83 protein-coding genes and 1 riboswitch are annotated in these 87860 nt (G+C 68.6%); of the genes, 30 read left to right on the top strand and 53 right to left on the bottom strand.

Annotation, left to right across the window (positions count from 1 at the left end):
* From ABZW96_RS30960 to ABZW96_RS30950, 3 genes are all read right to left on the bottom strand, one after another.
* On the bottom strand, positions 1–1580 hold a 1580-nt coding region (locus ABZW96_RS30960; protein WP_355079436.1), incomplete at its 3' end, for an amino acid adenylation domain-containing protein.
* Between the two features lie 598 nt (positions 1581–2178).
* On the bottom strand, positions 2179–2913 hold the full coding sequence (locus ABZW96_RS30955) for a cache domain-containing protein (protein ID WP_355079434.1): 735 nt from the start codon (positions 2911–2913) through the stop codon (positions 2179–2181).
* 3 nt (positions 2914–2916) lie between these two features.
* Entirely contained in the window at positions 2917–3837 is a 921-nt protein-coding gene (locus ABZW96_RS30950) for a GntR family transcriptional regulator (RefSeq protein ID WP_355079433.1), read from the bottom strand.
* Positions 3838–4135: 298 nt separating this feature from the next.
* Between ABZW96_RS30950 and ABZW96_RS30945 the strand changes: the two genes are divergently transcribed.
* The 8 genes from ABZW96_RS30945 to ABZW96_RS30910 all read left to right on the top strand — a co-directional run bounded on the left by ABZW96_RS30945 (position 4136) and on the right by ABZW96_RS30910 (position 10713).
* Entirely contained in the window at positions 4136–4402 is a 267-nt protein-coding gene (locus ABZW96_RS30945) for a hypothetical protein (RefSeq protein WP_355079431.1), read from the top strand.
* A gap of 352 nt (positions 4403–4754) precedes the next feature.
* Complete coding sequence (locus ABZW96_RS30940) at positions 4755–5318, top strand: hypothetical protein (protein WP_355079429.1); 564 nt, start codon at positions 4755–4757, stop codon at positions 5316–5318.
* Positions 5315–5965 (top strand): hypothetical protein, encoded by a 651-nt coding sequence (locus tag ABZW96_RS30935; protein WP_355079427.1) that lies wholly within the window; start codon positions 5315–5317, stop codon positions 5963–5965. Before ABZW96_RS30940 ends, ABZW96_RS30935 begins: the two co-directional genes overlap by 4 nt.
* A 16-nt stretch (positions 5966–5981) precedes the next feature.
* A complete protein-coding gene (locus ABZW96_RS30930; RefSeq protein ID WP_355079425.1) occupies positions 5982–6857 on the top strand; it encodes a lysophospholipid acyltransferase family protein in 876 nt (291 codons plus the stop codon).
* Between the two features lie 88 nt (positions 6858–6945).
* Positions 6946–8808, top strand: coding sequence for a hypothetical protein (locus ABZW96_RS30925; protein WP_355079440.1), 1863 nt, complete (start codon positions 6946–6948; stop codon positions 8806–8808).
* Positions 8805–8993, top strand: a complete 189-nt coding sequence (locus tag ABZW96_RS30920) for a hypothetical protein (protein WP_355079423.1) — start codon at positions 8805–8807, stop codon at positions 8991–8993. Before ABZW96_RS30925 ends, ABZW96_RS30920 begins: the two co-directional genes overlap by 4 nt.
* Positions 8993–9379: a hypothetical protein gene (locus ABZW96_RS30915; RefSeq protein WP_355079421.1), complete on the top strand. Its 387-nt coding sequence runs from the start codon at positions 8993–8995 to the stop codon at positions 9377–9379. Before ABZW96_RS30920 ends, ABZW96_RS30915 begins: the two co-directional genes overlap by 1 nt.
* Positions 9376–10713 (top strand): hypothetical protein, encoded by a 1338-nt coding sequence (locus ABZW96_RS30910; protein WP_355079419.1) that lies wholly within the window; start codon positions 9376–9378, stop codon positions 10711–10713. Before ABZW96_RS30915 ends, ABZW96_RS30910 begins: the two co-directional genes overlap by 4 nt.
* A 206-nt stretch (positions 10714–10919) precedes the next feature.
* On the opposite strand, the gene ABZW96_RS30905 is transcribed toward ABZW96_RS30910, so the two are convergent.
* The 8 genes from ABZW96_RS30905 to ABZW96_RS30870 all read right to left on the bottom strand — a co-directional run bounded on the left by ABZW96_RS30905 (position 10920) and on the right by ABZW96_RS30870 (position 18924).
* Positions 10920–11969 carry a methyltransferase gene (locus ABZW96_RS30905; RefSeq protein ID WP_355079417.1) on the bottom strand — a complete coding sequence of 350 codons (1050 nt, stop codon included), beginning with the start codon at positions 11967–11969 and terminating at the stop codon, positions 10920–10922.
* A gap of 50 nt (positions 11970–12019) precedes the next feature.
* Positions 12020–13783, bottom strand: a complete 1764-nt coding sequence (locus ABZW96_RS30900) for a GAF domain-containing sensor histidine kinase (RefSeq protein WP_355079415.1) — start codon at positions 13781–13783, stop codon at positions 12020–12022.
* Between the two features lie 69 nt (positions 13784–13852).
* Positions 13853–14509 (bottom strand): response regulator transcription factor, encoded by a 657-nt coding sequence (locus tag ABZW96_RS30895; protein WP_355079413.1) that lies wholly within the window; start codon positions 14507–14509, stop codon positions 13853–13855.
* Positions 14510–14692: 183 nt separating this feature from the next.
* Positions 14693–15349: a DUF2267 domain-containing protein gene (locus ABZW96_RS30890; protein ID WP_355079411.1), complete on the bottom strand. Its 657-nt coding sequence runs from the start codon at positions 15347–15349 to the stop codon at positions 14693–14695.
* A gap of 150 nt (positions 15350–15499) precedes the next feature.
* Positions 15500–16384: a GyrI-like domain-containing protein gene (locus tag ABZW96_RS30885; protein ID WP_355079409.1), complete on the bottom strand. Its 885-nt coding sequence runs from the start codon at positions 16382–16384 to the stop codon at positions 15500–15502.
* Between the two features lie 62 nt (positions 16385–16446).
* Positions 16447–17454 carry a hypothetical protein gene (locus ABZW96_RS30880; RefSeq protein WP_355079408.1) on the bottom strand — a complete coding sequence of 336 codons (1008 nt, stop codon included), beginning with the start codon at positions 17452–17454 and terminating at the stop codon, positions 16447–16449.
* Positions 17455–17574: 120 nt separating this feature from the next.
* Complete coding sequence (locus ABZW96_RS30875) at positions 17575–17841, bottom strand: hypothetical protein (protein WP_355079406.1); 267 nt, start codon at positions 17839–17841, stop codon at positions 17575–17577.
* 87 nt (positions 17842–17928) lie between these two features.
* On the bottom strand, positions 17929–18924 hold the full coding sequence (locus ABZW96_RS30870) for an NAD(P)H nitroreductase (protein ID WP_355079404.1): 996 nt from the start codon (positions 18922–18924) through the stop codon (positions 17929–17931).
* 141 nt (positions 18925–19065) lie between these two features.
* On the opposite strand from ABZW96_RS30870, the gene otsB reads away from it, so the two are divergent.
* On the top strand, positions 19066–23046 hold the full coding sequence (gene otsB / locus ABZW96_RS30865) for a trehalose-phosphatase (protein ID WP_355079402.1): 3981 nt from the start codon (positions 19066–19068) through the stop codon (positions 23044–23046).
* A 3-nt stretch (positions 23047–23049) separates the two neighbouring features.
* Here the strand turns inward: otsB and ABZW96_RS30860 are convergent, their stop codons facing one another.
* Both ABZW96_RS30860 and ABZW96_RS30855 read right to left on the bottom strand, forming a co-directional pair.
* Positions 23050–23676: a flavodoxin family protein gene (locus ABZW96_RS30860; RefSeq protein WP_355079400.1), complete on the bottom strand. Its 627-nt coding sequence runs from the start codon at positions 23674–23676 to the stop codon at positions 23050–23052.
* 346 nt (positions 23677–24022) lie between these two features.
* Positions 24023–24985 carry an MBL fold metallo-hydrolase gene (locus ABZW96_RS30855; RefSeq protein ID WP_355079398.1) on the bottom strand — a complete coding sequence of 321 codons (963 nt, stop codon included), beginning with the start codon at positions 24983–24985 and terminating at the stop codon, positions 24023–24025.
* A 148-nt stretch (positions 24986–25133) separates the two neighbouring features.
* On the opposite strand from ABZW96_RS30855, the gene phoU reads away from it, so the two are divergent.
* The gene (gene phoU, locus ABZW96_RS30850) at positions 25134–25799 is read left to right on the top strand and encodes a phosphate signaling complex protein PhoU (protein ID WP_355079396.1); all 666 of its coding nucleotides are present in this window, start codon (positions 25134–25136) and stop codon (positions 25797–25799) included.
* A gap of 118 nt (positions 25800–25917) precedes the next feature.
* On the opposite strand, the gene katG is transcribed toward phoU, so the two are convergent.
* From katG to ABZW96_RS30820, 6 genes are all read right to left on the bottom strand, one after another.
* Positions 25918–28149: a catalase/peroxidase HPI gene (katG, locus tag ABZW96_RS30845; protein WP_355079394.1), complete on the bottom strand. Its 2232-nt coding sequence runs from the start codon at positions 28147–28149 to the stop codon at positions 25918–25920.
* Between the two features lie 35 nt (positions 28150–28184).
* Positions 28185–28628, bottom strand: a complete 444-nt coding sequence (locus tag ABZW96_RS30840; protein WP_355079392.1) for a Fur family transcriptional regulator — start codon at positions 28626–28628, stop codon at positions 28185–28187.
* Between the two features lie 234 nt (positions 28629–28862).
* Complete coding sequence (locus ABZW96_RS30835; RefSeq protein WP_355079390.1) at positions 28863–30032, bottom strand: zinc-dependent alcohol dehydrogenase; 1170 nt, start codon at positions 30030–30032, stop codon at positions 28863–28865.
* Positions 30033–30044: 12 nt separating this feature from the next.
* Complete coding sequence (locus ABZW96_RS30830) at positions 30045–30560, bottom strand: SRPBCC family protein (RefSeq protein WP_355079388.1); 516 nt, start codon at positions 30558–30560, stop codon at positions 30045–30047.
* Positions 30561–30753: 193 nt separating this feature from the next.
* Positions 30754–31515 (bottom strand): enoyl-CoA hydratase, encoded by a 762-nt coding sequence (locus ABZW96_RS30825; protein ID WP_355079386.1) that lies wholly within the window; start codon positions 31513–31515, stop codon positions 30754–30756.
* Positions 31516–31650: 135 nt separating this feature from the next.
* Complete coding sequence (locus ABZW96_RS30820) at positions 31651–32841, bottom strand: glycoside hydrolase family 19 protein (RefSeq protein ID WP_355079384.1); 1191 nt, start codon at positions 32839–32841, stop codon at positions 31651–31653.
* Positions 32842–33034: 193 nt separating this feature from the next.
* Between ABZW96_RS30820 and ABZW96_RS30815 the strand changes: the two genes are divergently transcribed.
* Positions 33035–34567 (top strand): FAD-dependent monooxygenase, encoded by a 1533-nt coding sequence (locus ABZW96_RS30815; protein WP_355079382.1) that lies wholly within the window; start codon positions 33035–33037, stop codon positions 34565–34567.
* 74 nt (positions 34568–34641) lie between these two features.
* On the opposite strand, the gene ABZW96_RS30810 is transcribed toward ABZW96_RS30815, so the two are convergent.
* The 4 genes from ABZW96_RS30810 to ABZW96_RS30795 form a co-directional block, all read right to left on the bottom strand.
* A complete protein-coding gene (locus tag ABZW96_RS30810; RefSeq protein ID WP_355079380.1) occupies positions 34642–35316 on the bottom strand; it encodes a hypothetical protein in 675 nt (224 codons plus the stop codon).
* A gap of 312 nt (positions 35317–35628) precedes the next feature.
* Positions 35629–35883, bottom strand: a complete 255-nt coding sequence (locus ABZW96_RS30805) for a hypothetical protein (RefSeq protein WP_355079378.1) — start codon at positions 35881–35883, stop codon at positions 35629–35631.
* Between the two features lie 54 nt (positions 35884–35937).
* Positions 35938–37161, bottom strand: a complete 1224-nt coding sequence (locus ABZW96_RS30800; RefSeq protein ID WP_355079376.1) for an oxygenase MpaB family protein — start codon at positions 37159–37161, stop codon at positions 35938–35940.
* Positions 37112–37774 carry a TetR/AcrR family transcriptional regulator gene (locus tag ABZW96_RS30795; protein ID WP_355079374.1) on the bottom strand — a complete coding sequence of 221 codons (663 nt, stop codon included), beginning with the start codon at positions 37772–37774 and terminating at the stop codon, positions 37112–37114. The genes ABZW96_RS30800 and ABZW96_RS30795 overlap by 50 nt, the downstream gene beginning before the upstream one ends.
* A gap of 172 nt (positions 37775–37946) precedes the next feature.
* Between ABZW96_RS30795 and ABZW96_RS30790 the strand changes: the two genes are divergently transcribed.
* Positions 37947–38534, top strand: coding sequence for an LppA family lipoprotein (locus ABZW96_RS30790; protein ID WP_355079372.1), 588 nt, complete (start codon positions 37947–37949; stop codon positions 38532–38534).
* Between the two features lie 9 nt (positions 38535–38543).
* On the opposite strand, the gene ABZW96_RS30785 is transcribed toward ABZW96_RS30790, so the two are convergent.
* Positions 38544–39491 carry a helix-turn-helix domain-containing protein gene (locus tag ABZW96_RS30785; protein ID WP_355079370.1) on the bottom strand — a complete coding sequence of 316 codons (948 nt, stop codon included), beginning with the start codon at positions 39489–39491 and terminating at the stop codon, positions 38544–38546.
* A gap of 71 nt (positions 39492–39562) precedes the next feature.
* Between ABZW96_RS30785 and ABZW96_RS30780 the strand changes: the two genes are divergently transcribed.
* Positions 39563–39898, top strand: coding sequence for a cupin domain-containing protein (locus ABZW96_RS30780; protein ID WP_355079368.1), 336 nt, complete (start codon positions 39563–39565; stop codon positions 39896–39898).
* Here ABZW96_RS30780 and helR read toward each other — a convergent pair.
* The 8 genes from helR to ABZW96_RS30740 form a co-directional block, all read right to left on the bottom strand.
* The gene (helR, locus tag ABZW96_RS30775) at positions 39883–42093 is read right to left on the bottom strand and encodes an RNA polymerase recycling motor ATPase HelR (RefSeq protein WP_355079366.1); all 2211 of its coding nucleotides are present in this window, start codon (positions 42091–42093) and stop codon (positions 39883–39885) included. The two genes, ABZW96_RS30780 and helR, sit on opposite strands and share 16 nt — an antisense overlap.
* A gap of 152 nt (positions 42094–42245) precedes the next feature.
* Positions 42246–42692, bottom strand: coding sequence for a nitroreductase/quinone reductase family protein (locus ABZW96_RS30770; protein WP_355079365.1), 447 nt, complete (start codon positions 42690–42692; stop codon positions 42246–42248).
* Between the two features lie 69 nt (positions 42693–42761).
* Entirely contained in the window at positions 42762–43748 is a 987-nt protein-coding gene (locus ABZW96_RS30765) for a glycine betaine ABC transporter substrate-binding protein (RefSeq protein ID WP_355079363.1), read from the bottom strand.
* A complete protein-coding gene (locus ABZW96_RS30760) occupies positions 43745–44482 on the bottom strand; it encodes an ABC transporter permease (protein WP_355079361.1) in 738 nt (245 codons plus the stop codon). The genes ABZW96_RS30765 and ABZW96_RS30760 overlap by 4 nt, the downstream gene beginning before the upstream one ends.
* Complete coding sequence (locus ABZW96_RS30755) at positions 44479–45762, bottom strand: ATP-binding cassette domain-containing protein (RefSeq protein WP_355079359.1); 1284 nt, start codon at positions 45760–45762, stop codon at positions 44479–44481. Before ABZW96_RS30755 ends, ABZW96_RS30760 begins: the two co-directional genes overlap by 4 nt.
* On the bottom strand, positions 45759–46403 hold the full coding sequence (locus ABZW96_RS30750) for an ABC transporter permease (RefSeq protein WP_355079357.1): 645 nt from the start codon (positions 46401–46403) through the stop codon (positions 45759–45761). The genes ABZW96_RS30755 and ABZW96_RS30750 overlap by 4 nt, the downstream gene beginning before the upstream one ends.
* 698 nt (positions 46404–47101) lie before the next feature.
* Complete coding sequence (locus ABZW96_RS30745; RefSeq protein WP_355079355.1) at positions 47102–47947, bottom strand: helix-turn-helix domain-containing protein; 846 nt, start codon at positions 47945–47947, stop codon at positions 47102–47104.
* A gap of 89 nt (positions 47948–48036) precedes the next feature.
* The gene (locus ABZW96_RS30740; protein ID WP_355079353.1) at positions 48037–49698 is read right to left on the bottom strand and encodes an FAD-dependent monooxygenase; all 1662 of its coding nucleotides are present in this window, start codon (positions 49696–49698) and stop codon (positions 48037–48039) included.
* A 109-nt stretch (positions 49699–49807) separates the two neighbouring features.
* On the opposite strand from ABZW96_RS30740, the gene ABZW96_RS30735 reads away from it, so the two are divergent.
* Positions 49808–50293, top strand: coding sequence for a MarR family transcriptional regulator (locus ABZW96_RS30735; RefSeq protein ID WP_355079351.1), 486 nt, complete (start codon positions 49808–49810; stop codon positions 50291–50293).
* Between the two features lie 180 nt (positions 50294–50473).
* Here ABZW96_RS30735 and ABZW96_RS30730 read toward each other — a convergent pair whose 3' ends face one another.
* Positions 50474–50893 (bottom strand): YrdB family protein, encoded by a 420-nt coding sequence (locus ABZW96_RS30730; RefSeq protein ID WP_355079349.1) that lies wholly within the window; start codon positions 50891–50893, stop codon positions 50474–50476.
* A gap of 58 nt (positions 50894–50951) precedes the next feature.
* Here ABZW96_RS30730 and ABZW96_RS30725 point away from each other — a divergent pair, with 58 nt between their 5' ends.
* Positions 50952–51797, top strand: coding sequence for an SAM-dependent methyltransferase (locus ABZW96_RS30725; RefSeq protein ID WP_355079347.1), 846 nt, complete (start codon positions 50952–50954; stop codon positions 51795–51797).
* 300 nt (positions 51798–52097) lie between these two features.
* Positions 52098–52250, top strand: coding sequence for a hypothetical protein (locus tag ABZW96_RS30720; RefSeq protein ID WP_355079345.1), 153 nt, complete (start codon positions 52098–52100; stop codon positions 52248–52250).
* Positions 52251–52397: 147 nt separating this feature from the next.
* Here the strand turns inward: ABZW96_RS30720 and ABZW96_RS30715 are convergent, their stop codons facing one another.
* On the bottom strand, positions 52398–53504 hold the full coding sequence (locus ABZW96_RS30715; protein ID WP_355079343.1) for a class II histone deacetylase: 1107 nt from the start codon (positions 53502–53504) through the stop codon (positions 52398–52400).
* A 364-nt stretch (positions 53505–53868) separates the two neighbouring features.
* Between ABZW96_RS30715 and ABZW96_RS30710 the strand changes: the two genes are divergently transcribed.
* Positions 53869–54627, top strand: coding sequence for a dienelactone hydrolase family protein (locus ABZW96_RS30710; RefSeq protein WP_355079341.1), 759 nt, complete (start codon positions 53869–53871; stop codon positions 54625–54627).
* A 59-nt stretch (positions 54628–54686) separates the two neighbouring features.
* Here the strand turns inward: ABZW96_RS30710 and ABZW96_RS30705 are convergent, their stop codons facing one another.
* On the bottom strand, positions 54687–55100 hold the full coding sequence (locus ABZW96_RS30705; RefSeq protein ID WP_355079339.1) for a nuclear transport factor 2 family protein: 414 nt from the start codon (positions 55098–55100) through the stop codon (positions 54687–54689).
* Between the two features lie 277 nt (positions 55101–55377).
* On the opposite strand from ABZW96_RS30705, the gene ABZW96_RS30700 reads away from it, so the two are divergent.
* Positions 55378–56277 carry a MurR/RpiR family transcriptional regulator gene (locus ABZW96_RS30700; protein WP_355079337.1) on the top strand — a complete coding sequence of 300 codons (900 nt, stop codon included), beginning with the start codon at positions 55378–55380 and terminating at the stop codon, positions 56275–56277.
* A 17-nt stretch (positions 56278–56294) separates the two neighbouring features.
* On the opposite strand, the gene ABZW96_RS30695 is transcribed toward ABZW96_RS30700, so the two are convergent.
* Entirely contained in the window at positions 56295–57689 is a 1395-nt protein-coding gene (locus ABZW96_RS30695) for an amino acid permease (RefSeq protein WP_355079335.1), read from the bottom strand.
* 157 nt (positions 57690–57846) lie between these two features.
* Between ABZW96_RS30695 and ABZW96_RS30690 the strand changes: the two genes are divergently transcribed.
* The 3 genes from ABZW96_RS30690 to ABZW96_RS30680 are packed head-to-tail and all read left to right on the top strand — an operon-like array spanning position 57847 to position 61565.
* Entirely contained in the window at positions 57847–58620 is a 774-nt protein-coding gene (locus ABZW96_RS30690) for an enoyl-CoA hydratase/isomerase family protein (protein ID WP_355079333.1), read from the top strand.
* Position 58621: 1 nt separating this feature from the next.
* Positions 58622–60772 (top strand): acetate--CoA ligase family protein, encoded by a 2151-nt coding sequence (locus ABZW96_RS30685; protein ID WP_355079331.1) that lies wholly within the window; start codon positions 58622–58624, stop codon positions 60770–60772.
* Positions 60765–61565 carry a crotonase/enoyl-CoA hydratase family protein gene (locus tag ABZW96_RS30680; RefSeq protein WP_355079330.1) on the top strand — a complete coding sequence of 267 codons (801 nt, stop codon included), beginning with the start codon at positions 60765–60767 and terminating at the stop codon, positions 61563–61565. The genes ABZW96_RS30685 and ABZW96_RS30680 overlap by 8 nt, the downstream gene beginning before the upstream one ends.
* A gap of 107 nt (positions 61566–61672) precedes the next feature.
* On the opposite strand, the gene ABZW96_RS30675 is transcribed toward ABZW96_RS30680, so the two are convergent.
* From ABZW96_RS30675 to ABZW96_RS30655, 5 genes are all read right to left on the bottom strand, one after another.
* Positions 61673–62710: an NAD(P)-dependent alcohol dehydrogenase gene (locus tag ABZW96_RS30675; protein WP_355079328.1), complete on the bottom strand. Its 1038-nt coding sequence runs from the start codon at positions 62708–62710 to the stop codon at positions 61673–61675.
* Between the two features lie 155 nt (positions 62711–62865).
* The gene (locus ABZW96_RS30670; protein ID WP_355079326.1) at positions 62866–63546 is read right to left on the bottom strand and encodes a response regulator transcription factor; all 681 of its coding nucleotides are present in this window, start codon (positions 63544–63546) and stop codon (positions 62866–62868) included.
* Positions 63543–64691, bottom strand: coding sequence for a sensor histidine kinase (locus tag ABZW96_RS30665; RefSeq protein WP_355079324.1), 1149 nt, complete (start codon positions 64689–64691; stop codon positions 63543–63545). Before ABZW96_RS30665 ends, ABZW96_RS30670 begins: the two co-directional genes overlap by 4 nt.
* Positions 64692–64765: 74 nt before the next feature.
* Complete coding sequence (locus ABZW96_RS30660) at positions 64766–65278, bottom strand: DNA starvation/stationary phase protection protein (protein ID WP_355079322.1); 513 nt, start codon at positions 65276–65278, stop codon at positions 64766–64768.
* Between the two features lie 243 nt (positions 65279–65521).
* On the bottom strand, positions 65522–66424 hold the full coding sequence (locus tag ABZW96_RS30655; protein ID WP_355079320.1) for an aromatic prenyltransferase: 903 nt from the start codon (positions 66422–66424) through the stop codon (positions 65522–65524).
* 525 nt (positions 66425–66949) lie between these two features.
* On the opposite strand from ABZW96_RS30655, the gene ABZW96_RS30650 reads away from it, so the two are divergent.
* On the top strand, positions 66950–67255 hold the full coding sequence (locus tag ABZW96_RS30650) for a hypothetical protein (RefSeq protein WP_355079438.1): 306 nt from the start codon (positions 66950–66952) through the stop codon (positions 67253–67255).
* 33 nt (positions 67256–67288) lie between these two features.
* On the opposite strand, the gene ABZW96_RS30645 is transcribed toward ABZW96_RS30650, so the two are convergent.
* The 5 genes from ABZW96_RS30645 to ABZW96_RS30625 all read right to left on the bottom strand — a co-directional run bounded on the left by ABZW96_RS30645 (position 67289) and on the right by ABZW96_RS30625 (position 71870).
* Complete coding sequence (locus ABZW96_RS30645) at positions 67289–68527, bottom strand: Dyp-type peroxidase (RefSeq protein WP_355079318.1); 1239 nt, start codon at positions 68525–68527, stop codon at positions 67289–67291.
* A complete protein-coding gene (locus ABZW96_RS30640; RefSeq protein WP_355079316.1) occupies positions 68493–69065 on the bottom strand; it encodes a copper chaperone PCu(A)C in 573 nt (190 codons plus the stop codon). Before ABZW96_RS30640 ends, ABZW96_RS30645 begins: the two co-directional genes overlap by 35 nt.
* Positions 69066–69449: 384 nt before the next feature.
* Entirely contained in the window at positions 69450–69977 is a 528-nt protein-coding gene (locus tag ABZW96_RS30635; protein ID WP_355079314.1) for a hypothetical protein, read from the bottom strand.
* Positions 69978–70461: 484 nt separating this feature from the next.
* Positions 70462–71166 carry an endonuclease/exonuclease/phosphatase family protein gene (locus ABZW96_RS30630; protein ID WP_355079312.1) on the bottom strand — a complete coding sequence of 235 codons (705 nt, stop codon included), beginning with the start codon at positions 71164–71166 and terminating at the stop codon, positions 70462–70464.
* A gap of 74 nt (positions 71167–71240) precedes the next feature.
* Positions 71241–71870: a TetR family transcriptional regulator gene (locus tag ABZW96_RS30625; protein ID WP_355079310.1), complete on the bottom strand. Its 630-nt coding sequence runs from the start codon at positions 71868–71870 to the stop codon at positions 71241–71243.
* 118 nt (positions 71871–71988) lie between these two features.
* Here ABZW96_RS30625 and ABZW96_RS30620 point away from each other — a divergent pair, with 118 nt between their 5' ends.
* Positions 71989–73125, top strand: coding sequence for a lipase family protein (locus ABZW96_RS30620; RefSeq protein ID WP_355079308.1), 1137 nt, complete (start codon positions 71989–71991; stop codon positions 73123–73125).
* Between the two features lie 20 nt (positions 73126–73145).
* On the opposite strand, the gene ABZW96_RS30615 is transcribed toward ABZW96_RS30620, so the two are convergent.
* A complete protein-coding gene (locus ABZW96_RS30615) occupies positions 73146–74582 on the bottom strand; it encodes an MFS transporter (protein WP_355079306.1) in 1437 nt (478 codons plus the stop codon).
* A gap of 155 nt (positions 74583–74737) precedes the next feature.
* Here ABZW96_RS30615 and ABZW96_RS30610 point away from each other — a divergent pair, with 155 nt between their 5' ends.
* The 6 genes from ABZW96_RS30610 (at position 74738) to ABZW96_RS30585 (ending at position 79449) form a co-directional block, all read left to right on the top strand.
* Positions 74738–75187 carry a MarR family winged helix-turn-helix transcriptional regulator gene (locus tag ABZW96_RS30610; protein ID WP_355079305.1) on the top strand — a complete coding sequence of 150 codons (450 nt, stop codon included), beginning with the start codon at positions 74738–74740 and terminating at the stop codon, positions 75185–75187.
* A gap of 84 nt (positions 75188–75271) precedes the next feature.
* Positions 75272–75967 carry a response regulator transcription factor gene (locus ABZW96_RS30605; protein WP_355079304.1) on the top strand — a complete coding sequence of 232 codons (696 nt, stop codon included), beginning with the start codon at positions 75272–75274 and terminating at the stop codon, positions 75965–75967.
* Positions 75964–77064 carry an ATP-binding protein gene (locus tag ABZW96_RS30600; RefSeq protein WP_355079303.1) on the top strand — a complete coding sequence of 367 codons (1101 nt, stop codon included), beginning with the start codon at positions 75964–75966 and terminating at the stop codon, positions 77062–77064. The genes ABZW96_RS30605 and ABZW96_RS30600 overlap by 4 nt, the downstream gene beginning before the upstream one ends.
* A gap of 172 nt (positions 77065–77236) precedes the next feature.
* Positions 77237–78820, top strand: coding sequence for a DUF4153 domain-containing protein (locus tag ABZW96_RS30595; RefSeq protein WP_355079300.1), 1584 nt, complete (start codon positions 77237–77239; stop codon positions 78818–78820).
* Positions 78821–78854: 34 nt separating this feature from the next.
* Entirely contained in the window at positions 78855–79133 is a 279-nt protein-coding gene (locus ABZW96_RS30590; RefSeq protein ID WP_355079297.1) for a hypothetical protein, read from the top strand.
* Complete coding sequence (locus ABZW96_RS30585; protein WP_355079295.1) at positions 79126–79449, top strand: hypothetical protein; 324 nt, start codon at positions 79126–79128, stop codon at positions 79447–79449. Before ABZW96_RS30590 ends, ABZW96_RS30585 begins: the two co-directional genes overlap by 8 nt.
* On the opposite strand, the gene ABZW96_RS30580 is transcribed toward ABZW96_RS30585, so the two are convergent.
* The 5 genes from ABZW96_RS30580 to ABZW96_RS30560 form a co-directional block, all read right to left on the bottom strand.
* On the bottom strand, positions 79446–80891 hold the full coding sequence (locus ABZW96_RS30580; protein WP_355079293.1) for an alpha/beta fold hydrolase: 1446 nt from the start codon (positions 80889–80891) through the stop codon (positions 79446–79448). The two genes, ABZW96_RS30585 and ABZW96_RS30580, sit on opposite strands and share 4 nt — an antisense overlap.
* Before the next feature lie 334 nt (positions 80892–81225).
* Positions 81226–81732 (bottom strand): LOG family protein, encoded by a 507-nt coding sequence (locus ABZW96_RS30575; protein WP_355079291.1) that lies wholly within the window; start codon positions 81730–81732, stop codon positions 81226–81228.
* Positions 81729–82562, bottom strand: a complete 834-nt coding sequence (locus ABZW96_RS30570) for a DUF72 domain-containing protein (RefSeq protein WP_355079289.1) — start codon at positions 82560–82562, stop codon at positions 81729–81731. The genes ABZW96_RS30575 and ABZW96_RS30570 overlap by 4 nt, the downstream gene beginning before the upstream one ends.
* Positions 82563–82583: 21 nt before the next feature.
* Complete coding sequence (locus ABZW96_RS30565) at positions 82584–83948, bottom strand: cytosine permease (RefSeq protein WP_355079287.1); 1365 nt, start codon at positions 83946–83948, stop codon at positions 82584–82586.
* Positions 83945–84059: riboswitch (TPP riboswitch) on the bottom strand. It overlaps the preceding gene by 4 nt.
* A gap of 232 nt (positions 84060–84291) precedes the next feature.
* On the bottom strand, positions 84292–84687 hold the full coding sequence (locus ABZW96_RS30560; protein WP_355079285.1) for a hypothetical protein: 396 nt from the start codon (positions 84685–84687) through the stop codon (positions 84292–84294).
* 470 nt (positions 84688–85157) lie between these two features.
* Here ABZW96_RS30560 and ABZW96_RS30555 point away from each other — a divergent pair, with 470 nt between their 5' ends.
* Entirely contained in the window at positions 85158–86414 is a 1257-nt protein-coding gene (locus ABZW96_RS30555) for a cytochrome P450 (RefSeq protein WP_355079283.1), read from the top strand.
* A gap of 13 nt (positions 86415–86427) precedes the next feature.
* Here ABZW96_RS30555 and ABZW96_RS30550 read toward each other — a convergent pair whose 3' ends face one another.
* The gene (locus ABZW96_RS30550) at positions 86428–87633 is read right to left on the bottom strand and encodes a styrene monooxygenase/indole monooxygenase family protein (RefSeq protein WP_355079281.1); all 1206 of its coding nucleotides are present in this window, start codon (positions 87631–87633) and stop codon (positions 86428–86430) included.
* Positions 87634–87860: the final 227 nt, after the last annotated feature.

Below are 87860 nucleotides of genomic sequence, written 5' to 3'. Positions count from 1 at the left end.
GGCAACGCCGCCCGATCCAACTTCCCCACCGGCGTCAACGGAATCTCGTCCAACACCACAATCGACGCCGGAATCATGTACCCCGGCAACGACTCGGAGATGAAGTCCAGCAGCGCCGTGGTGTCGAACTCGGCCCCGACGCCCACCGCGTCCGCCTCGGGAAGCACGTAGGACACCAACATGGTCGTGCCGTTCTGCTGCCGCTTGCCCAACGTCACCGCGAACTCGACATCCGGATGGCGGCTCAGCGCGTCATCGATCTCGCCGAGTTCGACGCGGAAACCACGGACCTTCACTTGGAAATCGGAACGTCCCAGTACCTCGATGCCGCCCCCGCCGAGTCGGCGGGCCAAGTCGCCGGTGCGGTACATGCGCGATCCCGGATTGCCCGCCTCGCCGCCGAACGGGTTGGCCACGAAGCGCGCCGCGGTGAGACCGCGCCGGTTGAGGTAGCCCTCCGCCAGCGCGGGGCCGGACAGATACAGCTCGCCGATCACTCCGGCCGGGGCCGGGCGCAAGCGGGAATCGAGCACGAACAGACCGAAGCCCGGTATCGCGCCGCCGATGGTGATGGTCTCGCCGGGAACCAGCGGCGCACTGCTGGTCGCGATGACCGTGGCTTCGGTGGGGCCGTAGCCGTTGATCATCGCGCGGCCGTTCCCGCTCCACCGGCTGACCAGGTGCGGACCGAACCGATCGCCGATGACCATCACGACGCGCAGGTCCGCGAGCCCCTCAGGATCGACCGATTCCAGAGCGCCCGGCGTGATCAGCATGTGCGTGACGCGTTCGCGCCTCAGCACATCGGCGAGTTCGAATCCGCCGAATACGGTCGGCGGCGCGATCACCAGGGTGGACCCGGTGGCGAAGGCGAGCAGCAATTCCAGTACCGACACGTCGAAGTTCGGCGAGCAGATGTGCATCACCCGCGAGCCCTCGGTGACGTCGTAGCGCTCCCGTTCGGACGCCACCATCGCGCCCAATCCGGAGTGGGTGACCACGACTCCCTTGGGCCGACCGGTCGAACCCGAGGTGAAGATGACGTAGGCGGGATGCTGTTCGGTCAGCGGTCGCACCCGATCGGCGTACGAGACCGGGTGCGCGGGCCGCCGTTCGATCCGTTCCCGGTCTTGCGGGTCGTCGAGTTCGATCCACGGGACCGACGTGCCCAGCGCTTCGCGGTACGCGGAAGTGGTCAGACCCAGCGCCGCTCCGGAATCGGACACCATGTAGGCGATCCGCTCCGGCGGGTAGGTGGGATCGATCGGCACATACGCGGCGCCCGTCTTGGCGATGGCCCACACCGACAGCACCGACTCGATCGAGCGCCGAATGCCGATCGCCACCACGTCGCCGGGGCCCAATCCCCGGTCGATCAACTCCCGCGCCAGCCGCGACGAGGATTCGTCGAGCTCTCGGTAGGTCAGTTGGGTGGTATCGGCGGGATCGCCTGTCGGACTGAACCGGATCGCCACCGTGTCGGCGGCGGACTCGACCGCGGCTGTGAGCAGTTGCCCGAAGAGCAGACCGCCGGAACGGCGACGGCGGTTTCCACGCGCAGAACGGCGGTCCATCTTCATTTCCGTGCTTTCTCCTTCAGGTGGTGCCGGCACTCGCGGCCGCACACCAACGATCCAACCCACAACCTCGCTACTTGCTCGCACTGGTGTCGCAGACAGCCCGGGAGCTCTCTCGCGAGAAGTCCCGGACTGTTCGGCCCCGTCGGGACAGTACACAGCCGGTAACCCGCTTACGGCACGGCATACGGCGGCGCCGGCGAATTATGCTGTGTTTCACACCTTTCACTGATCAAGTGTGCCAATGCGGCACCGACCCAGACGATGATTCCGGTCGACTTCTTCCGTGGCTAATGCGGCTCCGCCGCGAAGGTTCCGCCCGAAATTCCCAGATGGCAAGCCCGACAGGCGATCACGGCGATAGTTCAGGTTGCGTCTACAACGGTTGCCGTTCCGCGATGGTCGCCTCCTGCTCGAATGGCGTGGCGTGCGCGGTCGACAGTGGTGCGAGGAGTGTGGCCGGCGCAAGGAGGCCCGCGGTGATCGCCTTCATGGGGACGAGTATTCGGCGAACCCCTCCGTGCCGCACGACCCCATTCATCGGGGCGCACCGCGTGCCATCCGGCTCGTGGCGGGCGCCCCGCAGCGCTGTCGCGTCGCATCAGTGTGAGTCCAGCGGCTGCAACGACCACGACGTGGCCTCGATCGGCATCGCCGCGGCGGATCGGGCCATGCGGCTGATCTTGGATCCGGTGGTGAATTCGGGATCGGTGCCCATGATGACGCGCCCCTCGCTGTTGACCAGCACCACCCGCTGACCGAATGCCCGGAGTCGCGGAAGCAGGACTGCCTCGATCGAAGCGACCGGAACATCGGCACCGGCGATTCCGACGAAGGCTCCCGAATCGTTCGTCACCGGAATTGCGAAGGTGCAGATGTACTGATCGGTACACGCGTAATCGACGGTCGGCCCGTACGCCCAGCGCCGACCCTGGTCGCGCGGAATCGTGAACCATTCCATGGCCGTGTAGTCGTAGAAGTACTCATTGTGCGGATTCAATTCCAGCACAAGACGTTGCGGTCCGCGGTCGGTGTCGAGGAACCACCACTCCAGGAATCGGGGGCGATCCGCGAGAACGCCGTCGGCCATCACTACGCCCGCGCTTTCGAGCAGTTTTCCACGCCGCTCGAGCTCGCCGACAATGGTGTCGCGCAGCGGTGCGAGGTCGGTCGATCGGAGCGGGCGCTGCAGCTTCTCGGTCGATCTCGCCCACAGTGCCGCCAATTCGGCCCCGATGACGCCCAGTGATCCGTAGACCTCCTCGGCCAGTTCTGTGACGGCGTGGACGAGCGATTCGACGGTCACCGGGGTGGAAGAACTATCGGTATCCCTCATCGATCAACTGAGCTCCAAACGTAGGGCGACGAGGCGGCGGATGCGTGATTCGATTTGTGATTCTGCCAGTTCTCTCGCCCGGGCGTCGTCTTCTCTTTCGATCGCGTCCACCAAATCGCGATGCACGGCGGCTTCGGCGGCGGGCTCGAGTTTCAGTCGGGGTAACCAGAGCAGGGCGGAGAGTTCGGCTTGTAGCGCGACCTGGGCGCGAGTCAAACGGGTGGATTGCGCGCACACCGCCATTTCGATATGGAAGCGGCTGTCGGCCCGGCGGGCCGATATGGGCTCGCTGCTGTCCTTCAGCCGGTCGGCCAGGGATCGCAGCCGCGCGATATCGGCTCGCAACCCGCGGCGTGCGGCGAACACGGCGGCGGCTCCGGTGACGGCGAAGTGTTCGTCCCCCAGATCGCGCAATTCTTGGATGCTCATCTCCTGCAAGCGCACCAGTGAGCTGCTCTCGAGGATCTCCGCCGCACCGCGGATGAAGCTGCCGCCGCCGCGTCCGCGCTTGGTCTGCACGATTCCCTGCTGGCGGAGCACGGCCAGTGCCTCGCGCAGGGTCATCGTCGACACCCCGAGCTGACCGGCGAGATCGGTCTCGCTCGGCAACTGCTGGCCGTCCACCATCAGGCCGAGGCTGATGGCGGCACAGAGTCGCTGCACCACGGCCTCGGTCTTCGGGCCGCCGCCCTCGAGGGGGGCCAGCACGGCGCCGAGAGCGGTCAATCCGGCGCTCTCCTGCTTGGACAACGCGACTCCTCGGTGGGGGATGTAACTCGATCCTAGCCAACGAACACTTGAACTATGAACTCTAGAGTTAGAGGTACGCGGTGCAACCGAGTGATCCTGCCCCGGTCCGCCGCCGATCGCGGTCGCGCCTGACGCTGTGGACTCCGGCTTCGTCCCCGAAGGTCTCGGTCGCATACCGGCCTGGCAGTGAACTTAACGCAATCATTACCTGCCACGCGTTGAACTATGAAATCTAATGTCTTATGTTCAGACGTGTGGAACTGCCTTCTGGGCACCGGGACGCGGCGGCGTCACGATCGAAACAGGATTTCCCCATGTTCGAAACGAACCAGAACAGCCATAGCGTGCACTACGGTCGCTTCCCCGCGACCGTGCCGAGTCGACGGCCCGGCAGGCGGCGCGGAGGGGAATACGGCCGGGGGTGCGGATCGGCGCAAGTGCGAGCCGAGCGGACGACGCCGGGGTTCCGACGATGAGTGACATACGCCATACCGAAGTCGACGGTGTATGCGTGACGTGGCGTTTCGTTCACCACCACCTGATCGCGATCGTCGCCGTGGACAAGGCATCGGATGCTTCTCCGTTGGTCGCGTTCGGCCCCGGCAACTACCCTGACCTCGCGCAGGCACGAGAACTTCTTCCGGAGCTGACGCGGCTCTGGGACGCGGTGCGCCGCGAATTCTGGGACAAACTCATCCCGCCACTGCCCGTGGTGACCAGGCAACGGGCTTGGGCGTGAGCCGGTTACCTCGGTGAATGCACCGCCTGGACCTGCTCACCATCGCCGTCGCTGAAAGCCGCTCGTTTCGCCCTCAGCGGCGGCCGCGCGGCTTCGTATACGCGCGGACCGGGTCTCGGTCCCGCGTGATGGCCCCGTCCACGCGCCGCCGGGCCCGAACACTTCTTCCTGAAGCTGCGCACCTTGCTGTGGCGCCCCGGTCTCGGCGTCGAGCTCGGCGAGGAACAGGTCGCCGCCGCGAACGAGTTCTGGTTCGCTGACTTCACCACGTCGAAGCCTCGTGGCGAACATATGTTTGGGACCACGGTCAGGAGGCATTACCCCAGCGGACAAGCTCGACAAGGAGGTTCAGATGTCGGCTGGAGTATGGGTAATCATCGTCGTCATCGCCATTGTCGTCGTCGCGGCCGTTGTCGCGCTCCTGGTGTGGCCGATGCTGCGCAGACAGCGACTACGCCGCAGATTCGGCCCGGAATACGACCGGACGGTACAGGAGCACGAGGATCGCAAGACCGCGGAGCGGGAACTCGCAGAGCGCGAGCGAAGGCACGCGCAACTGCGGCTACGCGACCTGTCGGACGACGAGAAGCGGGTCTATTCCACCCGCTGGGTAGAGGTGCAGGAGCGATTCATCGACGACCCCGCCGGGGCGTTGACCGAAGCCGACCGCCTCGTCACCACGATCATGTCCGAGCGCGGCTACCCCACGGAGAACTACGAGCAGCAGGTGGCTGATCTTTCCGTGGAGCATGCCGAGCCGCTGGGCCACTATCGCGCCGCGCACGACATCGCGACCCGCCCTGCGGGCACGGCGGTATCCACTGAGGACCGGCGCACAGCCATCGTGCACTACCGGGAAGTGTTCGAAGATCTGATCGGCGTTGGCGGCGAAGGCAAGAAGGACGTGAAAGCATGAGCACCGAATCCGAGCGTCGCCCCTACCGCGATGGGGCGGAGGAGAATTCGCCGACAGCAGGTGAGCGGCGGGTCGAGTCGCAGTACGAAGGAAGCGGGCAGGCGGACCGTGGTCGGCAGGCCGGACCGGCAGGCGAAACGGCAGCGGTGCGGCGCGATCCCGGGCAGACCGAGGCGTCCCGCGGGATCGGCGAGGCCGAGTCCGCGCAGACCACCGGTACGGCGCCCGAATCGAACACGCCCGCGGCCCACGGATCGGAGCCGGCCCGCGCGGATGCCTCGCGACGGGATGTGATCGACAGCGAGTGGAGCGACACCGGCACGACTGGGCAAACCGCCGCCCACGATGCGCCGACGGCCGAAACCGCGGCGGGCGGGCCTGCGCCGCTGTTGCCCCATGCCGATCTCGATCGCCTGCGCACCCAGTGGCGGGAAGTGCAGGTTACCTTCGTCGACAACCCCAAAGACGCGGTCGCTCGCGCGGACGAGCTGCTCGGCGATACCATCCACCAGCTGACCACCACCTATGACCAGCGCAAACGCGAACTGGACGAGCGGCTCGGCGACACGTCCGACACCGAGGGGCTGCGGCAGGCGTTGCGTGGGTACCGGGCGTTCTTCGACCAGTTGCTCTCGATCGGCGGCTAGCCGGAAGCCGTTGGTCATGAAGGTCTTCCGATTGGCCGGCGGGACGGTCGACCGGGCGACGGACTGGGTCGCCCGGCAGGTGAAGGCGCGAGTGCCCACCGCCGACCCCGCCGATCGCGACCCGGAGTTCATCGCCGACACCGTCGATCTGGGCTGGCTTCTCGTGCGCCTCTACTTCCGGGCGGAGGTACGCGGCTTGGAGCGGGTTCCGGAAGAGGGGCCGGTCTTACTGGTCGGCAACCATTCCGGCGGGAACGTATCGCCGGAAGTCTTGGTGACCACGCTCGCCTTCGTCCGGCGTTTCGGACCGCAGCGGCCCTTCTTCCAGCTCGCCCACGACATGGTGATGGCCTACCCGGTGATCGGCTCGTTGCTGCGCCGCTTCGGAACGGTCAACGCCGACCCGGGTAATGCCGAGCGAGTGCTGCGCGACGGCGCGGCGGTGCTGGTCTACCCCGGCGGTGACTGGGAGGTGCACCGTCCGACGTGGGAGGAGGACCGGATCGACTTCGCCGGTCGCACCGGATTTCTCCGCCTCGCCTGGAACGAGCGGGTTCCGATCGTGCCGGTGGTGAACATCGGTGCGCAGCAGACTCAGTTGGTGCTCACCCGCGGTGATCGGATCGCGCGCCTGCTGCGGCTGGATCGGATGCTGCGGCTGAAGGTGTTCCCGATCTCGATCGCGCTGCCGTGGGGACTCGACCTCGGTGATCTCGCTGGGCATCTGCCGTTGCCCAGCAAGATCACCGTCGAGTTCCTCGACCCGATCGATCTTCGCGACGTGCTGGGGCCCGAACTGAATCTGGACGAGGCCTACCGGCACGTCACCGGAATCATGCAAGGGGCGCTGACCAGGCTGGACGAAGAGCGCGACCTGCCGATCGTCGGCTGACCCGAAACGGCGGCGCGATTACGGCCGCTGTCCGCCGCTTTCATGATACCGTTAGTAACATATACTCGCTCGTGTGATGGAGGTCACCATGCGCGACGCCGCGCATGCACGGATCGAATGGTTCGCCGCTCCCGGCACCGAGGGCGGGGGAGCGGCGCTGGACCAGGTGGCGATCATGACCGGCGCCGCCGGACTGGTCGCGGTCGTTCTGCTGTGGATCGGGTATCTCCACCGAACCCGCCGGATCACCTGGTTACAACGCGTCGCCGACCGTCTCGGGCGGCTGCTCAACCGCCCCGGATGGGTCGCCCTTCCGCTGGCGATGTTCCTCGCGACGATCCTCACCGCGTTGCTGGGCTTCATCTGGGATGTCAGCCTGCACGTCGGCAACGGCCGGGACAACGGGCCACTGGCGAATCCGGCGCACTATTTCATCCTGGCGGGATTGTTCTTCCTGTTCACCGCCGGGATGTCGGCGATCGTGCTGCCCCTGGACGAGAAGCCCGGTGCCGCAGCGTTGCGGATCACCCGCACCTGGTACGCGCCCGTCGGCGGCATCCTCATCGCGGGCGCCGGTCTCTACGCCTTGATCGGCTTTCCCCTCGACGACATCTGGCATCGGATCTTCGGGCAAGATGTCACGCTCTGGGGGCCGACGCATCTGATGCTCATCGGCGGCGCCGGGTTGTCACTGATCGGTGTGTTGCTGCTCGAGTTCGAAGGCAGGCACAGCAAACCGGAGCCCGACCGCGCCGACGGCAGGCTGATGTGGCTGCTGCGGTCCTTCGCCTTCGGTGGCTTGCTCATCGGATTGTCGGTATTCCAGGTGGAATTCGACTTCGGGGTGCAGCAATTCCGGCTCGTTCTGCAGCCGATGCTCATCGCCGCCGCGGCCGCGGTGTCCCTCGTCGCCGCCCGTGCGAGCCTGGGGCCGTTCAGCACACTGGTGGTAGTCGGCTTCGCCGCCCTGGTCCGCACCGTGGTGGCCGTGCTGGTGGGCGGACCGATCATGGATGCCCCGCGCAATGTCTTCCCGCTGTATCTCGGCTGCGCGGTCGTGGTGGAACTGCTCGCGCTGCTACCGCTCATCCTGCGGCCGATCTGGTGGGGCGCGCTGTGCGGACTCGGGATCGCGACAGTCGGCCTGTGGCTCGAATCCCTCTGGGTTCGGGCGGTGTACGGCAATCCGTGGCCTGCCGCCATGTGGCCGGAACTGCTGGCGATGGCCGTGCCCACCGGTATCGCGGGTGGTGTCGTCGGCGCACTGCTGGCGATGACGCTGCGCGGCGAACCGCTGCCACGCCCGCCGGTGCGGCGCGGATTGATGGTCGCCGCGATCGTGATCGTGGCGGCTGCCACCGCCAATGGGCTGCTCATCGACGTGCCGGAGCAGGCCACCGCCACGGTCGCGCTGCGTGACGTCGAATCAGGTTCAGGCGGCAGGATGGTGCTGGCGGACGTCCGCGTCACGCCCGCCGATCTGGTCGGCTCCGACCCCGAATGGATGCAGATCCTGTCCTGGCAAGGTGGCATCGGCAGTGACAGTCCCGGCCGCGGCCTGGTCGTCGACCACCTGCGACGAGTGGGTCCAGGGCACTACGTCTCCACCGAACCCGTCCCGGCTCATGGGTCGTGGAAAACAGTTCTGCGGCTGCAGGACGGGCGCGTCCTGACCGCCGCGCCGATCTTCATGGCCGCCGACCCCGGCATCGGCGTCGACGAGGTTCCCGCGCTCGCGTCGTTCAACCGCCCGTTCATCGCCGAGATCACGGTGCTGCAGCGGGAGCGCTCGTTCGATTACCCGTCCTGGTTGTTCGGCGCGGCATCGCTGGTCGTCCTGGTGTGCAGCCTCGTCCTCGTCGGCGCGCTGTCCTGGGGCGCGGCGCGGATCAACGACCGGTATCCGCACACGAGCCGGACGGCCGTGGCGGAACCGGCGGTCTCGCGATGACCGGGGGCACCGACAGCGTGGACGTGTTGGCCCATCACTCGCTGCTGCTCGCGATACCGGCCTTCCTGCCCGCCCTGGCCGTGGTCGCCGTCGTCGTGTTCGTCGCCGTGCGAGACCGCCGCGCCGAGGCGCGTGATCGCACATCTGGTTCGCCGTCCGAGCACGGCGCGGAGAAGGAGCGGTGATGGCATCTGTGTGGCGGTGGGGCGCGCTCGTGCTGCTGAGCGGTCTGGTAGTGAGCGGCTGTGCCTCCTCCGATCCCGACACCGCCTCGTCGGCGAGCGGGACGGCTGGAGACTCGGAGAGTCTCGTCGTCGCGGTCCGGATCGCGGCGGGGTCGGTGAGCCCGGCCGATGTCCGCCTCGAGACCCGGGTGGGACGACCGATCGAGGTGGTGGTCGACAGCGACGCCGACGACGAACTGCACGTACACGGCACGCCGCAGCACACGTTCGCGATCACCCCGGGGGCTGGACAGCGGTTCCGCTTCACCGTGGAAGTGCCGGGCCGGGTGGAGATCGAACTGCATCACGCGCGGCGAACGGTGGCGACATTGCTCGTTCGCGGATGACGGTTCTCGCGCACGGCATCGGCGGCGCCACGGATCTGCCGATCCCACTGTCGTACGCGCTTGTCGGAGCGGCCTGGGCCTTGACGTTCTCGTTCGCGGTGCTGGTGCTCGCCTGGCGCGAACCGCGGCTGGACCCGCGATCACCGGGAATCGCGCTTCCCTCGGTGGTCGGTGCGATCCTGGACTCCAGGGCGGTCCGGGTCGTGATTTCGGGAGCGAGCGTGGCCGTCACTCTCGTGGTCGTCGCGATCGGTGTCTTCGGAAGTTCGGATCCGGCGCGCAATCCCGTGCCCGGTGTCGTCTACATCTACCTCTGGGTCGGTGTCATGGTCGCCTCACTGGTCGCAGGACCCGTGTGGAAGATCTTGTCGCCGGTGCGCGCCGTGCACCGCGCCCTGTGCCTGATGCGGCGCCGTCCACCCGCCCAGGGATTGATGCGTTATCCCGGTTCTTGGGGGCAGTGGCCCGCGGTGCTGGGCCTGTTCTCCTTCGTGTGGATGGAACTGGCCTACCCGGAACCGGGTTCGGTGGCCGCCGTGACCACCTGGCTCGTGGCGTATCTCGTCGTGAACACGGCCGGACTGATCATGTGCGGCACCGTCTGGGCCGAGCGTGCCGATCCGCTGGAGGTGTACAGCAGTCTGCTGGGCAGGCTGAGCCCGTTGGGGCGTCGCGATACCGGTGAACTCGTGCTGCGATCGCCGTTGAACAATCTGGCGGGAACTCCGGTCCGGGTGGCCGCGGTGGCCGTGGCCGCCACCCTGCTCGGCTCGACGGCGTTCGACAGCTTCAGCACCTTCCCTTCCTGGCGTGGTCTGCTGGCCGACGCCGGTGGCGGCGGATACGAGTTCCTGCCGACCGTGCTGAAGACGGTGGGGCTGCTGGGTTTCATCGTGGTCGTCGGCGGCCTGTTCTGTACCGCCGCGAGGGCGACCGGAGGCCTGCCCGAAGCCGAGCGGACACTGCTGCCGGCTCGCCTCGCGTACAGTCTGTCCCCGATCGTCGCGGGTTATCTCGTCGCCCACTACCTCACCTTCTTGGTCGAGAAGGGCCAGGCGACGGTGCTCTTGTTCGCGGATCCGTTCGGACGAGGATGGAACCTGGCCGGACTGGCCGACCGCGACGTCGCCTACCTCTTGTCCACACATCCCGCGGTGCTGGGGACGATCAAGGTGCTGGCCGTGGTGATCGGACATATTCTCGGCGTCGCCGCCGCGCACGACCGCTGCCTGCGACTGCTGCCGCGGGCCCATCGGGTGACGGGTCAACTGGCTTTGATGCTGACCATGGTCGGTTTCACCTTCACCGGTCTCTACTTGCTGTTCGAGTCCTGAGGCGCATCCGAATCTCCCACCGCGACAAGCATTTCGCGCAACGTCTTTGTGGAAGGCTCGCCGCCGCGGTGTCCGCGACGATCGCCGCGGAACTGGGCGCGCGGGCCACCGTCGACGAGTTGGCTCGTATCCTTGCGCGCACACTCATCGGCGCGACGGACGCGCTCACCCGGAAGATGCCCGAATTCGCGAATCCTGGGGGCCGCTTACCCCGGCGCCACCGCCGGGCAGCTGGGTGAACGCGGATCGGCGAGGTGTAACTCGATGATCGAGCGGGAACCGGCCGGAATGACCGAGCCGACCCGTAGACCGGCCGACTCGGCGATCTCACGCAGCCTGCCGAGGGGGCGTTCCCGGCCGCGGACGTAGCACAGCATCCGCAGGTCGCCTTCGGTATCGGGTGCGCCACCGTCGGCATCGCCGATGTGGTCGAGCACGAGCACCTTCCCGTGCTCCGGAACCGCGTCGGCGCAGCGTCGCAAGATGCGAACGGCGGCCTCGTCGTCCCAGTCGTGCAGGACACCTGAGAGCAGATAGCCGCCCGCTCCGGCGGGAAGGGGATCGAAAAAGCTGCCGACCTGCGCGTCGGCCCGGTGGTCGAGGCCTGCCGAGCGAATGGCCTGCTGTGCACGAGCGACCGGGCCTGCCAAGTCGAGCACCGTCCCGCGCAGGTCGCCATGGGCGCGAAGAAGGGCGACGAGCAAGCTGGCGTCGCCTCCACCCACATCGACGAGGTGACCGAGCGCGCCCCATGAGTAGGCGTCGGCCACCGCCGGGGCATCCGCCGCCAACCGGGAGCCCATCAGAGCGTCGAACGACGCTCCCAGCGCGGGATCGGCGGACAGATCTTCCCAGAACGTCCGGCCGAACTGACGTGGAAAGGCGGGCTCACCGGTGCGAACGGTGTGCAACAGCTGGACGAAGCACAGATCGGCGCGCCCGACGGCGCCCTCCAGATCGATCCAGCGCCGCACCCCTTCCGGATGATCGTCCCGCAGGCGCTCACCCAACGACGTCAGCCCATAGCCGCCGGTACTTCCACGAGACAGCACACCGGCGGTCACCAGGTGGTCCAGCAGACGCCCCAGCGCGTCCCGGTCCGCGTCCACCGCGGCGGCCAGCGCCTCGCTCGTCCGCCTGCCCGCGGCGACGTGGTCGGCCAGCCGCAGCGTCGCGGCCACGCGGATGGCCATCGGCGTCACCAGGTCGGCGGCGGCCCACAGCGCCCCGCCCCATTCGATCGGCTCCTCGGCCATAACCCTCCTCGCTCGTCGGCTCCGGGTCGCCGATCACATGGCTCCGGCGGTCAGCGCAGCGGCACCTGCCAGCACAACCGCGTGCCCGCGGTACGCCCGTCCGGTTCGGTACCGGCCGTGACCGTGAAGGTCCCGGCCGCTTCCTCGGCGCGCCGGGCCAGATTCGTCAGACCGCTCGGGGCGACGTCGGTGGGCACCCCGCAGCCGTCGTCCTCGACGACGATGATCAGGTCGTCGGCCACGGTGATCTCGACCGAGACGGTGTCGGCTCCGGAGTGCCGTACGGCGTTGCTGACCGCTTCGCGCACAACGGCTTCGGCGTGATCGGCCAGTTCGGGATCGATGACCGAGAGTGGCCCGCTGATGCGCACGGAGGTGCGGATGCCGCTGGGCGCGGTCTGCTGGCGGATGGCTTCCTCGATGCGTTGGCGCACCCGCGCGCTGTCGCCGCCGTGCAGGTCGAAGATCGAGGTGCGGATTTCTTGGACGACGTCTTGCAGGTCGTTGATCGCCTCGGTGATCCGCTCGCGCACTTCGGGCACGCGGGTTCGGGGGACGGTGCCCTGCAGGCTCAACCCGACGGCGAACAGCCGCTGGATGACGTGGTCGTGCAGGTCGCGGGCGATGCGGTCGCGGTCGGAGAGGATGTCCAGTTCCCGCATGCGCCGTTGCGCGTCGGCCAGTTGCATCGCCAGCGCGGCCTGGTCGGTGAAGGCGGAGGTCAGTTCGAGGATCTCGTTGTTGTAGGGCGCCGATTCCACCGCCCGCAGCGCGACCAGCACGCCCACCGTGGAATCGGAGGTCTGCATGGGCAGCACGAGTGCGGGCCCGGCGTCGGGGAAGATCTTGCCGAGATCCGCGCGGCGAGCGTCGTCCACCCGCTGGGGAGAACGCTGTCGGAAGGCCTGACCGATGGTGGTGTCTCCCAACGGCAGCTTGATCAGCCGCTGGTCGTGCGTGGCGCCGGCGGTATGTGTGATCAGAAGTTCGGTGATCTCTTCGGGTGGCCCCTCGGAGTCCGGGACGACCGCGAGATAGGTCCGTTCGGAGCCGGTGAGCCGGTGCGTGGCTTCGACGAGGTGGGTGAGGACCTGGCCGGGGGCGGTGCCTGCGAGGAATTCGGTGGTGATGTCGCGGGTGGCTTCGATCCAGGCTTGGCGGGTGCGGGCGGATTCGTAGAGGTGGGCGTTGTCGATGGCGATTCCGGCCGCGGCGGCCAGGGCTCGCACGATGACTTCGTCGTCTTCGGTGAAGGGTTGGCCGCCTGCTTTCTCCGTGAGATAGAGGTTGCCGAATACTTCGTCGCGGATGCGGACGGGCACGCCGAGGAAGGTGCGCATCGGCGGGTGATGGGCGGGGAATCCCACCGAGGAGGGGTGGTCGGCCAGGTTGTCGAGCCGGATCGGTTTGGGCTGGCTGAACAGTAGTCCGAGCACGCCGTGGCCTTGGGGGAGGTCGCCGATCAACTCGCGGGTCGGTTCGTCGATGCCCTCGTAGATGAATTGGGTGAGTTGCTGGTCGTGGCCGCGGACGCCGAGCGCGCCGTAGCGGGCATCGACCAGCGAGATAGCGGTGTGCACGATGGTGCGCAAGGTGCGATTGAGGTCGAGGCCGGAGGTGACGGTGAGCATGGCCTCGACCAAGCCGTCCATGCGGTCACGGGCATCGATGATCTGCTCGATGCGATCCTTGACCTCGCCGAGCAGTTCGCGCAGCCGCAGTTGGGAAAGCGTATCCCGCACGGAGTAGGGGTCGGCCGACGCGTAATCAGTCGCATGCGCCCCTGAAACGCCGTCAGCGCGGCTTCTCGCCATGGCTCAAGAATATTTCACCCGGTTCCGGAAATGAACGCCACCGCCGAGTGGATATGGACACGCCACCGGTCAGGAGTCGATGGTGGAGCCGGACGGCCGGGACCGGAGTTTGGAGGCGTAGACCGCGGCCTGGGTGCGCCGTTCCAGGCCGAGTTTGGCGAGCAGGCGGGATACGTAGTTCTTCACCGTCTTCTCGGCGAGGAACATGCGCTGAGCGATCTGGCGGTTGGTCAGTCCTTCACCGAGGAGGTCGAGCAGTTTGCGTTCCTGATCGGTGAGTCCGGCCAGGGGGCCGTCGTGGTGGGTGTTGGCGCGTAGTCGTTGCATCAAGGCGGCGGCGGCGCGGTTGTCGAGCAGGGAGCGGCCCGCGCCGACTTCCTTGATGGCTTTGGCCAGCTCCATGCCCTTGATGTCCTTGACGACGTAGCCGCTGGCTCCGGCCAGGATCGCGTCCAGCATCGCCTGTTCGTCGGTGAACGAGGTCAGGATCAAGCAGCGCAGATCGTCGAGCTTGGACAGCAGGTCACGGCAGAGTTCGATCCCGTTGCCATCGGGCAGGCGCACGTCGAGAACGGCGACGTCCGGCCGGAGTGCGGGAATGCGGGCGAGGGCCTGGGCGACGTCGCCTGCTTCGCCGATCACGGTGAGTTCCGGGTCGTCGGAAAGCAGGTCGGCGAGGCCGCGGCGGACGATCTCATGGTCGTCGACCAGAAACACCGTGATCATCGAGTGTCCAATCCGGGAGCGGGGGTGGGGTCGACACTACGCATCGGGCAGGCCGCTCGGTACGGGCCAAAAGTCCCTTCCTGCGCGGCGACGGGACTCGCCGCGCAGGCATGTCATTCGCGGTGCGACGCACCGCGCTGGGAAGTATTCGGTAGGGCCGGTCGTGGAGCTGCCCGGCAGCGATCAGGTCGGCGCCTCCGAGCGGGTGAGGCCTTCGGCGATCAGGATCCGGTGGGCTTGCTGCGCGGCGGAGACCTGCGCGCTGTCGGGCGGTTCGCCGCCGGAAAGACCTTCCAGGCTGCGGGCGAGCACCGCCACCGCGTCGGTGAGTGCACGTAGCCGGCCATCCAACTCGTCGAGACGAGACGATTCCGGTCGCGTGACCGGGGTGGCGTCCTGCTGCAAAGTGCCCGCGAGGTCGGCTCCGCGCAGGACGGCCCGCAGATCTTCGGGCAACAGCGCGAACACGTGATCGAGCTGGCCGGGCGAGAACAGATCGGCCAGCGCGTCGGTTACCGCACCCGCGAGAGCGTAGGCCTCGTCTCGGGAGACGCCTGCTTCCAATGCGAACTGATCGAGGAAGGAGGGCACGTCGTGCGGGAAGGGAACGTGCGCGGGCACCCAGCCCTCGTAGAAGATCCCGCGCAGCAGTTCGGGCAGCTGGGCGCTCAGGTGCGCGGCCGCGTTGACACCGATGCGGTCACGCACCGTGTGCAGCCAGGCGCGCAGTGCGCGGTGCGCGAATGCCCGGTCTTCGGTGGCGAGTTCGTCGGTCAGAGTGCGCAGCCACTCGTGCGCGGTGTGCACCGCGGGTGCGAGGGGGTCGCGGTGGTAGCTCATGACGTGTGCCTTTCACGGATGAAATCGTGGTCGTCGAGGTGCGATATCCACGAGACTGCTCGTCCGAGCCGGGGCCGGTGAGAGGACTCCTACCCGCACTGACGGGACCATGGTCACCCCGAATGCCGGATCGCCGTGGACGCGACGTGATCACGTCCGCGCGGGCGACGAGTCGCGGAGGATCGCCAATGCGGCGGCGAGCCGCCGCCGTAGCTCGCCCGCGACGGACCGCAGCCCCGGCTGCGCGGTGACGCAGACCAGCAGTTCCGGATCGGCGACCTCGACCTGTGCGCCGGTGTCGGTCGAGCGCACCACGAGACCGCACGAGAACATCGCCCCGGCGTGGCGGTCGGCCGACAGCGCCCGGTAGGTCAGCTGGGGGTCGCAGACGCCCAGCAGCAGATAGTTCTCGATCTGTTCGCCGATCGTCTCGCGCAGCGTGGCCTGTAGGTCGACTTCGGCGATCACCGCCAGTTCCGCACCGCGCAAGGCATCCCTGGTCCTGCGCACCGCCTCCTCGAAGGGTGCGTCGAGGTGCACCGCGACGGTGGCGGCGGGGGCAACCGGCAACCGGATCTCGGTGAGCAGACGCCGGGCGTCGGTGACCTCGTCCGGGCCGATGAGGTAGGCCTCGGTGGGGGGACCGATCGGCCGGTAGCCGCTGTCGCGCAGCCATTCCTGGAGCGCCTGATACGCGGCGGCGAGGTCGCGGTAGCTGCCGCGGTGGCAGGTGCGAGCGACGAGAGTTCCCGGCAGGACGACCACTTGCGCGCCGGAACTGGGCCCGAGGTTGGGTGCGGGCTCCACCGCGACGCCGAATTCCACCGCGGCCGCTTCGCCTTGGAGTGTGTCGTCGCGGAAGGTGATCGTCGGCGCGCCGCTGGCGACCAAACCGGCCTGCTGCACGACGCGGGTCACTTCCCGCATTCCCTCCGCGATGTCCTCGCCGAGCAAACCTGGGTCGGGACGAAGCCTGCGTGCCATCCGCAGCACCGTTTCCGGTGCGGACTCGACCAGGGCGATCCGGTATTCCACCGCGTCCTCCTCGATTCGTCGTGCCGTGGGCGCGGGCCGCCGCCCTTCGGGTGTCGGTGGGCTCAGCGGGAGCCGGTGACGGTGAAGACGTCGGTGACCGGGCGCCGGGGAGTCGGCGGGACCATGTCGGCGTCGTCGGGCGCGGTGCCGACACGGAGCAGCACCTGAGGTGTCGCCGGACGGGGAACCAGGCCGGCGAGCAGTCCCCGGGTCGTCGGCAGTTCGGTGACATGGGTGAGCGCGCAGGTCGCCAGACCCGCGGCGGTGCATTCCAGCAGCACGGCCGACAGCGCCTCGCCGGTGCGTAGCCAGCGTGTCACCGAATCCCCGTCGGTGCCGAGCAGAACCAGCCGCGCGCGATCGTCGAGCCGGGCCCGTCGCATCGAACGCGGCGCCGGGGGGAACGCGCGCCCGACTCCGACCCGGGCGAATTCCGCGTCGGACACCAGCGCGGAGGCCGGCACGCCTTCGAGCGTCTCCGAATGCCCGGCCCACCATTCCAATTCGGTCTGATACAGCAAGTCCTGGCGGCGCAGCGCACCGATCTGTTCCGAAGCGGCGGCGAGCCGAGGCCGGGCGCTGTCGTCCAAGACGTCGAGTTCCACCTCGTGCGGGGAGGTGAGCATCCGCAGCCGGGGCAGCAGGCCTGCGAAGCCCTGCGGTTCGAGCATCGGCAGCCGGTCGGTGCGGCGCCGGTCGATGACGCGTGCTCGGGTGTGGATCCCCTCCGGCGGGTCGGTCCACGGCCGGAATTCGATCACGGCGAGATGGTCGGGTCGCTGCCGATCCGGCACGCGCACCGTGTCGGTGTGCCAGCCTTGGTCGGCGAAGGCGGTTCGCGCGTGATGCAGGACGGCTCCGCAGCTGATCACCAGCTGGCGGCCGTGCGGGTCGGTCGAGGGCAGCAGCCGGTCGGCGTCGGTGTAGAGGTGCAGGCGGGTTCCGTCGAACACCCACCGCCACGGCTGGGTGTTGTGCACCGACGGCGCCCGGGTGGCCAGCCGCAACGCAGCCAGCATCACCCGATGCTCGGGTACCGAAATGGCGGGTGCTTCGTCGTTCGCGGTCATGGTTCGAGTCTTCGCGGGATCGTCCGGAGCGGATACGGGCGTTCCGCCCGCGACGCAGGGTCCTTGGTCACCGTCGCCCGCCGGGCCGGTGCGAGGCCGCCGTAACCTTCCCGCGGCGTTCTACTTCTCGATGTCCGCCACACCGGCACGCAGGACCGTCACGCCCCACCACAACAGCCGCAGCGCGAGACCGGCGTAGATCAACACCGCCAGATACACCAGGTCCGCGCCGTAGTCGCGCGCCCAATCGGGCAGCAACAGGACGAGCGCCACGAGCATCCCGATCAGCATGATCGAAGCGAGCACCACCGCGGGAACCGCCAGCGGCACCGAGTCCGGGTCCGGAGTTCCGTCGGATGGACGTGGAGATATACGACGGAGTGACATAGCACACAGCCTGCTCGGGGGGCGGGTGCGAGGGGAGGGTACTGCTGCCCGTAGAGCGGGGGCTAACGTCCCGATATCGATGTGGCCTCAGTCCACCTCGCCCTGCGGACCGGACATCTCGAGGATCTCCGAGAGTGGACGGCGCGGCGTCAGTGGAGCGTCCTGCGCGGATTCGGGTGCCGAGCCGACCCGGACCAGCACCTGCGGCAAGCCGAAACCGCCGGTCAGCGTGCGGACCAGCGCGCGGCTCTGCGGGACTTCGGTCAGGTGGGTCAGCGGACAGGTCGCGTACCCCGCGAGGGTGCACTCCAGCAGCACCGTGGACAGCACCTCACCGCAGTGCACCACGTCGTCGGGGGTGTCGCTGTCGGTGGAGAGGACCAGGATCACCGAATGGTCGTCGGCGACCTCACCGCGCCGGTCACCGGAGACAGTGGGGAACTTGCGGCCCACGCTCACCCGCTGCCGTTCCTGCTCGGAGATCAGCGACTCCTTGGGGACACCGGCGTCGGCGACGACGTGCCCCGTCCACCATTGCAATTCGGCGTGGTAATCCGGGTCGTAGCGGCGCAGCGACGCGGTCATCTCCGAGGCGCGGGCCAACGTGGGGCGGCTGTCGTCGTGCAGGACGTTCAGCGTGGCGTCGGCGGGATCGAACGTGCTGCGCAGCACGGTTTCGAAATCGGGCCATCCGGGCGGTGCCGCGAACGGCAGCCGGTCGGTGTGCCTGCGCAGGATGGCGTCGGCGCGGGCGCGGTCGGCGTCGGTCACGAAATGCGCCCGGTGGAACGTCATGGTGGCGAGATGATTGCGACGATTCGGGTTGGGGAAATGGGCGACGAGGGTGCGCCAACCGGCAGCGGACATGGCCGCGCGGAGATGGCCCAGCGCGACACCGCAGCTGATCAGCATCTGACGACCGGTGGTGTCGGTCGCCGGGAGGCGGCGTTCGGGTACCGCGAACAGCCGCAGCGCTTGGCCGTCGAACGTCCAGTGCCAGGGCTGGCTGTTGTGCAGCGACGGCGCCCGGCCGGCGAGGAGGACGGCCTTCTCGATGGTTTCTCCGGTGGGTAGCTCGTTCATATGGCCGACGGTAGGTCTCCCACGCCGATGGGAAAACAGTCGTTGGTCCCGGATCTCGTCGCTGGTGGCCCCCACGTCAGGCGGTTGTTGCGGACTTTCGTCCCTGGACGGGACACCGGCGGCTCGGTCAGGCTTGAAGTCGTGGGCAACGGTGTGCGGGCGACGCCGCGGATCGATTCGCGCCGCCACGACGCGGTGATCTTCGACATGGACGGGGTGGTGACCGACAGCGCGTCGATGCACGCCGCGGCGTGGACGGAATTGTTCGACGACTTCCTCACCCGGCGTCCCGCCGGTGCCGGACAGGACCGGTCGCCGTTCACCGAAACCGACTACCTTCGCTTCGTCGACGGCAAGCCACGCTATCGAGGCGTCGCGGACTTCCTCGCGGCGCGAGGTATCGCGTTGCCCTGGGGCACCGCCGCCGATCCGGAGACGGCCGAAACCGTATGTGGGCTCGGAAACCGCAAGGATCACCTGTTCCGCGAGCGCGTCGCACGTGACGGTGTCCGGGTGTTCCCGTCGACCGTCGACCTCGTTCGTCGTCTGACGGCCGCGGGCATCGGCACGGGCATCTTCTCCGCCAGCCGGCATTGCGCGCAGGTGCTCACGGCCGCCGGTGTCGCGGACCTGTTCACGGTGCGGGTGGACGGGAACGATGCCGAGGAATTGGGCCTGGCGGGGAAGCCCGATCCGGCGATGTTGCTCGAGGCCGCGCGCCGACTCGGGGCCGGACCGGACCGGACGGTTGTGGTCGAGGATGCCGAGGCGGGCGTCGCCGCCGGTCGCAGTGGGGGCTTCGCGCTGGTCATCGGTGTCGATCGGCGGGCGAACGCGGATGGGCTGCTGGCGCGGGGAGCCGACGTCGTCGTCGATGACCTCGCTCGGGTGCGGTTGCGCGGGGGCTTCCGGCGGATGTCGGAGCTGCCGGACGTCGAGGAGGGCTGGCCGCGGATAGCCGACCGTCTGAGCACCGAGAAAGTCGCGGTGCTGCTCGACTTCGACGGCACCGTCGCGGATATCGTCCCCGATCCGAATGCCGCCGAACCGGTCGCGGGCGTGGCGGCCGCATTGCGGAAGCTGGCAGCGGAGTGCCCCGTCGCGGTCGTCAGCGGACGCGATCTCGCCGATTTGCGTGCCCGCGTCGGCGTCGGCGGAATCTGGTACGCGGGCAGTCACGGCTTCGATCTGGTGGCCCCGGACGGCGCCGGGCACGTGCACGACGCCGCACCCGGCGCCGAGGAGGCGCTCGCCGCGGCGGCCGGTGAACTTCGGCGTCGCCTGCGGGATGTTCCCGGAATCCTGGTGGAGCACAAGCGGTTCGCGGTCGCCGTTCACTACCGCAACGTCACGGCGGAACACGTCGGGGGAGTGGTCGCCGCGGTGCACGCGGCAGGGCACACGGCGGGTTTGCGCGTCACCCACGGCAGGCGTGTCGCCGAGCTGCGCCCGGATGTGGACTGGGACAAGGGCGCCGCGGTGCGGTGGATTCTCGACCATCTCACCGTCCCGGTGCTGCCGGTCTATCTCGGCGACGATCTGACCGACGAGGACGCGTTCGATGCCGTCGAAGCGGATGGGCTCGCCATCGTGGTGCGCCACGGGGAGACCGGCGACAGGCACACCGCCGCCCGGTACGCGATCGACGGGCCGCATCGGGTCCGCGACTTCCTCGATCGGCTGGCCCGCAGGCTGCGACCCGGTACCGTCACGGCCGCGCCGGAGTCGTGGACACTCGACTTCGATGGATACGACCCGGCCCGAGAGAAGCTTCGGGAGTCACTGTGCACGGTCGGCAACGGTTATTTCGCCACCCGCGGTGCGGCACCGGAATGCGGGGCGGGAGCGGTCCACTACCCGGGTACTTATGTGGGCGGGGTGTACAACCGGCTCTCCGACACGATAACCGGCCACGTGGTCGACAACGAAAGTCTGGTCAATCTGCCGAATTGGCTCCCGCTGACCTTCCGGATCGAACGCGGCCCCTGGTTCGACATCGATACCGCGGATTTGCTGGATTACCGGCAGCAGCTGGATCTGCGCCGCGCCGAACTCGTGCGGCGGTTCCGTTTTCGCGATCCGTCGGGTCGGATCACCGCGGTGAACCAACGCCGGTTCGCCGCCATGCATCGTCCGCACTCGGGCGCGATGGCGACGACGATCACCGCCGAAAACTGGTCGGGCGAACTGACCATCCGCTCGGCGATCGATGGATCCGTGCGCAATCAGTTGGTGCAGCGGTATTGGGATCTGTCCGACACCCATCTGGTGACCGAACACGCCGTACACCTGTCCGCGAGATCGGTGCTGCTCTCGGCGCGGACCGGCGCCTCGAGAACGCCGGTGGCCGTCGCGACGCGCAGCGGTCTGCGACGCGGCGGGGAGCCCATCGACCCGGCATGCGAAGCGATCCACGAGGACGGCCTGATCGGGCACGATTTCACGCTGCCGGTCACCAGCGGGGACGCGGTGACCGTGGAGAAGGTCGTCGCCGTGTTCACCGGACGTGACCCGGCCACGGCGGGACCCGACGAGGAAGCCGCGCGCTGGGTCGACGCCGTCGACAGCTACGCGGATCTGTTCGAGGGACACGCGGTGGCGTGGGAGCATCTATGGGCGCGGCTGCGGATCGACCTGGACGGTGCCCAGGACGCGACGCGCATCGTGCGCCTGCACCTGTTGCACCTGATACAGACCTTGTCACCGAACACCACGAGCATGGATGTGGGCGTGCCCGCGCGCGGCCTGCACGGTGAGGCCTATCGCGGTCATGTGTTCTGGGACGAGCTGTTCGTCTTTCCCGTGCTGAATCCGCGGTTTCCCGAGCTGACCCGTTCTCTGCTGCGGTACCGCTATCGCCGTCTGCCCGAGGCCAGGCGAGCGGCTGCGGAAGCGGGACTCGCCGGGGCGATGTTCCCGTGGCAGTCCGGCAGTGACGGCCGTGAAGAAAGCCAGCGGATGCATCTGAATCCGCTGTCGAGACGCTGGAATCCGGATCCCAGCCGCCGTGCGCACCACATCGGGATCGCGATCGCCTACAACGTCTGGCAGTACTACCAGGCCACCGGCGACCTGGAGTTCCTCGTCGAATGCGGCGCGGAGTTGCTGGTGGAGATCGCTCGTTTCTGGTCGAGCCTGGCGCGCTACGACGCCGAGCGCGACCGCTACACCATCCGTGGCGTGATCGGCCCGGACGAGTTCCATTCCGGCTATCCGGACGCGCCGGAGGCCGGTATCGACAACAACGCCTATACCAATGTGATGGCGGCCTGGGTGATCCTGCGGGCGATCGACGCGCTCGCCCTGCTGGCACCGCGCGAACGATCGGAGCTGCTGGAGAAGCTGTCGGTGCGACCGTCGGAATCGGAGCACTGGTCCGTTGTCGCTCGGCGAATGTACGTCCCGTTCCACGACGGAGTCATCAGCCAGTTCGAGGGATACGAGCGACTGGCCGAACTCGATTGGGATCACTACCGTCGTCGATACGGCAACATCCAGCGGCTGGACCGGCTACTCGAGGCCGAGGGCGACGATGTGAACCGCTATCGGGCCGCCAAACAGGCCGATGTCCTGATGCTGTTCTATCTACTGTCGGCCGACGAACTCCGGGAACTGCTGGGACATCTCGGATACGAACTGCCCGGCGAGATGATTCCGCGGACCATCGACTACTACCTGTCGCGCACGTCGCACGGCTCGACGCTCAGCGCGCTGGTGCATTCGTGGGTGCTGGCGCGGGCCAACCGGGAGCGCGTCGTGGAGTTCTTCGATCTGGTGCTCGGCTCCGACGTCGCCGATATCCAGGGCGGAACCACCGCGGAGGGGATTCATCTCGCCGCGATGGCGGGCAGCGTCGATCTGCTGCAACGGTGTTTCACCGGTATGGAACTGCGCCGCGACCGCCTGGTGTTCTGCCCGTATTGGCCGGAGTCCTTGGGCGCCTTGTCGTTTCCGATGATCTACCGCGGCCATCGGCTGACCGTGCGCGTCAGCGGCGATGGCGTCGAGATCGGCTCGGATCCCGGCGCGTCGCCGCCGATCGAGGTCACCTGCCGGGACCAGACCGCGCGGCTCGAGGCGGGAGCGACGGTCCGGCTGCCGATGAACTCGGTGAGCGAGTGATGATCACCGGCTCTTCCGCCCGTGCGGCGGCACCGCTCGCCCGCGGTCGTCAGCCGGAGGTGCCCATTGGTCGAGTCGTTGATCTCGTGCGTCGTTCCGGTGCCGGCAATCCGGGTGCGAGATCCGGTCCAGTTCGGTGTGGGCGATGCGCGCGGCCCAGGCACGGGCGCGTTCCAGCTCTCCTGGCCCGGGCGGGCCGGTCGAGTCTTCGAGGAGGAAATCCATCGGGTCGTCGGCGAGGGAATAGCCCAAACGCCGTAGTCGTTTTCCGATGCCGCGTGCGGTCGATCCGGGTAGCCACGACTGACCGGCCGGCTTGGTGGCGAAGGCGATGGCGGTGTGCCCCCGCGGAACGGGCAGTGCCGCTTCGAGCCACTCCCGGACACCGATGTCGGCGATCGGCGCATCGGTTCGCTTGGCGGCGTCGCGGCGGGTACGCCGACGGCTGAGCCGGAAGGTGCGGGTCGGTCCGCCGACCACGAGCAGATGCACCTTCGGAGCGGGCACTTCGGCGGCCGCGGCCACCGGCACGACTTCGACGTCGGCGTGCTCGCGCAGCCCTTCCGCGATGGCTTCCGCGACCGCCGCGGTGTTGCCGAACATCGATTCGTAGACGACTCGTGCGCGCATGGCTGGCTCCTCCGCACCGCGCCTCGCCGAACGCGGGTACCACGGACGCTATGCGGCGTGAAAGACCGCGCACAGAGTCGAACCGACACTTGCCGAGGGACCTTGGCCCCGTCCTCGGCGTGTGATCGGGCGGGTTCGGAGACCGCGGATCAGCAACCGGCGTGAGCTGGCTGCTCGACTGGGCGAAGAAATACTGGTGGAGTTTCCTGTGGCCGGGATATGAGCCTCGATCATGAGCTCGCTGCCGGCCGCCCTCATCGATCGCGTCAGGAGATGACCGAGGTACACCGCACGGTGACCGGCGCGGCGCCGATCGAGCCCGCCGGGGCAGCGGACGGCCGCGCGGTTATCGATGCGCCCATCTTTTCGCCGCGGTGTGGTCGTGGGTGGGAATGACCTCGACGTCCGCGGGCAGGCGGTGCAGGCGGTGGATCGCTGCGAAGGCGGCGGATCGGTCGTGGTCGACGAGAAGCCCTGGCAGCGGGGGTTTCTCGCGCAGCAGCGGGATCTGCTCCCGCCGCCAGACGGCGTCGCCCGCCAACAGCACGGTGCCCCCGTCCGCTACCGCGAGAACGAGCCCGATGCTGCCAGGGGTGTGCCCGGAGAGGTCCACCGCCAGTACCGAGCCGTCGCCGAAGAGGTCGTGGCTGCGGGAAAAGGTGAGTACGGGAGGCGCGTCGAGGTCGAAGGACGGCGTCGGTCGTGAGCCGAGCGACTCCGCGACGCCCATGGGGGCCGTCTCGGGGTTCGTCGCCCATTCCAATTCGGCCGTGGTCACCCGCAACGCGAGGGATGCCGGCAGGTCGAGCAGTCCGGCCACGTGGTCCCAGTGGATGTGCGTCGCGATCGCGAAGTCGAGTGCGTCCACGGGGACAGCGGACATCGCGAGCGAATCAGCTAGGCCGACAAGCGATTTACGTGGAGCGACGAGATCGCGATACGGGCGGCGCAGCTGCGGCAGGACCCGGGCGTGTACGTCGGCGCACATCGCCGGATCGACCACGAAACGAGCCTGTGGGTGTTCGACCAGAAAACTGGTCATAGCGATCGCTACCGAGGGCGGCCGCAACGCTCCTTCGATCACCCCGTAGGCCGGAGCGGGCCGCACACCATGGATGAGCGCGGTCAGCCGGACCCTGGCTCGCGCCGGGGGCAATCCCGCGTCGGTGAGCGTGTCGAGCAACTCCGTGTCGCGACGTCGCGGCTGCAGCGTGCGCCACGGCATCGACATCCCGGCGGCGCAACACGACCACCACGTCGCGGCGGTACCGGTCCGCGCCGTCAACGGCCCCGCTGATGGCAGATCCACACCGGCCCCTTCCAGCCCGACCGGCAGCGGCGCGGCCGACGAACAGCTTTCTCAGGCAAACCACGATGTTAACTCAGGTTCCGGCAGTCGACCGGTGCGCGATCGCGGACCCGCAGCGCGCCGGCGGGATGCGCGCGATGATGGAGGGGTGCGCACCCGCTTCCACGATCACCTCGAGCAGCTCGCCGACCACTTGCGAGCGATGTGCGTGCGCAATCGGGAGGCCATCGCGATGGCCACCGACGCCCTTCTCGGCGCGGATCTGGAGCTGGCCGAACGCACCATCGACTACTGCGCCGAAACCGCCGCGATGCGCGAGGACGCCGAGCACGCCGCGGTCACCCTTCTCGCCCTCGAAGCTCCCGTCGCGGGAGAACTGCGGCAGGTGGTGACGGCGCTGCAATTGGTCGATGACCTCACCCGGATGAGCGCGCTGACCGAGCACATCGCCGACGCCGCCAGACGCAGGCATCCCGCCGACGTGGTCCCCGAACCGGTGCGAGATCTGGTGACCCATATGGGTGCGGCGGCCGTCGACCTCGCCGACGCCGCGGTCGGTGTGCTGACCACCGCCGACCCCGGCGACGCCGCGGACATCGACGCTCGCGACGACACCATGGACGATCTACACCGCGCGCTGCTGGCGGCGATCCTGGCCGAAGGATGGGACAACGGCACCGCGGCCGCGGTCGACGTCACTCTGCTCGGCCGCTATTACGAACGCTTCGGCGACCACGCCGTCGAGGTGGGCCGCCGCACCCTGTACATGACCACCGGGCGCCGCCAGGACGACGAGGTCGCGCAATCGCTATAGGACCGCGAATCGTGGGTGCGCGGAACGGAATTCGTTGCGCTCGACGGTCCATCGGACGGCGGGTGACGAGACGATCCAGGCCGGCCCCGAAGAACCGGCCCGGATCGTCGAATATCGATCAGGCGAGATCGAACCGGTCGTTTTCGACCACCTTGACCCACGCCGCGACGAAGTCGTCGACGAACTTCGCCTTCGCGTCGTCCTGCGCGTACACCTCGGCCACCGCCCGCAGCACGGAGTGCGATCCGAAGACGAGGTCGTTGGCCGTCGCCGTCCACTTCGCCGCACCGGAGGCGCGGTCGAAGCCTTCGTAGACGTTCTCCGCCGACTCCGACGCCTTCCACTCGGTGTTCTGGTCGAGCAGGTTGACGAAGAAGTCGTTCGTCAGCACGCCCGGCCGGTCGGTGAACACACCGTGGTCGGTGCCGCCGTAGTTGGCGCCCAGAGCGCGCAGACCACCGATGAGCACCGTCAGCTCCGGAGCCGTCACGTCCAGCATGTACGCCCGGTCGAGCAGCAGGCGCTCCAGCGGAGCCTTCTCGCCGGTCCGCGTGTAGTTGCGGAACCCGTCGGCCCGCGGTTCTAGCACCGCGAACGACTCGACGTCGGTGTTCTCCTGGGTGGCGTCCGTCCGTCCGGGTGCGAACGGCACCGTGACATCGTGGCCCGCGTCCTTGGCGGCCTTCTCGATCGCCGCGGACCCGGCCAGGATGATCAGGTCGGCGAGCGAGACCTTCTTGCCGCCGGAGGCCGAACCGTTGAAGTTCTGCTGGATCTGCTCGAGCACCGGCAGCACCTTGGCCAGCTCGTCCGGCTCGTTGACTTCCCAGTTCTTCTGCGGCTCGAGCCGGATCCGGGCACCGTTGGCGCCACCGCGCTTGTCGGTGCTGCGGTAGCTGGCTGCCGAGGCCCAGGCGGTCTTGACCAGCTGCGCGACCGACAGGCCGGACTCGAGCACCTTGCTCTTCAGCTCCGCGATGTCCTGCTCGTCGATCAACTCGTGATCGACGGCGGGAACGGGATCCTGCCACAGCTGCGGCTCGGGAACCCAGGGGCCGAGGTAGCGGCTGATCGGGCCCATGTCGCGGTGCAGGAGCTTGTACCACGCCTTGGCGAACGCCTCGGCCAGCTCCTCGGGGTGATCGAGCCAGCGCCGGGTGATCTCCCGATAGATCGGGTCTTCGCGCAGCGACAGGTCCGTGGTCAGCATGGTCGGCGTACGCGCGGGCCCGCCGAACGGATCCGGGATCGCGCCCTCGCCCGCACCGTCCTTCGGCTTCCACTGCCAGGCCCCGGCGGGGCTCTTGGTCAGCTCCCATTCGTAGCCGTACAGGTTCTGCAGGAAGCCGTTGCCCCACTTGGTCGGGGTGGCGGTCCAGACGACCTCCAGGCCGCTGGTGATGGCGTCCTTGCCCTTGCCGGTGCCGTAGGCGCTCTTCCAGCCCAGGCCCTGCTGTTCGAGGGGAGCGCCTTCCGGTTCGGCGCCGACCAGGCCGGCATCGCCCGCGCCGTGGGTCTTGCCGAAGCTGTGGCCGCCGACGATCAGCGCGGCGGTCTCCTCGTCGTTCATCGCCATGCGGCCGAATGTCTCGCGGATGTCGCGCGCGGCGGCCACGGGATCCGGCTGACCGTTGGGCCCTTCGGGATTCACATAGATCAGGCCCATCTGGACGGCGCCGAGCGGGTTGGCCAGCTCGCGGTCACCGCTGTAGCGCTCGTCGCCGAGCCAGGTGTCCTCCGGACCCCAGAAGACCTCCTCCGCCTCCCAGATGTCCGGACGGCCGAAGCCGAAGCCGAAGGTCTTGAACCCCATCGACTCGAGGGCCACGTTGCCCGCGAACACCAGCAGGTCGGCCCACGAGATCTTGCTGCCGTACTTCTGCTTGACCGGCCACAGCAGCCGGCGCGCCTTGTCCAGGTTGGCGTTGTCCGGCCAGCTGTTCAGCGGCGCGAAACGCTGCGCGCCCTGACCGCCGCCGCCGCGGCCGTCGGAGATGCGGTAGGTGCCCGCGGCGTGCCAGCTCATCCGGATGAACAGGCCGCCGTAGTGGCCGTAGTCGGCGGGCCACCAGTCCTGCGAATTGGTCAGGACCGCCGCGACGTCGGCCTTGAGGGCGTCGACGTCGAGCTTCTTGAATTCTTCTGGGTAGTTGAAGTCCTCTCCGAGCGGGTTGGACTTGGACGTATGGGCGTGCAGCACCGAGACATCGATCTGCTCCGGCCACCAGTCCTTGTTGCTGCGGGGGCGGTGGTCCGTCTTCGCGGTGGGCGACGGGATCGCCGGGTTCTCGCTCTCGCTCGCGCTGTGGGTCTTGGTGTCAGGATTGGGCGGGCGGCTATCGGATGACACAGCATTCCTTCCTGAATGAGTGATGTGGGCTGCGATCACGAATGTGATCGGGAAGCCTGTGATTCCACACAATCGGGGCACAGGCCCCAGTAGATGACCTCGGCTTCATCGATCGAGAACCCGCTGTCATCGGACGCGGTCAGACACGGGGCCTCGCCGATGGCGCAGTCGACATCGGCGATCACCCCGCATCCTCGGCATACGACGTGATGGTGGTTGTCGCCGACCCGCGATTCGTAGCGGGCGACGGACCCGGACGGCTGGATACGCCGGACCAGGCCGGTGGCGGTGAGTGCGTTCAAGGAGTCGTAGACCGTTTGGTGGGACACCTCGGGCAGCGCGGATCGAACAGCGCGGATGATCGACTCCGTGTCGGCGTGCGGGTGGTCGTGGACCGCGCTGAGCACCGCGACCCGCGGGCGGGTCACACGTAGCGAAACGCCTCGCAGCATCTGCTGGAACTCCGAGGCCGTTGGCATGCTCGGAAGTCTCGTCCCTTTTCTGGAACGAGTCAAGAGTTTGTTCGGAAGTTGCGCGGTACGTGCCGCGCGGAGGCCGCCCCGGAGGGCTCGTCGGGCAGCGTACCCACTGCCGCGCAGAGCACGTGGGCGTTTGCGGCGATTCGATCGAGCCGACGAGGCGCGGATGATCCGGCTACCGGATCGGATGGGCAACCAGCGAGCTATCTCGGCGCTGCGGCCCCATGGGCCCGCTCAGGGCCGGAAAACGGAGCGGATGCAGCCTTCCTTTTTGTGCTTGAAGATGTCGTAGCCGTATACCGCGTCGTCGAGCGGCATGTCGTGGGTGATCAGGTAGGAGGGGTCGAGATCGCCCTGTTGGATGTAATCGAACATGCGGGGTACGAACCGCTGGCCGTATTGCTGTGCCGTGCGGATGGTGAGACCCTTGTTCGTCACGACGCCCATGGGGAATTTGTCGGTGAGACCGTATACGCCGAGCACCGAGACGATGCCGCCTTTCCGGCACGCGAGAATCGCTTCCCGCAGCGGTGTCGCCCGATCCGATTCCAGCCGGAGCAACTGTTTGGCCCGATCGTAGAGTTGCTGGAGTCCGGTGCCGTGTCCTTCCATCCCGACGGCCTCGATGCAGGCGTCGGGCCCGCGGCCACCGGTACTTTCGCGCAGGATCTCGTGGACGCTGTCGACGGCGGTGTAGTCGATGGTTTCCGCGCCGAACTGCTCTTCCGCCACGCGCAACCGCTCGGGAAGGCGGTCGATGACGAAGATCCGCTCGGCGTCGAGCAGGCGTGCCGTGTGCCCGGCCATCAATCCGACGCCGCCGCTGCCCCATACCGCGACGGTGTCGCCTGGGTGGATGTCGCAGAATTCGGCGCCCATCAGTCCCGTCGGCACGGCATCGGACAGGAACAATGCTTGTTCGTCGGTGATGCCGTCCGGTATCCGGAAACAGTTGGTGTCGCCGAAGGGAACACGGACATATTGCGCATGGGAACCCTGATAACCCCCGAAGGGATGGGTGTAACCGTAGATTCCGCCCGTTGGGTAGCCGAAAAGCGGTTGTTGCAGAGCGCTGTTCGGATTGGTGGTATCGCAAAGGGAATACAGTTCGTGGTCGCAATACCAGCACGATGCGCATCCGATGAAGGACGGGACCACGACACGGTCACCCACGGCGATCGAGGTGACTTCGGCTCCGGTTTCTACGACCTCGCCCATGAACTCGTGTCCGAAGACGTCGCCTTCCCGCATTCCCGGCAGATATCCGTCGATGAAGTGCAGATCGGACCCGCAGGTGGTGGTCAGGCGGACCTGGACGATGACATCGTGCGGATTGACCAGAACCGGATCGGGGACGGTTTCCACGGCGAGTTCGTTGACGCCGTTCCAGCAGAGCGCGTGCATGTCTCCTCCTGTTCACCGAGCGGAAGAGCGGGCGCTCGGATTGTGGGCCAGGGTGGGCATTTCGCCGGTCTGCAGCCGGGCTCGGGCTCGGTAGAGCGCGGTGAACATGCCCGCGCCGGTCAGCAGGTCGGGCAGCGGGGTCCGGGCTCGCATCGTCACTTCGGTCCCGAGATTCCGCGGTGCTTCCCGGAAGGTGAGTTCGATTTCGAGACCCTGGCCTGCGTCCTGGTCGGCGGAGCCGACGAACCGGAAGTGTCCGTCCTCCTCGCGCAGTGTGGTCTTCCAGGTCGTGTGTCCGTCGGCGCCCGCGTACAGCCTCCACTCGTAGGTCGACGGAGCCGGAGATCTGACCTCGGCGACGTCGCCCAGTACCTCGGACAGGCTCGTCGGGTCGCGCCAGAACTGCTCGACCTCGGCTCGTGGCCGGGCGATGGTCACGGTCTGACTGCCCGAGTAGCTGGTCGCCGACTCGATCACCCGTCCCACGAGATCGCTGAGCAGGTGTTTGGTGTCATCGATGTAGTGCATAGGGCCCTCCTCTCGCTCTCCGCGGTCGCAAGGCACCCGGCACACACGAAAGGCCCCTGCGATCCGGATACGAACCATCGGCCGCAGAGTCGTGCGCTTCCTATGCGGTCTCGGAGCGGCTACCCGCCGCCGGAAACGCCAAACCGTTTCCGTCCCGCTTCGACGACCTCCGCCCACACCGCGCCGCCGCCGTTCATCTCGATCCGCCGATCTCGGCCTGCTTCGCGGCCAGGCGCGCGGCGAATTCCGGGGAGTCGAGGGAGGCGACCTGCGGCACGATCTCGGCGTCGACGGCATCGGCGTGGGCGTCGAGATTCGCGGTGTGGCGCATGGTGCGTTTGGTGGTGATGAGCAGATCGCGCGGCGCTTCGGCCGCGCCGGCGGCGAAGTCGATCGCTCGGGCGAGCAGCGCGTCGTGATCGCCGTCGATCACCCGGTGCGCCAATCCTGCGCTCAGCGCCGCCTGGGCGTCGAGGATCTCCCCGAACAGCGTCATCGCGGCGGCCCGTTGCGGTCCGACGGCGCGTTGCAGCATCCAGGTCATCCCGCCGCCGGGATGAAGGCCCAGCCGCAGGAATCGCGCGTCGAACCGCGCGCGAGGACCGGCGACCCTGACATCCGCGGCCAGCGCCAGATTGAGTCCCGCGCCGACGGCGGCGCCGCCGACCACCGCGATGGTGGGCAGTGCGCAGCGCGCGACCGCGAGGAATCCGTCGTAGATCACCCGCAGCCCCTCCTCGCGTGCCGCACCGAGCGCGCTCAGATCGGCTCCGGCGCAGAATGCGGGCGGGGTTCCGGTGACGAGCACCGCGTGCACGCCGGTATCGCGCTCGGCCTCGGCCACCGCGGCGGCCAGTTGTTCGGACAGCGCCGGTGTCAACGCGTTCCGCCGATCCGGGTCGTGCACGGTGATGACCGCGACCTTGTCCCGCCGCTCACTCCTGATCTCCGCCATGACCGGATCGTAGGCGCCGGGGACGGTCAGAAGACGCTCGGGACCGCGCACAGACTCGTGGAGCGCTCTGACCGCCGAACGGAGATCCATCGCCGAGTTCACCGGGGCCGCGGATGCGTGGCGAACAATTCGGGTTCATTCCGCGTCGAGTACCTTGCGGGCACGGTCGTAGTTCTCCTTGCGCTCCGAAGCGCCATTTGAACCTCCGTTGATCGATCTGGTGATCGCGCCGACATCCGATTCGTCGGCCCGGTCGTTCAAATTCTTGGCGTCCCAGAACCACCCGGCGGTTGCGAAGGCGTACTTCGGATCCGCGGCCAGCTTGTGATCGCCGACGAGATCGACACCGAGGGCCTCGCCCGCCTCCTGGTAGTTGTTGCGACCGGTCAACTGCAACGCGCCACGGCCGTGGAAGCGGGCGCCGTCGCCGGGCTTGTTGTTGCCCAAGCTTCGGCCGACGCCGGAGCCGGGCCCGTAGAGGCGGTTGAAGTATTCGTCGTCACCGTATTCCTCGAGCGTTTTCAGGTCGTCGGTTTCCACCCCGATCTGGGCTAGGAACGCGGCTTCCCGCTTCGGCGTGTCGATCCCGAAGTCGCGCATCGCCTGGTCGAGGTAGGGCAGGTACTCCTGCAATTTCGCGCGGGATGTGCCGGGGAAGATCCGCTCCAGTTGTTCCAGCGTCAGCGGGCCCGTTGTCCCGGCCCGGTCGGCATTGTGCCCGGCGACCGCGGCGAATTTCGTCTCCACCCGCACGAGTGTCGCGACGATTTCGGTCAGGAGTGACTTCTCCTCGGTCGGCGACAATTTCTTCGAGCGCGCCGAGACCGCCACCGTGGCAGCTTGCAGCACCGGTGCGAGACGTGCCGCCTCGTCTCTGATCGTTCCGATCAACGCGATGTTGTCCTTCGCCACGTCGCCCACCTTGCCGGATATCCCCGTGGCTTGGGCTTTCAGATCGTCGGCGAGGCGGGCCAGCTTTCCGGACTTCTCGTTGTACTGCGTGGTGACGATGGACTCGTTGGCCACGTCGTACAAGTCGGCCTTATCGAGCAGGACGATCAGGTCCGGAATGTCCTCGGGGTGTCCGTTACCGAGTTGGTCGACCATGAGATCGAAAGCGTTTCGGGTGAATTCGATGACTTTCCGCAGCGTGGCGGAGGCTTGTGGTGGGGCGATCAGACTCTCGATCTGTTTGCGGGTATCGGCGACCGCCGAAGACGCCTGCGGGGTCGGATCCGCCCCGAGTACCTTGGCCGGTAGTGCGAGCAGACCGTATCGTGCCCGCCCCCAGGGATCCGCCTGCAACGGGTCGTAGGGGGAGCCCATGTCCACGATTCTCGCATGACCAGCGCAAACGTCCGCCATTCTCTCCCCAGCTGTGACAAGGCGGGTCTCACCCAGCGGGGAATATCCAGCGGGCGCTTCGAGTGTCTGTCGACTCCGGCGGTGACGACTCCGTGCAAGCGGCGTGCAAGCCGGTGCAAGTGCCGGGCAATGCTTTCGCCGCAGCGTGTTTCGTATGAACGAGACACGTGAAGTGGTGGTGGTCGGCGCCGGGCCGGTCGGGCTCATGCTGGCTTGTGAGCTGCGGCTTGCGGGGGTGGATGTGCTGATGGTGGAGCGCCTCGCCGAGCCGGACCGCACGATCAAAGCGGGGGCGATCAATGTGCCCACCGCTCAGGCCATGTACCGGCGCGGGCTGCTGCCGCAGCTGCGCGCCGAGCAGGACGCCGCATTCGCCCGGTTCGCGCAGTTCCGTCGCGATGGCGGCATGCCGCCGATCGACCGGGGGCGGCGGCCTGCGGTGGGTCACTTCGCGGGCATCATGCTGAATTCGGACGCCGTCGGCTTCGACGATCCGGAATTCGCCGAGGTCGGTCCGGCCGCCGAGGTCTTCCTGGTGGCCCAGCAGTCCGTCGAGGCGATCCTGGGTGGCCGCGCTGCCGAACTCGGCGTGGAGGTCCGGCGCGGGGTGGAGGTCATCGGGGTGTCCGACGACGGCGCGGGTGTCACCGTCGATTACGGTGACCGCAGGGTGCGCACCGGCTGGCTGGTCGGCTGTGACGGCGGGCGCAGCACGGTCCGCAAGCTCGCCGGGTTCGAGTTCCCCGGCCTCGACCCGGAGATCACCGGCCATCAGGCGATCGTGGACATGACCGGAGCCGAGAACCTTCGAATGAGCTGGAATGCCACCGAGACCGGTATCTACGCCTATGGACCGATGCCCGGCCGCGTGCTCACCGTCGAACTGGACGGCCCGCCCGCCGACCGGGAGACCCCGGTGACGGCGGCCGAATTGCAGCAGAGCATCCGTGCCGTGAGCGGAGTCCCGGTGGTCGTCACCGCCGTGCATTCGGCCACCCGTTTCACCGACAACACCCGCCAGGTCCCCGATTACCGCAAGGGTCGGGTGCTGCTCGCCGGTGACGCCGCGCATGTGCACTCACCTTTCGGAGGTCAGGGCCTGAACCTCGGTATCGGCGACGCGGTGAATCTCGGCTGGAAACTGGCCGCCGAAGTGCGCGGATGGGCGCCCGGCGGTCTGCTCGACACCTACACCGCCGAACGCCATCCCATCGGCGCGTGGGTGCTGGATTGGACGCGCGCGCAGGTCGCTTTGATGCGCACCGATATCCGCAGCCGTGCCCTGCGCGCCGTCGCCGCCGAACTGCTCGCCTCGCGCGACGGCGCGACCGGCGTGTTCAAGAACATCTCCGGTGTTCGGCATCGCTACGACATCGGCGGGGGGCACTCGCTCGTCGGATCGGTCGCTCCCGACATCGAATTGGCCGACGGCACCCGCCTCGGTGAGTATTTCACCGGCGCGGAGGGCATTCTGCTCGACCTCGTCGATTCCGGCGACTTGCGATCCCGCGCCGCGGGATGGTCCGGGCGGCTGCGGGTCGTCACCGCGAAAGCCGCTCAGCCGCGCGAGCTTTCGGCGATTCCGGTCCGTCCCGACGGCTGTGTGGCGTGGGCTGCCGACGGCGGCGACCTGGACGGCCTCGAGGAATCGCTGGCCCGTTGGTTCGGTGCTCGCGCCCACACCTGATATTCGCGCGGACCGCGCCGCACCCGGTGACGCCGTGGGTGACATCGCCGGGTCGGGTTCGGCGGGCGCTGCGGTCAGCTCAGCAGTCGCTGTTCCAGTTGCGCGAGGACGGCTCGGTTGCGTTGCGCGTCCAGAGCAAGGGCTGCCGCCCAGACGTGCGCCGAGATGACTCCGGTCTGGACTCGGTCGATCCAGTCGTGAATGGTGCTGCGCCGATCGAGGGTGTCGCTGTCGAAGGTGATCGGTTCGAGCTCCGGCAGATGCACGTAGCGCAGCTGGGTGATCTCCCTTCCGCGGGCGTCGAAGATGCTGGCGGCCCACACTTCCTCGGTGGTGGAGGATTCTTCCGGCCCGTCCGGCGATGAGGTGATCGGGTCGGGCTGGTTGTCGATCCCATGCACGACGGCGTCCGCGGCGGCCTGGTGGGCCAGCCCGAATCCCCACAGGCGGCCGTTCATACCCGCCATCATCCGCCCGGCGATGTCCAGGATGGGAGAGCCCGCAACAGTGGGGGTGTCGTTGGGCGAGAATTCCGCGAAGCCCGCTGCGCTCGCGCTGTCGTCCTCGCCGGTGCCGGTGAAACCCCAGATGTGGACGAGGCCGGTGTCGGTGGTGGGCGCACCGCTGCGGCGCGTGATCATGGCGGGCAGCAGGATGTCGATGACGGATCGGGCCGGATACCGAATCGCCGGTACGGTGTCCGGACGACGTGAGTTGTTGTTGTGCTTGGGGTTCCGGCGGCCGCACATAGAACTTCTCCGTCGAAGTGTGGTTTCGGACAAGGCGTCGATCCGGTGGTGCTCAGCGTTGTCAGTGTAGATAGATCGACCGGTGACGTTGTCGACAACAGCGCATACTCGTCCGCGTCGCATGTCCGAACCCACGGCCTCTGCTACCGTGCTCGGTTCACCGTCTCGCCGACTGCTGCGGGTTGTTCGTCCAGGTCGGCGCTGCGGCGGCCCTGCTCCCCGCCGTGTGTGCTCGGACCCGCGCGGGCGGCGTCGGCATCAGGACGTGTTGACAAGCGTGAACCCAGCGGCGGCGGCCTTTCCCGGGCGTTGTCAGCCGCAAAGCCGTTCGTCGGGCCTCGAGCGGGTGATCGAGAGGTCCCGTCGGGCTATCCCAGGGGCGTGGTCGTGGATCGGGCGAATCGCGTCGACTTCGAGGAACCGCACTTCTCGTACTTCGTCGAGCAATCCGGCCAGCCGCCGCAGCACCTGTTCCACCATCAGCCCGGGATGCGGTCCGGTGCCGAACCGCAAGGTCGCCAGCACGTTCCGCAGCTGCGGGCCGAAGGCATCGCCGGTGACCTTCATGTCGGCGACCGGTTGTCCGGCAGCGCCTGCGGGGTCGCGCTGCCGGATCGGCGGTCAGGCGGTGCGATCCAGCCGCGGCGCGGAATGCCCTATCGTGGCGCTGGTTTCGCCGATGAGGCGCCGCAGGAAGGCTTCCTGCTGCTCGCGTCCGTGGATGGCGGCGCGGTCGAGGCCGCCCGGAGTCAGGTGGGTGTAGGCGGTGCGCACGAGGTTGACGGGGATGCGCAGCGCGGGGTACCAGGGCGGGACATAGGCGGGCAAGCCGAGGATACGCATCGCCTTGGGTCCGAGGAAGGCGCTGCTGACGGACAGGTGCTGGGCGCGGGCGAGCCGGCCGCGCAGCGCGGGCAGGTTGGGATAGGACCAGTTCAGTGGATCATCGGCCATAGGTAGGGCGAGCTGGCGGCTGGTCTCGTCGGGATTGGTGATGGCGGTCAGGCAGTGGTCGAGGATGGCGATGCCGTCGCGGAAGCTGGTGGGCAGCCATTGCTCTTCGACGCCGATCAGCCAGCCGACGTAGCGGGTGAGGTGGGCGGCGGCGGCCAGCTCACGGGGGGAGAGGATGACGCCGAGCGCCATGCCGCCGACGACGGGTGCGAGCAGGGCGCCGACGAGGGTGGCGGCCATGTCGGTCTGGTTGATCGGCAGGCCCCATTCCTCGGTGCGCCAGTCGGGCATGGCGGCGACGTGCCTGCGGACCAGCGAGTGGATGAGGCGCACGTGCAGGGTGGAGCGGTAGCCGACACCGTAACGGTCCATGCCGTTCTCGGTGGACACGTCCATCGCCCATTGCAGGGTCTCGGCGAACCGGCGGACGGGGCCTTTCTCCAGGGCGCCGGTGCGCAGCAGGGTCTTGTTGAAGCCGGAGGCCAGATAGCCGCCGATGAAGGAGACGTCACGGGCGAAATACAGCCCGTCGTTGCCGCCGGAACGGAACACACGCTCGCCGTCGCGCAACAACTTCGGGTCGACCCAGGCGGGGGTGTCCTCGACGGCGGTGAAGAACTCGCGCAGCGGCGCGGGCGCGCCGGGGATGCTGTCGATGCCCGACCGGAGTGCCTGCTCGAACAACGGCCGCGTGACGGCCACGCCTTCGGTGTACATCCACTCGACGAGGCTGTCCATCGGCTCGTCGCCGACGAGCAACGAGGCGCCGAGCAACTGCCAGCGCTGCGGGGAAGGTTTCCCGATGCGCAGCAGCGCGGCGAACGGGCCCAGGCCGGGCGCCTTACGAGGCCGATCGGGATGCCGGGCCGGGATTGTCGCGGACGTCGTCATGGGTGGGCTCCTCGTCAGGGCGGGTGATGCCGTGTTTCATCAAAGGCACGATGGTGGTGCGGACAAAGGCGCGGGCGCGGTCGTCGTCGGTGAAGTCGACGCTGCCGCCGCCGGGGGTGAGCATCAGCGAGTGGGCCAGGCGGGCGACGAGTTCGGCCACCGGGCGCGGGTCGTACTCGTCGACGAGGCCCGCGGACTGGGCATGAGTGAGCATGCCGACGATGTACTCGATGCCGATGGACACCAGGCGTTCGCCCTGCACGGTGGAGAAGCGCAACGCTTCGTCCGGGGCGACCCGCAGCAGCTGGGTGACCAGGCGGTGGATGCGGGTCTGCAAGAGGACGTACAGCATGGTGTCCTCGATCTGGGCGTCCACGCCGGTGGCGGTGGCGGCGATCGCGGTCACCTCCGCGAGCATGCGCCGGGTCTCGCGGGCCAGTACCGCTTGGATCAGGTTGTCCTTGCCCGCGAACCGGCGGTGGATGGTGATCCGGCTGAGCTCGGCCATGCGGGCGATGTCCTCCAGGCTGGCCCGGCGGATCCCGACCTGCAGGATGCGTTCGAGCGCGGCGTCCATGATCCGTTCGTCGACGTCGTCGGAACCCTCGCTCATGATACAAACATACAAAGACTGTGTCATTGAGTCAATGATTCGACGAGTGCGGCCGCGACACCGGTCGCGTTCGTCGCCGCGCCATGTTGTCGCTGCCGTATCACCCGCCACGAATAGAATTGCGCGGGAGGCGGACTCGCGATCCGTGCGGCCGCGGGAAACGTGGGAGACGATGACCGGACCGCGATGGCCGACCGTAGCGCTGCGCTGGTCCGCCGTGCTCGCGGTCGCGGCTTGGACGGGCGGATGCGCGACCTTGCTCGGTGAGCCCGCCCCGCCGCCTTCGGGCGAGGAGATCGCCGCCGCCGCAGCGGAATTGGCCGGACTACCGGCTTCGGAGGTGGCCGAGCAGCGGATGGCGTCGGTCGTCGAGGAGATCGCGAACGCCGCCTCGGCGATCGAACCGGCGCTGCGGTGGATCCGAAGCGAGGGCCGCGCCGTGGGACCTTGCTATGGGCCCTATGCGCACACCGGCGGCAGGCGTGTCGTCCTGCCGCGCTATCGCGCCGACGGTTCCCTGCCCGCAGGAGCCTGGCCCGGGTTCCAGGAAACGGCCCGAGCGCTGGCCGCGTCCGTGGGTGCGACGGACATGCTGCCGAGCGCGGCATCGTCGCCGGACCGGTACGTCACGTTCGAAGGCTCGGATGGGGCCGAGTGGGACAGCAACACCGAGCTGTCGGTGTTCACCGATGCCCGGTCGATGACGATCACCGCGACCGTGGGTTGCCGACTACCCGCGGATGAGCGGTCGCCTCGGTGACTTTCCCTGTCACATCCGTATTCCCGAGCCACGGAACGCTCGCCGGTAGGCGCCCGGGGTCGTGCCCACCTGGGCGCGGAAGCGGCGGCGCAGGTTGACCGCGGAGGTCAGGCCGACCCGTGCCGCGATCGCCTCCACCGGCAGGTTCGTCTCCTCCAGGAGGGTGCGCGCCTCGGCCACCCGGCGCGACAGCAGCCATGCCCCCGGGCTCGTGCCGAGCTGATCGGCGAAACGCCGGGCCAGCGTGCGCGGCGAGACGCTGAGGTACGCGGCCAGATCGCCTACCGACAGCGCTGTCCCGAGCCGCGCGCCTGCCCACTCGAGCAGGCCGTCGAGCGCGTCCGTGGGTGGTGCGGGCGGGGCGTACTGTGCTTGGCCGCCCTCGCGGTGCGGCGACATCACCATGTGCCGCGAGACGAGGGTGGCATGCGCGGCCCCGTGGTCCTTCCGGACGAGGTGCAGGCACAGGTCGATGCCCGCGCCCGCTCCGGCGCTCGTGGCGACATCGCCGTGGTCCACATAGAGCACGTCCGGTTCCACCCGAACTTCCGGGAACTCCCGCGCCAACTGTGCGGCGCGCGCCCAGTGCGTCGTCGCCGAGCGTCCGTTCAGCAAGCCCGTGCGGGCGAGCGCGAACACTCCGGAGCAGATCGTCACGAGCCGCGCCCCACGGGCGTGCGCCCGCAGCAGCGCGTGGCGCACGGGGGCCGAGAGTGGCGCCTCCACCGGCGCCCAGCCCGGGATGAGCACGGTGTCCGCGGAAGCGAGCGCCGAAAGGCCCTGCGACACCTCCAGCGTGTACCCGGCCGATGTCGGTACCGGTCCTGGCGTCTCCGCGCATACCTCGAACTCGTAGTAGTGCGGCACCCCGGCCCGCTGTGTGCCGAATACCTCCGCGGCGCAGCCCAGCTCGAATGTCGACTGCACCGGCCGCACCAGGGCCACCACGCGATGCATGGCAAGAATGTACCCGGTGGTGTCCGACTGGACACTTTCTCGGCCTGCTTCCACGCGGCACCGTGAAAGCCATGCATTCCGAAATCCTCGCCCAGGAGGGCTACACCGCTGTGTCCGTCGCGGAATCTCCGGCTCGGGAGCTGTTTCCCGGAATCCGGGTACGGCACCTCTGGACCGGGCCGTCCGGTGCGAGCGCCAACGTGCTGGAGATGGACGCGGGTACGTCGTGGCCGCGCCGCGACGTCCACGAGCCCGGCCCCGAGGAGGTCTACGTGGTCGCGGGCACCTTCAACGACGGCGCGCGCGACTACCCGGCCGGGACGTTCCTGCACGCCCCGGCCGGATCGTGGCACGTGCCAGGGACTGCTACCGGCTGCACGCTGTTCGTCTTCTACCCGGAAGGCTGATCGCGCCGACGGTCTCCGGCCCCGACGGGCGTCGAGGTTTCGGCGAGGCCGGTCAGCGCCTGCGGCAGTGGCCCCTGGTGCAGCACGCCGAGACGTTGGGTGGCGCGGGTGAGGGCGACGTAGAGTTCGGCCGCGCCGCGCGGGCCGTCGGCCAGAATTCGTTCCGGCTCCACGACCAGGACGGCGTCGTATTCCAAACCCTTGGTCTCCGCCGCCGCCACCGCGCCCGGCACGTCCGGTGGCCCGATCACGACGCTTGTGCCTTCGCGGGAGGCTTCGTCGCGGACGAATTCGTCTATGGCGGAACCTATTTCGTCGGCGGCGACCTGCCTGGACCACGGCCGTACGCCGCATGCGCGAACCGACTCCGGTGGCTGGACGCCGGGTGCGAACGTGGCGAGCAGCTCGGCGGCGACGGTCATGATCTCCGCCGGGGTGCGGTAGTTCACCGTCAGCGATCGGTAGACCCACCGGCCCGGTACGTACCGATCCAGCATCGCGCCCCACGAGGTCGCTCCGGCGGCCGCCCGGCGTTGGGCGAGATCGCCGACGATCGTGAAAGACCGCCCGGGGCAGCGCCGCATCAGCACCCGCCAATCCATTTCGGACAGTTCCTGGGCTTCGTCCACCACGACGTGCCGGTAGGTCCAGTCCCGGTCCGCCGCCGCGCGTTCGGCGAGTTCCCGGCTGTCGCGCTCGAGGAAGCGATCCGCCAAATCCTCCGCGTAGAGCAGGTCCTGGGCGAACAAGTGGTCCTCGTCGTCCATCATGTCCTCGCGGCTGACCAGAATGTCCAGCACACCCGCCGCGTACTCGGCCTGGGCCTGCTGTTCCCGCTCGGCGTCGTCGTCCCGCTTCACACGGCCGAGTAGATCGACCAATTCATCGAGCAGCGGCACGTCCGACACCGTCCAGGCATCGCCTCTGCGGCGCAAGAGGGCCGGGTCGGCGCCCGCCGCTGCCAGCCGTTCCGGGGATTCGTACAGCTCCGCCAACAGCGTCTCCGGTGCCAGGATCGGCCAGAGTTCGTCGAGCGCGGCGGTGAACCGGTCGTTGTCCGCGAGTTCCGCGCGCAGGTCCGACCGCAGGTTCTCCCATGCTTCGCGGTCGTCGCGGGTCAGCCAGCCCCGGCCGATGCGGGCGATCGCCCGCTCGGTGAGCACCCAGGTGACGATCTCGGTGAACACGGCGCGAGCTTCGTTGTGCGGTAGCCCGCTCGCCCGCGCCTCCTCCCGGCCCCACTCCGCGGTTTCGGCGTCGATTCGCACGGTGACGTCGGACAACTCGATCGACAGCGGATGCTCCGGCACCCGCTGCCGATCGGCTACGGCCGCCGCGAGCACGTCCAGGATCCGCAGCGACCCTTTGTGCCGGGCGGCGTCCGGGTCGTCCTCCGCGGTGACGTGCAGGCCGGGCACCAGGTCGCCGGTGGTCGTGAACACGACGTTCGTCTCGCCCAGCGACGGCAGAACGCGGCCGATGTGGTTCAGGAACGCCGGATTGGGGCCGACCACGAGCACGCCGTGGCGTTCCATCCGCTCCCGCTGGGTGTAGAGCAGATACGCGACGCGGTGCAGCGCCACGACGGTCTTGCCGGTGCCGGGGCCACCCTCGATCACCAGCACGCCCGGGTGGTCGAGCCGGATGATCTCGTCCTGTTCGGCCTGGATCGTCGCCACGATGTCGCGCATCCCCTCACCGCGCGGCGCGTCGACCGCCGCGAGCAGCGCCGCGTCGCCGCGCTCGGCGCCGCCGGGGCGGCCGAGGACCTCGTCGGTGAAATCGACCACTCGGCGCCCGCGGGTGTGGAACTGCCTGCGCCTGCGCATGTTCTCCGGGCTGGCGGCGGTGGCGACGTAGAACGCGCGCGCCGCGGGGGCCCGCCAGTCGAGCAACAGCGGTTCGTACTCGTTCTGCGCGTCGAACAGGCCGATCCGGCCGATGTAGGAACGTTCGCCCGACAAGGCGTCCAATCGCCCGAAACACAGCCCGTTGTCCGCTACGTCCAGCCGCTTCACCTCCCTGGCCAGCGTGCGCACCTCGACATCCCGTTCCATCGGCGTTCCGCCGTTCCCGCGCAGAGCCGCGGTGTATCCGCGCCTCGCTCGCGCGCGCTCGGCGTCGAGCCGCGTGTAGAGCCCGGCCACGTAGCTCCGCTCGGACCGCAATTCGTCCTCGTACCCCTGAGTTGACACAGGCCCCTCCGTTTCGTGGCTCGACGATCCCGCGCGGACGCCGCTGCTCGCCTGATCACATCGAGCAGTAACGCCGCAGCCAGCGATTCTGCGGCACCACCCGGGTCTTGCCGCAAGCCCCCGGGTGCGCTATAGGTTGTAGGTGGAGGGGGTCAGACGCGGGTGAGTTCGAACAGCGGAATGACGCGTTCGGTCTTCGCCTGGTACTCCGCGAGAACGGGTGCCAGCTCGACGACTCGCTCGAAATACCGGTCGCGTTCGTCGCGCGGCAACTCACGAGCGATCACGGCGTAGGCATCGGTGCCGACCTCGACTCGGGCACGCGCGTCGGCACGCAGGTTGTGCACCCACGCCGGATCCTTGGGCGAGCCGAGGTAGGAGCCGACGACCAGCATCCGCCCGTCGACGGTCACATACGCCAGCGGTGACAGCCGGGGCGCGCCCGACTTCGCGCCCGTCGTGTGGAGCAGCAGTAGTCTGCCGCCCGGTAAGCCGCCGACCTCGCCGCCGTTGGCGCGGAACTCTTTCACGATGCCGCGGTTGAAGCCGTCCAGCGCGTCGGTGTCGGAAGCCAGTCTGTCCTTGTCGAACTCGGTCATGTGCATGGCAACTGTCCGAAGGGCGAGGTCCATTCCGGGCATGTCGCGGCGGCCGAAATCGTGCCGGCCCTACTCGACCAGCCTCGCGCTCTTCAGCCAGTCGTAGGCGACGTCGGCGGGGTCTTCGCCGTCGATGTCGACCCGGCCGTTGAGATCCTGCATCAGCTCGTCGGTGAGGTGCTCGGAGATGGTTGCGAGCAGCGCGCGCAATTGCGGGTACCGATCGATGATCGCGCCGCGCACGACTGCGGTGCCGCTGTAGGGCAGGAAGAACTTCCGGTCGTCATCGAGGACCACCAGGTTCAGGTTCTTGACCCGGCCGTCGGTGGTGTAGATCATGCCGAAATTGCACGGGGCGCTCTTGGCCGTGGCTGTGTAGACGACACCGGCGTCCATCCGCGTGACGTTGCCGGAGGGGACACCGTTCGGATCGTTGTAGGGGATACCGTATTTCTGCAGCATCGGAATGAAACCGTCGGAGCGGCTGAAGAATTCGTCGTCGACGCAGAACGTACGGTCGGGCACGGGGAGCGCGGCCACGTCGGACAGCGACTTCACGCGCAGGCGTTCGGCGGTCGGGGTCGACGCGCCGAAGGCGTACGTGTCGTTGAAGTTCGCCGGCGGCAGCCACTCCAGATCGTGGTCGCGCTTCTCGATGTCGTGCACGCGCTGCCAGAGTTCGGTCGGGTCGGAGATCGTCTCGGTCCGGTTGTGGTAGTTGACCCAGCCGGTGCCGGTGTACTCCCAGAGCACATCGGCGTCGCCGCCCAGCTGAGCTTGCCGGGACGAGGCCGAGCCCGGCGCCCCGGTCAGGTCGGTGACCTTCGCGCCCGCCGCGGCCAGGTAGGTCGCGGTGATCTTGCCCAGCAGCACGCCCTCGGTGAAGCTCTTGGAGGTGACGACCAGCTCGGCGCCGTCCAGCGGCCGGTCACCGCCGGGCAGGCGCGCGTCGTGGAAGGTTCCCGAGGAGCTCACCAGACCGCACCCGGCGAGCGCCGCCGCCGATACGACGAGTGCGCAGAGCAGGGCGACCAGCCGGGCTCGTGGCGACCTCATGAGATACCTCGTGGGGTCGCGGCCAGTTCCACCAGTCGGCCGAGCCAGTCGATGATCAACGCCAGGAGTCCGACCAGAATCGCGCCGGAGACCAGCAGTTTGGGCAGGAAGAGGGTGACGCCGGTGGTGATCAGCGTGCCGAGGCTGGTCGCGCCGATGAACGTGCTCAACGTCGCGGTGCCCACGAGGATCACCAACGCCGTGCGCACCCCGTTCAGAATCACCGGGACCGCGAGCGGCAGTTCGACCTGCAACAGCGTGCGCGCGGCGGAATAGCCGATGCCGCGGGACGCCTCGATGGTGCGCTGATCGACTTGCCGGAGCCCGACGATCGTGTTCTGCAGGATGGGCAGCACCGCGTACACGACGAGACCGACGATCGCCGTGCGGAATCCCGTGCCCAGCCAGAAGGTGAACAGCACGAGCAGCCCGACCGCGGGCGCGGCCTGGCCGATATTGGCGATATTGACCGCGATGGGCTCGAGCCGCCGCAGCGCCGGGCGGGTCAGCGCGATGCCGAGCGGAATCGCGACGACCACCACGATCACCGTGGCCACTACGGTCAGCTCGATGTGCTGGACGATCGTGGTCTGCAGGTTGTCCCAGCCGAGGGACGCCTGCTCGGTCGCGGTGAATGTCGTCGACCGGTACCAGAGGACATATCCGACAGCGATGACGAGGATGACGATCGGTTCGAACCACACGTCGATCGGCAGGCGGCGCAGACGGCTCATGACGGCTCGTCCGATCCGGGTTCCTCGTCGGCGGCGACCACCGGCGTGGGCGCCGGATCGGTTCCGTCGACGTAGGTGACGTAGGAGAGGTCCTCCGCGTCGGCGCGGCCTTCGGCGAGTTTGGTTCGGATCACGTCGGTGACCGTGTCGATGCTGAGCGAGCCGAGGACCGCGCCGCGGCCGTCGGTGACCAGGGCGGCGCCTTGGCTGGTGGCGAGCATGGCGTCGAGCGCGTCGTTGAGCGTCGAGGATCGTGCGACCACGGGCAACCGCCGATCCAGGTAGTCGGAGACCTCCGGTTTGGTCGCCAGTTCGGTGAGCGAAGGCCACGACCGGGGCCGCCCGGCCTCGTCGACGACGACGACCCAGGTCTGTCCGGCGGCCTCGGCGCGGTCGATCACGCCCTGCGCCGACTCGCCGATCCGCGCGGTGATCACGTCGTCGTAGGCGACGTCGCGCACCCGCGACACGGTCAGATAGGCCAGCTTCGCGCCGGACCCGACGAACTCCTCCACGAACGGTGTGGCCGGATCGGTGAGGATCTCCTCCGGGCTCGCGTACTGCTCGACCTGGCCGCCTTCGGACAGGATGAGCACCTTGTCGCCGAGCTTGGTGGCCTCTTCGAAGTCGTGGGTGACGATCACGATGGTCTTGCCGAGTTCCTGCTGGATCGCGATCAAGCTGTCCTGCAGGCGAACCCGGGTGATCGGATCGACCGCGCCGAACGGCTCGTCCATGAGCAGCACCGGCGGATCGGCGGCGAGCGCACGCGCTACGCCGACCCGCTGCTGCTGTCCGCCGGACATGTCCTTCGGCAGCCGGTCGGCGAAGGTGGCGGGATCCAGACCGACCAGATCGAGCAGGTACTCGGTGCGTTCGGCGATCCGCTTCTTGTCCCACCCGAGCACCCGGGGGATGGCGCCGACGTTCTTGGCGACGGTCCAGTGCGGGAACAGGCCACCGGACTGGATGACGTATCCGATCGATTGCCGGAGCTTGTCGGGGTCCTCCCTGGTGACATCGCGGCCGCCGATGAAGATGCGGCCCTCGGTCGGCTCGATCAAGCGGTTGATCATCTTCAAAGTGGTCGTCTTGCCGCACCCGGACGGGCCGACGAACGCGACGATGTCTCCCGCCTCGATCTCGAGGTCGAGGCGCCGCACCGCAGGCTTGTCCTGGCCTTTGTAGCGCTTGACGACCGAGTCCAGTGTGATGGACGCGCCGGTCACCGCGCGTTGCGTCGGCGCGGGAGCGGGCCCGGTGGTCACATCGTCGGTCATGACAGTCCCTTTGCGATCGTGAGGCGTCCGAGCAGGACGAGGAGTGCGTCGAACACCAGCGCGATGATGACGATGAGGATGGTTCCGGTGAGCGCCATCTCCAGGGAGTTCGCGCCGCCGAGGCGGGAGAGTCCGTTGAAGATCAGCGATCCGAGGCCAGGTCCGAGGACGTAGGCCACGATGGCGGCGACCCCGACGATCATCTGGGTGGACACCCTGATACCGGTGAGAATCACCGGCCAGGCGATCGGCAATTCGACGGTCAGCAGAATGCGCCGGCGCGAGAAGCCGATCCCACGGGCGGATTCGACGACCGAGGCCGGCACCGACCGCAACCCCACGATCGCGTTGCCGACCACCGGCAACGCCGCGAAGAACGCCAGCATCACGAACGACGGGACCACCCCCAGCCCGAACGGGACCAGCAGGATCGCCAGCAGTGCCAGCGAAGGAATCGTCAGCGCGACGCGGCTGGTGGTCAGCGAGAGCGCGGACAGCAGCGGCAGCCGATAGACCGCCACCGCGATGAGGACGGCGACCACGGTTCCGACCAGCACGGTTTGGAACGCCAGGGAGGCGTGTTGATAGGTCAGGAACGCCAGGACTTCGCCCCGCCCCCGGATATAGCTCCATAAATTCACGGGATTCCCATCGTCAGCCGAAGACCGGTCGGTACCTGTCCGTGTACAGCCGCGCGAGCCGGCGAAAAGTCGTGGACACTGCGGGTTCGATTTCCGGCGGCGCGCGGAAAGCGAATCGCCGCACGGCCGAATTCGCGCTCCTTTTCGACCGTAACCGATTCTTTGCCGGACAGGAGTTCTGTGGGCACGAGTCCTCTGGTCACGAGAACGGGTTATGCCGCCTGTGCGACGAGGCCGACCGTCGAGTGGAGCCCGGCATTGCCCGCCATCACGGTGCTCGGCGCGCCGACGTGACCGCCTGACCCGACCACCTGCGGAGCGGATGCGATGCCGGCTGTGTGATCGGCGGACATACCAGGGCCTTTCGCTCGAACCGGATGATCGGGTCAGAGGAAACCACGCCCACCCCGGTGCGGCCAGCATTACAGTCAGCCGGATCGAAATGGGCGACGCGATCGTTCCCGTCGGGAGTCGAATGCGCGGAATCGGCCCCCGCCTGCCCCAATACACTGCAACGAAGCCGAGATCGGCGTTCTCAGCGCACGCAACGGAGTCGCCGAGTACGCGCTCGACCCCGATGCCGCGGCCCGGCTGTGGCAGGTGTCGAGCGAGATGCTGGTCGCTTGACGGGGCGCGTCTTCAGCTCTCGGAGCCCTGCCCCTGGTGCGTGGCGACAGGGTAGCGAGAGCTGAAGCCGTTCACCGGAAGAATGTTCCCCACACTCGGTAGCGGTGTTTCGAGATGGCGGTGAGCGGCTCCGCCGTCAGCGCACCCGGCGTGATGTCCGCGAAGCTCGACACGTCCCGGCAGAGGTGGGACTGGTCGGTGTAGCCGCAGGTCGCCGCGACGTCGGCGGCAGGAAGGCCCGTCAGCAGGCCTTCGACCGCGTGCCGGAACCGGACCAGCATCGCGGCCCGCTTCGGGGTCAGTCCGATCTGGGCTTCGAACCTGGACCACAGCCGTTTGCGGCTCCATCCGCAGGATCCGGCGAGTTCGCCGACCGAGACCTGCCCTCGGCTCGCGACGATGCGTCGCCAACTGGCGACGACTTCCGGGTCCGGGGTCCGGGTCGGGTCGGCACACTGCCGCAGAAACGAATTCGTCAGCGCGAAACGCTCCTCCCATGTCGCGGCACCGGCGAGCCGCTCACGCAGCAACAGCGCGCGGCGACCCCACAGATCTTCCAAGCCGACGACCGTGCGGCCCAGATCGACCGGATCGATTGTCGACCACGAATAGAACTGCAACGGCGATAAGCGCGCCTCGATGCATTCGGCCCGCTCGGTGCGCACCCGCATCGTCCCGTGCGGAAACCCGGAGACGAAGCCGCTGAGTGCCTGACGGCCCGCCGTGCTGTCGACGATCAGTTCGTTCTCCCCGAACTCGATCAGCACCGTGACCGCCGGTAGCGCGGTGACCCGGAGGTCCAACCCGTCGGCCCCATGAGCGCGGTACCCGATCATCGCCGTGCCGCCCACCGGCGCGTCACCGGCCGGACGGCGAAAATCCCACCCGGTGTCATGCTCGAGCCCGATCGGTCCCACCCGCTCAGGCTAACCGCCTCGACCCGCGACGGGAGCGGGCCGCTCCCGCCGCGACGACGATTCCGGCGCCGCTCAGGTTGATCGTCGGATCAACGCCGGTTGGGCGGCCTATGAAACGTGCCGAATGCGGGCTGGTTTGCACTGTCATCCTCCCCATACGCCGATCGCGTCGAGTCCTCGTTCTCCACGCCCGGCCGCACGTCCTCTCCGATGTCGGCCGAGCGGGGCCGCCCGCCCGCGATCGTGGGTTCGTCGCGGAACACGGCTGCGATGTAGCCGTCGGGACGAATGAGTACCGCGGTGTCGCCGGTGATGTCGTAGTTGCGGTGGACACTGCCGTCTCCATCGATCAGCGTGTCCGCTCCGGTAGCGGCTGTGTCGGTGGTGATCCGGATCGTTCGCGTTGCTGCGGTGCCGCGGGCGTCGGCCTGGCCGGGAGCGTTGCCCTGGTCGAAGGTGAGCAGGGTCCAATGGGGACCGCGCAGCAGATCGAACACCCGGACTTCGCGACCGGACGAGGCCTCGATACCGACGGCGTCGGGAGCGCGGTCACCGGCGCGAACGCGGCCGGTCCTCGGGCCGGGGCCGGTGAGCGGACTGTCGGGGTAGGCGACGGTGAGCCCGGTGGTGAAATTGTCGGTGAGCCTGCGGACGGCCGACGCTCCGTCGCCGTTGCCCGCGGAGCGCATGAGTGCGTGCATACGGTCGGTGCTGTCGTCGAGGACGGCCCGCGCGACCGCGCGGCGTTCGAGTTCATAAGTGTCCAACAGGCTTTCATCGGCCCCGTCGAGAACGGCGGCGAGTTTCCAGCCGAGGTTGTAGGCGTCCTGGATGCCGGTGTTCATGCCCTGCCCACCGGCGGGGGAGTGGATATGCGCGGCATCCCCGGCGAGGAAGACCCGCCCGACCCGGTAACGGTCGGCCAGGCAGACATTGATCCGGTAGAGCGACAACCAACCGGCATCCTCGATGCGGACCTCTCCCAGTCCGGAATGCTCGGCGAACAGGCGCCGGAACAGGTCGAGCGTCGGCGCGGCAGGATCGGGGTCATCGGCGGGAATGGACGCCTGGAATTGCCAGACATCGGTGCTGGGCAGCGGGAACAGCGAGAGGATCCCGTGCTCGGGGCTCATCCACACGTGCTGGCAGCGATTGTCCAAGCCCTCGATCCGCACATCGCCGAGCCACCAGCGGTGGTCGCCATAGGACACCCCGGCGAGGGTGGCGCCGATCCGCTCCCGGACCACGCTGCGCCCACCGTCGCAACCGACGACGTAGAGGGCGCGCATTCGCCGATCACCGGTGGTCGTGGACACGGTCACCTCCACGGCGTCAGCTGTCTGCGCGACGGCCGTCACCTCGGCTCCCCACTCGACCCGGCCGCCGAGTTCGGCGAGCCGATCGCGCAAGATCTGCTCGAACAGCGGCTGTGACAACCACACCGGCGGGTACGGCACCCCTGGATCGCGTACGCCCAGCGCGGCCTCCACGGCCTCGGAGATCACGCGGTCACGGTCGTAGTGCCGGGTCGGCACATGCACCCGCCCCAGCTCCAACACTCGATCGATCACGCCGAGGTCGTCGGCGACCTCCAAGGCCCGGGGCTGGATCGTCTTGGCGCGCGACGCTGTGCTGGGTCCGGCGGCGCGGTCGACGATGCGGTAACCGACGCCTCGGCGGGCCAGGTCGATCGCGAGGGCCAGACCGGTCGGGCCCGCGCCGACGATCAGGATGTCCGTTGATGTCTGCATTTTCATCTACCTACCTTAGGTATCTATTTTTCGACCGCACGTCGTCGCTGTCGAGGGGTGGGATGCCGAGTACTATATACCTAACTTAGGTATCTGAACAAGGTGGGAAATGAGCGGCGACAACGACGCGCTGAAGGGGCTGCTGCCGCGCATGACGCAGCTGAGCAACACGCTGGGTCGTGGGCAGTTGTTCGAAACAGCCACGGCGGCAGCCGGAATCACCCTGGAGCGGCCCGCGGTCACAATACTCGTGATCCTGGAATCCGCCGGGCGACCGTTGCGGGTAGGGGAGATAGCGGCCCGGATGCAGGTGGCCGGGCCGCACGTCACGCGCCAGCTCAACGGTCTCGAACGGCGCCACTTGGTGCAGCGTGTCCCGGACCCGGACGACCAACGCGCCCGATTGATTACCCTCACTCCGGCCGGGGAGAAGCTGATCGGCCGTTATCTGCGAGTCATCGACGGATGGTTCGACCAGGCCCTGTCGGGATGGTCGGCGTCCGATCAGCGCGACCTCGTTCGCCTGCTCGGTCGCCTGGTCGACGACCTGTCGACGCACCTGGACACCGTCGTCGAGGACCCTCTCATCGAATAGTGTTGCGGTGCGGCATTACTCACCAGCGGCGGCCGGGATCGGTGAACCATCGTGGACGGCGCGCCCGACTGCGGGCCGCGCGACCGGGAGCGCGGAATGGGACGGGAATTCGAATCGCCGTTCTCCGCGGGGAACTGGTCTTCGGCGGGCTTCTCGGCGTGGAGCTGCGTCGGTGCCGCGTCACCCCTGGTTCCATGCCAGGCGCAGCACGCCGTTGACGAGGTAGCAGACGAACAGGATCGCGGCCGGGGTGAGTGACGCGGCGCCGTACAGCGCCAATGCGCCGGTGCCGAACCAGGCCAATTCGAACAGCATTCGAGCGAAACCGTGCAAAGGGTATGTGGCATTGGTTCCGCCGCCTGCGGCGAACAGTCCCCACAGCACCGCGAGCAGCAGGGGTGCGCCGATGCCCGCCACGACCTTGATCGGCCACTGCGCATTCACGGTGAAACCCCAATATCCGGCGCTCCCCAGCACGCTCAACTCCAACAAGAACATCAGGCCGAGATTGGCCGCTTTGACCGCGCCGAGCACAACTACCTCCAGTGATAACCGCTCTTTCTTGAGAGCAATGCTCTCATCTAGGTGGTGGTGCGTCAAGCGGCGACGGTCACCGTCTGGTGTGTGGGTGATCCGGTCCGATCGGTAGGGTGGCGGCATGCAGGTCGGGGAACCGAGTAGAACCGCCATGGCCGTAGCGCGAGCGAGGGCCCACCATCAAATCGCCGACGAGCCGCGGGTGTTCACGGATCCGCTGGCTGTGCGGATCGTCGGCGAAGCAGCCATAGGCGCCAGCGAATTCGAGCGAGGGATCGACCAGGATCTGGCTCGTCGACGGCGCTTGTTCATCGCGGCGCGCAGCCGCTTCGCCGATGACGTGGTGGCGGCCGCGGTGGCCCGGGGGACGAACCAAGTAGTCGTCCTCGGTGCGGGGCTGGACACCAGCGCCTACCGCAATACCCACGAGAACGTGCGATTCTTCGAGGTCGATCATCCCGACACCCAGCAATGGAAGCGGCGCAGGCTTGCCGAGGCCGAAATCGCCGTCCCGCCATCGCTGACGTTCGCCCCGATCGACTTCGAGGAGTCCACGCTCGCCGCCGGATTGGCCGCGGCCGGTCTGGACCGCAGCAGCGACGCGTTGTTCGTCTGGCTGGGTGTTGTCATGTACCTGACCAGGGCATCGATCGATGACACACTGCGCTACATCGCCGGTCACGGCGCCGCCGCGGAGGTGGTCTTCGACTATCTGTACCCGCCCTCCTCGGCGCCGCATGACGTCGCGGCCGACGACAGGCAGGCACGCGCGGATCGCGTCGCCGCGGTCGGTGAGCCGTGGCTCAGCTTCTTCACCGCGGAGGAGATCCGCGATGCGTTGCTGTCCTTCGGCTTCACACGGATCGAAGACCGTACTGCGACAGAGTTGTTGAGCGCGTATGGCGTCGGAGCCGCGGCTCGGCCGGCGAATTCGGTGCCGCACCTGGTGCACGCCGGCACGGTGTGAACCCGGGCGTCCTCGCCTCCTCGGCATAGGTGACTCCGAGCCGAGACCGACCGATGCGCCAGGCGCTGGACCTGGTCCAACCGGTGTCGCCCTTCAGGTGACACATGTCACGCGTCCGTACCTGTCACGCGGGCGCCGTCACCGGCGTCTTGTGGTCGCTCGGTTGGTCGTGACGGTCGAGATCGTCGCCGTGGCCGTGACCGAAGCCTTTCGGGCACGGGCGATAGGCGTCACTCGGCTGTGCACGGCCCTCCGAACCGATTGTCAGTGCGTGTCGTGCTCGGGAAGGAACAGTTTGCCATGCGTATCACAGTGTTCGGAGCCAATGGTCCCACCGGCCGTCTGCTCACCGGCCAGGCGCTCGATGCCGGGCACGAGGTCAGCGTCATCACCACCGTGGACAATCCGACCCTGCTGAAGTGGATTCGTGGCGAAGCGTTCGCCGCGAACTGAACGATGTCTCCAGCGGAGGCGCAGTTGTCGTCGTCACCGGTAGCGATTGTCCAGCGAATCCCGGTGCGGCGGTTCGGCGAAAGCGCGTCCCGCCGAGCCGTTCTGAATCTGCGCCGGACAGCAGGTGTCGCCATGGGCCGACTGGGGTCAGAGTTCGGCGACCAAGGCGGCGGCCGCTTCGATCGCGGCCGCCTCGTGGTCGAGGAGGACGTCGCCGCCTTGCGTTGTGACGATCGGTGTGTACGGGTCGTCCACGAACGGTTCGCCCAGCAGTTCGCGGAGCACCGCCAGCCCGCAGAACGGAACATAGTGCGGGCTGTAGCCGCCTTCTTGCACGAAGGCGATCCGGCCCGCGGAGGTCGCGGCGGCGATGTCCAGCATCCGGCGGGTCAGGTGCCGGAAGCCGCCGCTGGTGACCATCTGCCGAGCCAGCGGATCGAGGATGCTCGCGTCGAAACCGGACGCGACGATGATCAGCTCGGGCGCGAAGGCGTGCAGCGCGGGTTCGACGACTCGGTCGATCGCATGGAGATACGCGGCGTCTCCACTACCCGGCGGGAGCGGCACGTTGATCGCGTAGCCGTGTCCGTCGCCCGTGCCGCGCTCCTCCCGGTAGCCGGAATCCGGTGGGAAACACAGATGCTGGTGGATCGAGATGGTCAGGACCGACGGATCCTCATACCAGATGTCCTGCGTGCCGTTGCCGTGGTGGACGTCCCAGTCGACGACGGCGACGCGTCGCACGCCGAGTACGTCTTTCGCGTAGGCGGCGGCGATGGAGATGTTGTTGAAGACGCAGAAGCCCATGCCGGTAGCGCGGGTAGCGTGGTGCCCAGGCGGATTGACCAGCGCGTAACCATGGTCGACCGTCCCGGCCAGCACATGTTTCACGAGTGCGATCGCACCGCCCGCCGAAAGCGCGGCGATCTCGTATCCGCCCTTGCCGAAGGACGAGACGCCGTCGCCGGCATCCCCGCCCTTCGGCTGCAGACTCTCGGTCTTGATGCGCTCCAGATGTTGCGTGGTGTGCACCCGCAAGATGTCGGCCTCGTCGGCCGGTTCCGCCTTGATCGAGTGCAACTCGTCCAGCAGTCCGGACACCGAGACCAATTCGTGGAAGCGTCGTTTGGTGTCGGGATGCGCGAGGTGGTGGCCGATCGGCTGGAGACCGACCGTGACGTCGGACGGGAACAAACTGCCGCTGCCGGTGTCGGCCCACCCGTAGAGGGTGTTCCACACGTATCCGGTTGTCATCGTGCACTCCTCGCGGTCGGCGGACCGCCACGCCGTCCACCTGGGTATCACCCCGCCTCAGCGGGTGCTCGCGCTCATTACAGGCCCAGCAGCGACCTCGCCGCAACCGGACGACTTGCCACCTGTGACGGTGTGCGGCGCGAACCCTCGCCGCTCGAGTCGGGGGCCCTCGCGGTCCGGGGCGGGAGCCGCTACACATCGGATAGGCGGTCGCCGACGATCCCGGCGCAGCCGAGGACGTCGGGCCGGATCCGCCGCCCGGGTGCGGTCCGCTGGGCGTCCTGGCGCAGTGCCCGTGATTCCGGAGAGCCGGTGCGCGATTTCCTCTGGCGCGGTGGCGATCCGAAGCGGTTAGAGTGGCCTCGTGACATACGAGATCACGGCCGAGCAGATCGAAATCCCCCAGGACGACGCGACACCCATGGCGGCTTATCTCGCCCGGCCGGAGGGGGTGGGCGACTACCCGCTCGTCCTGGTCGGAGCCGAGTTGTGGGGGCTGACCGATGAGGTCCGGGCCGTCGTGCGCGATGTCGCCGCCCTGGGGTATGTGGCGATCGCGCCGAATCTGTACCACCGCAGCGGTCCCGAGACCTCTGCCGGGTTCGAGGAGAGCGATGCCAACCGGGCCCGCGCGTTCGAACTGCTGGGCCGATTGACCCGCGACGGTGTCGAGGCGGACCTGCGCGCCGCCGCCGAGCATGCCCGCGAGCATGCCGGGGCCGGTGACCGGGTCGGCATGCTGGGCTTCAGCCTCGGTGGCCACGTCACCTATTTCGCGGCGACCCGGCTGCCGCTGCGCGCCGCCGCCATCTACTACCCGGGATGGGTGCCCGACTCGGGTATGGCGTTGAGCGTTCCGGATCCGCTGTCGGCGGCGACGCCTGGTATCACCGCTCGGCTGGCGCTGTTCTTCGGCGGGCAGGATCACATCATCGATGCCGATCAGCGGGAGCGGATCGGTGCGGCGTTGTCGGCGGCGGGTGTCCGGCACGACGTGGTGGTGTATCCCGAGGCTCGGCACGCCTTCTTCTTCCCCGGCCGTGAGGTCTATGACAAGCAAGCCGCCGAGGATTCCTGGCAGCGGGTGCGCGAGCTCTTCGCCGCCGAGCTGACCGCGTCCTGATCCGGTTACGCGGTAACGATCCGGAGCCCGCCGGGCCGAGCCGGCGGGGTGGGGAGAGATCACTCCTCGTGCATCCAGGCAAGTGTGGTCCGCGACTCCCTGAGTCGCCAGCCCGCCTGCGTCCGTACGACGGTGCAGGCCATGCGCAGGCCGCTCGTTCGATGGGGTGCTCGGCCTTCACGGAAGAAGTACACGAGCGAGTTCGCCGAGGCGGCAGCCTGGTCGCCGTGGACGTCCACCAACAGGTCGGTGGTCACGTGCTGGGTGTGCTCCTCCGCGACCTCGGCTTGTCGCATGAGGCCGACCAGGTTGTCGATGCCCTGGAGGTCGCCGTTGCGGGGCGAGTGGATCGCCACATCGTCGGCGAAGACGGTGGCCGCGTCCTCCCATCGCTTCTCGTCGAGCAGGCGCGCCAGGCGCGCGAACAGATCGGCGATCTCGATCCGATCGGCGATCAGGGTATTCGTGGACATGAGAGCCCCTTTCGTTGGCGCCACTAACATTGGCGGTGCCAACTATACCTACCTTTGATTGGCATCACCAATGAAGTCGTGTTCGTGGTGTGCATCAGACGGCGAACGCGACAATGCCGCGAAATCCGGTGCGAGCCGGGCGGTGGGGACGGGATGTGCGCTCCAGCGGGACCGATTTCCTGCGCCCCGGATCGGGGGCCGACCCCGGGGGGCCGCTCGGCTCGGTCGGATAGATTGGGAAAGAATCCGTGGTGGTCGAAGTGGTGGAGGAGGCGCGGTGGGCGCGAGTGCGGAGTCGGCGACGGGTCCGGCGACATTCGACGATCTGGTCACCGAGATCCGCGCCAGATGGGATTCGCTGTCGGCCTCGCACAAGAAGCTGGCCGAGCGCGTGCTGTCCGACCCGGAGGCGGTGGCGTTCATGACCGTGTCCGATCTGGCGAGCGCGGTCGGCGTCAACGAGGCGACGGTGGTGCGGTTCGCGAATGGCCTCGGGCTGAAGGGATATCCCGGCTTGGCCCGCCTGTGTCAGGAGCGGCTGCAGGAGCGGGCGCAGTTGCTGCGCCGTTTCGAGAATCTCGAACACTTGGTGGCGCAGGGTGCGGGCCTGCGGGAGAGCCAGGTGGTGTTGGACCAGGCGAACATCGCGCGTTCCTTCGCGGGCATCGCGGACGCCACTTGGGACGCGGTGGCCGCCCAGCTGGCGCGCGCGCCCCGCGTCCACGTGATGGGCCTGCGCAAGTGCCACGCGCCTGCTTATCTGCTGGGCTACCTGCTCGGTCTGTTGCGTGAGGACGTGGCGACCGTGACGGGGACCAGGGGGTCGCTGACCGACGAACTGCGCCGTGTTCGCGCGGGGGATTGCTTCGTGGCGATATCGATCCATCGCTACAGCTCCGACACGGTCCGTGCGGCGCGGTGGGCCCGCCAGCGTGGCGCCCACGTCGTGGCCCTGACCGACACCCCGGCCTCGCCGCTGGCGGCGGCGGCGCACGAGACCTTCTACGTCGAGGCGTCGAGCGCGAGCGTGCTGCGCTCGATCACCGCCTTCACGTCGATCGTCCAGGCGTTGTCCGGCGCGGTGGCGCACCTCCTCGGCCGTGAGGTCCGCGACACCTTGTTGGAGGAGGAGAGACTGCTGGGCGAATTCGGCGTATACGCCGCCGACGGCGTCTGATCCTGCTCTGCCGGTGGCTATTTCACCGGCGTCATCGCCGCGACCCGGTCGGCGCGACGTTGGTGCAGCAGGCCCGCGGCGACGGCCAGGGTCGTGACCACCAGGGTGAGCGCCAGCGGCGTTCGGGTATCGGAACCGAACACCATCCCCACCACGATGCCCAGCAGAGTGACCAAGACCAGGTACGGCAGATAGGGAGCCCCCCACATCCGTACGGCCGGCGCGGCGGATTCCACGGCGGCGCGGTTGCGTCGGCCGGCGATGTACGTGGCGCAGATGCACAGGTAGACCACCACCGCGACGGCGCCGGACGAGCTGAGCAGGAAGCTGAAAACCGCTCCGGTGGGCAGGAAGTAGTTCGCGGCCACGGCCAGGAATCCGGCGCTCGCGGCGGCGAGAACCCCGGCCGTCGGCACACCGGAGCGGGTGACGCGGCCCAGCGGTCGCGGCCCCTCTCCGCGTTGGGCCAGCGCGAACAGCATGCGCGACGCGGAGTAGAGCCCCGAGTTCAGGCACGACAGCACCGCGGTGAGCACGATCAGGTTCATGATGGTCCTGGCGCCGGGAATCCCCAGCAGATTCAGGACCGCGGTGTACGGACTTTCGGTGATCTCGGCGCTGTCCCACGGCAACAAGGTCACGACGACCAGGATCGAGCCCACGTAGAAGACGAGGATGCGCCCGGCGACGCTGCGCATGCTCGCCCGCACGGCGTTGACCGGATCGTCGGCCTCACCGGCGGCGATGGTGACCAATTCGGTGCCGAAGTAGGAGAAGAAGACCGTCAGCGACGCGGCCAGCAGGGGAGTGAATCCGTTGGGCAGCAACCCGCCTCGTCCCAGCAGGTTCGTCGTGCCCGGTGCGGTGTAGTGGGCGAACGCGCCGCAGATCGCCGCGATGCCGACGCCGATGAAGACGACGATCGCGGCGACCTTGATCAAGGCGAACCAGAACTCGAAACGCGCAAACGAGCTCACCGCGGACAAGTTCACTCCGGTCAGGGCGCTCAGGAAGAGCAGGGCGAACGCCCAGGCGGGCACCGCGGGCGCCAGCTGGTTGGCGATCGCGCCACCGGCGACGGCCTCGAAAGCGACCGTCACCGACCAGTGGTAGCTGTACACCCAGCCGACCGACAGTCCGGCCCATGGCCCGAGTTCGCGTGAGGCGTAACTCGAGAACGAACCGGTCTCCGGGCGCGCCGTGGCCAGTTCGGCCAGCATGCGCATCACCAGGATCACGACCAGGCCGGTGAGCAGATAGGCCAGGACGATGCCGGGTCCGGCGGCCGCGATCGCGGTGCCGCTGCCGACGAACAACCCGGCACCGATGACGCCGCCGATCCCGATCATCGTGAGCTGACGAGTGGTGATGGTGTGCTGCAGATTTCGCGTAGGGGGAATTGAGGTGGGCACGATGCCTCCCAAGGACCGTGGGCTGTGACCCGGGTAACTGATGGTCGGTCATGCAACACCCGCGTCCCCGTGCGTGCAAATCGATTTGCATTCAGAGATGGGAATGCAACTGTTATGGCATAGTGTGACGTCCACCCGAGCAGGAGGAGATGAGCGAATGTCCATGGTGCTGGTGAGCAGGTCCGGTCCGACAGCGACGCTGACGTTGAACCGTCCGGAACGGCTCAACGCGGTCAGCGAAGAGCTCTACGAAGCGTTGATCGGCCATCTGGTGGTCGCCGATTCAGATCCGGCGGTGCGCTGCGTGGTGCTGCACGGCGCGGGCCGCGCGTTCTGCGCCGGCGCCGACCTGAAAGCGCACCACGCCGGCTCCCGCACGCCCACCGAGCAAGCGCACTACCTCGATCTCGCCCAGCGGGCTTGCGAGCAGATCCAGCGAATGGACACGCCGGTCGTCGCCGCCGTCGGCGGATACGCGCTGGGCGCAGGCGCCGAAATGGCGGTGAGCGCGGACTTCCTCGTGATGGCCGAGGACGCGCAGCTCGGTTTCCCCGAGGTGAGCATCGGGACGTTCGTCGGCGGCGGAGTCACCCATCGGTTACCGCGTTTGGTCGGTCTGCGCCGCGCCACCGATCTGCTCGTCCTCGGCGAGCGCTGCACCGGCACACAAGCATTCGAGTGGGGATTGGCCTACGCGTCGGTGCCCGGTGACGTCCTTCTCGATACTGCGCGCGGACTCGCCGACGCGTTGGCGGGGAAAGCGCCGTTGTCGCTGGCGCGGATGAAGGCCGCGCTGCGCCGTGACGATCCCCTGGAAGTCGCGCTCGCCGGTGAGCCGCGCCAGATCCTGGAGTTGATGGCGACCAGGGACTGGGCCGAGGGCGTCGCGGCGTTCGCCGAACGCCGCACCCCTGTGTTCGAAGGGAAGTGACGTGCCCACACTCGACGCCTCGGTCCGCACCGCGCTCGAACGTCTCTTGGATCCGCGCTCCGTCGTGGTGGTCGGTGCGTCTTCCGACCCGGCGAAGCGTGGTCACCAGGCCATTCGCGCTCTGCGAGAGGCCGGTTACGAAAACCCTGTCTATCCGGTCAATCCCAATGCCGGGCAAATACTCGGCCTGGATGTCTGCGCATCGCTCGATCAGGTTCCTCCCGGCGCCGATGTCGCGCTGATCGCCCTGCCCGCCGCAGCCGTGCCCGGCGTGTTGCGTGAATGCGCGACCGCGGGCATCGCCGGAGCAGTGGTGCTCGCCAACGGCTTCGGTGAGATCGGCGTGGACGGCGCCGATCTCGCCGCCGAGCTGGCAGCCGCGATCGACGAGACCGGCATTCGCGTCATCGGTCCCAACACCTCCGGCCTGCTCAACCTCACTTCGGGTGCGAATCTGGTGGGGCTGCAGGGTGTTCCGCGCGGACCGATCAGCGTCATCACGCAGAGCGGGAACATGCTGTTGTCGCTGGTGAACGACAACAACGTCCTCAGAGGTCCCGGCTTTCACGCGTACGTGGGGTTGGGCAACCAAGCCGACGTCCGTTACGACGAATGCCTGGTCGAACTCGCCCGTCATCCGGAAACCAGTGTCGTGGCGATCCATTCCGAGGGATTCGCCGACGGGCGGTCGTTCCTGGTGGCGGCCGCTCGGACCGTGCCGGACACGCCCGTCGTCCTGCTGCGCGGCGGCCGCTCGGAGGAGGGCCGGCGCGCCGCGGCCTCGCATACCGGCTCGATAGCGGGCTCGGACGCGGTGGCGACCGCCGTCCTGCGCCAAGCCGGGGTGGAACTGGTCGATCGCTCCGACGAACTCGCGGTCGTCGCGGGAGCCCTCGCCGTGTGTGCTCCGATCACCCCGGGGCGCACGGTCGCGATTCTCAGCGACGGCGGTGGACACGCCGCGCTGGCGGCGGACGGCCTGGCCGCGCACGGGATCGAATCCGCGCGGCTCGCGGAGCACACCCGGCAACAATTGCGGAAAGTGCTCGGCGCGGCGGCCGCGGTCTCGGGCCCCGTCGATGTGGCCGGCGCCACCGATACCGACCCGATGGTCTTCGCCGAAGCCGCCGAGATCCTCATGCGCGATCCCGCGGTGGGCCTCGTGCTGATCATCGGGCTGTTCGGTGGCTACCACCTGCGTTTCGACGCGGGATTGCGCGACAGCGAAGACGCGACGGCGGGCGTCCTGCTCGCGCTTTCGGCCGAATACAAGGTGCCCTTGGTGATCCAGAGCTGCTACGCCGGTCTCGATATCGCCAATCACGACCGGCTGCGCGCCGGCGGCGTACCGGTGCTCGGCTCGATCGAGCACGCCGTGCGAGCGGCGGCGGCTCTGCACCGGCGCGGCCGCCTGATCGCCGAGCGCGCCCGGCGCTCCTCGCTGACACTGCCGCCGCCCGCCCCGCCCATCCCGGGTTCGGGGATCCTCGACGAGCCGACCGCGCGGCGGGTGCTGGCCGACGCGGGAGTGGAGGTCGGCATGTGGACCTTCACGCGCGACGTGGATGCGGTGGCTCCGGCAGTCGCCGCGTACCGGCGACCGTGTGCACTGAAAGTCGTCTCAGCACAGGTGATCCACAAGTCGGACGTCGGTGGCGTCCGGCTGGGAGTGGTGGCCTCCACCGCGACCGAGAACGCCGATTCCATTGTCGACGCGGTGACCGCGAAGGTGCCCGACGCCAGGATCGACGGAATGATCGTGACCCCCATGGCCGACGCTGGTGTGGAGTTGCTCGTCGGCGCGACCCGGGATCCGATCTTCGGGCCGGTGCTGGCTTTCGGCTCCGGTGGGGTGCTGGTCGAGGCGGTCCGGGATGTCGCGTTCCGAGCCGTCCCCCTCACCGAATCGGAAGCTCACGAGATGATCGAGGAGACCATCGCCTCCCGCATGCTCGACGGCTACCGGCACCTGCCCGCGGTCGATCGTGACGGGCTCGCGCGATTCCTCGTGCGCATCGGGGATTTCGTCGCCGCGCACCCGGAGATAGCCGAACTCGATCTCAATCCGGTGATCGCGTCCGGGCACGACCTCACGCCGGTGGATGTGCGAATCGTCCTGTCCGAGTCGGCGTCCGGAGGTCGCGATGAGTGACCCGATCCTGATCGACCGGACCGGCGACGTGGTCGTCTGGACCTTGAACAACCCGCGAGCCCGCAATCCGATCTCCGAAGCGGACACCATCAGCGCCCTCGAGGACGCGGTGGCGGCGGCCAACCGGGACCATAGCCTCCGGGCGGCCATCCTCACCGGTGCGGGCTCGGCGTTCTCCTCCGGCGGCAACGTCAAGCACATGCGCGACCGGGCCGGAATGTTCGGCGGCACACCGGCGCGGCTACGTCAGGAATACCGTCACGGGATTCAGCGCATCCCGAGAGCGCTGTATCACTGCGAGATACCCACCATCGCCGCCGTCAACGGCCCGGCCATCGGCGCGGGTTGCGACCTGGCCTTGCTGTGCGACCTGCGGATCGCCGTTGCCACCGCCGTGTTCGCCGAGAGCTTCGTGAAGATCGGCCTGGTCCCCGGCGACGGCGGAGCCTGGCTGCTGCCCAGGGCGATCGGCATGGCCAGGGCCTGCGAAATGGCGTTCACCGGTGAGCCGATCGACGCGCACACCGCACTCGACTGGGGGTTGGTCTCGGAGGTGGTGGAGCCCGGCGCACTCTTGGACGCGGCCCACCGGCTCGCTGCCCGCGTGTGCGCCAATCCGCCGCATGTGCTGCGAATGACCAAGCGGCTGCTGCGCGAAGGAACACACCAGACCTTGGAAAGCCTGCTCGAGCTGTCGGCGGCCATGCAGGCCGCCGCGCATCACACCGAAGACCATCGCGAGGGCGTCGCGGCCGTGCTGGAGCGCAGACCACCCGAGTTCACGGGTGGCTGAGCAACTTCCCCGGTGGCGCACAAGCCACTCCGCCGACAGCGCGGTTCAACCAACCAGGCCTCTCCGATACAGGTGCGGCGAAGGCTGGACCGCGGTCGCCGGGCAAGCTAATCGGTGATGACGATCTTGCCTCTGGCGTGGTGTCCGAGCATGTGGGCGACCGCGTGCGCGGCTTCGCCGAGGGGATAGGCCCGCTCGATGATCACCTTGACGTCGCCGGACACCAAGAGCGCGGCGAGATCGTTCAAATTGTCCTGGCCGGGGAGGCAGGTGACGGTGCGGACGTCGGTCGAACCCCAACCCATCATCTTCGCTCGGGCGATCCTCGGCAGGCTCCCGAAAAGTCCTCTGGCGCTCCCGATGCTGTTGGGGATGAGTATTCCGGTGGGTGTCAGCAGCTCGGCTGTCGCGGCGGGCGGATGGTTCAACACGTTGTCGAGGATCACGTCGTAGCGTTGTGTGCCGCGGGTGTAGTCCTCCCGGGTGTAGTCGATGATGTGGTCGGCGCCCAACGACTGCACGAACTCGACGTTGCGGGTACTGCACACGCCGGTGACCTGAGCGCCGAGCGTCTTGGCGATCTGCACCGCGAGCGTTCCGACACCGCCCGACGCGCCGTTGATCAGGACCCGTTTCCCCGGCCCGGCCCGGCCCACGTCGCGCATGGCCAGCAGCGCTGTGATGCCCGACATGACCGATGCCGCGGCCTCCGCGAACGACAGTTCGGCGGGTTTGCCGATCAGCTGGGACGCCGGTACCACCGTGAATTCGGCGAACGTGCCTGCCAGCGATTTCGCGCTGTTGCCCCACAGCGAACCGAATACCTCGTCGCCGGGGCGGAAGCCGGTCACGTTCTTTCCGACGGCCTCCACGGTTCCCGCGATGTCACTTCCGCGCACCGGTGTCGCAGGCCGGCGGAGTCCGAACTCCAGTCGGAGGAGGTACGGCACACCGGTCACCGCGAGCCAGTCCGGGGTATTCACGCTGGTGGCGCGCATGCGGACCAGGACCTCGTCGTCGGAGGGAGTGGGGCGGGCGATGTCGTCCGGTGCGAGTACCTGTTCCGGTGAACCGTAGCCGCGTTGGACGATCGCCTTCATCGTGGCGTCGCGTTCGGGCGTGGTCGCGTTCGTCGATGCCGACATGGTTTTCTCCCTCGGATGGTCACGCCGGGCCGCGAGCGGCGTCGGTGGTGCGTCCATCCTGGCGAACCGGCCGACGGACCACATCGGACGAGCGGTTCGATCCGAGTCGGCCGATAGGACGGGGCCCGGGGATACTTTCGGCCGAGGTGCTCCGGTCAGCGCCCGACGCGGTCGGTCTCGTACGCCCAGATGACGAGTTCCACCCGGTTGCGCGCCCCGAGTTTGGCCATGAGGCTCGCGATGTGGGTCTTGACCGTGCTGAGGCTGATGTGCAGCTCCGCGGCTATCTCGTTGTTGGTTCGCCCCCGGGCCACAGTGGCCAGTACGTGCTCCTCGCGGTCGGTGAGTTCCATGGCGGGCCGGGCAGGCGCTGCGGCGCGTCCGGTGCCTGCGAAGGCGGTGAGCAGACGCGCGGTGATACTCGGGGCGATGAGCGCGTCGCCGCGAGCGGCGGCATGGACGGCCTGCGCGAGCATCGCGGGTCCGGCCTCTTTCAACAGGAAACCGCGTGCGCCGGCACGCAGCGCCGCGTAAACGTACTCGTCGAGGTCGAAGGTGGTGATGACGACCACGGCGAGAGGGTCGTCGACGGCAGGCCCGGCGAGCAGGCGGGTGGCCTCGATGCCGTCGACGCCCGGCATGCGGATATCGAACAAGCACACATCTGGGCGCAGATCGCGAGCGAGCCGGACGGCCTGGGCCCCGTCCGCGGCCGCGCCGACGACTTCGATACCCGGTTGGGCGTCGAGGATCATCACCAGCCCGGTGCGGACGATCTCCTGGTCGTCGGCGACGACCACCCGCAGATCCGGCGTCATCGGCTCGCCTACGGTCATGTCGCCGCACCCTGCCGGGGCAGCACCGCCGTCACGGTCCACCCGCGGTCGGAGTTCGGGCCCGCCGCGCAGGTGCCGCCGAGCAGGTCGGCGCGCTCGGCCATGCCGACCAGGCCGTAACCCGGAGATCCGGCCGGGCGTGCGGGACCGCCGTCGCCGTCGTCACGGACGAGCAGTCGGACGGCTGTGTCGTCGCTGGTTACACGCACTTCGATGCGGGTGGCGTGCCGGGCGTGACGCACCGCGTTGGTGATCGACTCCTGGGCCAAGCGGTAGATCGCGGTGCCGACCGTCGCGGGCAGATCGGTGACATCACCACTGATCTCCACCTCCACGGAAGGACCGTTGCCGGTGGAACCGGCGAGCTGTTCCAGATCGGTGATGCCGGGATTGGGCGAGCGGTCCCCATCATCGATCGGCTGGTCTCGCCGGAGCACACGCACGATGGCGCGCATCTCGGCGAGCGTGCGCGCGGCTTCGGCCTCGATCAGGCGCAGCGCGTCGACGGCGGCGCCGGGCGTGGACTCCGCGATCGCCAGACCGGCTTGGGCGCGAATCGCCATGGCCGACACATGATGCGCGACGGTGTCGTGCAGATCGCGGGCCAGTCGTTCACGTTCGACCAGCTTGACCTGATCGAGTTCCCGAGCCTTCGCCCGTGCCCGGTACCGGAATGCCAAGCCCAGCGCGACGGCCGCGAACAGCACGATGAACGCTCCGGCCGCATCGGCGGCGGGGAGGCCGCCGGTCAGCATCGCGATGCCCGCACTGGGGAAGACGATCGCCGATCCGATCACGATGTCGCGCCCGGACCCCCACCGGTACAACGCGTACGGCAGCAGCAGCGTCGCCCCCATGGCGGCGATGTCCGACTGATCGCCACCCAGCAGCACCGTCGCCGAGGTCGAGCCGACGAAGGCGATGCCGACCATCGCCAGTGGTCGGCTCCGGCGCCACAACAGCGTGGGCATGATCGCGACCGCGACCGCGATCCACACGAACCGGTGCGAGATGTCTTGTCGAAGCGAACCTTCGAGAACCGCGAGCGCGATGAACGTTCCCACGAGCGCCCGATCCCGCCATGACCGAGGTGGAGCGTCGGGGGCGTGCGGCTCGTGCCACACCGAGCGGATCAGGTCGTGCACGCCTCAATGATCGCGCTCGGACCCCTGGAAGGGAACGGCGGGTGCTTCCATTCGGCGTATGGCGCTCGTGCCGTTTAGACCTTGCGGTTCTCCGACTTGATCATCCACGCCAGTTTCTCCAGCGACGCGGTGATCTGGTGCAGCAGATCGCTGGTGCTTGGATCCTCGGCGTCCACCGCGTCGTGCACGTCACGGATGGTGTCGATCGCCGCGTAGGTGCGGGTCGTGATCAAGTCGACGACGTCGGCGGAGTTCACCTCTTGGGCGGGGAACGGCGGGAGGCTCGTCGTCGCGGCGACGGTGTCGGAGCGTCCGTCGGGGACCACGTCGAGGGCTCGCATCCGCTCGGCGATGGTGTCGCTGCCCTCCCGTGCCGCATCGACGAGCTCATCGAGTTGCAGGTGGAGATCGCGGAAGTTGGCGCCGACGACGTTCCAGTGGGCCTGCTTGCCTTGCAAGTGCAGTTCGACGAGATCGACGAGAACGCGCTGCAGATCCGCGGCCAAGCGGGGTGAACCGGTGAAATTGCGGACCTCGTCGGCGAGACGGCGATTGGTTCGGTGCTGAGTCTTGTGTGCGGTAGTCATGGTTGCACTCCTCTCGTGGTCTTCACGGAGAACAACCCCGACTTTATTGGAATCATTCCAGATTGTACTGTCGCGTGGATCACCCCGCCTCGGCGTGCGCACGGCTCGAGGTCACGGCACGAACGTGTGCGCCCGGTCGACGGCGCTATCGTCTGCGCGCACTCGATGCAGGTGCTCGCCGCCGCCGAACGTCCGCCGCACCTCGAGGGCATCTTCGTCAGCGGCGGCTACTACGAGCCGCGCCTATTTCGCTCGCGGCGCGGCGCCGCCGCCGGGGATGACGGCACGATGGACGGTCGTGTATTCGGCTTGCACTTTGTAGTACCGCGAGTGCGGACCGTAGGCGGCGTAGAGGGTGAAGCCGCGTGGCCCTTCGAAGGCGCGCGGCGCCCCGTCGATGAAACGGGCCAGCACCGGATCGAGGTCGCGCGGAAAATTCGATTCCTGATAACGCTGCGGGAAGCAGATGCGTCGCATGCGCGGCGAGGTCCAAGAGAAGGTGCGGTAGACGTTGAATGTGCCGTCGAACAGCGTCAGTTCTTCGTCGGTGGCCGCGACGAAATCCAGGTCGGTCAGGATCGCGGCGATGTCGTCGGAAGTGATCGCACCGGGCGGCAGCACCTGGGAGTACAAGTTCATGGTGCGACTGGCGAAATCGAGTGCCAGAATGCCGACCTTGCCGCCGTAGCGGGTCAAGTGCTCGGCGTGCGAGCGCGCCGCGTCCGGAATCCCCGGGAACGCGAGCATCCGCTCGACCTCGAGGACATCGGCGAAGAACAGCCAGACCTTCTGCACGCCACCGGTGAGGGACAGGTCAACGGCCGATCCCGCCGGGACCTCGGCACAGACCTCCGCCAGCAATCGCTCCATGGGATGTCCGATGAAGGTGATCAGTCCGGCGCCGCGCAGCGTCTCGACCAGTTCTGCCGGTGGGCCCGAGTGCTGCACCCTGGCGTTGACCTCGCGCTCGGGTACCGGATGGGTCGTGGTGCGCACACCGACCACCGAGCCGGTCCACAGATCGGCGAGAGCGTCCAGCGCCGGATCCACCACCGCGGGGTCGTAACGCGCTTCGGCCAAGCGCGCGAATTCGCGCAGATCCCGGCGCAGCCGGTCGAGCGTGACAGCGGCCGATGTGCTGCTCATACGTCAACCTCGAATACTCCCACCGTGGGATGAAAAGCCAAGTCCACCAACAGATCGACTCGTCACGATAGTCGCGCGGCCGGTCGTGTCGCTACACGGACGCCGACGTTTCTCCGCGGGCTGGTCGGCGTCGTAGCCGGCCCGGCAGTTCGTTTCGGTAGGGTCGCGGCGGCGTGTCCGCCCGCGGCGACTGCGGCCGCGATTGTGGTGACAGTCTTGGTGGTTCGCCACCGTGTGCGACCGCGTCGGATTTCGACCATGTGGTTCGTCCTTCGAGCAGGTGTGATGCAAGTCGTGTGGTCCACTGTCGGGTCGTGCGGCATCCCCGCCACATCCGTCAGGTGACGCTGTACGCGACGTAGTTCGGCGACCGAGCTCTTCGAGTGCGCTGCACCGGTGCGGGCGAGTTCGTCCCATCGGGCAGCGAAATCGCGAAGTGCACTCGCGCCCGAACCATGGCAAGTTTGCTGCGTGAACGTGTCAGAGTTGATCTACAACGTCGTAGTCGTCGCTCACCTGCTCGGCATGGCGGCGGTAGTGGGTGGTTATGTGGCGGGGCGGCCTCGGGTCTCGGAGGTGATGGTCTGGGGTGCGCGGTTGCAGGTGGTCACCGGATTGATCTTGGTCGGCATGGCCGAGTCGATCGATTCGCTCGGCAAGGACCCGAACATGGTGAAGATCGGCGTGAAGCTGGTCGTCGCGGTGGCGGTGGCGGCGTTCGCGGAGATCGGGCACGCGGACGAGAAGCGAGGCAAGCCGGTGCCGTGGCTGACCGATGCCGCGGGCGTGCTGGCGATCGTGAACGTCTTGGTGGCCGTGTTGTGGACCTGAGGTGTCCGGCGCCGCATGGGCGCCGAACACTTCTCACGCCTCGAACAGCGGTTGCCCGAGATAGCCGCCCGGTGACGCGACCCCGGGCGGGATCGCGAACACCGCGGAACCGATGGGTGTGGTCCACACATTGAGCGCGTCGAATTCCGCGAGCCGACGCTGGACCGGAAGGAACTGGGTGTCCACGTCCCGCTGATAGGCGGCGAACAGCAGACCCGAGTTGGAGGTCCCGCCCGGTGTGGGGGCGTCGTCGTAGTTGTAGCCGCGCCGCAGGAAACGCTCGCCGTCGTGGGTGTGATGGGCGCGAGCGATGTGCGATGACGGTGGGATGACCGGTATCCCGTTCGCGTCGACGGCCGCGAAGTCCGGCTCGTCGAACTCGCCGGTTCCGGTCAGCGGCGCGCCGTCGGCGATGGTGCGGCCGACGGTGAGTTCCCTTTCCTCTCGGTCGATCCGGTCCCAGGTGTCCAGCGTCATCGCGATCCGCCTCAGTACGCACGAGGTTCCGCCGCGCAGCCAGGGCTGCGTGGCCCCGTCGTCCCACACCAGACGGGCGAACTCCGGTGTGCCGGGCGCCAGGTTCACCGTGCCGTCGACCTGGCCCATCAGGTTGCGCGGTGTCCGGCCTGGTGCGGCATCGCGAAATCCGCGTTGCACCCAGCGCACGGTGACCAGCGAGGTCACGCTCCGGCACAGCACACGCACCGCGTGTGACACCGTGGTCGCCTCCTCGGCGCATATCTGCAGGAGCAGATCGCCTCCGGTCCAGGCGGATTCGAGCCGGTCGATGGCGAAAGGGGGCAACGGCCGCAGCCACGACGGCCTGCGATGCTCGAGCCCGGCCGCCGTGAACACCGCGGGCCCGAAACCCACCGTGACGGTGAGCCGCGCCGGGCGCAGCGCGAGTTCGGCTTCGGTGTCCGCGAGCGCGGGCCGCCCCTCGGTCAGCCGAGCGGCGTCCCCGGTCCATATCTTCAGCAGTCCGACGAGGTCCTCGCGCCGGACACCCGGTCGCAGATCGAAGGCGACGAATGCCGCGTGCGACTGCGGGAGGGTGTCGATCCCGGCTTGGTGCGGGCCGTAGAACGGCACCGTCGCTTCCCGGGCCCGGGGACCGGGTTCCCGCCGTCCGATACGCGCGGCCGCGCCGAGCCCGGCACCGGCGACGCCGGCCGCGGCGGCTCCGCCGCCCAGTAGACGCCGCCGGTTGATCCGTGCGGGACGCGGTTCGTTGCGGTCAGCCACCGTGCGCGGGGGTCTGCGCGCCTGCATGTGCCTCGCCGCCCGTGTGATCGGGCACGTAATTCTCCTGGTTGCCCGCGAAGTCGCGCACCTGAGCGGTGAAGGTGGTGGTCGAGCCATCGTCGAAGGTCAGCGTGACCGACGTCTCCGACCCCGTGCGCAGCGGCCCGTGCAGGTCCATGAACATGATGTGGTCGCCGCCGGGCCGCAGCTGGGTGCGGCCGTGCGCCGGAACGACGAAGCCGCCGGGCTTGGGCCGCATCGCCTTGGTGCCGTTCGCGTCGGTGACCACCTCGTGCAACTCGATCCGGCCGGAGGCGGGACTGGCGGCCGAGACGATGGTGCGCGGGGTGTCGCCGCTGTTGGTCAGGTCGCCGAACGCGGCCGACATCCCGCTGTCGGCGGCCTTGACCCACTGGTCGGAGATGGTCACCGCATCGGCGGATGCGACGGTGCCGGTCTTGTCGGCCGACGAACACGCGGTCAGCAGAAGGGGCACCGCCGCGGCGGCGAGCGCGCCACGCAGGAGGCGAGCGGTGCGCGGTGCGACGAAAAGGTTGACGGTCATGAGAACTCCGCAAGTCGTGAGATTCGGTGTGGTGCGCGCTGACGAAGGCCTCGGGAGTTCCGGGCATCGACCGATCCGTCGGCGGGCCCGGGTCACTCGGTGCTGTCGGTGGACACGTCACATCCGGCCCGCCGCGAGGAGGCCGGGCATCCGAGTCGGCGGCCGCCGATCTGGCCCTGAAGCCGCACTGCGAGTCGCCGAAAACGCCCGCTTCGCAACCGGGTTCACGGCGAGTCGATTCTCCGGCGCTGTACCGCCGTGATATCCGAGGTCGGAATGGCATTCGCGAGCCGGAGTGGGCAGGCATGATCCGAAGCGAATCGTGGGCAGGGTCGTCTCGCGCGGCCGGGTGCTCCGGCGATGCTCGTCGGCGCGATGTGGGGGTCAGCGGATCGGTGGCGGGCCGCGCAGGCCGGGGCCCGAACTCAGTAGCGGGCGGCGCGGATGGGGGAGAACATGCCCGAACGCGGGCGAGCCGATCCGGACCGGCGCGCTGGGGCCTTCACCGAGCACGCGCACCGTGCGGCGCACATCGGAAACCGCGCGCACGACAGCGTGTTCGGCGGCGCGGATGAGCAGCGCGCCGAGCGGGACGGCCGCGAGATGCGTGCCGAGCATGACCGAGGTCGCGCCCGCGTCGTGGTGATGAGCAGCCGACAGGGTGGACGCGAAATGCGCGACGGCTTGCGCCACCGCCAGCGTGGCCATCATCTCGCCGCGCCCGTGCCGGTGGGGTCGCACACCGGCCAGCACGCCGACCGCCGCGCACGCGGCGATCAGCAGGGCGATCGGCGCCGCGCCGGGTGCCATCGCACCGCCGCCGAGCGCGTGCGCGGCGATGCTCACCGCCCCGGCCACGGATCCGACGAACGCGCCGCGCAGCCGCGCCGCCACTACCGTCGGATTACGCACCGACTCATACTACCGCCCGTCGTAGCGCGGGGAGGCGCCGGATCGGATGCCCGACGGACCCGCGTGCCGAACTCGACTCGACGGGTCCCGGCCACAGACCGGAGCCGAATCGTTCTGGCGTGGAGTATCTCTGCCGCGGGCGGGTGACGACGTTCGTCGTACGCGCCGAGGTCGTTCGTGCTGCCCGGAATTCGGGACCTGGGCGTGACCAGTCCGGGTGCTGTTGCGGCGCACGTGACACGGCAACGACTCACTGGGGTCGAAGACGCGCTGCCGCTGCGGAACCCGCTGTGTGCGCGGGAGATTTCGCGACCGCGGACATCCCGGCTCCCTCCCCGAACTCGCCGATCATGCCGTGGCATCCCCGCTTTCCGGAACTTCCGTTGCGACCTCCGGCACGGGTCGACCGGAATCGCCGCGGCACCGAACTCGTGGCCCGCCCGGCATCGGCAGCACGACGGCACCGACGCGGACCCCGGCCGACTCACACCATGACGCTCGCATGGACGAGATTGTGGTCGGACACCCCGCCGATGTCGTCGACCGACGCCGCCGTGACGGTCGCGCCGTGGACCACCACGTGGTCGATGTGCTGCGACTTCGTTCCCGAGGAACGCGGGCGGGTGGGCAGCCCACCCGCGACGTGTTCGGCGACCATGAAGTGGTCACCCAACCCGGCGGCGACGGTGGCGCGGTCGATGTTGAAGTCACCCAGCAGCACCGCGGCGTCCTCCGGGGCATCGGTGGCGAGTTCGGCCAGGCGGGCGAGCTGGTCGGTGCGCCGCCGGTCGCCGGTGACATGGGTGGCGATCACCGTCAGCCCGCCGACGTCGACGACGAGGGCGCCCTTGCCGTGGTCGTGCGCGAAGGATTCGGCGGTCACCTCCCTGCTCGGCTCCGCGGTGAGCACCACCAGGTACTCCCCGCCGTCGAGCAAGGAGCTGGGCATGCGCCGCGGCGTCGGCAACCGCTGATACCGCATCGCGTGGAAGGTTCGATCCGGCAGCGCCATTCGTAGGCTGGCCAGTTGATCGCCGCTGACCTCCTGTAACGCGATGATCCGCTCGGTGCGTTCGGCCACCCGCGCGGTGACTTCGGCGATCCGTGCGCCCTCGTCCGGCCAGCGGGTGGCGACGTCCTCGTACCAGTTCTCGGCGTGGACGCGATGCAGGACGTTCCAAGTGGCCACCGTGATCACCTTCGCGATGGTATGCGACCGATTGAAACAGGTTGCGGCGCGGGCTGTGCCGATCCGGCGCGCGCTCAGTCGGCGCCCTGGATGTCGATGCCCCGCTGGAGCGACGCGATCGCGCGATCGAGGACCCGGTGCAAGGCCGGGATCGAGTGGTCCGCTCCCATCATCCAGTGATCGAGGCCGACACCGAAGGCCGCGAAACAGGCCGCGGCAGTGAGCTGCGGTCGCAGGTCATCGGCGGGAAGCCCGGCGCGGGCGGCGAAGTTCAGCGCCATCGCGCGCTGGCGTCCCAGCGCCCCGATGAAGTTCTCCCGGCGCAATTCCGGATTGCCGACCAGCAGCTGCCTGGCTCGGCGCGCGGTCTCCGCCTGGCGGTCACGCGACGGTGCGTCCCGCTCGTCGAGCAAGAAGTCGCGCAGCGCCGCGCGCACCGCGGTCAGCACCGATTCGCTCGCCGGGCGTCGGTCGACGGCGGCGAGCAACTGGGCCATGAGGTCTTCCTCGTGGCTGAACACCACCGCGAGCTTCGACGGAAAATGACGGTGGAAGGTCCGCCGGGAGACCTGTACCGCGTCGGCGATCTGCTGCACGGTGGTCTGCTCGAACCCATGCAGCTCGAACAGCCGCAGCGCCGCGTCGACCAATTCCCGCCGCACCCGCGCCTTCTCGCGGTCGCGTGGACCGTTCACACCCGTCATGCCCCGCATTCTCTCTCGGCGATGTCGTCCCCGTTGGTGTCTCAAAGTGACACATTAGCCGAAAATCGGGCTACAGTGTCTCGACGAGACACCAAATTGAGAACCGAGAGGTGGCGCCATGTCGGTGCGACGTGCAGGAATCACCGTGGCCGCGGCCGCATTGCTTTTCGCGGGTCCGCCGGTGGGGGCGGCCGTGGCCGACCCCACGGGGCCGGGCGCGGCTCCGGGCGCGGTCGCCAGCGACGAGGCGCTGCCCGAACAGCTTTGGATCGAGGGCGCGGGCGCGGCCCGCCGCCTGACGTATTGGACCAGGACCTCCGATGACCGGTCGGCGCTGGCCGGTGGTGCGGTCTTCGTTCCGGCGGGGACGCCGCCGAGCGGTGGCTGGCCGGTGCTGTCCTGGGAGCACGGGACGGTCGGCCTCGCCGACGAATGCGCGCCGTCGACCGCCGGCCGTAGCAAGCGCGACCTGGATTACCTGGCGACCTGGTTGCGCCAGGGCTACGCCGTCGTCGCGACCGACTACATCGGTCTGGGCACCCCGGGGCCGCACGCGTATCTGGACGGACGCGCCGAGGCGCACGCCGGGATCGACATGGTGCGCGCGGCCCGCGCCGTCGAGGATTCGCTGTCGTCGAAATGGGTAGCCATCGGGCAGTCGCAGGGTGGCGGAGCCGCGGTGTTCACCGCCTCGCTGGCCACGGCGTACGCCCCTGAACTGGACTATCGCGGCGCGGTCGCCACCGGCCCCGCCTCCAATATCGTCGAGGCCGCCTCGTTCCTCGGGCCCGACGCCCCTCCGATCGACAATTCGCACCTCACCGCCTATATCGCGTATGTCATGAACGGACTGCGGGCGGCGCGACCGGGCTTCGATCTCGACAGTTACCTCAGCCCGGTCGGCAAGCAATTGGCCACCGCCGCGGAATCGCTGTGCTTCCAGCCGCTGGCCGAGCGGGCGCAAGGGATCTCGGTCAACCGGTTGTTCTCGCGCCCGCTGGCGGACGGCGATTTCGTCGCCACCGCCCGCTCCGTCATGGACGTTCCGCTCACGGGCTACGACCGGCCGCTGTTCATCGGACAGGGCACCAACGACACCGACGTCCCTGCTCCCCTGACCGCGAAGCTGGTCACCGATCTGGAATCGCACGGCGTCCGGCCCGAGGTCCACGTGTATCCGGGCAAGGATCACAGCGCCACGATGGCCGCTTCGCTGTCCGACAGCATTCCGTTCGTCGCCCGCCTGTTCGCCTGACCCCGCGCGGGCCGCGGCGCTCAGGCGCGCGCGGCCGCGGGCTCGGGGTCGGCCTCCGGCAGCGTCGCGGCAGACTTGCGAACCGGAATGGCCAGCGCGATCAGCGCCGCCAGCACCGCGACGCCGCAAGCGATCAGCAATCCGGTGCGGAAGCCGGCCTCGGTGGGGATGGTGTGCCCACCGAGGCGGGTGCTCATCTGCGCGAGGACGACGCCGACGACCGCGGCCGACACCGTGGTGCCGATCGAGCGCATCAAGGTGTTGAAGCTGTTGGCCGACGCGGTTTCCGACAGCGGGACCGCGCCCATGATGAGCGCGGGCATCGAGCCGTAGGCGAGGCCGACGCCACCGCTGCACACGCAGGTCACGACGAGTAGCCCCCAGGTCGAACCCATCAGCACGACCGACGAACCGTATCCGAGGGCGATCACCAAGCTGCCGACGGCGAGCGTCACCTTCGGCCCGCGCGCGGCCGACAGCCGGGCACCGAGCGGGGAAACCGCCATCATCACCAGGCCGGCGGGGGCCATCCACAATCCCATCGCCAGCATGGACTGCCCGAGGCCGTACCCGGTGACCACCGGCAGTTGCAGCAGCTGCGGGATGATCAAAGACTGCGCGTACATGGCGAACCCGACCACGATCGAGGCCGCGTTGGTCAGCAGGACCTGCGTGCGCGCGGTCACGCGCAGGTCGACCAGCGGGTCCGCGGTACGCAGTTCCCACCAGCCCCACACCGCGAGGACCAGGACCGCGACCGCGAACAGGCCGAGGATGGTTCCGCTCGTCCAGCCCCAATCGGCGCCCTTGGACACCGCGAGCAACAGGCACACCAGCGCCGTGCCGAGGCCGAGTGCGCCGGGAACGTCGAAACCGCCGCCGCCGCGTGCCGGGATGGCGGGCACCAGCAGCCAGATCAGCGTGGCGACACCAGCGCTCAGCACCGCCGAGCCCCAGAACAACACGCGCCAGCTGGCGTTCTCGGCCACCGCCGCGGCCAGCGGAAGACCCAGCGCGCCACCGATTCCCATCGACGCGCTCATCACCGCGATGGACGTGCCGAGTCGTTCGGCGGGCAGGACGTCCCGCAACGCGCTGATGCCGAGCGGGACGACACCCATGCCGATGCCCTGCAGGCCGCGACCGGCGATCATCGGCACCACCGAACTCGCCAGCGCGCAAACCAGCGATCCGGCGATGAGCGGAACCGTGCACGCCAGCAGCATGCGGCGCTTGCCGTAGAGATCGCCGAGGCGTCCGGTGATCGGGGTGGCCACCGCGCCGGCGAGCAGCGTCGCCGTGATCACCCAGGACGCGTTGGACGGTGTGGTGTCCAGGATGCGGGGCAGGTCCCCGATCAACGGCACCACCAGGGTCTGCATCAGTGCGGCGACGATGCCTGCCGCCGCGAGTACGCCGACGATGCCCTCGGACCGAGCTGCCGATGGTGCTGTCACGCGGGTCTCCCTCTCTTTTCGATTCTTGTGCACGATACATATGAAGTGCATGATGCACAAGAGTTGTACTATGCAAATGTGCTGGTCGGGCCGCGGGAGTGTGGTATAGGTGCGGAGATGAGCCCGTAGCTGGCGAATATCGGCAGGAGCGTTGTGTGGACAAGCCCGTATCTTCGGTGGAGTTCGAGACCATGCTGCTGGGGCGGCACAGCCTCAGCGCCAAGGCCCGCCGGGGCCGTGGCCACCTCGACCGCAGCGCCTACACGGTGCTGAGCAGGCTGCGGGTGCAGGGTCCGATGTCCGTGGGAGAACTCAGCGATGCCTTCGGCCTGGACACTTCGACGCTGCACCGGCAGACCACCGCCATGCGCGGAGCCGGTCTGATCGAACGTATTCCGGATCCGGACGGCGGCATGGCGCGCAAATTCCGGATCACCGCCGAGGGCGGGCGCCAGCTCGACGCCGAACGCGCCTACAACGTCCGCGCTCTCGAAAACGTCCTGGCGAAATGGACGGCGCAGGACATCGCCGCGTTCGCCGAATTCCTGAAGCGGTTCAACACCGACATCGAACGCATCGACAAGCGTCCGTGGCCGCGGCCCTGAACGCCGGCGCGCCCGCGCGGATGCACACGAAATCTCCACAATCGAGCCCGGATCTCTCCACAGCCGGTGGCTAGGGTTCGGTGCATGGAACACAGCGCACCGGCGCAGGCCGCACGGCGGATCCTGGTGGTGGACGACGAGATGACCATCGCCGAATCCGTCGCGGCTCGCCTGCGGGCGGAGGGGTACACCGTCGACTTGGCGCACGACGGTCCCTCGGCCGTCGCCGCCGCCGAGGCCGTCGGACCGGACCTCGTGGTGCTCGACGTCATGCTGCCGGGGTTCGACGGATTGGAGGTGTGCCGCCGTATTCAGGCGCGCCGCCCGGTGCCCGTACTCATGCTCACCGCGCGCGCCGAGGAAACCGACCAGCTCGTCGGGTTGGGTGTCGGCGCGGACGACTACCTCACGAAACCTTTCTCACTGCGCGTGCTCGCGGCCCGGGTGCACGCGCTGCTGCGCCGGCTGGACCGGGCCGCCGACCGCGACGGCGCGACGATCCTGGTCGGTGATCTGCGAATCGACGTCGACCAGCGCCGGGTCTGGCGCGCGGACGTCGAGGCCCTGCTCACGCCATTGGAATTCGATCTGCTGGCCCGGCTGGCCCGCCGCCCGCGCACGGTGCTCGCGCGCGAGCGGCTGCTCGAAGACGTCTGGGACTGGTCCGACGCGGCGGGCACCCGCGCGGTCGACAGCCACATCAAGGCGTTGCGTCGCAAACTCGGCGCCGACCTGATCCGCACCGTGCGCGGCGTCGGGTACGCCCTGGATGCCCGATGAGTACCGAACCCGAGAGCGCACCGGACGTGAAACGCGAAATACCCGGCGGGGGAGCGGAATACGGCGAACGGCGGTGGGCGCGCCGAGCGAGCGATCGGATCGCCGAGCTGTTGCCCCGGCCGCTGGACCCGGTGAAGTCGATCAAGCTGAAGCTCGCCATCCTCATGCTGTGCTCCGGCGGGGTCGCGTTCGGATTCTTCCGGTTCAAGATCGGATGGCTGCCCCCGCGCACCACGCTCACCGCGGTGGTGATCGCGCTGCTCACTTCGCAGTTCCTCGCCCACGGCATCACCAGGCCGCTGCGCGAGATGACCGCGGCGGCGAAACGGATGGCCCACGGCGACTACACCCTGCGGGTGCGGGCGAGTTCCCGGGACGAAGTCGGGCAACTGGCCGAGGCGTTCAACCAGATGGCGGCCGACCTCGCGGCGGCCGACCGGCAACGCCGCGACCTGATCGCCAACGTCTCGCACGAATTGCGCACGCCCATCACCGCTTTGCAGGCGGTACTGGAGAACCTCGTCGACGGCGTCTCCCAACCCGACCCGGCGACCCTGCGCACCGCACTGGCCCAAACCGAACGGCTCACCCTGCTGGTGTCCGAATTGCTCGATCTCTCCAGCATCGAAGCGGGCGCCTTCCCGCTCGACCGCGAGGAGTTGCCGATCGCGCCGCTGCTGGCCGACGTCGTCGCCGAAGCGGAGGTCATGACCGCCGCGCTCGGGCGCGGCGTGCGATTCCGCACCGACGTGCTGCCCGGCGCCGCCCGCGTGTACGCCGACCGTGCGCGTCTGCACCAAGTGCTGCTCAACCTGCTCGACAACGCCGCCCGCCACGGACCTGCGGGCGGGGAAGTCCGCGTGGCCGTGCGTGTCTCGCAAGGCGAGGCCGTCATCGACGTCGACGACGACGGCCCCGGCATCCCGCACGCCGAACGCGCCCGGGTGTTCGACCGGTTCACCAGGGGCGGCCGGACCACGGGCGGCGGCACCGGGCTCGGCCTCGCCATCGCCCGCTGGGTGGTCGACCTGCACGGCGGCACCATCGCGGTCGCCGAGCCTGGCTCCCGTATCCGGGTCGTTCTGCCCGGGCGCTGACCTGCCACTCATCCGACCCGGACCACCAGAACGGTTCCGGGGTGATTTCGCACGCCTATCGAAGGGACGAACCATGCCTCCCGAACCCGAATCCGCCTCGACGGCCGAACCCGAGGCCTCTGCTGCGTCGAGCACCGAATCCATCTCTGCCGCAATCAGTTCCGGCACTGCGATGGTCGATCCACCGGTCGCCGGATCGGACATGCGGGCGGCAGGCATCGCCGCTGCGGGTACACCGGCCGGCGGATCCGCCCAGCCCTCCCCGGGCGGCCCGACCGCGTGGCAGCGGCCACCCAAGTGGCGGCGTGTGGTCTGTCCTCCCGGCGTGGTGCCTGCCGCGCTCGTCTCCGGTCTGGCGGCGGCGATCCTCGTCCACTGGGACCGGCCCGGCATCGGCTGGGTTCTCGCCGCCGCGATCGCGGCGACGGCGGTCGTCCTCGTCGACCGGAACGCCCGCAGGGCCATGGCGAGCACGACGAAAGACAGCACAGGGGACGCGGAACAAGCGGCCGAACGATCAGTGGCGACATCGCATTACGCGCGAAGAGCGCGGTTCGCGGGACGCGCGTGGTGGGCGACGCTCGCGCTCGCCCTGCTCGCGGTAGGCGCCGTCCGCGCCGCGGGCTGGCTGTTCGCCTTGTGCGTGCTCGCGGCGTGTGTCGCCGGTTCGCTGGCGGTCGTGGGACGCCGCTCGGCGAACGGCATCCTCTACGACACCCTGGCGGTCGGCCTGGAGGCGGTCTCCGCCGTGCCGTGGGTGTACGCCGGTACCGCCAGGGTGCGCGGTGCGCACACGCCGCGGGCCCGGCGGCTCGGGCTGTCGGTGGCGGTGACCGTCGCGCTGCTCGCGGTCTTCGTTCCGCTGCTCGGCAGCGCCGACGCGATGTTCGCCGCGTTGCTCGAGACCGTGACGCCGGACCTGGACATCCCCTCGGCGGTGCGGTGGATCGTCCTGTTCGCGGTGGTCGCGCTCGGTGCGGTCAGTGCCTTGTTCGTGCTCGCGGGCCCGCCGCCGCCTGCCACCGCGCGCGCGGGTGGGCGAACACTGCGCCGTTCGGAATGGGCACTGCCGGTCGGTGCGCTCGCGATCCTGTTCGCGGCCTTCGTCGTGACCCAGTTCGTCGTGCTGTTCGGCGGCGACGAGCATGTCCGGAAGACGTCGGGCTTGACCTACGCCGAGTACGCCCGCACCGGCTTCTGGCAGCTGTCGGCCGTCACTGTCCTGACACTCGCGGTGCTCGTTGTCGTGTTGCGCTGGGCGGCCCAGGACACGCCCGCCGACCGGTGGTGGCTGCGCGGTCTGCTCACGGCGGTGAGCCTGCTGGCGCTGGTGATCGTCGCCTCGGCGCTCGGCCGGATGTGGACCTATCAGCGGGCCTACGGCTTCATGGTGTTGCGCCTGCTGGTGGAAGTCTGTGAACTGTGGCTCGGCCTGGTCTACGTTCTGGTCCTGGTCGCGGTGCTGCGACTGCGCCGGGCATGGTTGCCGCGCGCCGTGCTCGGCACCGCTATGGCGACCTTGCTGGCGCTGGCCGTGGTGGACCCGGAGCGACTCATCGCCGAGGAGAACATCGATCGCTGGCAGCGGGGCAAAGCGCTGGACACCGAATACCTGGTGACGCTGTCGCCGGACATCATGCCCGCGACCGAACGGCTGCCCGAGCCGCTGCGTGCGGACGTACGTGCCAGGTTGCGCGCCGACCTGGGCGAGGACAGCTGGCAGAGCTGGAATCTGTCCCGGGCGAGAGCGCGGTGAGCTTCGTTGCAATACACTTGTATTATCGCTGATCGTGGGTTATAACTGGCCTGAGTGGGCACTGTTGTCGCTGGTGGGAATCGACCCGCGTGAAGTGCTGCAGGTGCTCATGGGCGCCCGCCGATGGCCTCGGCAGGCGCACGGCCGGAACGAGCTCGCGGTCCTGACGGTGTGGGGCCGGACCGAGGCGGGCCGGCCGCTCATCGTCGCTGTCCGCCGCACCGAAGGCTGGCAGTGGGACATCCTGGGCGCGGTCGAGATGACCGAGGCCCAGGTGGCCGAACTCGAGCGTTGGGAGCACACCGATGACTGACTATCCGACGAACCCGGAGGCCGTCCGGGACTTCCTCTCCGGTCTGGAATACAGTGACGCACCGGTCGACGCGGCCGAGCTGCCCCCGCCGTTGCGCGCCGAGGACACGGTCACCGTCACCACGTCGCTGCGCATCCCACTGGAATTGCACCAGCGGGTCAAAAAGGCCGCCGAGCAGCGCGACGTGACCATGTCCGCGCTCATCCGCGACTGGATCGAACTGGAACTGGCCGCCCTGGAGAACGACCAGCCCATCTCACGCGCCGACGCCCTGCGGGCGCTGGCCGCCCTGCATCCCCTGCGCCAGTCGGCTTAGTCCGCGGCGGCTGGTGTGTCGCGGGTCAGGACGCGATCGAGTTGCGCGGCGAACTCGTCGGCGGCGATGCGATAGCCGACGTGGTCGCCCGCGAACTCGACAAGGTCCAGGCCGAGTTCCTTCGCGAGTGCGGCGTTCGGAAGTCCGGGAAAGGTGTCTCTCGATTCGCGTCCGACGCCGAGTACCAGCCGGTCCGACGACGCGCGCAACGCCGCGAGATCCGGGGCGTACCGGGGATACTGTCTCAGCTCGTGTTCCATCCAGAAGACCAAGTTCTGCTGGATCCTGGTGACTGTCGCGACGGCTTCCGGCGGCAGCTGTTCGAGCGGGGGAAGCGGCGTGGGCCGCATGCCGATGCCCGCCGAGAACGCGGCCATGGCGGCGGAGGTGCCTTCGGTCTTGCTCTGCTCGTGAATGCTGTCCAGGAAGGCCAGCCACTTCTCGCCGTCGGGCAGCAGCGTGGCCAGCGGTGGTTCGTGCGCCACGAGTGTGCGCACCAGTTCCGGCCGGGCGCGCAGCAATTCGAGCGCCACGATCGCCCCGGAACTGCTACCGAGGACGTGGGCGGGCTGGTCGGTGAGGTGCGTGAGCAGCGTGGCGGCGTCCGCGCCGTCGGTGATCACGCGATCGTGCGGCGGTCCGTCGAGGGGGCTGCGAGTGAAGCCGCGCCGGTCGTAGGCGACCACGGTGTAGCGGTCGGCGAGCCGCTCGGCGACGGCGTCGAAGGATGCGGCGTCACCGTTGCCGCCGGGAATCAGCAGCAACAGCGGTCCGGTGCCGCGGATCTCGTAGTAGAGGGTCGCGCCGGGGACGGCGAGAGTGTGCTGGGTGGGGACATCCATCGGAAACGCTCCTGGGAGAAGGGACAACTGCCGCAACGCCTCCCGGATGACCGGTAGCGCGGGAACGGGTGGATCGGCATCGACCCATCGGTCGATGGCCACGCACAGCGCTGCCGTGAGAGCGCCGGCCATGATCCTCGGGAACATGTCGGCGTCGATCGGGCGGCCGGTGCGCTCGGCGATGGCTTCGGCCAGCGCGCCCTCGATCACCGCCTGGGATCTGCGGTACTCACCTTGCAGCGGCGGCGCTCGGGTGATCAGGCGAACGCCCGCGGTCCACGCGGGATCGGGTGGCTCGGCGTCGCGGAATTCCGCCAGCACGGCGTGGATCACCGCGGGCCACAGCGGCTCGGCGACCGGGCGGGCGCGCAGGTCGTCCGCGATCCGGCGGGCCCGGTCCACCGCCACCGAGCAGACGGCCTCGTACTTGCTCGCGAAGTAGTTGTTGAACGTCCGCGGCGACACCCCGGCCGCCGCGGCGATGTCCTCGACGAGAACGTTGTCCAGCCCCCGCTCCACGGCCAGTCGCAGCGCCGCGAAACCGAGCGCCTCGCGGGTGGCGAGTTTCTTGCGTTCGCGCAAGCCGAGTACGAATGCCACGGCTCCACGGTAGCGAAACTTGCGTGATGCGCAAGATTGCGTGATCGGAAAGATCTGGGAGAGCGCAGATCAGGCGTACCTTCCCCTTCGCTCCGGCCATGCGCGGGCTGAGGACGGACTACGTCCGACCGCACCCATCAGGTGATTCGGCGATCCGGAAAACTTGTGGCAGTGTCGCGCCGGCCACAGAGGGCAATCGCAGCGCCGATTTTCGGCGCAGCGCGGTTGAGCCGAATTCACGCCTGGCGCAACGACCGTCCGCGGTGCATGCCGCCCGAGGCATGGTCGGCTCCTCTTGTGCACCGCGCCGTCCGCCCCGGATCGATCGGTGGCCTCAGGTCGGCTCGGCCGGTGCGGAACCGATCCCGTCCAGCGCCCGGCGCACCGCGTCGGCCGGATCGGCCGCGCCCACCGTCGCCGCCACCGGACGTCCATTCGCGTCGCGAATCTGCCAACCGCCCAGGGAGACAACCGGAATGCCACCACGCCTGCGGGCCAGCGCGACCTCCGACAGCGTGCCCCACGAACCGCCGATGACGATCACCGCGTCCGCCGACTCGACGAGGATCGCGTTGCGCGCCTCACCCATGTTCGTGAACAGCACCGCCGACAGCCCGGGACACACCGCGTCGCGGTCGGTGTCCGGACGCACGCCGATCACCAGTCCACCGACCTCGGCGGCACCGGTGGCGACCGCGGCCATCACCCCGGCCCCGCCGCCACACAAGACGGTGATCCCGGCCCGCGCCAAGAGTTCGCCGACCGCACGCGCCCACTCCGCTTCCTGTCGCGTGCACTCCCTGGGTCCGCACACCGCGACCTGCCGCGTCACCTTCGTCATCCCGCGGGCCATGGCGACACGAGCGACGCCAGGCGCTCCCGCAACGCCATCGCGTCGCGCGGTGCCCGCACTTTCGCGTCGTTGTCGAAATAGGTGTAGACGTCCAGCGATCCGGCCCACGAGCGGATCTTCTCCGCCCACATGTCCAAACCCTCGTCGGTGTATCCGCTGACGTAGAGCTCGTCGTGCCCGTGCAACCGGATGTAGACGAAGTCGGCGGTGACTTCTTCCAGCAGCGGATACTTGCCCGCCGCGTCGGCGACCACGAGGGCGACCTGGTGGCGGCCGAGCAGATCGGTGCAGGCCGGGGTCACGAAGCTGTCGTGCCGGACCTCCAGGGCGTGCCGCAACGGCCGGTCGGCGTCGGTGCTCGTATGCGCGGGATCGACGCGGTGATCGTGCCGGCGTGCGATCTCGGCGGCCTGCTCGGTGCTGCGCGGTAGCCCGGACAAGAAGGCGTCCAGCACATCGGCGTCGAAGCGGAAGGTCGGCGGCAGCTGCCACAGAATCGGCCCCAACTTGGGCCCGAGCGCCAGCGGGCCGGAAGCCAGGAAGTTGGCCAGCAGATCGTCTCCGTCGCGCAGTCGCTTCATGTGCGTGATGAACCGGCTGCCCTTCACCGCGAAGAGGAAATCGTCCGGAGTCTGCTCCGCCCACTTCTGGTAGCTGGACGGGCGTTGCAGTGCGTAGAACGAGCCGTTGATCTCCACGCTGTCGAGCTGCTCCGAGAGATAGGCCAACTCGCGCTTGTGCGCCAGGCCCTGCGGATAGAACGTCCCGCGCCAGGGCGGGTAGACCCAGCCCGACGTGCCGATCCTGATCTGGCCCATGTCTCCATGGTGGCGCATTCGCTACGCCGATGCGGTCCTCGCCGCCACCTTGCCGACCAGCCAGGCCACCGCCAGCGCCGCCAGGAACGACAGCAGCGATGCGCTCATCCACGCCTGCGCGGTGAAATGCAGAGCCTGCCGAACCCGATCCCAGAACTCGGTCCACACTCCGGCGTCACCCGGGTTGATCAGTTGATACACCGCGAAGCCAGCCAGCCACGCGACCACCATGCCCCACCGCGCCGGCGCGTCGGGAGCGGTGTTCCACTCGCGGTGGGCCCGCAGGAAGAAGTCGGCGACCAGCACGCCGAGCAGCGGCACGAACACCGAACCGATGAGTCCGAGGAAGCCGAAATAGTTGCTCATGTCCAACCGCAGGGCCAGCACCGTGATCAGGGCGCCGAGGCCGATCGAGAGCACCCTGCGGTCGACGCGCGGCGCGAGGTTCTGGATCGACACGGCGGTGGAGTACACATTGGCGAACGATTGGTCCGCCTCCCGCAGCACGAAGACGAAGAAGAACAGCGCACCGAGGCTCACCTGCAGGAACGGTGCGTACGGCCCGCCTGCGCCGGTTGCCAGCGCCAGCGCGAAAAGGCCGAGGACGTAGGCGATGATCTGGGTGAGCGCGTACGCGCCGCTGGCCGCGCCGAACGCCGAGCGGCCGGTGCGGGAGTGCCGGGTGTAGTCGGCGGCGACCGGAACCCACGAGATCGAGACGGCCAAGGCGGCATCGGTGGCGACCCAGAAGAGGTTCCAGTCGACGCCGAACGGCCCGCTCCCGCTCGGTCCAGGGTTCGCCCGCAGATCGGGCAGACCGGCGCGGAAGAACTGCGCGTAGAACCAGATCAGGGCGATCACGACACCGGCGGTCACGAACCTGCGCAGCAGACGGACCGAGCCCAGCGGCCATATCGTGAGGACGGTCGTGAGCAGGCCCGCGACCACCACGTAGAGCCAGTGCGGGCCGCCGCCGAACAACTCCCCGGCCGCGTCGCCGATGACGATCAGCTCGAATGTGCCCCAACCGATCAATTGCGCGATATTGAGGACGGTCGGCAGATAACTGAGTTTCGCGCCGAACAGTCCGCGCAGCAGCACCATGGCGGGTTGTCCGGTACGCGCGCCGGTCAGCGCGGCGGCGCCGAGCATCAGCCCGCCCACCAGGGTGCCGAGGACGGTCGCCAGGATGCCCGCCGCGATCGAGATCTGCGCCGCGCCCTCGGCATTCGGCGCGAGCACCGTGTACGCGCCGGAGAACGCGATGAGGCTGACGCCGAGATTGGCCCAGAACGCGCTCTGGTCCCAGAACGAGAGCACTTTCGGCGCGGGCTGGTCGAGGGTGAGCGGGGCTTCTTGCGCCGCGCTCGCGCGGGTCGACGACATGACGGAAACGCTCTCCCTACGCCGGCATTACCCGGACAGGTTCATGCGGTCGGCGACGCGTGCGGTCCGCCCTCTCAGCCCGGCCGTGCCCGAGCTCCCGCGGTGGGGTGATTCCGGCGAATAGTACACCCGCGCCAGTTTCGTGAGTTGGGAACGAGAACAAAGCGGCCCGAGGTCCGCGGCGCAGTGGCGAGTTCCTATGGCCCCGGATCGCTTCGCACACTAAACCGACGAGCGGGTGCGCACCACCGCGTCGGCCCTTTGTCAGGGCATCTGCGACGCAAACTGACCCCCCGAGCGCCGCGCGGTCACGGGTCCGTCGCGGCGGCTGCCGACGCGCGGTTCAGCCCATGAGGAACGAGGCGGCGAACCACGCGAGCAGGACCAGCACCGCACCGACCAACGCGCCAGGGAACATCGCCCGTCCCTGCCGGGCCGCCAGCACCGACAGCAACGCGCCCAGGGCGAAGCCCACGATTCCGCCGCCGACCATGATCCAGACGCCCGCGCTGGTGTCGACCCGGCACTCCGGCTTGGACTCGCAGATGCCGCCCGCCATCAGGAACCACGGCGCGAGGATCGTCGACATCGCCGCCAGCGTCGCGGGCAGGAACCACAACAGCGCGCTGACGACGAGATCCGCGGTGCGCGGCGGCGTGACGGCACGGGTCTCGGGCTCGCGCGTGGGATAGCCGGAGGGGGTCGTGCTCTGGGACACCTGGTTCAGGTAACCGTGCATCGTTTCTCGCTATCGCTTGTCGGTGGAGTCGACCGGGCCGATGGAAGTTATACACCAGCCACTTGCACGTCGAAGTGCTTGTGCTCCCGGGGAAGCGGGCGCGCGGCCGGGCCGCCGTCTCGGATCGGACGCGTCCGTCGGTGCTGCCTTCTGTAGCGAATACCCAGCGTCCCAGAGGGATTCGCGTGCCCCACGGCGCTGCCGGTGACCGTGTCGATCGGTGGAGGACGACCGGGCGACGAGCGGTCTCGAATCCGGTTGCGGTGCAGCGGAAGCGCTCGCATTGCCGCAGGTCACGCGCGGCTACCGATGCCCGCGTTCTACCTACGCGACCATCCTGTGTGTCGATCCGCTGCGCGGTCGGGACGATGCGTCGCAGTGGTGCGCCGTATGGACCGCACGACGCCGCGACGATCCGCGCCGAGTGCGCCCGCGCTCGCCGTGCACGCTTCTACCGTGGGAGTGACGCGTTGACCACGTCCCGAGACCTCGATCGCACCGCGAATAACTCCGGCGTACACCATGGTTCGCCGATCGGCCACGACATCGAGCGCGTATCGCTGTATTCCCCGGAGTTCGCGTCCGATCCGCATGCCGCCTACCGCGACATGCGCGCCCGTTACGGTTCGATGGCGCCGGTCGAGCTCGCGCCGGGCGTGTCGGCGACCTTGGTACTGGGCTATCACACGGCGGTGCGAATCATGCACGATCCGGCCCACTTTCCCGCCGACCCGCGCGCCTGGCAGGCGAACGTCCCCACCGACTGCCCGGTGCTGCCGGTGCTGGAGTGGCGCCCCAACGCCATGCGCAGCACGGGCGAGGAGCACGCGCGCTACCGCCAGGCGAACACCGCGAGCATCGATGCCGTCGATCTGCACGCCTTACACGAGACCGTGGAGCGGATCGCGGTCCCGCTGATCAACGCCTTCTGCGCGGCGGGCAGCGCCGATCTGGTGTCGCAGTACGCTTTTCCGCTTGCCTTCGAGGCGATCAACGCCATGCTGGGCTGCCCGCCGGAGATCGGGCAGGAAGTCGCCGCCGCGACCCGCGCCGTGTTCGACGGGGTGGACGCCGAGGAGGGCAATCGCCTGCTCGTCACCGCGTTGCTGCGGCTGCTCGAACTCGAGCGCGCCGAGCCCGGCCAGGACATCACGACGCGGCTGCTACGGCATCCGGCCGGTTTGGACGACGCGGAGGTGATCCATCAGCTCGTCGTGCTCTACGGGGCGGGCATCGAACCGCTGCAGAACCTGATCATCAACACCCTGGTGCTGATCCTCACCGACGACCGGTTCGGCGGCGACGTCCTCGGCGGGAGCATGTCCACCCGAGACGCCCTCGACGAGGTGTTGTTCACCGACCCGCCGATGGCGAATTTCTCGGTCACCTATCCGCGCCAGCCGATCCTGATCGACGACGTCTGGCTGCCCGCGCATCAGCCGGTCGTCATCAGCTTCGCCGCCTGCAACAACGATCCGGCGATCAGCGGGCACGACCACAGCGGCAACCGATCACATCTGGCCTGGGGCGCCGGGCCACACGCCTGTCCGGCCCGCAGCGCGGCCTACCTGATCGGCCAGGACGCGGTGGACCAGTTGCTGGACGCGCTGCCGGAACTGCGGCCCGCCGTGCCGGTGCACGAATTGACGTGGCGGCCGGGGCCTTTTCACCGCGCTCTGACCGCGCTGCCGGTCGTCTTTCCCGAAACGCCGCCCTGGCAATCCTGAATCCGGCAGTCGGTCAGGACGGCGCTGTCGCCGCGAGCCGGGTGAGGTTCGCCGGCCGGGCGAAGGTGTCGGCGAAGGCGTCCGCCAGGGTCGTGTCGTGCTGGGCGGCCAGCATCATCTCGCGCAGGGCGGGTGGGGGATCGAGCACGGTGGTCGTCCACCGCGCGGCGGGGTGCGCGACGGCCGTCAGCCACGGCGCGGCCGCCCACTCCATCCACGCGCGGTCGTAGGGGCCGTCGGGATCGTGCAGGATCGCCTCGCCGTAGCGGACCGCGCAGTGCACGGCGTTGTTGGCGCCCTGTGCGCCGCCAGGGTCCATCCGGCAGACGACGTCGCCTCCGCCCAGCACCGGCCTGCCCGACGGCAGGGTGCCCACCGGACGACGCATGACCGGAGTCACCGCGCCCACCAGCGTCGCTCCGGCATCGGTCGGCTGAGCGTGCCGGTAGCGCTCGGCGAGTTCGGCGGGCAGGTGCGCGTCCAGCAGTTCCCGGGCTTGCGCCCAACGTCGCGCGGGCGTGCCGTGCTGGTCGAAAACGTCCAGCACGCCGCCAGGCCGCGCCTCGAAAAGCAGGATTTCGCAGCGGCGTTCCTGCCCCGGTCGTCCGGTCAGCCCGGGATAGGAGATCACCTCACCGTGCTCGGGCAGCGTGGTGTAGTAGCCGAGGTTCTCCGGATCCGGCTGGACGCCGTCGAGATAGAGCACCGCCAGTCGTCGCATCGGTGCGGCGGCTACCGGCCACGCCGCATCGGCTTCGAAGCAGCCGGCCAGCTCACGACCCGCACGGGTCACCACGGTCAGGTCGTGGTCGGCGGCGTGCTGGTCGAGCTCCGGCACCGACGGCTCGGCGATGCGCAAGTCGCCGCCCTCGGCCAGGAACTCGCCGAGCCAGCGGGCGAACACCGTCCGCTGATCAACGCTCTGGGCCGGGCGGGTGAATCGTCCGGTCCAGCCGACCACCGCCGCGCGATCGATGGCCATGGTGAACCGGATGCCCTCGATATTCGGCGCGGTCGAGCGCCAGAAGCCCAGGCCGATATCCGATTCGAGGTCCAGGGTGGGCGGGAACTTGACCTGGGTGCTGGTCACGGTGCCCGCGAGGACCGCGTCGGCGTCCCGATCGGTCACCAGCGTCACCGTCCGGCCGCCGCGCAGCAGACGGTGGGCGAGGGGTAACCCGCATTCGCCCGCCCCGAGTACCAGTATCCGTCCCACCATCGTGTCCTTCCGGTCGTGCGATCGACTGCCGTGACAGCGCAATCGTCCGCGTATAGGTGGACACCGCGCATCGGTAGAGACCCGCGTATCCGCCGCCGCGACCCGACTACGCTGCCCTGTTGTGTCGGAAGGACGTACGCCGGGTCTGGGGTCTGCACCCGTGGCCACCAGTGACTTCGTCGGGCGTGAGCGCGAATTGGAGAAGATCGGCATGGCGCTGCTGGGCG

Origin of the sequence: Nocardia sp. NPDC004168, from assembly GCF_040610355.1 — a bacterium.
In the GTDB taxonomy this organism is placed as follows: Bacteria; Actinomycetota; Actinomycetes; order Mycobacteriales; family Mycobacteriaceae; genus Nocardia; species Nocardia sichangensis.
The sequence above is the reverse complement of the archived record's forward strand: the minus strand, read 5'-3'. Positions and strand labels throughout refer to the sequence as shown.

Coding starts and splice junctions, on each gene's coding strand:
- ABZW96_RS30955 (WP_355079434.1), bottom strand. CDS start 2,913: ATGAGGGATACCGATAGTTCTTCCACCCCGGTGACCGTCGAATCGCTC.
- ABZW96_RS30950 (WP_355079433.1), bottom strand. CDS start 3,837: ATGCGACCGAGACCTTCGGGGACGAAGCCGGAGTCCACAGCGTCAGGC.
- ABZW96_RS30945 (WP_355079431.1), top strand. CDS start 4,136: ATGAGTGACATACGCCATACCGAAGTCGACGGTGTATGCGTGACGTGG.
- ABZW96_RS30940 (WP_355079429.1), top strand. CDS start 4,755: ATGTCGGCTGGAGTATGGGTAATCATCGTCGTCATCGCCATTGTCGTC.
- ABZW96_RS30935 (WP_355079427.1), top strand. CDS start 5,315: ATGAGCACCGAATCCGAGCGTCGCCCCTACCGCGATGGGGCGGAGGAG.
- ABZW96_RS30930 (WP_355079425.1), top strand. CDS start 5,982: ATGAAGGTCTTCCGATTGGCCGGCGGGACGGTCGACCGGGCGACGGAC.
- ABZW96_RS30925 (WP_355079440.1), top strand. CDS start 6,946: ATGCGCGACGCCGCGCATGCACGGATCGAATGGTTCGCCGCTCCCGGC.
- ABZW96_RS30920 (WP_355079423.1), top strand. CDS start 8,805: ATGACCGGGGGCACCGACAGCGTGGACGTGTTGGCCCATCACTCGCTG.
- ABZW96_RS30915 (WP_355079421.1), top strand. CDS start 8,993: ATGGCATCTGTGTGGCGGTGGGGCGCGCTCGTGCTGCTGAGCGGTCTG.
- ABZW96_RS30910 (WP_355079419.1), top strand. CDS start 9,376: ATGACGGTTCTCGCGCACGGCATCGGCGGCGCCACGGATCTGCCGATC.
- ABZW96_RS30905 (WP_355079417.1), bottom strand. CDS start 11,969: ATGGCCGAGGAGCCGATCGAATGGGGCGGGGCGCTGTGGGCCGCCGCC.
- ABZW96_RS30900 (WP_355079415.1), bottom strand. CDS start 13,783: ATGGCGAGAAGCCGCGCTGACGGCGTTTCAGGGGCGCATGCGACTGAT.
- ABZW96_RS30895 (WP_355079413.1), bottom strand. CDS start 14,509: ATGATCACGGTGTTTCTGGTCGACGACCATGAGATCGTCCGCCGCGGC.
- ABZW96_RS30890 (WP_355079411.1), bottom strand. CDS start 15,349: ATGAGCTACCACCGCGACCCCCTCGCACCCGCGGTGCACACCGCGCAC.
- ABZW96_RS30880 (WP_355079408.1), bottom strand. CDS start 17,454: ATGACCGCGAACGACGAAGCACCCGCCATTTCGGTACCCGAGCATCGG.
- ABZW96_RS30875 (WP_355079406.1), bottom strand. CDS start 17,841: ATGTCACTCCGTCGTATATCTCCACGTCCATCCGACGGAACTCCGGAC.
- ABZW96_RS30870 (WP_355079404.1), bottom strand. CDS start 18,924: ATGAACGAGCTACCCACCGGAGAAACCATCGAGAAGGCCGTCCTCCTC.
- ABZW96_RS30860 (WP_355079400.1), bottom strand. CDS start 23,676: ATGCGCGCACGAGTCGTCTACGAATCGATGTTCGGCAACACCGCGGCG.
- ABZW96_RS30840 (WP_355079392.1), bottom strand. CDS start 28,628: ATGCCAACGGCCTCGGAGTTCCAGCAGATGCTGCGAGGCGTTTCGCTA.
- ABZW96_RS30835 (WP_355079390.1), bottom strand. CDS start 30,032: ATGCACGCGCTCTGCTGGAACGGCGTCAACGAACTCGCCGTGGAAACC.
- ABZW96_RS30830 (WP_355079388.1), bottom strand. CDS start 30,560: ATGCACTACATCGATGACACCAAACACCTGCTCAGCGATCTCGTGGGA.
- ABZW96_RS30825 (WP_355079386.1), bottom strand. CDS start 31,515: ATGGCGGAGATCAGGAGTGAGCGGCGGGACAAGGTCGCGGTCATCACC.
- ABZW96_RS30820 (WP_355079384.1), bottom strand. CDS start 32,841: ATGGGCTCCCCCTACGACCCGTTGCAGGCGGATCCCTGGGGGCGGGCA.
- ABZW96_RS30815 (WP_355079382.1), top strand. CDS start 33,035: ATGAACGAGACACGTGAAGTGGTGGTGGTCGGCGCCGGGCCGGTCGGG.
- ABZW96_RS30810 (WP_355079380.1), bottom strand. CDS start 35,316: ATGTGCGGCCGCCGGAACCCCAAGCACAACAACAACTCACGTCGTCCG.
- ABZW96_RS30805 (WP_355079378.1), bottom strand. CDS start 35,883: ATGAAGGTCACCGGCGATGCCTTCGGCCCGCAGCTGCGGAACGTGCTG.
- ABZW96_RS30800 (WP_355079376.1), bottom strand. CDS start 37,161: ATGACGACGTCCGCGACAATCCCGGCCCGGCATCCCGATCGGCCTCGT.
- ABZW96_RS30795 (WP_355079374.1), bottom strand. CDS start 37,774: ATGAGCGAGGGTTCCGACGACGTCGACGAACGGATCATGGACGCCGCG.
- ABZW96_RS30790 (WP_355079372.1), top strand. CDS start 37,947: ATGACCGGACCGCGATGGCCGACCGTAGCGCTGCGCTGGTCCGCCGTG.
- ABZW96_RS30785 (WP_355079370.1), bottom strand. CDS start 39,491: ATGCATCGCGTGGTGGCCCTGGTGCGGCCGGTGCAGTCGACATTCGAG.
- ABZW96_RS30780 (WP_355079368.1), top strand. CDS start 39,563: ATGCATTCCGAAATCCTCGCCCAGGAGGGCTACACCGCTGTGTCCGTC.
- ABZW96_RS30770 (WP_355079365.1), bottom strand. CDS start 42,692: ATGACCGAGTTCGACAAGGACAGACTGGCTTCCGACACCGACGCGCTG.
- ABZW96_RS30765 (WP_355079363.1), bottom strand. CDS start 43,748: ATGAGGTCGCCACGAGCCCGGCTGGTCGCCCTGCTCTGCGCACTCGTC.
- ABZW96_RS30760 (WP_355079361.1), bottom strand. CDS start 44,482: ATGAGCCGTCTGCGCCGCCTGCCGATCGACGTGTGGTTCGAACCGATC.
- ABZW96_RS30755 (WP_355079359.1), bottom strand. CDS start 45,762: ATGACCGACGATGTGACCACCGGGCCCGCTCCCGCGCCGACGCAACGC.
- ABZW96_RS30740 (WP_355079353.1), bottom strand. CDS start 49,698: ATGCAGACATCAACGGACATCCTGATCGTCGGCGCGGGCCCGACCGGT.
- ABZW96_RS30735 (WP_355079351.1), top strand. CDS start 49,808: ATGAGCGGCGACAACGACGCGCTGAAGGGGCTGCTGCCGCGCATGACG.
- ABZW96_RS30725 (WP_355079347.1), top strand. CDS start 50,952: ATGCAGGTCGGGGAACCGAGTAGAACCGCCATGGCCGTAGCGCGAGCG.
- ABZW96_RS30720 (WP_355079345.1), top strand. CDS start 52,098: ATGCGTATCACAGTGTTCGGAGCCAATGGTCCCACCGGCCGTCTGCTC.
- ABZW96_RS30715 (WP_355079343.1), bottom strand. CDS start 53,504: ATGACAACCGGATACGTGTGGAACACCCTCTACGGGTGGGCCGACACC.
- ABZW96_RS30705 (WP_355079339.1), bottom strand. CDS start 55,100: ATGTCCACGAATACCCTGATCGCCGATCGGATCGAGATCGCCGATCTG.
- ABZW96_RS30690 (WP_355079333.1), top strand. CDS start 57,847: ATGTCCATGGTGCTGGTGAGCAGGTCCGGTCCGACAGCGACGCTGACG.
- ABZW96_RS30680 (WP_355079330.1), top strand. CDS start 60,765: ATGAGTGACCCGATCCTGATCGACCGGACCGGCGACGTGGTCGTCTGG.
- ABZW96_RS30675 (WP_355079328.1), bottom strand. CDS start 62,710: ATGTCGGCATCGACGAACGCGACCACGCCCGAACGCGACGCCACGATG.
- ABZW96_RS30670 (WP_355079326.1), bottom strand. CDS start 63,546: ATGACCGTAGGCGAGCCGATGACGCCGGATCTGCGGGTGGTCGTCGCC.
- ABZW96_RS30660 (WP_355079322.1), bottom strand. CDS start 65,278: ATGACTACCGCACACAAGACTCAGCACCGAACCAATCGCCGTCTCGCC.
- ABZW96_RS30655 (WP_355079320.1), bottom strand. CDS start 66,424: ATGAGCAGCACATCGGCCGCTGTCACGCTCGACCGGCTGCGCCGGGAT.
- ABZW96_RS30650 (WP_355079438.1), top strand. CDS start 66,950: ATGGCGGCGGTAGTGGGTGGTTATGTGGCGGGGCGGCCTCGGGTCTCG.
- ABZW96_RS30645 (WP_355079318.1), bottom strand. CDS start 68,527: ATGCAGGCGCGCAGACCCCCGCGCACGGTGGCTGACCGCAACGAACCG.
- ABZW96_RS30640 (WP_355079316.1), bottom strand. CDS start 69,065: ATGACCGTCAACCTTTTCGTCGCACCGCGCACCGCTCGCCTCCTGCGT.
- ABZW96_RS30625 (WP_355079310.1), bottom strand. CDS start 71,870: ATGACGGGTGTGAACGGTCCACGCGACCGCGAGAAGGCGCGGGTGCGG.
- ABZW96_RS30620 (WP_355079308.1), top strand. CDS start 71,989: ATGTCGGTGCGACGTGCAGGAATCACCGTGGCCGCGGCCGCATTGCTT.
- ABZW96_RS30605 (WP_355079304.1), top strand. CDS start 75,272: ATGGAACACAGCGCACCGGCGCAGGCCGCACGGCGGATCCTGGTGGTG.
- ABZW96_RS30600 (WP_355079303.1), top strand. CDS start 75,964: ATGAGTACCGAACCCGAGAGCGCACCGGACGTGAAACGCGAAATACCC.
- ABZW96_RS30595 (WP_355079300.1), top strand. CDS start 77,237: ATGGTCGATCCACCGGTCGCCGGATCGGACATGCGGGCGGCAGGCATC.
- ABZW96_RS30585 (WP_355079295.1), top strand. CDS start 79,126: ATGACTGACTATCCGACGAACCCGGAGGCCGTCCGGGACTTCCTCTCC.
- ABZW96_RS30575 (WP_355079291.1), bottom strand. CDS start 81,732: ATGACGAAGGTGACGCGGCAGGTCGCGGTGTGCGGACCCAGGGAGTGC.
- ABZW96_RS30570 (WP_355079289.1), bottom strand. CDS start 82,562: ATGGGCCAGATCAGGATCGGCACGTCGGGCTGGGTCTACCCGCCCTGG.
- ABZW96_RS30565 (WP_355079287.1), bottom strand. CDS start 83,948: ATGTCGTCGACCCGCGCGAGCGCGGCGCAAGAAGCCCCGCTCACCCTC.
- ABZW96_RS30560 (WP_355079285.1), bottom strand. CDS start 84,687: ATGCACGGTTACCTGAACCAGGTGTCCCAGAGCACGACCCCCTCCGGC.
- ABZW96_RS30550 (WP_355079281.1), bottom strand. CDS start 87,633: ATGGTGGGACGGATACTGGTACTCGGGGCGGGCGAATGCGGGTTACCC.